This window comes from Actinomyces wuliandei (assembly GCF_004010955.1).
GTDB classification, from domain to species: Bacteria; Actinomycetota; Actinomycetes; order Actinomycetales; family Actinomycetaceae; genus Actinomyces; species Actinomyces wuliandei.
The window spans coordinates 2,824,090-2,937,946 of sequence record NZ_CP025227.1 but is presented as its reverse complement, the minus strand read 5'-3'; the positions used below and the strand labels follow the sequence as shown (position 1 = coordinate 2,937,946).

The following is a 113,857-nucleotide window of genomic DNA, read 5'->3' as shown; positions in this document are numbered from 1 at the left end:
ACGGCCTGCCTGCGTGGCGAGGTGGACTTCTCCGCTGTCTCCTCCGCGTCCTGGGCGGGCCTGCCGGGCTTCCACCCTCCTGCCTTCGACGTCTCCCTCCTGGGGCTGTTTGTCCCCGTGGTGCTGGTGCTGGTCGCGGAGAACATCGGGCACGTGAAGTCGGTGTCCGCCATGACAGGGGAGGATCTTGACGACGTCACCGGGCGCGCCCTGGCTGCCGACGGTCTGTCCACAGTCCTCGCCGGAGCGGGAGGCGGGTCCGGCACCACGACCTACGCGGAGAACATCGGTGTCATGGCGGCGACGCGCGTCTACTCGACCGCAGCCTACGTGGTGGCGGCCACGACGGCGCTGGCACTGTCCATGCTGCCCAAGTTTGGTGCGGTTGTCGCGACGATCCCAGCGGGTGTCCTGGGAGGGGCGGCCACGGTGCTGTACGGCATGATCGGGATGCTGGGGGTCCGTATCTGGGTGCAGAACCGGGTGGACTTCTCTGACCCCGTCAACCTCAACACTGCTGCGGTGTCCATGGTGGTGGCCATCGCCAACTACACCCTGGTGTGGAACGGTACGAGCTTTGAGGGGATCGCCCTGGGCTCGGCGGCCGCAGTCGTCATCTACCACGTCATGCGGTGGGTCTCGAGGGCGCGCGGGACCAATTTGGAGCAGGCGTCCCCGGCCTCGGCCCCCGCAGGCAGCGAGCTGGAGGGGCCGCCCTACTCCCAGCGGGTGCCTGCCCGCGCTGCCCAGGACTGAGCCTCCTGGCGTGTGAGAGGGTGGAAGCAGGCTGACTAGCCGCTGTCAGCCAGTCACCAGTCAAGCGCTGGCTGGTGACTGGCCGTCGTCGGGCCGTCTCAGTCGTCTCGTCAGCTGGCGGTGGCCTCGGCGCTGGCCTCGCTGGCGGCGACGCAGCCCGACGGCGGGACGATCGTCTGGCCGGAGCCCACCAGGGCGATCTCGTCAGCGGTGAGCACCGTGTGGGCGTACTCCGCGCCGAGGACCACCGAGACGGTCTCGTCGGAGGGGTCCAGGCTGGTATCGATCTGCACGGTGGAGTCGGGGAAGATCTGCGCCAGGGAGTACCCGTTGACCAGCCCGGCCTGCGAGACCATGATCTGGACGTTGCCACGGTAGTCCTCGGGCCAGTCGTCAGCGGTGTCCACCGTCAGGCCCGCGTCAGTGAGCACGGTCTCCACGGTGCCGGCCAGGCCGACAGTCTCCGAGCCGTTGTAGACGTTGATGGTCAGCCCCGTGAGGTCCACGGTGGTGGAGTCCGCCGGGGGGCAGGGGGGCGGGGTGTAGGCCTCGGTGGCCTCGTCGCGGGAGAAGGCTGGGCCGCTCAGGGGGATCAGGCCGGTCCACACCATCAGGCCGATCACCACCAGGCCTGCCATGATGGACAGGACTGTACCGATGGCGGTCGTCTGCCGACGCTGCATGTGCTGCCGGTACTCGGCGCGTGGGTCCGCAGGGTTGCTCACGCCCCCAGGGTAGTAGACGGTGGCAGGTGCCGTAGTCCGTCAGCAGTCCTCAGTAGTCCGTCGGCGGGGCCGGGGCGAGTCGGGGCACGCCGTTGGCGTCGACCTCCAGGATCCTGGCGTGGATGGCCGTGCGTCCCTGGAGGGCGGCCCGCAGGGCGCGGTGCAGCCCCGTCTCCAGGTAGAGCTCGCCGTGGTAGGCGACGACGTGGGCGAACAGGTCCCCGTAGAACGTCGAGTCGTCGTCAAGGAGGCTGCGCAGGTCAAGAGTCGCTCGCGTGGTGGTGAGGTCGGCCAGCCGTACCTGGCGCGGTGCGATGACAGCCCACTCACGCTGGGTCGTGACCCCGTGCTCCGGGTACGGGGCCGCCTCGCGCACTGCCTTGAAGATCACGAGGTCATCCTAGTGGTCGTGGGTGCGTGCGGTTGGCAGGGCCACCGTGAGCCGTGGTGAGTGCTCAGATGATGTGGGGTGGTCCCGCAGGTGCTGCGGCGAGTCGCACTGTGCGGTGGGAGGCGCGTCCTACCGAGGGTCGGTTCGGCGTGGTTGAGCACGGCCTGCCGCCTGGCGGCACCTCGTCGTGCCCTGATGACGCCCCGTCATGTGGGGGCGGATGCCCCTTATGAGGGGGTCTGGCGGCTTTATAGTCTCCGCGCGTGCCTAGGACAACACCGACCTGGTCAGACGCGGAGACAAGCACGCGTCCCCGCCTTGCTGTTGACGGGAAGGTGACGGACCTGCCGGTGTGGACGGCGCGCAGCAGGAGCGAGCGCCGCACCGGCCTGCTGGGGACGGACGGGATCGATGGCGCCGTGTGGATCACGCGCTGCAGCTGGGTCCACTGCTGGGGCATGCGTTACCCCATTGATGTCGTCTATATCGCCCGCTCCGGCGAGGTGCTCGCGGTCGCCCCGCTGGCGCCCGGCCGTGTGGGGCTGCCTTGTCCGCGTGCTGCGGCAGTGGTGGAGATGGCGCAGGGGGAGGCTGCTCGCCTGGGGGTGGTCCCCGGCGCGGTGCTGTCAAGCGTGGTTCTTGCGGACCCGGCTGGCCTGACCGGTCCGTCTGGGGCCGCTGACGCTGCTAAGGCTGTCGGCGCCGCTAGGTGCGGTAACGTCGCGGTCCAGGGCCACTGAGGGACGCTGTCGTGCCGTCCCCTCTGCCCCTGTCCTCGTCCCCGTCCTGGTCCCTGGCGTCTTTCCCCGCGCCGCTCCTCCCCGGGTCGCTTTCCGGGTCACTGCCCGCGCTCGCTCCCTGGCTGCTCGGCGCCGTCCTCGTCTGCTCGGTGGTGGTGATAGCGGGGCCGGTGTCGGTATGGGCGCGCCGCTACGTCCGCGAGCCGGTCCCCGACGACGATGACAGTCAGGATGACGGTCAGGATGACAGTCAGGACGTCGGTGACGATGCCGGTGGTGACGCTGCTGGCGCTGCCGACACTGCCGGTGCTGCCGGTGCTGCCCTGGGCCAGCGGCTGGTGTGGCCGGGGCTCCTGGGGTCCGGGCCGCAGGCCGTGCTCGCGCTGCTGTCCGGCGGGCTGTGCGCCTGGTGGGGCCTGCGGGCGGGTGCGACGGGCGCGGCGCTGGTGGCCGTGCCGGTCTATGCCCTGCTGACGTGTGCCGCCAGCGTCGACGTCGTGGCCCGTCTGCTGCCCAATCGGCTGCTGGGCTCGGCGGCGGCCTGGCTGGGGCTGAGTGGGGCGGTGGCGGTGGCGGTCGGAGCGGGGAGCCCGGGCGCGGCCCTGCGGGCGGTGCTGTGCGGCCTGGGGGCTGGAGGCGCCAGCCTGCTGCTCGCGCTGCTCCCCTCAGGCCTGGGGATGGGTGACGTCAAGCTGTGCGCCGTCATCGGGCTGTGGCTGGGCTGGTACGGCGGCCTGGTGGTCCTGGTGGGCCTGTGGGTCGGCGTCCTCCTGGGCGGGCTGGCCGCCGTGCTTCTGCTGGTCTCCCGCCGGGCCGGGCGCAAGGACCCCATGGCCTATGGCCCTTACCTGGTGGCGGGCGCCCTGCTGACGTGGCCCCTGGTGGTGACCTGAGGACCTCTGAGAACCCCTGAGCACGTGGCCGAGCGACGGAGAGGAGTGCCCGTGGTGTGAGGTTAAGAACATGCAGTTCCTGGGAAAAAGATTGCAAGTTTCTGATACCGTCGTTATCGAAACGTTGTTCCTTGGGTCTCCACCGGGAACTCGCCGGGAGATCATCTCGGTGCCGCCTCGTAGGCACCTGAACTAGCTGCCCCCAGCCCCTGTTGGCTGTGGGTTGCTAAACCGGCCACGGTGCTGCACGCGCGGCGTGCGGCAACAACGCAGAAACTCCCCATAGACACAGAAAGTTCCCACACGATGCTTGTGCTCCCCACCTCCCGTTCCCCCGGCGGTGACACCGGTGACCAGGACGCCTCCCAGGTCCTTGAGATTCTCGCGGGCCAGGACCGCGGTCCCGTGCTCCTCCTGTGCCGCACCGGTGAGGAGGAGCAGGAGGCCCGCACGGTTCGCGGCGTCCTCAACGACGGTTCGCTCGGTGTGCTGGCGCTTGACGAGCCGGAGACGCGGTTCCGGGCGCTCGCCTACTGCCTCTCCCGGCTCAGCCCGCAGGTGCTGGGCCAGGCCCCCGTCGTCATCAGTGCTCTTGCGCCCGCACTACGCACCCGGGTCGCGCTGACCTCGGTCAGCAGGCTGACCAGCCCGGCGCCCAGCCTCAGCCAGCACGTCCAGGGCCTGCTGCCGGGAACACGTTTTGCCCTGGACCTGGGCCGGGGGGTGGTCACCAAGGTCAACGACCTCACCTGGGAGGTGCCCAGGCAGGCGCGCCTGGCGGTGTGGGCCGCCCAGGACGACTCGGGCCGGGTCATCGCCAACCTGGAGCAGCTCGGCATCCGCCGCGAGCCGCTCCTGCCCCGCTCCCGGCGCTGGCCGGCGCGGGCCTGGGCGGAGCTGACAGTGCTTGACGCGGACCCGGAGCCTCTGGTCACCCAGGCCCTGACGCGCTTTGCCCGGACAGCCTGTCCGCGCTGCGGGCAGCTGGCGACCCCGCAGGGCTGCCTCCTGTGCGGGACCTGGCCCTACGAGACCGCGCCCCGTACCGGTCCCCGTGCTGCTTCTGCTGCCCCTGCTCCGCCACCGCCTACCGTCCCGGCACCGCCACCCCCCGCAGCCCCTGCGCCGCCGCCACCCGCTGCTTCTGCCCACTCACCAAAGGAGGCATGATGAATCCACGCCAACGACGCGGCGTCCTGCTCATTCTCGCCACGGTCCTGGGTGCGCTGGTCACCTTCGTGGTGGTGCTCAACTACGTCCAGTCCGTCTCCTCCCAGGTCGGTCCCGTGACTACGGTCCTGGAGCTGTCGGGCGACGTCAACGAGCTGCAGGAGGTCACGGCCGAGGACGTCACGGCGGTCGAGGTGCCCCGGCGCTGGGCCCCTGACGACGCGCTCCACGACCTGAGCGAGCTCCAGGGGAAGGTGGCCGCCTCCTCCTACAGCCAGGGGGCGGTCCTCCAGGCCAGCATGCTCCAGGACCCCCCGCAGCTGACGGAGGGCTACCGGGAGGTGACGATCATGGTGGACGCGGAGACCGGCGTGGCCGGCAAGATCACCTCCGGCGCCCGGGTGGACGTCGTGACCACCCTGGAGGACCCCACCACCGAGCAGCGCACGGCCGAGGTCATCATCCAAAACGCCCTGGTCACCGACGTGGGAGTCGCGACCACCGTGGAGGACGAGTCCGACTCCGGCGACTTCTCCGAGTCGGAGGCCGTGCCGGTCACCTTCGCCCTGACCCCGGACGACTCGCTCAAGCTGGCCTACGGGGAGAGCTTCTCCACCAAGCTGAGGCTCCTGCTGCGTCGCGAGGGTGACGACAGCCTGGTCGTCAATCCCGAGTACACCGCGATGGACGTCCCGGCTGAGGGCGAGGAGGGCGAGCAGTGATGCAGTACCTTCTGACCAGTGAGGAGGCCGTGCGCCGGCAGGTGGCCGCTGCCCTGGCGGAGGCCGACGGGCTGGGCGAGGTCACGGCGGTGGAGTCCCTGGCACGTCTGCGCGAGCACCTGGATACGGACGAGGGCTCCTGCGTCCTGGTCGACGAGGCCCTCGCCGACGTCTCCGCGCTCGCGGTCGTGCAGGAGGTGGCTCGCTCCTACCCCCTGGTCCCGGTCATCCTGCTGGTTCGCAGCCGCAGCACCGAGCTCCTGAGCGCAGCCATGGACGCGGGTGCCCGCAGCGTGCTCACCCTCCCCCTGTCCCTGGAGGAGCTCTACAGCCGCCTCCAGCCGGTGCTCGCCTGGTCCCAGGCGGTACAGGGGCTCGGGGTGCAGGAGGAGGACGGCGCCCGGCGGCAGGGCACCGTCACCGCCGTGGTCGGAGCCAAGGGCGGGGTGGGGACCTCCACGGTCGCGCTGGTAGCAGCAGGCCAGCTGGCCCAGCACGCCCGCACCTGCCTGGTGGACCTGGATGTGCGCGGAGGGGACCTGGCCGCGATGGCGGGCCTGTCCGTGCGGCGCTCGATCATCGACCTGGTGGACATCGCGGCGGAGGCCAGCGCCCGGGAGGTCGCCGAGGTCACCTACCCGCTGCCGGGCGGGCTCTCCCTGCTGCCTGCCCCGGAGCACGGCGAGGCGGGGGAGGCCATGACCGAGGCGGCCACCCGTCAGGTCATCAGCATGCTGCGCTACCAGTTCGACCACGTGGTCCTGGACTGCGGCAGCCGCATGGACGACGTCCTGGCCATGGCACTGGACTGCGCGGACCGGGTGCTTGTGGTAGCGACCCCCGACGCCCCGGCCCTGCGCTCGGTGCGGAGCCTGACGGAGGCACTCACCCGACTTGACATTGCCCGTGGACGGACCGTGGAGATGGTGATGAACCGCAGTGGCCGACAGCGCGAGATCCAGCCCAGGATGGCGGCGCGGATGACCGAGCTCCCCCTGGCCGCCTCCGTCCCCGACCTCACCGCGCAGATGGACGTGGCGGTGAACTCCTCCACGCTGCTGACCGCCAAGGTGCCTGCCCTGGTGAAGGCGGTCCAGCCCGTGACCAGCATGCTCCTGGGTGGGGCCGTGGCCGTGTCAGCGCCTCCCCCGGAGGAGGCGCGGGCGCCTGGCTCACGGCTGCGTCGTCGCGGTGCCCGGGGCCTGCGCTCGCAGCGGGGGCAGGTGATCGTCGAGTTCCCGGCGGTGTTTGCCCTGGCCACGGCCGCGCTGCTGCTGGGCGTCCAGCTGCTCGGCTACGGAGTGTCCTACATGATGGCCAACCACGCGGCACAGGAGGCGGCCCACGCCTACGGGACCGGCATGAGCACCTCACAGGTCCACCGCGAGGTGAGGCAGCGCTTGCCTGTCCCCTACCGGTCGGGGATGCGGATCGAGCGCAGCGCCTCCAGCGAGGTGACGGTCACCGTCCCGGTGCCCTCCGTCCTCGACCTGAGCACCTCCGCCAGTGCCGGGATCGTGTGGGAGGCGCAGTCATGACCGCGACCGTGACCAGGACTGTGACCGGGCCGGTGACGGCCCCCTGTAGCCAGGACCGTGACCGAGAGGGAGGCAGAGATGGTGGCAGAGACAGTGGCTGAGAGGGCGAGTGAGAAGGTGGCTGAGATGACCACTGGGATGACCACTGCGACCAGGGGCGCGGCCCGCCCGGGGTGCCCGCTGACTCCTGGACGCCTGCTGAGGAGGCTGCGCCGCGACGAGAGCGGCGTCCTCGACATTGAGCTGATCGCCTTCGTCCCGGTCCTGGTGCTGGTGCTGCTCATGCTGCTCCAGGGGTTCCTGGCTGTCGCCACCGTGACCTCCGTCAGCGCGGCAGCACGCGACGGCGCCCGGGCCGCGATGCTGGGGCGCTCCGCGACCGTGGCCGCAGAGCGCTCCCTGCCCAGCTGGGTCACCCTGGAGTCGGTGAGGGACGGCTGCGGCTCCGCCCACTGCGTGGAGGTGACAGCCAGGATCCCCATCGGCCTGCCTGCGCTGACCACCGAGCACGTCACGGTAAGCCGTACCGCCTACTTCCCGGAGGACTGAGATGGCGCTGCGGGACCGTGCGATGCCGGCCGGCGCCACCGGGCGGCAGGCTGGTGGCCGGGAGGAGCTGGTGGCGACCTACCGCGCCCGCCTCCTGGAGGAGATCGACCTGGACGAGGTGGCCGGGCTGGAGGTGGCCCAGCAGCGTGCCCGCCTGGAGCGGGTGCTCTCCCGGCTCCTCTCCCTGGAGGGGCCGGTCATGTCCTCCCGGGACAGGGCGTGGCTCATCAAGCGCGTCATCGACGACGCCGTGGGCCTGGGGGTGCTGGAGCCGCTGGTGGCCGACCACAGCATCACCGAGATCATGGTCAACGGCGTGGAGGACGTCTTCGTGGAGCGTCTGGGCCGCATCGAGCGGGTCCCCACCCGCTTCACCTCAGAGGCGGAGCTCTACCAGCTCATCGACCGGATCGTCTCCTCGGTCAACCGCCGCGTGGACGAGTCCAGCCCCATGGTGGACGCCCGCCTGCCCGGGGGCGAGAGGGTCAACGTCATCATCCCCCCGCTGGCGCTGGACGGGCCGACGATCACGATCCGTCGCTTTCCCCAGCCCTTCCGCCTGGCGGACCTGGTGGCGCGCAAGAGCCTGCCCCAGGAGGCGGCCGACCTGCTCGGGGCCCTGGTGGCGGCCCGGCTCAACATCCTGGTCTCCGGCGGGACCGGGTCGGGCAAGACCACGTTCCTCAACGCCCTGTCCGGCATGATCCCGGAGAGGGAGCGCATTATCACCATTGAGGACGCGGCCGAGCTGTCCCTCCAACAGCCCCACGTCGTGCGCCTGGAGTCGCGCCCGCCCAACATTGAGGGTCAGGGCCAGGTGGCCATCCGCGACCTGGTACGCAACTCCCTGCGCATGCGCCCCGACCGGATCATCGTCGGCGAGGTCCGTGGCGGTGAGACCCTGGACATGCTCCAGGCGATGAACACCGGCCACGAGGGCTCCCTTACCACTGTGCACGCCAACTCGGCTCAGGACGCGCTCAGCCGCCTGGAGACGCTGGCCTCCATGTCGGAGGTGGCCCTGCCGGTAGAGACGGTGCGGGACCAGATCAACGGGGCCATCGACGTCATCGTCCAGCTGGAGCGTGACGCCTCAGGTGCCCGCCGGGTCAGCACCATCGAGGCGGTGACCTCACGTCACCGGGAGGCCTACGCCACCTCCCCGCTCATGCGCTACGTCCACGGGAGTGACCAGAAGGAGGGGCGCTTCGAGCTCCTGAGGCTGCCGGAAACCGTGGCGCACCGGGTCCAGCGCCACGGCTACTCCCTGCCCGCGGGCCTGACAGTGCGGGGGATGGTCTCGTGACCGGTCCGGGACCTGTCCTGCTCAGCGCGACGGTGACCCTCTGCCTGGCTGCCGCTGCGGTCATCACCCTGGGAGCCAGCGCGGGCCGCAGTCAGGAGGTGGCTCGCAGCCTGGGGGCAGGGGGCGAGTCCCAGGGGCGGGGCCCGGTGTTGGTTCTCCTCTCCCTGCTGCGCCGCCTGCCGCTGAGCCGCCCGCTGCGCCGCCGTATCAGCGCCGCCGGGCTGGGGTGGGACGAGGCCCTGGTCGAGCTGGCCCTGGTCGCGGGGATCGCAGTGACCTATGTCGGTACCCGCCCGCTCATGGGGCGGATCGCCGGAGGCGTCCTGGCTGCGGCCGTGCCGCTGATCTTCTTCCGCTGGCTGCAGCGCCGTGCGGCCCGGCGCGCGGAGCAGTTCATCGCCCAGCTCCCGGAGGTCTCCCGGGTGCTGTCTAACGGGACGTCTGCCGGGATGTCTGTGGAGCGTTCACTGGGCCTGGCCGCCCGGGAGGTACCGGTGCCTGCCAGTACCGAGCTGGGGCGGGTGGTCTCTGAGATCGCCCTGGGGCGCACCCTGGACGACGCCCTGGGCAACCTGGCCCGGCGCATGCCCTCCCGTGAGCTCGACGTCCTGGTGCGCACCGTGGTCATCCAGTCCAAGTCCGGTGGCGCCCTGGTCTCCGCCCTGCAGGACATCGCCCTGGCCCTGGAGGAGCGCAAGCAGCTGCACCGGGAGGTGCGCACTGCCATCCTCGGCTCGGCCATCGGCGGCTATATCGTCCCGGTGCTGGGGGTGGGCAGCGTGGTGTTCCTCAACCTCATGGAGCCCGGAATCCTGGACGACATGGCCTCCACCCTCATTGGCCGCGTCATCCTGGGAGGCGCACTGGTCTTCTTCGGCCTGGGGGCGCTGCTCATGAGGCTGGTCTCCCGGGTGGAGGTGTGAGGTGGTAGCTGTGGTGGCGGGGCTGGTGGGCGCGCTCCTGGTACTCGGGGCGGCGCAGGGCATCCGCATGGTCCGGGAGGACGGAGCTGCCTATCTGCGTGACGACCTCGCGGTCCAGGCCGAGGAGACCCAGCGGGAGAGTGCCTTCGTCAGGCTCATTGACGCCCTGGGGGTCAGGGGGCAGCGCACGCTGCGCCGGGTCTACGGGCCGGTCCGCCTGCGGGCACTGGACCGCAGGCTCCGGGGCGCGGGCAACCCGGAGGGGTTGCACCTCGACCTCTTTATCCAGCGGGAGGCGGGGTTCATCCTCCTCAGTATGGTGCTCTTCCTGTTCTGTGCCCTCATGGGGCAGCTGCTGATGGGTGTCGTGATGGCGGCGGTCTTCTCCGGGTGGATGTACCTGTGGCTGGCCCAGGCTGTCCGGACGCGCCGGAGGGCGGTCGACCGGGACCTGCCCGACTTCCTGGACGTCCTGGCGGTGACGGTGCGTTCGGGCACCCCCTTCCGCAACGCCCTGGAGCGCGTGTGTGACCATTTTGAGGGCCCGGTATCGGAGGAGATGCGTACCGCGCTCCATGAGATGCGCCTGGGGGTCTCCCGGCGGGATGCTTTTACCGCAGTGAGACAGCGCTGCCGCTCCGAGAGTGTCGATACCTTTGTCACGGCTCTGCTCCAGTCGGAGGAGCTGGGAACCCCCATTGGTGAGGCCCTCCAGGGGATCGTCAAGGAGATCCGGCGTGAGCGGGCGGAGCAGGTGCGCCGGGAGGCGGCTCGCACGGCTCCCCAGGTGTCCCTCATCGCGTCGGCGACCATGCTCCCCGGCACCATGATCCTCATGTTGGGGGGCATGCTCTACGCCAACCGGGACATGCTCTCCGGGCTCCTGGGTGGCTGACATGTCAGGTGCTGGGGTGACAGGGGTGGCTGAGTCCTCACTGGCGGCGGTGGTGCAGGGCCGCAGCATGCGCACCACCGTGGGACTGGTGTGCGACATGCGGCTGGGACTGCTGTTCGCCTGCGAGGTCGGGCTGATCCTGACGGGGTCCTCACCTGGCGTCATGGTTGTCCTGCTGGCCGCTATGGCTATGGGCTGGGTGCCGCTGTACCTGCTGCGCAGGAGGCCGCAGGTCCTGGGGGAGGCGTGGTGGTTCCCGTGCGCGGACCTCCTGGTGACGGTCCTCACCGTCCTGCTGCTGTCCGGGACCTTCGAGAACGCCTTCCACCTGGTGGTGGCCTACGTCCTGGCCTCGGCACTGCTGGTGGGGATCGTCCTGCGGGCGTTGTGGGCGGCCGTGTGGACCTCAGGCGTGGTGAGCGCCCTGGCCCTGGTCCAGACCGGACAGGAGGTGTCCTCGGTACTCCTGGCCGCCTCGGTGCTGGGCATCGTGGCCTGTGTCCTCCTGGGGGACCGGTTACGTACCCAGGTCCGGGAGGCCAGCCGCCTGTCGGCGCAGGTGGCTGCGACTCGGGCGGAGGAGAGGGCACTGGCAGAGCGCCTCACCATCGCCCGTGACTTGCACGACTCCCTGGCCAAGAGCGTCCACGGCATCCGGATGCTGGCGGAGTCCCTGCACGACTCCCTGGCCTCGGAGAACCACCACGATGTCGATCTCAGCCGTGTCCTGCTCGACTCCGCCGACGAGGCCAGCCGGGAGGCCCGCCTGGTGCTGGACGGCCTGCGGGCCAGCGGTGAGGACGACGTCGTGGGTGCCCTGACCCAGGAGGTCATGCGCTGGAGCGAGCGCACCGGCATTGAGGTGACCTGCCGACGCAGGCAGGCCCCGCCCCGGGTGGCCTGCAGAGCGGAGGCGATGTGGCAGATCCAGCGTGTGCTTGGTGAGGTGCTGGCCAACACGGAGAAGCACGCACAGGCGCAGTGCGTGGACTTCTGTGCCTGGGTGGAGGAGGGCGCGCTGCACCTGGAGATCAGCGACGACGGTGTCGGCCTGGGCGACCAGGACCTCACGACCCCGCCGTTGGGGGGCCACTACGGGGTGGCGGGTATGCGTGAGCGTGCCGGGCAGCTGGGCGCCCGGCTGGTTATTGAGTCCCAGCCAGAGCCGGGTGTCGGTGTACGGATCCGGATGAGCGTGCCGATGACGGCACTGACAGAGAGCGGAGGCAGACAGGTATGAGGATCATGGTCGTGGACGACAACCCGATCGTGCGGGCGGGCCTGCAGGCGGTGCTGGACCGGGTGGACTCGGTGACGCAGGTGCTTCAGGCTGGTGACGCCTTCGAGGCCCTGGAGACAGCTGCGGCGAACTCGCCCGACATCGTCCTGCTGGACATCTCCATGCCGGGCCGCAGCGGTCTGGACATCCTCCCCGAGCTGGTGGGGCGCATGTCGGTCATCATGCTCACCTCTCACCAGGACCCCGAGCTTATCCAGCAGGCCCTGGAGGCTGGTGCCCGGGGCTACCTGGTGCACGGCCAGTTGGGGGCCAACGAGGTCGCCGGGGCTATTGAGACGTGCCTGCGCGGCGGGATGGTGCTGGGGCGGGAGGCCACCGACGTCCTCCTCAACCCGCAGAAGTACGCCCCGATCAACCCCTTGCGGGAGCAGGTGAGTGAGCGGGAAGCGGAGATCCTGGACCTGGCGGCCTCCGGCCTGTCCAACCGGGAGATCGCGACCCGGCTGTACCTGTCGGAGCGGACGGTCAAGAACTACCTCAACGCGGCCTACCCCAAGATCGGGGCACACAACAGGACCCAGGCGGTCTCGGCCTGGCTGGGGCGAGGTCGAGGGCGGTAGACGGGGCAGGCGCCCCTACATGGCGGGGCGCAAACCTTCCTAGTGTTGGTGGTGTCAAGGGGGCAGTAAGGCTCCCGTCCATGACCGGTTCAACTTGATGTGGAGGACATCATGAGCAACTCACTTCTTCGTCTCCAGGTCCGCATCCAGCAGACCTTTGCCGACCTGCGTGACGAGCGGGGCCAGTCCATGGTCGAGTACGCCGGGATCGCCCTGGTGGTCGCTGCTATTGTCGGTGCTGTTATCAACGCTATTGGTAGCGATGATGGCGGAATTGGTGGTGCTATTACTCGAAGGATTCAGGAGGTTATTAACGACATTGGCAATGGTGACTGATATAGTTCAGGAGCCTGTTGTGCTGTGGGTGGGTGGACCCGGGTACCCGGGTCCACCCACCCACATGTGATGTTATGGTGGCGTAACGCTGTCCTGCTCGGTTCCTTCCGTGGGTCTTCTCCCGGGTTCCTGCCCGGGACTCCTTGTCCAGGGGGTTGTCATGGTTCGTCTGGTTCGTCGTCGTTCGTTGCTGCTGGTGCCGGTGCTGGCTGGGGCTGGTGCGGTGGTGGGGTGCTCGGGCTCCGGGGGGTCTGGGGGCTCGTCGCAGGGGGCGTCGGGTGGGTCGTCTGCTGGCGCGTCGGGGTCGTCCTCGGGTGGGGCGTCTGCCCCGGTGGGGGTGCAGGAGGTGGAGACTCGTATGGCGGGGCACCGGGTGACGGTGGGGGTGTCCCCGGTGGTGCGGGTCTCGGAGGAGGCCTCGGTGGTGGTGCTGGAGGTGACCCGGGCCGAGGACGACATACACGTGGAGCACCGGAGCGACAGCGATGACGACGTGCTGTGGGTCAGCAACCTTCTGAGCGACAGGATCGCAAATCCTACTGGGGCGGTGGCGACTCGCCTGGCTGACCTGGACGGGGGGCGGGTGTGGGTGCCGACCCAGGACGGGCGCGGCGACGCCATCATGCTGGCTCCGGGGGAGTCGGGTACGGCGTATGTGCCCTTTGGGGTGATGGACGTGGACAGCGCGTGGGTGTTCGTGCCGATGACGGGCTTCATTCTTGTTCAGGTGGTGGACCGGGAGCAGGCGGCCGGGGTGGGTGTGGACCTGGAGGCGGTGGAGGCTGCGCTGGAGGATATGGGGACGGACTCCTCCCTGGCGGGGCCGGTGGCGCTGGGCACCTTTACGCGGGCGCTGGACGAGTCCTCCTCGACGCTGACCACTGACGAGGAGGTGGTGGTGACCCTGGCCAGTGACGTGACCTTTGAGTCGGACTCGGCCGAGCTCAGTGACGAGGCTGGTGCCCAGCTGGAGGTGGTGGCTGGTCAGGTGGGGCGCTACCCGGACGGGGGCAGCCTGGTGATTGTGGGTCACACGGATGACGTGGACGAGGAGGACTACAACCAGGGCCTGTCGGAGGAGCGGGCGCAGGCGGTGTCGGACCGTCTGGGTGAGCTGGTGGACCTGGGCTCCTGGGAGGTCGCGGTGGAGGGCAAGGGGGAGTCCGAGCCTGCGGTGGAGGGCACTGATGACGAGGCGCGGGCGGCCAACCGGCGGGTGGAGATCACCCTGACCCCCACCAAGGGCACCACCCGTGGTGGGCAGGGCGGTCCGGCTGCGTCGGCCTCGCCCTCTGCCTCGGCCGTGCCGTCCGCCTCGGCTGCTCCCTCCGCGTCTGCGTCGGGGTCTGGGTCTGGTGGGCTGCCGGAGGCCTACGGTCCGGTGGGCCCAGGGCCGGAGGGGGTCACGGTGACCGGGCGCCAGGGTGACGGTGAGCTGAGCGTGGTGCTGGAGCGGGTGACCCGGGCGGGGGGCTTCCTGCTGGGCGAGCTGGAGGTCACCGCCGGACCGGGCGGGACCGGTAACGACGGCAGCACCTTCCTGGGGGCGTGGCTGGGCGACGAGCGGGCGAAGGCCCTGTCCAACCCCCGGGGAGAGGGCGCGGGTGTAGACGGTATAGTGACTAGCAGCGGTCTGACGCTGTTGTCGGGCGGGGAGCGGGTCTTCCCTGCGGACTACCTGCCCCCGGGGAAGGACAGGCATATTCCCCTGACCGAACGAAAGTTGTCCTCCGTCATGAAGGAGGGGATGGTGACCCGGGTGTGCGTGGCCTGGCCGGACACGGGCCAGGACACCGTGGTCCTGGACCACGAGAGCCGGACCGAGAGGGGTGACTACGCCTTCCGCCTCACCGACGTCCCCGTCGTGGAGGCCTGAGAGCCAGCCTCCCGGCACCCGCCCGTGCCCTTACTTTGTGGGGCGGTAGACGGGGCAGCCGCCCCTAGGCGGACCGGCCCGAAGATGGTCCCCTATGACGGACAGTTGCTGTGTCCGGCGATCTCGGGGGTCCGACGTGTCCTGTTCTTCTTCCCGTCTGCGTAGTGAGGCGGGCCAGGCCACGGTGGAGCATGTCGGTGTGGCCGTGATCGTGTGCGTCCTGATCGGTGCCGTCGCGGTGGGTGTGGCCGCGACGGCCACGGACCTGGGGCGGACGCTGGTGTGCCAGGTCGGCAGCGCGATCTCCCAGCTGGCTGGCGGGGAGCCGCTGTCCTGCGGGAGCGGCACCGGGGAGGACACCTCGGTGCAGACCCAGGAGGACTCCAAGGCGCCGACCTCCTGCACGGTGGGGTCCCAGACGGAGTCCGGGGGCGCCTACGTCAAGATCGCCTTTGTCAAGCTGGGAGGGTCCACGGCCCTGGTGACCCAGGAGGAGCGCTACATTGACCCGGACACTGGTGAGGTCAGGTCACGGTACAGCGTGGTGGCCACCGACACCGCCAGCCTGGGGGTGGAGGTGGGCGCCGGGGCCGAGGCCAAGGCCGGTGAGAGCGGCCTGGGGGCGAACCTGTCCGCAGAGGCGGGGGTTGACATCAGCGTGGGGGACACCTGGGAGTTCGACACGCAGGAGGACGCCCAGGCTTTTATCGAGAACCTTGAAAAATACCGGGTCCAGCGGGATATGGCTCTGTACGACACGACCGGTGCCACCCTGGCGTACCAGTCCATGAATCCCGACAAGGTCGCGTCTCCGCCTCCTGACCCGGACAAGACCCGCAGATCCGTCGAGGTGGGTATGGGGGTCAAAGCGAAGGCAAAGGCAAACCCTGGTGACGGGGGCGGCCCGGGTGCCGGTGCCTATGTGGAGGCCTCCCTCGCCGGGTCCGTCGTGCGGGAGGATGATCACCGGGAGGGGCACGAGGGTGAGTCCACTGAGACCGTCACCTACTCCGGCAGCATTGGTGGGGGTGCCGAGCTCGGCTTCGAGGGGGTGAGCGGGACGGGCAGCTATGAGGGGGCTATGTCCACCTCCTACGACGGCGAGGGGAGGCTGACTGAGATCAGCTTCACCCAGACGACATCGGGGGACACGGGTCTGTCCGCCTCGGCGGAGTCGGACGCCGGTGACAGGGGCAGCGTCTCTGGTGAGGCAGGCGGGTCAGCCGGGCGCCAGGAGGTCACGACCACCACTGTGGAGGTCACTGACAGCAACCGTGCCGTGGTGGAGGAGTGGCTGGCCCAGGCCTACGTGACCGACCCCCAGACCGGTAGCACCACGCTCAGGGTCCCGGCCAACGTCGTCAGCCCGGACTCGCCCGCGCCCGATGACGAGATGCAGCAGCTCCTCTACGAGGAGGCCACCAGTGACACGGCCGTCTACGACACCAACGGCACCGAGCTCTCCCTGGGCGGGACCCTGTCGGCGGGGCTCAAGCTGGGTGCCGGCGTCAGCTCCGGCACCGAGGAGACCGAGCTGGTCTCCCACACCTACCTGGACAACAGCGGCTCGCCGGGCGGGACGCGCCCCCGTCGGGACAGTGATCTGTGTCTCGAATAGTTGGAGGCTCCACCCTGCTGGGCTCAGAGGGATACAGTGACGGACAAGTGACGGCTGAGGAGGTCGTGATGGAAGGTCTGCGGCGTCGTAGTCTTGTGGTGCTGGGTGCTGCCGGTGCGGCTGTGCTGGCTGGGGGCGGGTGCTCCTCGGGACCGGAGATTGAGGTTCCCCAGGGGTGGAGGCGGGTGAGTGCGGGCAGCGCGGCCTTCAACGTGCCCCAGGAGTGGCAGGAGGTCACCATCCCGGAGGAGGCAGACGTCGGGAGCTGGGACTGGGCGATGCAGGACGTGGCCGACTGGGACGACGAGTCGGTCGGCTGCCGTCTCCTGGTCATGACCCACGGGGCTGGTGACTTTGTTGATGCCCCTCCAGACAACGCGGAGGACATGGCCCTCGAGCTCTCCCTGGTGCAGGTCTTCGGGGGAGGCATCGCGGGACCTCCCTATGAGGTGGAGGGGCCGCCCGACCAGCTGTGGCGGATGGACCACAGGCTGCGGCTGTTCTCCCAGGAGGACAAGGAGGACAAGGACCACGTCCTGGTGGCCCAGGACGAGGGCAGGCCGGAGATCGCCATTATCGGGCTGAGCGGGCCGGGGGTGGACGAGGAGCTGATGTCCACGTTCACGGCCGGGATCGAGGTGCTTCATGACTGAGCGGACCCACTCGCGCTTCTTCTCCCGCAGCTCCTGGCCGCTGCCCGTCACCGTGCTCGTGGCCTGGGCAGTCGGCGCGGTCGTGCTGCCGGTGGTGCGGCGGCTGACCACCCTGGTCGGTGACCGCCTGGCATTCGCCGACCCTTCCTATGCCATGATCTATATGCTGCTGGTGGTGGTGGTCCCGGTGGTGGCTGCTGCCGCCAGCGCCCTGACCCTGCCCCGGCAGCGGGCGGGCAGGCTGGGGCTCACGCTGCTGTGCGCCATGCCCGTCCCAATCGTGTTCTTCGTGAACGTGGTGGCGCGGATGTCTCCGGAGTTCCCCCGGTATGAGCAGGTGGCGCTCCAGCTCATGGCCACCGGGGTCCTGGGGTCGTGTGCCGGTGCCCTGCTGGTCTGGCTGGTGCGCCGGGGCGCCGCCGGGCGCTGAGCCTGGTGCCGCAGGCTCAAGGGCTGCCAGGACTGAAGTTATGGGGCGCTCGCCCCTGTGCCGCCGGGGCTGGGCGTGGTTGACTGGCCGCAGTCGTGACGGACGGTGCAGGGGGCGCAGAGGCGGCACGTCGCCGCACGGTGCCACCCTTGTGCCCCGGCGGCGTGTTCCTCCGTGATGGTGTGCTGGTAAGGAGCTGGTGCGGGTGCGTCCCTCTCTGCTGCGTTCGGCGGTGTCCTGGCTGCCCTGCCTGTCCCTGCGGCCTCGACGCGGTGGGCCGGGCAGCGAGCGGGGCAGCATCCTGCCCTACGTGAGCGTGGCCTGCGCGGTCCTGGCGACGGTGGCGCTGGCCCTCATGACAGGCCTGGGCGACGTCACCCTCCACCGGCGTGACGCCACCACCGCCGCTGATGCCGCCGCCCTGGCCGCCGCCCAGGCCTGGGCGGACTCGATCGAGTCCATGTACGACGACGCCTACGGGGCCGACGACGATGATGGGCTGTGGGGGGCCGCAGGCAGCGGCATCGGCTCCTTCGCCGGGGCTGGAGTCAGGGGGGCCGCCAGCCGCTACGCCTCCCGCAACGGTGCGACCCTGACCTCACTGTCGATCGACTCCACCCGCAGGCAGGTCACCGTGAGCGTGGAGACGGACACCCCTGTGGAGGCCACCGGTGAGACGATGAGCGCCTCGGCCACCGCTGAGGTGGTCCTGGAGGAGGGCGCCTGCCTCAGCGGGGGCAAGGTCGGCTTCGATATCGGCGGCACCTGTGTGACCGCTCAGCCGAACAAGACCACGACCTCGACCTCCACAGGCGGCTCCTCACCAACGGCCTCGGCACCACCCACCTCCTTCACGGTGCCCGAGGGCATGGCCGACCAGGCGACAGTCTCCACCAAGCTGGTGCGCTGACCCTGGGGGCTGCCCGGGCCTGGGGCAGTCGTCGCCTCTGGGTGGGGGTGCGCCGCCACCCCGGCCGCAGCGGCAGCGCCTACCGGACCCCTCCTGGACGGGCCGGTTTCCTGTGGACAGGGGGCCGGGGCGATCCTAGACTGCCTGCAGGTCACGACCCTGCATCGTGCAGGTGTCAGGAAGCCCCTGTCTCGCTTCCTGCTGTCGACGAAAGGAACGCTGCATGCGTCGTCCTCCCCGGGCGCAACGGTCTCCACGGTGGTCCTCCCAGCGGCCTCCCTGGTTCTTGTGGTCGCTGCGCCTGGCTCCTGCCTGTGCCCTCACGACTCGGCGGAGGCAGGCTGTCCGCCACCAGGGGGTGCTCCAGGTCCTGGCAGCCGTGGGGCTGGTGGTGGGAGTCCTCGCCACCGGGACGGCGCCGGTGGCCGTGGCCGATGACGCGGCCGGCTCTGGCGCGGAGGCGGTAGCGGCGACCACGCGCCAGCTGTCCACCGGCTACCCCGGCTCCTCCGCGGGCTCCACCACCGCTGAGGACGACCCTGTGGCCGCCCAGGTGACAGCGCTGCTGAGAGCCAGCGCGCAGGAGTGCGCAACTGCCGGTTCCTGTGACGACCAGGCGGAGCCCACCCAGGAGGACAACGCCGGGACGGGCCGGGTCCGCCCCGGGCACCCCCTGGCCACAGGTGGGCTCGACCCGTCGGTGGAGTTCTCGGGGGCGGCCATCTCCCTGTCGGCCGCCCAGGACTACGCCGACCCGGCCCCCGGCGGCGAGGGCGAGGAGCCGCAGGCCACCGGGGCCGCCCAGCCCACTGCGACCGGGACCCCGGGCTCCTCACAGTCCCCGCAGCCCTCACAGGCAGTCGTGTCAGCCACCGGTGATGCTGTGGGCTACCAGCGTGCCAGCTCCCTGGAGCCCGACGGCACCGGTACCGTCTCCCACACCCTGTCCTACACCGCCCAGGTCCCTCCCCCTGCGCAGGACGAGGAGGACGCCTGGACCGCCTTCGGCACCACAGCGCCACCGGAGGGGGAGCGTACCTGCGTGGGGCTGCTGACCCTCACCTACGACAGCGGCGGTGACCTGGACAGCCTCGTTGCCACCCACGCCGCTGAGGGCGCCACCGAGGAAGGTGTTGACGGGGTGGATCCGGGAACGGTGGTGACCACCGTGGTCACCACCAGGCTGGAGGTCCCCGTGCTCAGCGACTCCGAGCGCGGACTTGTCACCGCCTACGCGCGTCACGCGAGCCTGTCCCCGGGTGGCCTGTCGGTCCCGCTGACGGCGCTGAGCCCCTCCGCTGCCCCGGGTGGGGAGCTGGCCGAGGTCATCGCGCTCCAGGCCACCACCACCCAGCAGATGCTGGAGGGCACGGCCATCACGGACCACGGCGGGCCGGAGGCGGTGACTCCCGGGTGGAGCGCGAGCCAGCTGGTCCAGGACCGCGACCAGCTCGCCACCCAGGAGCTCCAGCCGTGAGGCGCGGACGCAGGCGGGGGCAGCCGCGCGCGGTTCCTTCCGCTGCCCCTCCCACGCTCCTTTCCGCAGCCTTTCCCATGGCTCTTCCCATGGTGCTGCCCGCTGTCGTGCTCGCGGTCATCCTGGTGGCTGCGGGCTGCGCTGGTGGGCAGGAGGCTGGTGCGTCGTCCTCGCAACCGCAGGCGGGCGCCAGCGCGTGGCAGACTGCCTCAGCCGCCTCTGGGACACCGCAGCCGACGTCATTCCCGGGAGCTGGGGACACGGGTACCCCCGTCTCCTCCCCACAGACACAGCCCGGCTCTGCGGACACCGCGACGGACACCGCGACGGACGCTGCGGCAGACGCTGTGGCGGGTGCCATGATGGTCCTGCTGCCCGCCCCGGGGCTCATGCTCCGTGTCCCCGCCGACGCCACCACCGCGCAGACCACTGTCTACGAGGACGGCATGCGTCAGACCTACTACGACTCCGCCTCCGCCGCGCTCACGGTTGACGTCGAGTACTACGCGGACGGCTCCGTGTCGGCCTCTGACGTCCTCGCCTCGGAGCAGGAGGCCCTGGAGAAGCAGGGGGTGGAGGCCAGCACGGAGGAGGTGGGTGTCGAGGGGGCGGATAAGGCGGCCCTGCTGAGGTGGGAGTCCTCAGGGCCTGCTCCGTGGTCCCGGGAGTCGCGCCCGGGCGCGGCGGCTGTTGCCGGTGCCGCAGTCATTGTTGACGGGACGCAGGGCTACAACTACGGCGTGTACGTGCTGGCGGACTCAGCCAGTGCGAGCAGCCTGGAGCAGGCTGAGGCGGTCCTGGAGTCGATCGTGGTGAGCCCGGTATGAGGCTCGGGGAGGGCGCTGTCAGCCCCGCGTCAGGGCGTGGGGCCGTGAGCCAGCGGCGGGTCGTGGGCCGCCGTGGCCTGCTGGTCTCAGGGACTGGGGCCGTGGCCGGGGGTGCGGCAGCGGGGCTGGTGCCCGCCTGTGCCCGCTCGGAGGAGGCCGCCCCCAACGACGCGATGCACGCCGTGGCTGAGGTGGACCAGCCTCACGCCCCGTCCCCGGGCCCCCAGGAGCAGCCGACGGACTGGGTGCCGGTCAACGTCTCCGGCATCTCCTTCAGCCTGCTGTCAGCCATGGAAGGTCCCACGCCCCACCGCGACTGGGGGCTGTACGTCGTGTCCTACGACATGGTCTCCTCTGCCTCCTCCCAGGAGGGCTTTGACCAGCGGCTCATGGTCTCCGCCCTGGACACCACTACGACTGCTGACGGCCTCAGGCAGACGGTGGACCTGGCTGTGGCCAGGCTCGTCACCGGCTACGCCCAGCTCGCCCGTGTCTCCTGGCAGCACGACAGCGGGACGGCTGTGGAGCGCACCGCCTTCTCCTGGGGGCCTGATGGCCTGTGGTGCGGCTGGACCTGGATTCTTGCCTCGAGCGTCGGTGCTGGTGTGGTGACCCTGCTGGGGACCTACACCGACGACGGGCTGCGCAACGGTGTCGAGGACACCCTGGACCTCGTCAGGAGGCAGTCATGACACGCTCCTCGCGACGGGCCGGGATAGCGGTGGCTCTGACAGCATCGGCTGGCCTGGCGGCCACGGTGGTGGCAGGGTGCTCCTCCGGCCCTGGTCCTGGGGCCGGGTGGGACAGGCCGCAGGACGGCAGCCTCTGCCTGGCTGTCCCCTCTGGCTGGGACCGGACCGTGCCCCAGTCTGGTCTGTGGACCACGCGGTGGACAGACCCCTCGGACAGCTCCAGCCTGCTCATGACAGCCCAGTCCGTGACCGCCGCCGACGTGTACCAGGCACTGGACCTGGCGATGAACGCCGCCCGCGCCGTCACCCGTGGCTACCGTCCCGTCGGGGAGCGGACGGCGCTGTCCGACGGGAGCACCCTCCTGGCCCGTCAGGACTACCAGGCCTCCTGGCCCTACGAGAGCAGGGGCACGACCTGGGCGGTGGGCAGAGGGTCGCAGGTCGCGCTCGTGGACCTCTCAGGCCAGGAGGTCACTGACAGCCAGGTCGAGACCGTAGGGCGGTGGATCGAGCTGGTGTAGCCCGACCCCGGCACCACCCCCCGGTGCCACGGCTGCGCCAGGTTCACCAGGTGTGAGAGCTGCCGCCCGGCTTTCGTCGTGACCAGGAGGCACGGTAGTCTGCCCGCGTCACTGATAGCGAAGGAAGAGACCTTGTCATGACCCAGCCCCCCGCCCCTGGCCAGCCCTACTACCCTCAGCAGCCCTCGGCACCCTCCGCCCCCGCTCCTGTGGCCCCTGCCCCGGGTCAGCCCTACCCGCCCCAGCAGTTCCAGGCGGCGCCTGCCGCCAGCGCCCCTGCAGCACCAGGAGCCGGGGCACCGGTGCAGCCCTACCCGCCCCAGGCCCCCGACTCCTTGTTTGGCAACCTCTTCGACACCTCCAGGGGCTACGTGGAGCGGTACGGGAGGGTCGTCTTTGTCGTGGCTGTCGTCGCCGTCGTCGTGAACTGGCTCTACTCTGCCTACAACACTGGAGCCAGCTACTTCAACCGCGACACCTTTGAGAGCGGGTTCAGCTTCGGCGAGTTTGTCGTTGACCTGCTCTTCCACGCCCCGTGGAACATGACCCTGATCCTGCTCATCCGTCTCTTTGTCGAGCTCGTGCGCAGCTCGGTCAGGGGCGGGGGGCGCCCCTGAGGCAGCCTGCTGCACCAATGAGTCCATGACAGGCACAAGCACATGAGGAGCAGGCTGTGAGCTCCTTCGAGACCGATGATGGCCAGCCCCGCTACGGCAGGCGCGTCAGCCCTGAGGAGCTGGCGGCGATCCTGGCTGAGCAGGGTATCGAGCCTGCCCGGTCGGCTCCCGACCTTGCCGACGGGGAGCAGGCGCGGCAGGTGCCGCAGACACTGTCGGCGCCTGTCCAGGCCTCCTCAGGCTCGGGGTGGGTCTCACCACCGGGTGGTGTGGGCCTGGAGCGCTGGACCAGCCAGCCGGGCAACCGCCGCAGCACCCGCCCGGTCCGCAGGACCTCAGGGCGCCGCCGGTGGCGTACGGTGGCTGTCGGGCTGGTGCTGGTCCTGGTCGTGCCCCTGGCTCTCGCGGCTGGTGCGTTCCGCATGGCCGTGGACTGGAGCGGTGCGGAGACGACGGTCCTGGGGGAGTCGGGTGCTGTCTACCTTCAGGAGGGCACCCAGACCATGGTCTACTCCAGCTCCCAGGGACAGACCACGGAGTGCACGATCACCGGCCCTGACGGCTCTGCGGTCCCCAAGGCCGTGCCGGAGCAGGGCATCCCCTATGCCAGGTTCACTGCCTCTGCCAGCGGGACCTACACAGTGCGCTGTGAGGGCGGCACCGAGGGGATGCTTGTGGGGCCGCCGCTGCGCACCGACCGTCTTGTGACGGCTGGTGCCATGCTGCTGGGGGCGCTTCTGTGCGGTGTCACCGGCCTTGCCGTCACTGTCGTGGGGCTGTCCCGAGGCGCGCGTCGGCGGGCCTGAGCGAGCAGGGTAGGCAAAGACCGCCACAGGAGGCTGCCAGGGGCAGCCGGTAGACGAAGCCGGGCTCGGACAGTGTGCTCGCGCTCTGGCGTCCTCGGTGTTTCTCACGCGTGTTTCTTACACTTTGTGACGCCTTCACGGATCTTGGCGACAGCACGAGTGCCCCGCACCGGAGTGTGCGGGGCACTCGCCCTGCGATCAGAAGACTGCGGTTCCTGGCTCAGGGCCAGGGCTGGCTTCAGGACCTCAGTCGCGGCCGATCTTTCTGTCGGCAGCGTCGCGAACAGAGTCGATCTTGGCGTCAGCCTTGCCGCCGGATACCTTCTTGGCGACACCCGCAGCAGTGTCGAGCGCCTTGTCGCTGATCTCCTCCGCCTTGTCGGAGCCCAGAGCCTCGCTGGCCTTCTTCGTCAGGTCCTCAAGTCCCATAGTGGTGCCTCCTTCCGTCGGGTGGCGCGGCGTCGGCTGACGTCGGCCTCGTGGCATATAGTGCCAGGTCTCCGCCCGTGAGGCGAGCACCAGCCTGCGGGACCGCCCGTGACGGCGGTACGGCGCGGTAACGGCGGGCGGTGCTCCCCGCGTGTGCGAGAGGGTCTGGAGGCCCCCAGAGGCTCAGGAGGTTCCTGCCTGCGGGCAGGGCTCCTAGAAGTCCCGGCGCCTGGCGCGCAGGGTGTCGAGCTCCTTTGCGCGCCCCTGGCGGCGCGCAGCGTGGCCGCTCCACCCCAGGACCAGGAGGGTCAGGCCGATGGCGGCCGTGACGACGGGACCGGGACCGCGCGGCAGCAGGTGGTACAGGAACCATCCCTCGGCAAGGGTAGTGCTGACCAGAGGCGGCAGCGAGACGACGACCAGGAGCAGCCCGGTGACCCGTGCGCCCAGCGTCGAGCGGCCGACGGACGCCCCGGCGGCAACCAGCAGGACCAGCGCTCCCAGGATGCTGGCGGTGGTCACCAGGCTCAGGTGCACATCAGGGGAGACCGCGACCCGGTAGTACCTGTTCAGGATGACAGCGGTCAGGGCGAGGCTGCCCAGGACCCAGGGGAGTGAGGCAAGGTGGTCGCGTCGTCGGGACGGGGGCGGCGTCGGCGTCGTGCCGACCTCCTTGTCTGACTGCATGAGCCTGAAGGCCAGACGGCCCTGGACGTGCCCGCCGCGGCGGGCCAGGCGTGTCCCCCAGGCCCCACCTAGCCACAGGCCCGCCATGACCAGCACCATCCAGGTGTGGGCCAGGGGGCCGGCCCAGGGCGCGGAGATAGTGACAATGTGCCCGGGGGCCAGGAGGATCACCATCTGGGCCAGGAGGGCTGTCAGCCCGGTGGCCAGGGCCCCGGCTGAGGAGCGGGCCGCGAAGAAGGTGGCAGCCGAGGTGCACAGGACGCCGAAGACCGCCAGCATGAGAAGGGACTGCAGGACCGCCCCTGCGGCGTCCCTGGTAGCAGCCAGGCCGACGACTGTCAGAGAGGCGGGGGCCACAACGGTACCGATACCTGCGGCCAGGACGTGGTCGCGGCGTCGTCCCCGCGGAGCGGCGGCCGCACTGGCACCAGGGGGCGGCGCCGGTGGCTGCGCAGGGTGGTGAAGGGAGGGGGAGGTACTCATCTAGCCTAGTCTAGAGGGGTGCCGACGGCACAAGGACACGCTGCCCCCGTCGGAGGCCTCCCGCAGGCCTGAGACGGGTGCCTGCACCCGCCTCCTGTTGCAGATGGTCACAAGAGCATCTCTGTCGTCGCGGGGGCAGGTGGCGCGGTGTCGCGGATCCGGATGAGCCCCTCGGGGATCGGTTCAGTTGAAAACGTGCAAACTGGTGCTCATCGGTCGGGGGAGGTTGTCCCGGGCCTGTTGTCCTGTCTGGCTGCCCTGTCTAGGGGCCTGGCGGATCCTGCGGTCTGTGCACGCAGGCGGTACCGGCTCCCGCAGTGTGCGACAGTGACGCCGTGGACAGCACGACGAGCCCTCCCGCCGGTGGCGGGCACACGCGCGACAGGCTGGACGCGGGACTGGCGTCCGCCCCCGCCAGGCGGCTCTCCCGTAGAAGGGGCGAGGCCGCTGCGGACTCAGCAGCACTGGCCGCCCTGGAGGCCATCGCGGGTGACCGGCGGGTAGCCCAGGCCGAGGAGGCTGTCCGGGAGGCCTCGGCCAGGCTGAGGTGGCACGAGGCCCTGAGGCGCCGGTGGCGCGAGGCGCGGGCTGAGGCGTCCGTACGCTGCGCGGTCGCCTCAGGAGGCGTGGACGGCGTGGTCCTGCCAGCCAGCGTGCTGCGTGAGCACGTGGTGGCAGGCCTGGAGGACGCGGCCACCGGTGACCCGGCTCTGGACGCGGTGGCAGGTCTGTGGCGCGCAGGAGGCCGAGTGGTGGGGTGGATGCCGGACCTGGTCGGGTCCGGGCGCCCGCCCCCGCCCTCGGCGCGGGGGCTGATGGCCGCGCTGCACCGTGACGTTGCTGGACCGCTGGCGGCCTCCGGCCAGATCACCATGGAGGAGGTCGCTGCCCCGCGCGCACCCGGTACGGCACCCCGGGAGGGCGGGCCGGTGCAGGCCCCGCAGGGGGAGGAGCTGGTCGCCCGGGTCGGTGCGCTGCTGGAGATGGTGGACCTCCCCGGCGCCCCGGCTCTGGTGCGGGCTGCAGTCGTCCACGCGGAGACGGCGGTGGTGCGCCCCTTCACCGTGGGCAGTGCCGCCCTCGGCAGGCTCCTGGCCCGTCACCTTGTCACCCGTGACGGCCTGGAGCCCACAGGGACGGCGGTGACGGACCTGTGGGCCGCCCGGTCCCCGGCGTCCTACGCCGAGGCGCTGGGCGCTTACGCCTCCGGAAGCCTGGACGGGGTGGTGTCCTGGGTGCAGTGGCAGGCTGAGGCGCTTCTCCTCGGCGTGGAGGAGGCGGAGTCCCTGTGCCGGGCGGTGCAGGCCGGGACCTGGAGGGCGGGCTAGCCGGGCACCGGCCTGCGGACCAGCAGGCTCAGGGACGGCTCAGGTGCCCCCGTTCTGGACGACGGGCCACCAGCCAGCCTGCGGTGCCAGCGGCGGCCAGGATGCTGAGGCTGCCTGCGAGCGCGCCGGGCAGAGGGCCACGGGGACGCGGCAGGGCGGGCCAGCGGGGCTGCCACGTGGTACGCAGCGTGACTGGCCGCTCAAAGTCCCGTACCGGCCAGCCCCGGGCCTCGGCCAGCCTCCGCAGGCTCCGGTCAGGGTTGACGGCGACGGGGTGCCCGACGGCGGTCAGCATCGGCTCGTCGGAGGAGGAGTCCGAGTAGGCCCAGGAACGACTGAGGTCCACGCCGTGGGCCTGGGCGTCCTCTGCCAGGGCGCGGCTCTTCTCCTCGTGGAGGAGGCGGCGCCGGATGCGTCCGGTGAAGCGGCCGTTGGCGTCCACCTCCAGGGTGGTCGCCACGGCCCGGTCGGCTCCGAGCACCTGGGCGACCGGCTCGACGATCTCGGCCAGGGAGGCGGAGACCACGACGACGTCGTGCCCGGCCTGGCGGTGCCCGGCAATGAGGTCGAGCGCCTCGGCGTAGACGGCGGGCTCGATAGCGGTGGACAGCGCGCCCTGGACCACCTCCTGCAGACGCCTGCGGGGCAGTCCGGCTGTCAGGGTCGCCAGGCGGTCCATCAGGCGGGTCGTGCGAGAGGCGCCAGCCCCCACCAGCAGGTAGGGCAGCTGCGCCACGACACCACGGGCCAGGGCCACGGTGGACAGCAGGCCTGAGCGGTGCATCGGCGTGCTCAGGGCAAAGGCCGTGGAGGTCGCCAGGATGGTCTTGTCAAGGTCGAAGTACGCCGCCGGGCGGCGGGTGTCCTGGTCGGGGCTCGCGGAGCTTGTGGGGCTCATGGCCCTATCATCACACTGGACAGTCGTGGTTGCACCAGGTTGCCAGGTCTTTTCCGCGTTTTTCCACGTCTTTCCTCATCTTTCCACTCCTTTTTCGTGGCTGTGGCCGGTCACCACAGGGTGCCTGAGGCAGCCGCTCTTCACAAGGATGCGGCGGCGGGGTCTCGCGCTGGGGCCGGGACGCGCACCCTGGAGCCCTCAACCCAGATGCCCGGCAACACCCATCAATGACCACCAATGCCCGGTACTACCCAGGAATACCGCGCATACCCGCGCCCACGCAATCATGCACAGCTTGTGCCCCGGCCGTGGCCGGAGCCGGAGAGGACACTGAATGCCTGCCCTACCACCCCAGCCGACCCCAGATCCCTCACCAGGCCCCGCTCGGCGGGACCACGGCTCCGGTGCCGGAGACGGCGGTCCCGGGGCGCGCCTTGTCGCGGTCACCGGTGCCCGGGGGGGCCTGGGCGCGAGCACGCTCCTGCTTCACCTGGCCTGGGCGCTCGGACGCGGGGGCTGGCGCACAGCGGTTGTCGACCTGGACCCGGCAGGTGGTCTGGGGATGCTCCTGGGTGACGACGTCCTGCCCGGTCTGCGGTGGGCTGACCTGCCGACCCAGGAGACGGCCTTCCGGGCGGCACGCCTGGTCGGGGCGCTACCGGTGTGGCACACCGTGTCCGTTCTGACCGGCGATGCCAGGGGAGGCCCGCTCGTGCGGGGTGACGGCCGCCTTCCTGGGTGCGTGGACGCCGTGCTGACGGCCGTGGCCCGCGAGCACGAGGTGGTCCTGGTGGACCTGCCACGAGGTCTGCCTGCCCCGCTGTCCGCGCAGGTCCTGCTTCTCACCGGGCGCGACCTGCCCTCGGCGGTCGCTGCGGAGGTGCTCGTTCCCTGGCTGCGGGCTTCTGTCCTGGGGCAGGGAGCGGTGCGCAGCAGCGGCTGCCAGGACACCGCCTGTGTGGGTGCGGGGGAGAGCGACCCGGTGAGCCTGGTGGTGCGTGCCTCAGGCGAGGACGTGACAGGCGCCGATCTTGAGCGCATCACCGGGTGCCGTGTCCTGGGGTCCGTGCCGAGGGACCGTGCTGTCCTTCAGCGTGCTGCCCGGGGTGAGGACCTGGTGCGCTCACGCTCCGCCATGCGCAGGGCTGTCTCTGCCCTGGCGAGACGGCTCGTGCCGGGCACCGGGACGGCATCCCCCTCTGGGTGGCAGGACTCGGTGGTACGACGGGAGGGCCAGGCGTGGCAGTGACGTCAGGTTCCGAGCTGGCCCGGGTCCGCCGCGCCCTCGCCCACGGGTCCCGGCTTGACCAGGCGCTTGAGGAGGTCACCGACCCTGCCACCGGTGAGCTGGGTCTGGCCCGCCTGAGGCACAGGGTGCGCGCCGACGCGGAAGGCGCCGGACCGCTCCTGCAGCCCCTCATCGACACCCCAGGTGTCACCGACGTCTTGGTGCTCGCCGGCCTGACCTGGGTCGACCGCGGGCACGGGGTGGAGAGAGTCGCCTGTCCGGTGATGCCGGAGAGCCAGGTCCGCGCGCTCGCGGTACGGATGGCCGCCTCAGCGGGGCGCCGTCTTGACGACGCCAGCCCGGTGGTGGACGCGACCCTGTCGGACGGGACGCGCCTCAACGCCGTCCTGCCGCCCCTGAGCAGTCAGGGCACGGTGATCAGCCTGCGGACCAGGAGGCCCCAGGGGTTCAGCCTGGCAGAGCTTGTCGGCGCGGGGACAGTGGCTCCAGGCCTTGACGCCGTGCTGGCTGCCCTGGTGGCGCAGCGGGCCAGCTGCCTGGTCACCGGGGCCACCGGCACGGGGAAGACCACCCTCCTGGCTGCCCTCCTGGGGCTGGTACCGGCCAGCGAGCGCATTGTCTGCATTGAGGAGGCCAGCGAGCTGCGTCCCCGTCACCCGCACGTCGTCCACCTCCAGGAGCGCGGGGACAACATCCAGGGTGCCGGTGCCGTGAGCATGACCTCCCTGGTGCGGGCGGCGCTGAGGATGAGGCCGGACAGGATTGTCCTGGGAGAGTGCCGGGGACCTGAGGTCAGGGACGTCCTGACCGCGCTCAACACTGGTCACGAAGGAGGCTGGGCCACCCTGCACGCCAACTCTGCGACGGACGTGCCTGCGCGCCTGACCGCCCTGGGAGCACTGGCCCGCCTCGACGAGGGCGCTGTCGCCTCCCAGGCCGCGAGCGCCCTCGACGCCGTGGTCCACCTGCGGCGTCTCCCGGGAGGCCGAGGGGGAGCGGAGCATGAGGATGCGTCACCGGGGCCGCCGGGGCCGCCGGGGGCGCGGTGGGTGTCCTCGGTCGGTGTGCTCACGCGGGAGGCCACCGTAGCCGGGGCGGTTCTCACCTGCCAGGAGGCCCTGAGCGTGTCAGCCGAGGGTGTGACAGCCGCCGGGCCTGCCATCGACCGCCTGGTGTCGCGTGTCGGTGAGGGCCCGGTGTCAGCGGCCCTGTCACAAGGCACGCGGGGCCGCCACCGCCCCGTGAGGGGGCTGCCGTGAGTGGGGGCGCATGGGTGGCGGCAGTCCCGACCTCCCCGGCAGTCTCTCTCGCAGTCTTCTTGGTGGTCTTCCTCGCGGTCTTCCTGGCGGTCTCGGTCGTGCTGCTCCCGCTGCGACGCGCTCGGGCCGGCGCCTGGGGCACGACCCGCCCGGTGCTGCCGGTGCGGGTGACGACGTCGCACCGGCAGGTGGATATCGGCCTGCTGCTGACCGAGGTTGCCAGCCTCCTGAGGGCGGGAGCCTCCCCGGCTCGGGCATGGTCGCGGGCGCTGGGGCGCTGTGGGGTGGTTGAGGGGATCGACCCCGGGGAGGACGGCGTTCCTCCCGCGCTTGCGGACCTGGGGGTCCCGACTGCGACGCTGACCTGGCCGCGGTGGGAGCAGGGGCGCCTGTGCTGGCAGCTGCCCGCCCGCGGCGCGGCGCGGCGACGGCTTCAGGCTGCTGCGGCGGCGGTCCCGGGAGCGGCTGCGGCCTGTCGGCTGTCAGCCTCCCTGGGTGCTCCACTGGCTGAGGTCCTGGATGCCGTGGCCTCCGGTGTCGCCGAGTCGGGGCGCGCCGAGGCCTCGCGGGTCAGCGCGCTGACCGGGCCGCGTACGACAGCCCGTCTCCTGGCGTGTCTGCCGCTGGTAGGGCTGGGCCTGGGGGCTGTGGTGGGTGCTGACCCGGTCTCCTTCCTCCTGGACGGAGGATGGGGTTCGGTCCTGGGGGCGACGGGAGCCGCGCTCATGGTTGCCGGGCACCAGGTCACCAGGGGCATGGTGCGGGCGGCCACCGCCTCAGCCCGCGGTACTGACGAGGCGCTTGTCCTGGACCTGGCCTCCGCCTCCCTGGCCGCCGGGGCGTCGCTGCCTGGGGTGCTGGTCGCTCTGGGCGAGGCCGTGGAGGAGGAGGCGTTCTGCGTGGTGGGCCGGGCACTGCTGCTGGGGGCAGGGTGGGAGGAGGCCTGGGACGCTCCCGGGGACCCGGTGTGGCGGAGCAGGTACGCCAGCCTTGAGGGGTGCCTGCGGCCCGGCTGGGAGGACGGTGCCTCACCGCAGACGCTGCTGGCGGCCACGGCTGCCACGGTCAGGGTGGGCCGCAGGGCCAGGGACGAGGAGGCCGCCGAGCGTCTTGCGGTGCGTCTGGTGGTGCCCCTGGGTGCGTGCCACCTGCCTGCCTTCGTCCTCCTGGGGCTTGTGCCCGTCATCGCCTCGGTCGGTGCGGGACTGCTGGCCTCATGACGCTAGGGTGATGGCGGCGACCTCATGACGGTGAGCCTGGTGGCGGGTTGCCCGCCGTCCGGCCCCACCCGGTCTGTTCCGTAACCATGGGTGCTCCTGACCGCCTTGGAGACCCGCCCGCCCCGCAGGTGGTTGACGTCATCGGCCTGGCCCAGTCCCGCGGGGTGGCCGGGTACGCGCTGGCCGGGTCAGACCCGGCCAGGCGTGCTGCGGACGCTGCGGCTCGGCGGACCACCACTGCTCCACACGAAGGACCGCACCCTGTCGGCTGCACTGCGTGCGGCGGTGGGATGCGTGCGTCGCAGGCCGACGGGCTGGCACCATGTGACCATGGCACTGTCGAAGAAGCTGCTGAGCCGCGATGAGGTCGTCGTGCGGCACATGCGTACCCATGCGAAAGTCCTCCTGTGGCGGGTCCTCCTGGAGGTCGTCGTTCTCGCCGCCGCAGTCGCGGGGTCGGTTCTTGCCCCGCAGGGCTGGAGGCCGTGGGGCCTTGTAGCGCTGTGGGCACTGGTCGTCGTCGTGAGCGTCCCCCTCCTGCTCCTGCCGTGGCTGAGGTGGTACACCGACACCTACACGATCACCACGAGGCGGGTGATCACCCGCTCCGGCATCCTCAGGCGCACCGGTCACGACCTGCCCCTGAGCCGTATCTCCGACGTGCAACAGGACAAGGACCTCAACGACCGGCTCTTCGGCTGCGGCACCCTCATACTCCAGACCAGCTCAGACGACCCGCTCCCCCTCAGGGACGTCCCCCACGTGGAGACGGTGCAGGTCGAGATCGTCAACCTGCTCTTCAACGACGTCCAGGGGGCTGTTGACGCGGACCCCCGGCGCTGAGCCCTGCCCGGTGCCTGGCTCAACGCCGGGTGCCGGGCAGGACTCAGCGGAACCAGGCGGACGTCGTCCTTTCTCGGTCCTCCCTAGCCACGTGCCTCCACCACGACGACGGCCTGGGAGATGCCGCTGAACGTGGCGGCCGGGCCAGGGGTGACAGGTTGAGGGACAGGTCCTTGGCCCGGGCGTGCGTCCCGGGCCAGAGGGTGTCGATGGCGGTGGCGCCAGCATTCCGCAGGACAGGAGTAGAAAGAGACATGGCGGGCGGGCCGCGTCCCGCCACGACGGCAGCCCCGGTCTCGCCAGCCGACGTACACACTGAGGAGAGACATGCGTATCAGCGTCCTGGAGCAGATTCCCCTGTTCGAAGGCGGTAGCCCGTACCAGGTCCTTCGTGACGTGGTCCACCTGGCCCGTGGCGTGGAGGAGGCAGGCTTCCACCGCCTGTGGCTGGCGGAGCACCACAGCACGGGGGTCTTCCAGTCCTCGGCCCCGGACCTGCTCATGATGCACGTCCTGGACGGCACCCGGCGTATCCGTGTGGGGTCGGGGGGAGTCATGGCCATGCACTACGGCTCCCTGCAGGTGGCCGAGCGCTTCGCCACCCTGGCTGCGCTCCACCCCGGTCGCGTGGACATGGGCCTGGGGCGCGCGCCCGGCGGCGACATGCGTGCGGCGGGGGCGCTCAACCAGGGGCGTGTCATCGACCCCGACTCCATCAACCTCCTCGTCGAGGAGGCTGTGGCCCTGCTGCGTAACGAGCTCACGGCCGACCACCACTACGCCTCCCTGACGGTGGACCCCAGGCCCGAGCAGCTGCCCGAGCTGTGGCTCCTGGGCTCCTCGGGCCAGTCCGCGGCGTGGGCGGGCTCCCGGGACCTCAACTACGCCTACGCGCAGTTCTTCACCGGCCGCCAGCAGGTAGAGGTCATGGACCACTACCGGGCACACCTGCCTGCTGGGCACCAAAGCGGCCAGACGCTGTCGGCCCTGTGCGTCAGTGCTGCCCCGACCAGGCAGGAGGCCTGGGAGCAGGCCCTCGTGGCTGCCGACGCCCGCTACGCGCTGCGTACCGGCCGTCCGGTCCGCTTCCGGGACCCCGCCACCCTGGAGGCCTCCTACCGGGCCCAGGTGGAGGCCTACCTTGAGCGGGACACGGCTGTCATCGTGGGCACCTACGACGAGGTCGCCTCCCAGGTCACGACCTTTGCCGAGAGCCACCACACCGAGGAGGTCATGCTCATCAGCTACATCAAGGACGTCGAGACCAAGATCCACCAGTACACCGAGCTCGCCGCCCGGCTGGCCTGAGCCGTCGTGGTGACGGTGCAGTGCGGCGTAGTGACGGCGTAGTGGCGGTGTCGGGACGTAGCGACAGTGGTGTGGCGGCTCAGCCCGTACCCGGCTCAGTCCTTGGGAGGCGCTACCGTCGCCTCATGAACGTCGCGCTCCCGCAGCCCGCCCCCTCCGCTGACCCCGGGGCGGCGGTGCCCCCTGCGCCGCGTGCCACCGCCGAGCAGGCCCTCAGGCTGCGCAAGGACCTGGAGGCCAGTGGCTGGGGCGTGGACGCCGTCGCCCACCTGCTGGGAGAGGTGGGTGACGCCGCCCTGCGCCGAGAGGTCCGCCTCCCCGCCCTGCGGGCGCTGCGGGCCGCCATGGACGAGGACCGGGCCGCAGGCGCGAGGCCCTCGCCCCCGGCCGTCCTGACTGCCTTGTTCATGCTTGGTGAGCCGGTGTCGGCCGCCGAGCTCGACCACGTCCTGAGCCGCACCCGTACCCGCGGTGCGGCCGCTACCGGCCTGGTCAGCCCGCCTGACACCAATGGCCGGGTCCGTGCCCTGGTGGACCTGCGTCCCCACGAGGCCCGTGACGACACCGGGCAGGTGCGCTGGTGGGTGGCCTCCGACCTGGGTGAGATGGTCACCGGCCGTGAGCTGGCACCCGGCCACGTCCTGGGCATCGGCGGGGCGGGACTGACCTTGGCGGGCCTGGTCCCGCGCACACCGGTGGGTACCGCCCTGGACCTGGGGTGCGGCTGCGGGATCCAAACGCTCTACCTCCTGCGCCACGCCGAGCACGTGACTGCGACGGACGTCTCGCGCCGGGCACTGGACTTCACCGCCTTCAACGTCGCTCTCGCCGGTCAGGAGGAGCGGGTGGAGCTGGCGGCAGGCTCCCTGCTGGAGCCGGTGGCAGGGCGTCGCTTCGACCTCGTGGTCTCCAACCCCCCGTTTGTCCTGACGCCTGCTGCGGTCCGTGAGGCGGGGCTGGCGCTCATGGAGTACCGCGACGCCGGCGAGGACGTCCTGCCTGGGCTCGTGGCGGGCCTGGGTGCCCACCTGCAGGCGGGGGGCACCGCCGTGCTGCTGGGGAACTGGGAGCACCACCAGGGGAGGGACTGGCGCCGGGACGTCGCCGACTGGCTGCCGGAGGAGGCCGACGCCTGGGTCGTCGAGCGGGAGCAGCAGGACCCGGTGTCCTACGCGGCCATGTGGCTGCGTGACGGCGGGGTGGCCCCCGAGCGGGCACCGGAGGCCTTTGACGCCGCCGTCGGGGCGTGGGTCGGGGACTTCGAGGAGCGGGGGGTGGAGGGGGTCGGCTTCGGCTACCTGGTCCTCCACCGCCCGCAGGCACCGCGCAGGCCCTGGCGGGTGCTGGAGGAGGTCACCACGGCAGTGGAGGCTCCCCTGGGGCCGCACGTCGCCCAGGTGCTGGAGGCCCAGGACCTGCTGGCTGGCCTGGACGACGACGCTGTCGCCACCCTGCACCCCGTGCTGGCTGCCGACGTCACCGAGGAGCGCCACCTGGTGCCAGGCGCCGCAGAGCCCTCGGTCATCATGCTGAGGCAGGGTGGGGGCTTGGGGCGTGCCGTCCCGGTGAGCACAGCGGTCGCCGCCCTGGCAGGGGCCGCCGACGGCGAGCTGAGCGTGGCGCAGGTAGCGCAGGCGGTGGCGGTCCTGACCGGGGCTGGCACGGCCGCCGACGCCGTCGCAGTGCGTGCCGAGCTCGTGGCGGGCGTGCGCGAGCTGGCCCGCTGCGGGTTCCTGACCTTTGGGTGAGGGGGTGGGGCATGGTCCAGGCTGTGACCCTTCGCGTTCCGGCTTCTCCCTCTGGCGGTTTGCGAGGTTGGGGTACGTCCTGGGAGGGCCGGGTGGCCGCATAGCGTACCCCGGACTCGCATATCGCTGACGGGTCGGGGGTGGGGCTGGTCTGTCGCTGGCGGGTCCCGGCCTGCTGCGTGCGGTTTCCGGCCCACGTACCGGTGCGGGTTCGGGCTTATCGGCCTAGACCTCGGTTGCGTCGGTGGTTTCGGGTGGGGGTCTGGTGTGGGGTGGGGGGCTGGGTGGGCTGCTGGGCGGCTTGGGCGACACGGGCCTTGATGTCGGCCAGGATCTCCTCGGGGGTGGTCTTGTGGCCCGGCTGGCCCGCCCGGGACGGTCTGGGGCCTGCCTGGGGCTGTGCTGGTGGCGTGCGCACGGCGGCGGTGGGCGAGTGGGGGAAGGAGGCCTCGCGCAGACGGGCGGTTCGGGAGAGGTCTGCCCCGGCGGGTGCCTCCCGTGCGGCCCGGGGCTGGTTGCCCTGGCGGGCCGCCTGGGCCACTCGGGCCTTGATGTTGGCCAGGACCTCCTCGCGGGTGGTCTTGTGGCCCGGCTGGCCCGGTCCGGCCGGGGTGGCGCCCGTGTGGGTGGGGCCTGGCTGCCCGGTGGCGGGGCCGGGCCGGTCTGGCTGGTGGGGCTGCCCGGTCCCGGGCTGGGTCGTGGCCGAGGGCGCGGGCTCCTGCGCCCGGGCGGGTGGGTGCCAGGGGTCGTGCCCGGTGGCGATGGTGGCGGCGAGGTAGGTGGGTGTCCACGGTGGTGCGCGGGGGCTGGTGGCGCTCCTCTGGGCCTGGGTGCGTGGCTCCAGGTGCGCCTGGCCGGCACGCAGGTCCTGGGCCAGGTCGGGGGAGCTGGTCAGCACGGCGCGCACCAGGAGGCGCACCTGCGCCCTCTGGTCGGGTGGGACGGCCAGGGCGGCCTGCTCCAGGACCGCCACCATGGGTCTGTTCTGGGAGCCCACCGAGGAGTTGACCTGCCCGTGGCCCAGGGAGGGGTAGCCGGGCTGCGGCCCGGTGGTGGCGGGGCCGCCTGGCCCCGCCAGGAGCTGGTCGGGCTCGTGGAGGACCACCAGCGCCCGGTTCACCTCCAGCGCCTTGGCCTGGGCATCCTCCTTGGAGAGCTGGTGCACGTGCCGCAGGTCGTGCATGACCTCCTTCATGAAGTTCTTGCGGGCTCGCTTGGTGGTACCGGAGGTGGGCTGGCGGCCCTGGGTGCGGTAGGCGCGGATGCCTTCCAGCAGGCGCTCCGCGCTGAGCAGGGACAGGGCGGAGAGCTGTCGGTCCAGCTGGCGGGTGAACTCAGCCACCAGGACCTGGGTGGAGTCGTGGTGGCCGGTGTGGAAGAACACCTCCACCGGCGTGGCCGAGTGCCACGCCAGCGGGCTCGCCGGTGCCGCCACGGCCCCCTCCCACACCAGCACGCTCTGCCCGCCAGCCCGCCCTGGGGTGAACATGTCACCAGCCACCAGGGAGGCATCCCCGCCACCGCCGCCGTGGCCGGGGGCTGGGCCACCACCACCGGCCCCGCCGCCAGGCGCGGCGGGACCAGCAGCAGGGGCGGTGGGGCGCCCGCGCCTGCGGAGCCGGTCCCGCCAGCGCCTGGGCGTCACGACCCCGCCCCCGGACCGGGGCCGGTGCCACCAGGGCCGCTACTGGTGCCGCCGGGACCGTCACCCTGGCTGGTGGTCTGGCCTCCTGCGGCGATGGTGGCGGCGACCTGTGCGGCGGCGGCGGAGAAGTCCTCCACCAGGGTGTGCTCCTGGGCCTGGGCCAGAAAAGTGAGGTGCGCGGTGGCGTCCTCGATGCCGACCTGGCTGGTGCTGACCCGCCCGGTGAAACAGCAGGCGGGGGTCAGCCCGTAGACCTGCCCCGCCCCAGCACCCCCCAGGTTCTCGACGGCCCAGCCCACCACCGGGGTCCCGGAGCCGTCCCGGGAGCCTCGACGCACCGCGTGCCCGCGACAGCGCCCGTGCAGCCCACGCAGCCCTGTCCTCCCCGGTTTGCGAGCTCGGGGTACGTTGTGCGAGGCCCCGGCGCTCGGCTGGCGCACCCCAGACTCGCAAGCTGCTCAGGCCGGATGAAGCCGTCCGGACCGACGGGCCTCCCGCCGGTGGCAACCCTGTTCCGCGCCGCCACCGGGCTGTGCTGGGCCTGGGCCAGCCTAGGACCGGGCTGGCCGGGCCGGGGCCTCACCGAGCTCGACGGAGCGGACCCGCACCGGAGCCTCCCCGTGACTGTTACCAGTCTCAGTGCTGCCAGCCTCAGCGTCCTGGCCCGTGGCACCGGTGTCCGGGCTGTCGGCAGCCGCAGTACCGCTGTCAACAGGCTCAGTGGCTACGTCCGCGCCCTGGACCGCCCCGGCGACCTTGACGCTGAAGGAGCCGGTGACCTTGGCGGCCTCCACCAGGTCGGAGCGCACCGACTCCACGGCTGGCTGGTAGTCGGCAGCGACCTCCAGCACGGCGCTGAGGATCGGGGTCCTCTGGCTGGTCCTGGCCTCCGACTTCACCCGGCGCAGCGCCGCCAGGACGGTGCCCGCCTGGGCCACCAGGGCCGGGTCCGCCCCCTGGGCGGCCTGGCGCAGCCCTGCCGCCTCAGGCCAGGCTGAGCGGTGCACGGACCCGGTGCGGTACCAGCTCCACACCTCCTCAGTGGCGTAGGGCAGGAACGGGGCGAGCAGCCGCACGAAGGTGTCCACCGCCAGCGCCAGGGTGGTCCGGGCGCTGCGCACCGCACCAGCCGTGTGGGTGCCCTCGGCGTCGTTGGCACGGTCCTTGCCCAGCTCGATGTAGTCGTCGCAGAAGGTCCAGAAGAACGACTCGGTGACCTCCAGAGCGCGGGCGTGCCGTCGCAGCTCTGGGGAGGCCTCGGCCCAGAACTGGCTCGTCATCTGCGGCGAGACGGGGCGTGGCAGCGGTCCGAGGTCCAGGGACCTCCCCATCGACGTGATGCGACGAAGAGCCTGCCCGCACGCGGAGGTCGTGGGCTCATCAAAGCGCCGCATGATGCTGAGGGCGAGCGCACGGTCAGTCAGGAGTGCCCTGGACCTGCAACGAGGCCCGGGACAGAGGCCGTGTCGCGGCGCCACGTGAGCACTTCCGCAGTGGAATCGCTGGGACCTACCAGGAGGTTCCCCGGTCGCTGCCTCTACCATCGCTCGGTGATGATGAGCTCCCGGACGACTCCAGGCAGGGCGGCACCTCCGGGTGCCGCAGCGCCAGGTGCGCGCGGGCGGGCCGTGCTGCTGGCGTCGTGCTGCCTGGTGGGGGTGCTCGTGCTGTGGTGGCTGTGTGTGGGCACCTACACCGGCCAGCGTCTGGAGGCGGCCGCCCTGGAGGGCTCTGAGATCGGCTCCCACTACGTCTCCGACCAGGCCCGCGCTCTCCTGTCCACCGTCTCCATGCCTGCGGCGGTGGTGCTGGTGGCGGTGATCCTCCTCGTTGGCTGGCTGCGTGGCAGCCACCGTCGTGCCCTGTGGGCCGTGGTCGCCGTGGTCGGGGCGAACCTGAGCACCCAGGTCATCAAGCAGTGGGTCCTGTGGCGTCCCGACTACGACATCACCGCGCGCTGGGACAACGCCAACACCCTGCCCTCGGGGCACACGACCATGGCGGCCTCAGCCGCCGTGGCCCTGGTGCTGCTCGCCGGGACCCGCTGGCGCACGGCTGCGGCCTGGGCCGGGGCTGCCGCCACGGCGGCCATGGGGTACTCCACCCTGGTGTGCCAGTGGCACCGGCCCTCCGACGTTCTCTCGGCCGTGCTGGTGGCCGTCGCCTGGGGCGCGGTGGCGGTCGCAGGTGGAGCATGGCAGGGCGGGGACCGGGACCCGGGTGGGCGCGGTGGCCAGCATGATGGCGGCCAGCGCGGCAGCGCCCACAGCGACGGGGGTGCTGGCAGCGGGGCAGCCGCAGCCCGGGGCTCGCAGCGGCTGTGGAACACCGTGCTCACGGCCGCAGGAGCCGTGGGCTGCGTCGGTGCCGGTCTCCTGGGGGCGTGGGTGTGGTCGCGCAGCGCCGCCCCGCTGACGCGGTGGGACCTCTTTGCCGCCTACACCACGGGGTCGGTGGCGACTGTCGCCGTGTCCTGCCTGGCCCTGGGCGCCCTGGTCGGCCTGAGCGACTGGCGGGCGCGGGACCGGACGCGATAGGGCGGCGGCAGGTCCCGGTCCGGGTGCGATTACTGGGTCTCACCGGTAGGCAGGCTGATGGTGAAGGTGGTGCCGTGGTGCACGGGGTCCTCCTGCAGGGTCGTTGACTCCACGGTCAGCGTCCCTTGGTGGGACTGCACGATCGCCAGGGCGATCGACATCCCCAGGCCGGTGGAGCCGGTGCGGCGCCCGCGGGAGGTGTCTCCACGTGCGAAGCGCTCGAAGAGGCGCTCACGCAGGGCGGGCTCGATACCGGGCCCGTCGTCGGAGATCCGCACCACCAGGTGGCTGCCACGGCGCAGCAGGGTCGTGGTGACCCGTGTCCCCGGTGGGGTGTGCACGCGGGCGTTTGCCAGGAGGTTGACCAGGACCTGGCGCAGCCGGGGCTCGTCTCCCATCACCAGCGGCGGCTCGGGGACGAACTCCTCGAACTCCTCGGGCTCCTGGCCCTCGGGGGGCTGGGAGGCCTGGAGGGTCCCGGGGCCCTCCCTGGCGGGAGGCTCCAGCGCCTCCAGGACCAGGTCCCAGTCGTGGTCGGGGCCTGCGGCGCGCGCGTCGGCCACGGTGTCGACCAGGAGACCGACCAGGTCCACCTCCGTGAGCACCAGGCCGCGCCCCGCGTCCAGGCTGGCCAGCAGCAGCAGGTCCTCCACCAGGGCCGTCATCCTCAGGGACTCCGAGTGCACCCGTTGCAGGGCGTGCTCGGCCTCCTCGGGCAGGTTCGCGTCGGCCCCCTCGCGCTGGATCAGCTCGGTGTAGCCACGGATGGACGCCAGGGGCGTGCGCAGCTCGTGGGAGGCGTCGGCCACGAACTGGCGCACCTGCGTCTCCGAGCGCTGGCGGGCGCTCAAGGCGTCCTCGACCCGGTCCAGCAGCGTGTTCAGCGCGGCTCCCACCTGGCTGACCTCTGTGGAGGAGGCCAGGTCCTGGGCGGGCACGCGCTCGTCGATGGAGACCTCACCGCGCTCCAGGGGCTGGGAGGCCACGTGCTGGGCGGTGGCGGCCACCCGTTCCAGGGGTGCCAGGGAGGACCTGACCATGCTCCTCCCAGCCAGGGCCACCACGAGTGCCCCTACCAGCGCGATCCCGGCCTCGATGAGCAGCTGGGTGCGCACCAGCCTGTTGTCGTCCTCCGTGGACAGGCCGGTGATGACGACAGCGCCGGAGTCGTCCTCGGTGGCCACCACCCGGTAGTCACCCAGGGAGGTGATGCTGACCGTCATGGGGTGACCGTCGGTACGAACTGGCAGCAGGTCGGCGTAGGCCTGTGAGGGCAGGCTGACGTAGCGGCCCTCGGCGTCGATGTAGGTGGCGCTGCTTACGGAGCCTGAGACGATAATGACGGTCAGCGTTCCCGTGGACTGGCCTGCGGCGTCCACCCCCGGGGCCACCTCCTTGTTGCCTCCGAGCTCGCCGTCCCCGGTCTCGGTGCCCTCGGGAGGGACGGGACTGCTGGGGACCGATAGCGTGGGGCACTGGTCTGAGGGCTCCTCGGCGCTGCCCGTGCCAGTATCAGTGGCGGCACCAGCGGGGCTGTCGGCGCCGGGGCACTGGAGCGCGCCCGCCGGTCCCTGCTCCAGGCCGTTGCGGCGGTTCGCGGCCCGCTCGGAGGCGGCAGCCAGCTTCTCGTCGAGGTGGCCGGTCAGCGTGTAGCGAAGGGTGAGTGTGGAGACGGCGCTCATGAGCGCAGCGGTGACAAGGACCAGGCCGAGCACGCCGAGCACGAGAGTCGTGCGCAGGCTGCGCAGCCGTCGCGGGCGCGGGAGGCGTGCGGAGGGGACCTGGCCGCCCTGTCCCGTGCGGCCAGGCAGCGGCTCGGGCGGCGGTCCAGGGGATGGCCCGGGGGATGGCCCGGGAGCTGCTGCCGTCACGAGGGCCTCAGGGGTTCCTGACTGAGGAGCCTGCCGGGGCCTGCGCTGCGGCGCCCACGGCCGTCGCGGGTTCCTGGGAGCGCCCCGCAGCGGCTGGTGCGTCAGCGGCGGGCTTGAGCACGTAGCCGACACCGCGCATCGTGTGGATCATGGGCTCCCTCCCCTTGTCAATCTTGCGGCGCAGGTAGGAGATGTAGAGCTCGACGATGTTCGCCTGCCCGCCGAAGTCGTAGTTCCAGACGCGGTCCAGGATCTGTGGCTTGGACAGGACGCGGCGCGGGTTGCGCATGAGGTAGCGCAGCAGCTCGAACTCGGTGGCGGTGAGGTGGATCTCGTCCTCACCCCGCCAGACCTCGTGGGAGTCCTCGTTCATGCGCAGGTCACCGACCTCCAGCAGGGAGGCGGGCTTCTCCTCGCTGGCTCCCGACCGGCGCAGCAGGGCACGCAGCCGTGCCACGACCTCCTCCAGGGAGAAGGGTTTGGTCACGTAGTCGTCGCCTCCGGCGGTCAGCCCGGCCACCCGGTCGGAGACGGCGTCCTTGGCTGTCAGGAAGAGGACGGGTACCCCGGGGGTGTGGCCGTGGACGCGGCGCATGACCTCCAGCCCGTCGAAGTCGGGCAGCATGACGTCGAGGACGATGACGTCGGGCTGGATCTCCTGGGCCGTCCTGACCGCAGCCGTCCCCGTGGCGGCCGTGGTGACCTCCCAGCCCTCGTAGCGCAGGGCGCTCGCCAGCAGGTCGGCCAGCATCTGCTCGTCGTCGACCACGAGGACGCGCACGGGAGACCCGTCCGGACGGGTAAGAGGCTCAGGGGTGGTGCTCATGCCGCCAATTCCAGCATAAGGCTGCTGGATTCCTTCGAGTCGTCACCTGGGAGAATGCTGTGTTATCAGGTTGGGACCACAAACAGCCACATGTCTTGGCGGTGTATGAAATGCTGGAGCGGTTGCGCCGTGCGACCGGTCGCCCTGTGCCAGAAACCAGGGCCCACGTCAGGCGGAGCAGCATCCGGGTGGCGGCGTCCGCGCGGTGATCCGGTTTTGGTGCAAAGAATCAAAGTGTCGGCGCGGGAGCCCGGTGGACACGTGCCCCTGTGCCTGCTCCTGCCCTGCCAGGCCGCCGTGCCAGGCCGTAGTCCTGCTGTTCCATCAGGGCTGTGGCAGCGTAGTCTCTTGTACCTGACCGGGTCGCCTCCCGGCTGCGTGGTGCGTAGACCAGCGCACCACCGGCTGCGGCCCGCCATCCTCATAACTACGCTACCAGGAGAGTCATGGAATACGTCGATGGCAACGAGCGCCGCTTCGGTGCCGAGGACCTGTTCTTCTCGACCACGGACGCCAAGGGCGTCATCCGCAGGACGAACGGGGTATTTGACTCGCTGTCCCGCTACAGCCCTGAGGAGCTGGTCGGCGCTCCGCACAACATCATCCGCCATGACGACATGCCTGCGGGCGCCTTCAGGCTGATGTGGGACGAGCTGGAGGCAGGACGGCCCGCGTGCGTCTATGTCCTGAACAGGGCCAAGGACGGGCGGGACTACTGGGTCTTCGCCACGGTCGTCCCCCTTGCCGACGGCTACCTCTCGGTCCGGGTCCGCCCCAGCAACCACGCGATGTTCACCCCAGTCAAGGAGATGTACGCCCGGGTCCGTGCCGCAGAGCGCGACTACGCCGACCAGGGGCACGGACGTCGTGAGGTGGCTGACCACGGTGCCAGCCTGCTGTCCGAGGAGCTCAGCCGGGCGCAGTTCCATGGCCTGTACTCCTTTGCCAGGGCGGCCCTGCCGCGAGAGCTGGCCCTGCTCGTGGTCGAGGGCGTGCGCGTGCCCCGCCGTGCGGAGTCGGACAGCCCCATGTCCACCATCCTGTCCACCATGGCGGTCATCGAGCGGGACACCGACGAGCTGATCTACCAGCTCAACGAGTACCAGGAGCTCATCAACGGGCTGGGGGCGTGGGCGGCGGGTGTGCGCTCGGTGATCGACCGGGCCAACCGCGTGGGGGCGCTGGTGGGGGAGGTGACCAGCCCGGACCAGGAGTCCTCTGTGCCGACCGTCTCGGAGCGGGTCAGAGAGCGCGGCGCCCAGGCCGTGGAGGTCCTCCAGCAGCTGAACTCCTCGCTGGTGGCTCTCTACGAGGTCGCCTCCGAGGTGCGCTTCCGCTCCTCAATGATGCGCCTGCACACCCTGATGACAGGGATCTTTGCCGCTGCGGTCCTGGACAAGGCGGAGGCCGACTCCGCCGACGCCATCAGCGACCTGGCTGAGGCGCTCCTGGTGGACCTTGAGCCGCTCGCGCCCTCCTGCCAGAACGCTGCCGACCTCGCCGAGCGCCTGGACGCGGACCTGCGGTCGGTCGTCAGCAACCTCGACCGGGTCAAGCGTCCGTTCCAGCGCTGGATCCGGGCGCTCCAGGACGAGGGCGCCCAGCCTCTGGCTGAGGGCGTGGACGCTGCGGCGGTGCTCCAGGAGGCGGTCGAGCTCGGGGAGCAGGGCTTCCCGGAGACCGCCTCCCTGGCCGAGCTGGCGGCGAAGGCGCGCGGGGTCGTCGTGACCCTGGACGAGCCCGTTATCCGTGAACGTGTCTCCACAGTTCGCCAGGCCCTGGCGCAGATGGGGGGATAGCCGCTGGCGAGGGTGACCGCCAAGGCCGGGGCATGTCGTGACAGTGCCGGGGTCCTGACGGTGCCAGGGCGGGGCGCAGCGGATCCCCGCTGAGCGTCATGTTCCACTGACTAGAAGAGAGCACCCATGGAATCGCAGATCGGATACGAGCGACTGTTCGACCCGCAGGACATCTTCTTCTCGACGACGGACCTCAGGGGCGTCATCCAGAACACCAACAGGACCTTTGATGTCCTCTCCCGCTACTCGCGTGAGCGCCTTATCGGGTCGGCCCACAATATCATACGGCACCTGGACATGCCTGCGGGCCTGTTCCGGCTCATGTGGGACGACCTCCAGGCGGGCAGGCCCGTGTGCGCCTACGTCGTCAACCGGGCGGTGGACGGCCTGGACTACCGGGTCTTTGCCACAATAGTTCCTCTGCGTGACGGATTCCTCTCGGTGCGGATCAAGCCGATGGATGTCAGCACCCGGACCCGGGTGGAGGAGGCCTACCGGCGGGTGCGGGCCAAGGAACGTGAGCTGGCCGCCCGTGCGGCCTCACGGCGGCAGATCGGCGAGTACGGTGCCCAGGAGCTGTCCACCGAGCTTGCCGCCCTGGGATTCGGCTCCCTGCACGAGATGACCGAGGCTGCTCTGCCCCGTGAGGTGGCGGCGCTGGTGGCTGCGGGGGTGCGTGTACCTGCTGCGGCCCCGGACGTGCTGGGGCCGGTGGCCCGCATCCTCAGCACCGTGGCCGTGATCGAGCGGGAGACCAACGCCCTGGTCTACGAGCTTGACGAGTACATGCGCCTCATCGTCGCCATGGAGGCGGCGCACGACTCCATCGCGGCGGCCCGGGGGCGGATCGTGCGTATCGGCCAGCTGGTCTCCCAGGACGGTGGGGGTGGCGCGCGTACCCGGGCGCAGTCCCTGGCCGAGCGGATCAGCGAGCTGTCTGGCACTGCGGGCAGCGAGCTCGGCGGGCTGCCCCGGCGCCTGCACTCCATGCACGAGGCGGTCACACGGCTGCGCTTCGCCGTAGCCCTGATGCGGCTGCTGACCCTCATGGTGGGGCGGTTCGCCCAGTCTATCCTGGACGGCTCGGAGGAGGGCGCCGTCCGCTCGCTGACAGACCTGTGCGAGGCCCTGGAGTCCGGGGTCGCGGACCTGGGGCCTGTCCTGCGCAGTGTGAGCACCCAGGTCAGCGAGCTGGACGACGCCCTGCGCGTGGTCACCTCCAGCCTCGACCGCGCTGCCCGCCGCCTGGGCCAGTGGGTGGACGCCCGCAGCGGCAACGGGGTCTCCGGCTCCCCCGTGGTGGATGAGGTCGCTTCCCTGGCGTCCCAGGGATTCCCCGAGGTGCGGTCTCTTGCCCAGCTTGCTGCGGAGTGCCGAGGACTGGGCCTGCCCTATGACGAGGCCGCGACCACGCAGAGGCTCGCCGCGATCCGTGGCGCGCTGTCGGAGCTGTCCTGACGGCTGGCTGACCGGGTCTGGGCGTGCGGTTCCCGGCGTGGCGGCGGGTGTGGCCCGCAGCAGCCGTGGCTCCCAAGGCCTCTTCACGGCCTCGCCACGGCCTTACGGCCGTCTCCACAACGACGTGGCTGCTACGAGGTGCTGGCGGCCGCGATACGTTACAGTCGGCCGGGAGGGGCCGTCCCTGTCGGTTCCCGACCGGCTCCCGGACGTCTGGGACGCGTAGGCGTGCCTGGTTGTGAGGCTGATGCACAGCGGGGTACAGGCGTGTCCTGGCTGAGGGCCTGCCGGTCGGCCTGTCTCGCCACCACCCGTCACGCCCGTCTGTGAGGAAGGTCGCCCGTGTCCACCAAGCTCGTCATCGTGGAGTCCCCCAACAAGGTGCGTTCTATCGCCGGGTACCTCGGGGAGGACTTTGACGTCGAGGCCTCTGTGGGTCACATTCGCGACCTGCCGCAGCCCTCCGAACTGCCTGCCTCGATGAAGAAAGGGCCCTACGGCAAGTTCGCTGTGGACGTGGAGGACGGCTTCACCCCCTACTACGTCGTCAACCCGGACAAGAAGAAGACGGTCGCCCAGCTTCGGAAGGCGCTCAAGGGGGCTGACGAGCTCTACCTGGCCACGGACGACGACCGGGAGGGCGAGGCGATCGCCTGGCACCTCCTGGAGGTGCTCAAGCCCACGATCCCGGTCAGGCGCATGACCTTCACGGAGATCACCCGTGAGGCGGTGGCCCGCGCCCTGGACAGCACGCGTGACCTGGACACTCACCGGGTGGACGCCCAGGAGACCAGGCGCATCCTGGACCGGCTGGTCGGCTACGAGGTCAGTCCGGTCCTGTGGCGCAAGGTCCGGGCGGGGCTGTCGGCCGGGCGGGTCCAGTCCGTGGCGACCCGCCTGGTGGTGGAGCGTGAGCGTGAGCGCATGGCCTTTACCTCGGCCTCCTACTGGAGGGTGGAGGCTGAGCTGAGCACTGTGCTGCCCGGGAGCCCGGACACCCCAACGGCGTCTGCGCCGTCCCAGCAGGAGTCCCAGGAGCAGCACGACTCCGTCTTCTCTGCCCGTCTGACCACGCTGGACGGACGGAGGGTGGCCACCGGGCGCGACTTCAACGACGACGGCCAGCTGCGTCCGGCCGCGCTCAAGGCCTCCGTGGTCCACCTGCACCAGGCGGGGGCGGCTGCCGTCGCCGAGGCGGTCGGTCGCGGGCGGCCGCGAGTGGCCTCTGTCGAGGACAAGCCGTACAAGCGTCGTCCTGCCGCCCCGTTCACCACCTCGACCCTCCAGCAGGAGGCCTCGCGCAAGCTGCGGATGAACCCCCGTGAGACGATGCGTGTGGCCCAGGGGCTGTACGAGAACGGCTTCATCACCTACATGCGTACCGACTCCACGGTGCTGTCCTCCCAGGCTGTGGAGGCGGCCCGGACCCAGGTGGCCGAGCTCTACGGCTCCCAGTACCTCCCGCAGCGTCCCAGGGTCTACGCCTCCCGGGCCAAGGGCGCTCAGGAGGCGCACGAGGCGATCCGCCCCGCTGGTGACCACTTCCGCACCCCGGCCCAGGTCACCAGTGAGCTCAGCGGCGCCCAGTTCCGCCTCTACGAGCTGATCTGGAGGCGCACCGTGGCCTCCCAGATGGCTGACGCCGTCGGCTCCACCGCGACGGTGACTGTTGAGGTGCCCCTGACCCCTGCGGCGGGTGGCTCCCGGGACGCCGGGCCGACGTTCTCAGTGGCGGGGCTAAGTGCCTCGGGCACGGTCATTACCTTCCGTGGCTTCCTGGCAGCCTACGAGGAGGGGCGTGACGCTGAGCGCTACGAGGACTCCTCCGGGGCTGGCAAAGCTGGCACGGGCAAGGACGTGCGCCTGCCTGCCATGACGCAGGGCCAGGACCTGGCAGCTCTCAGGGCTGAGGCCTCCGGCCACGAGACCACCCCGCCTCCCCGCTACACGGAGGCCTCCCTGGTCAAGGCCCTGGAGGAGCGTGAGATCGGGCGTCCCTCTACCTACGCCTCGATCATGTCGACGATCTCCGACCGTGGCTACGTGGACCACCGTGGGCAGGCCCTGGTGCCCACGTGGCTGGCCTTCTCTGTCACCCGCCTGCTGGAGGAGAACTTCGCCGAGCTCGTCGACTACGACTTCACTGCCTCCATGGAGAGGGACCTGGACCGGATCGCCGCTGGTGAGGAGGACCGGGTGGCCTGGCTGTCCCGCTTCTACAACGGCTCGCAGGGGGGCGGTGGCGCCGAGGGTGCTGAGGACGCTGAGCGTGCTGAGGGCACTGCGGACCTCGGGGGCGCCGAGGATGATGGGGGTACCGGGGGCACAGAGCTGACGCTCCACGGACTCAGGGGGCTGGTTGCCGGGCTGGGGGAGATTGACGCGCGGGCGGTGAACTCCATTGAGCTCGGTGAGGGCGTGACCTTGCGGGTAGGGCGTTACGGCCCCTACCTGGAGGACGCTGAGGGTCGGCGGGCGAACGTGCCTAGCGACGTCGCCCCCGACGAGCTCAGCCTGGACAAGGCGCGCGAGCTGTTCGCCCGCGCTGCCGACGACGGCCGCGAGCTGGGGACCGACCCGTCCACCGGTCACATGATCATCGCCAGGGACGGCCGCTATGGGCCCTACGTGACCGAGGTCCTGCCTGATGAGGAGGGTGCTGACGGTGCCGCAGCGACGGGCACGGACGACCAGGCTGGTGAGATCGCGCAGAAGACTGGGAAAAAGACAGCGAGGAGGACGAAGGCCGCCAAGCCTAAGCCGCGCACGGCGAGCCTGCTGAGGTCGATGGACCTGGCTACGGTCACCCTGGAGCAGGCCCTCGACTTGCTCAGCCTGCCTCGGGTGGTGGGGCAGGACCCGGAGTCCGGGGAGGACATCACTGCTCAGAACGGCCGCTACGGGCCTTATCTGAAGAAGGGGTCGGACTCGCGGTCCCTGGAGGCCGAGGAGCAGATCTTCTCCGTCACCCTGGAGCAGGCCCTAGAGCTGTTCTCCCAGCCGAAGCGTCGCCGAGGGCACTCTGCCGCGCGACCTCCTCTGCGCGAGCTGGGCACGGACCCGGCCACGGGGCGTCCTGTTGTCATCAAGGACGGCCGCTTTGGGCCGTACTTCACCGACGGGGAGACCAACGTGACCGTGCGCCGGGGCGACGACCCTGCCACAGTCACTGCGGAGCGCGCCTACGAGCTGCTGGCTGAGAAGCGGGCCAAGGGGCCTGCTAAGAAGCGCAGCACCCGTAAGACGGGTGCCAGCAGCAAGGCGGGCACTGGCAAGGCAGGTGCCAGCAAGGCGAGCACCCGCAGGACGGCGGGAGGCACGGCCGGGGCCCGTAAGGCCGCAGGCGGCGGGGCGACGTCAGGGGCCGCCAGCACCACGTCAAAGACTGCCAGCGTCAAGGGGGCCAGTACCAGGACGGCCAGTGCCGAAGGGGGCGGTCGGGGCTAGGGCGGCTGGTAGCGTCGTGGTGGCTTCCTGCCTCGTTGCCGGGGTCTGGTCAGCACTGAGCTGAGGCGGCTGGTACCAGGGCCGCTGGCACCACCTGGGGCGGAGCGGTGGGCGGTGCGCGGTGGACCGAGATGTACCAACTGCCGAAATGTACCAAATCGTCAGAGAACGACTGGCACGTCGGTCATCTGTGAGGATTGGGCATCTATGAGGATGTGGTCGTTTTCGAGGACTCGGCCCTGACGCCTGTGTGCCTGTTGTGGCTGTTCCAGCCTGTCCTCCAGCCCAGTGGTCGTCGAGGGCGTGGGGCAGGCGGCCGCACCGAGGCGGCCTCTCTCGGACACGAGGCCAGTGGTCGTCGTGGGCATGGGCCAGGTTGGAGGCCTCCACACCGTGCAGCGGGCCTGTAGCGGTCGTCGTGGGCATGGGCCAGGTATAGTTGTTATGGCTGTTCCAGGTGGGGTGGAGTAACGGGGGTTTGCCTGGCGCGGTTCAGGCCTGGGTGGAGACCGTTTAGCACAGGTGGAGCGGTGTGAGCCAGGCTCACACGCCCGGGGTGGGAGCGCTTCGGCAAGGAGTTCCCCCGGAGGAGTGCCAGGCTCACACGCCCGGGGCGGGAGCGCTAGCGCCCCTGCGTGCAACTGAGGCGGGTCACGCGTTCAGGGCACGAGGCTACTGGTCTGGTCGGGCACGGCGCTCGGGGTGGGAGACCGTCAGGGTGAACTGGAATGAAAGCGGCTCCTGTTGACGTCTTTCGGCCTGGCGAGACTCGTGGCAGCCTACCTTGCACGATTCCCGCTGAGGTGGAACTCACTCAATGGATATCCACCCTCCACCCAGAAAATGCGATGGGAAAGCACAGTATCAAGGTCTTCTGGTCGAGGTGTGGTTTCCGGGTGTTGTCCTGTCGCTGATCTGCGACAGGCTCGCGACGCGGCCGCGTCACGCGGTCACTAGGCTTCACAGCGATAGCGCGGTGAGTGTTCCCGCTGCGGTGAGCGTCCCTGGAAAGGAATCCCTGTGCGTGCTTCTTGCCCTTCTCGTGTCTCTCGATACCTGCTGGCCCCTGCCGCAGCTCTTGTGCTGGGGCTGTCCCTGACGGCCTGCTCGGTGGCGGTCGGCGGCTCCGATGACGGTGGGGCTGACTCTCCAGGTTCTGGTGACGCCACCACCGAGGCGGCGCAGGGCCAGGACGGCTCCAGTGGCTCCGACAGCGCCAGCGGCTCGGCAGACTCTGAGGGCGACGCTGGCTCGGGCACCTCCGGCAGCGACCCCTCCGACATCACCGATCCTGGCTGGCAGGACGCCATCAGCAACGGGACCAGGCAGACCGTCTCCGGCTCCTACGCCGTCTCGGGGTCGGGGGAGAGCGTCAACCTCGTGGGTGACCTCGACGGTGAGCTGGGCGTCCTGGGCTCTGAAGTCACGGTTGCTGCGGAGAACGTGGGCACCCTGGCCGTTGCGGGCAGCGACGTCACCGTCTACGTACGCAGCGTCAGCACGGTCATGATCACTGGCTCTGACGTCAAGGTCTACTGGCTCAGCGGCACTCCGGACGTCACCGACATGGGCTCCGGCAACATCGCCACCCAGATCGGCTAGGACTGAGGTAGTCCAGCTCCTGCGCTGCCCCTGGCGGCGCTGGCGCCCGGCCTGGTCAACGCCCCCGGTCGCTGTGGCTGGCATCACGGGGGCGGTGTCAGTGGCTGGGGCTGAGGTTGCCGAGCGCCCCCAGGACTCACCGAGCACCACCGAGGAGGATCGCGCCCATGTCAGCGCCCACCCCTGTCCCGTCCGCTCCACAGTCGGTTGCGTCCGCGACTTCTGCGGCCCCCACGGCCCCCACGGCCACCGTCCTGCTCGTGGACGACGAGTCAGCCATCCGCCGCTCGCTGGGTCCCTACCTGGAGCGCAGCGGCTACCGGGTGCTTCTGGCCTCTGACGGTGTGGAGGCGCTGGACCTTCTTGCGATCCGCGACGTCGATATTGTGGTCTCCGACGTCCTCATGCCCCGTATGGACGGTCGTGAGCTTGTCCGCCGGGTCCGGGCGGATGGGGCCTGGACCCCGATCATCCTCCTGACCCAGGTGGACGCCTCCTACGAGCGGGTCTCCGCGCTGGACGACGGTGCCGACGACTATCTGTCCAAGCCTTTCGACCCGGCCGAGCTGGCCTCGCGCATTCGGGCGGTGCTGCGCCGCACCCAGGGGAGCACCCAGCCGCTGACCTCCGCACCGCGCCTGGTGGCCGGGGACCTGGTGCTGGAGCGCGCCTCCCGGCGGGTGACGCTCGCGGGCAGGGAGCTGTCGCTGACCCCCAAGGCGACCATGCTCCTGGACTACCTCATGAGTCACCCCGGTGAGCTGCACACGCGTGAGGCCTTGCTGGCGGCCCTGTGGGGGATCGACTTCGCCGCCTCGACGCGGGCGGTGGACCACCGTGTCCGCGAGATCCGTAAGGTCCTGGGGGACGCGGCCGCGCAGCCCACCTACGTCGAGACCGTGCCCTCGGTGGGGTACCGGTTCCGCGCCAGGGTCCACGCGTGAGGGGCGCCCTGTCCGCGCCTGCGCCTGAGGATGCTCGGGCGGCTGCTGCCGTGCCGGGGGCGTCGAGCACGTCGGAGCCGCCGGGCGCGCCAGGTGCGTCCGAGGTCACGGGTCGGGCCGCCTCCTCGCGCAGACCCAGGCTCGGGGCCTGGACCCTGGCTGTGCTCGTCGTGGTCGTGGCGACGGGGGCCGCGTCCCTGACCGTTCCGCGCACCACCATCACCCTGACTGCGACGCTGCCACTGGTCGTGCTTGAGACGGGCGCGGCCCTGCTGGCCCTGGCCCTGGTCGTGGTCCTGGTGCGCCGACGCCTGCGCGTCGCCGGTGAGCGTGCACGGCGTCAGGCCCAGGAGGAGGCCTGGGCGCAGCACCAGCAGTTCCTGCGGCGCCTGGACCACGAGCTGAAGAACCCCCTGACCGCCGTGCGGGCGGCCGTGGCTGACCTCCCTCGGACCTCTCCCGCCGACCTGCCCGCCCGGGCTGACGTTGTAGACGCCCAGGCCCGCCGCATGGGGCGCCTTGTGGCAGATCTGCGCAAGCTGGCGGACCTGGAGACCGCGCCCCTGGTCCTGGAGGACGTGGACCTGGCGGAGACCGTCCAGGACGCTGTCCAGGCTGTCGCCGAGGAGGCTGCCTCCAGGAACCAGGTGGTCCACATGCGTCTGGACCTGCCCCAGGTGCCCTGGCCCCTGCCCCACGTGCGTGGCGACGGTGACCTGCTCTACTCCGCGATCTACAACGTGGTGTCCAACGCCGCGAAGTACACCCTCCCGGGAGGTGTTGTCGAGGTCCGAGGCCGGGAGGAGGCGGGCACGGTGGTGGTCGAGGTGGCTGACACCGGTATCGGTGTGCCCACAGCAGACCTGCCCGTGGTGTGGAGCGAGCTGGGACGTGCGGGCAACGCCCGCGGCCTGCCCGGCTCCGGGCTGGGCCTGTCGCTGGTGGCCACGATCCTGCGTCGTCACGGTGGCCGGGCGAGGATGACCTCCCGGCAGGGCATGGGCACACGGGTGTGGCTGTCCCTCCCGGTGGCGGGGCCGTCTGTCGCAGGACTGCGACAGCGCAGAGACGACAACGCGATAACGAGCCCATAGAGTCCCTCCCATGACACATCGCTCCCCTGTACGGCGCTCGGCAGCCCTGGCTTGTGCGCTCCTGACCGCCGTCTCCCTCACTGCCTGCTCGTTGACTGCTGGCGGACCCTCCAGTGGCGACTCCTCCGGCAACGGCACAACCTCCGGCGCCGGGGCAGCGACCCGGGAGCCGGACGGCACAGCGGGCTCCTCGGGGTCCTCGGAAGGTCCGGCCTCGCCCACGCCTGGAGGGGACAACGCAGTGCCTGGATACGCGCTGGGGGAGATCCCGCCCGTCCCCATGTTCACGCTGCCCGACCTCAGCCTGCTCACCGAGTCCTCTGACGTGTTCACCCCCGACCTGACCCAGGAGGTCGCCTCAGTCCCCGGGGTGAGTGTGGGGCCTGCCCGCTGCGAGGAACCGGGCGTGCTGGCCTCGGGCTCGGGGCACACCGTGCTGGGTGGTGACGGCTCCGCAGTCACCTCCTCCGAGGGCTCCTCCACGACCAACAACGGTGACGGGTCGGGCACGTACTCTGACCCCACAGTGACGATCACCAACAACGGTGACGGGTCGGGCACGTACTCTGACCCCACGGCGACGATCACCAGCAACGGTGACGGGTCGGGGACCTACTCCGACCCCACCCTGTCCGTGACGGTCAACGGTGACGGGTCGGGCACGTACTCTGACCCCACAGTGACGATCACCAGCAACGGTGACGGGTCGGGCACGTACTCTGACCCCACAGTGACGATCACCAACAACGGTGACGGCTCAGGGACCTACTCCGACCCCACCCTGTCCATCACCAACAGCGGCGACGGGACCGCCCTGGTCAGCGGTCCCATCGAGACCCTGACCGTGGACGCCGACCCGCTGCCGCAGGTGGGCAAGGTCGGCTCCTTCCCCTCCATCGACGCCATCCAGCCGGTGACCTCCTGCGGGACGCTCATCACCCTGGAGGACAGCGTGCTCTTTGACTTCGGCTCCTCCGAGGTCCGCGACGACGCCTCCCAGACCCTGGGCAGCCTGGCCACGGTGCTGACCGGCTCGGGCGCCCCGGCCATCCAGGTCCACGGCCACACCGACTCCGTGTCTGACGAGGCCTTCAACCAGACCCTGTCCGAGGAGCGGGCCCAGGCTGTCGTCGAGGAGCTGACCAGCCAGGGTGTGACCGCCTCCATGGAGGCCACCGGCTACGGAGAGACCCAGCCGGTCGCGCCCAACGAGAACGAGGACGGCTCGGACAACCCGTCGGGGCGTCAGCTCAACCGCCGCGTGGAGGTCTTCATCCCCACCTTCTGAGCCTGACTGGTGGGCTGTCCCTTATCTGATCTGAACCGGAGTTTGTTGTGAACCTTGTGACCCGTTTCCGTCCTGTCCTGGCTGCTGGCGCCGCTGCGGCCGCTGTGGCCCTGAGCCTGGGGGCCTGCTCAGTCTCCGTGTCCTCACCGGGAGGGGGTGACGACTCCCCGCACTCCTCCCAGCCTGCCCAGGAAGATGCGGGCGCTGAGGCTGCGCAGAGCAGCGAGAGCGTTGAGACCGCTACCGAGGTCTCCCCTCGTTCTGCCGAGGCTGAGGAGTCTCGGCAGGACCCGGCGTCCCAGGCCTCTGAGGTCCAGGTGCGCAGCAGTGCGGAGGCGTCTGAGCAGGAGGGGACTGACGCGACGCCCGGTGCCCGGGAGGTCGGGGAGGAGGCAGAGACGGGCTTGGGTTCCTCGGACCGCCCAGGCGCCTCGGCGACCATTACCGACTCGGACTGGTTGTTTGAGGAGGAGTTCATTGACAAGACGCAGGGGTGCAACAACGGCCCGCTGCTCATCAACCAGGGCAATGACGGGGTGCGTGTCGAGGGCGACTGCACCACCCTGACTGTCACCGGGTCGAATGCGACGGCGATTGCCGAGTACGCCGACACGGTCATGGTCAACGGCAGCAACATCAAGGTCTACATTCGTGACGTCAACCGGGTGGTCGTCAGCGGCGGCAACAACACCGTGGTGTGGGCTGGCAGTACCCCGACGGTCGAGGACACCGGATCCAACACGGAGGCACGCCCCACGGAGAACGACTGACCTCCTGCCCCAGGCTGAACCCTACCCACCCTCTTCTTCTGCACATCTTCATGCCTGCCTGGCCGGGATCTGGCGCACGGTTCGGTGTGACGACGCGGAGGAAGGGTGCCTCACAAGGTTGAAGATGTGCAGCGCGACCTGTGCTGCACATCTTCAACCTCTTTCTGTAGGGGGCCAGCCGTGAAGATGCGGGTGCCCAGGGGTGACCCTGGCTCAGATCCGCGTGATATCAGGGATCGGTCGGCTTCTGCCAGGACAAGGCGGCTCTGGGAGAACAGATGCCCGTGCTGAAGATGTGCAGCAAGCGGGAGGTCGGCCGGAGGAGGTGCGGTAAGGACCCGGCGGGTGCCGAGCGGCTCTGACTTGACACACTCCTGTCCATACTGTCTATAGTGTCTATGTACGGAAAGGAGGTGTCATGCCGCTGACGGTTGTCCTGTCGAACACGGCGGGAGTCCCCATCTACGAGCAGATCGCCCAGCAGGTGCGTGACGCGATCCTGACCGGGCGGGTCGAGGCTGACGAGGCCCTGCCCTCCATCCGGGCGCTGGCCCGGGACCTGCGCGTCAGTGTCATCACCACCACGCGGGCCTACTCCGACCTGGTGGCTGAGGGCTTCCTCGCCAACGTCCCCGGCAAGGGGTACTTCGCCCTGCCCCGCAACTCCGAGCTCGTGCACGAGCAGGTCCTGCGGGAGGTGGAGGAGCACCTCGACCGCGCGGTCGAGCGGGCCCGCCTGGTCGGGCTCAGCAGCGAGGAGCTGCACACCATGCTCGACACCGTCATGACGACGTCCCAGAGCCCCGGCGGGGAGCCGGGCGAGAACACGAAGGAGAGTCAGTGAACCCCATTGAGGTCACTCACTTGACCAAGCACTACCCAGGCTTCAGCCTGGACGACGTCACCTTCTCGGTGCCGCAGGGGTACGTCACCGGGTTTGTCGGCGCCAACGGCTCGGGCAAGACCACGACGATCAAGGCCGTCCTGGGCATGGCCCTCCCGGACTCCGGCACGGCTGCCTGCCTGCCGCACGAGCGCGTCGGTGTCGTCTTCGACACCGTGCCCTACCACGCTGAGTGGCGGGTGATGGATGTCGAGAGCGCCCTGGCGCCCTTCTACCCCACCTGGGACCGTGAGGTCTTCGCCCGTGAGGTGGCTGCCGCCCGGCTGCACCCGCAGCGCAAGGTCAAGGAGCTCAGCCGCGGCATGGGCACGCGCCTCCAGGTCGCCGCAGCCCTGGCCCACGACCCCGACCTGCTCATCCTCGACGAGCCCACCGCCGGCCTGGACCCCCTGGCCCGCACGGAGGTGGCCGACGCGCTGGCGCAGTACATGACGACCAGCAGCCACACGGTTCTTTTCTCCACCCACATCACCACTGACCTTGAGCGCCTGGCCGACTACCTGGTGGTCCTCAACCAGGGCCGGGTGGCAGCCAGCGGGACGACGCAGGACGTCCTCGCCTCCTTCCGGGTGGTGCGCGGCACTCCTGAGCACCTCACCGGTGCCGTGCGGCAGGTGAGCCTGGGCGTGCGCAGCACGTCGCTGGGCTGGGAGGCCCTCATGCCCACCAGCCAGGCCCAGGCCCTGGCTGACCGGGCGGTCGTCGAGACGCCCAGTATTGAGGAGCTTGCCGTCTACATCGCCAAGGAGGGAGGCAGCCGTGGCTGAGGCGAGACAGGCTCGTGGCGCGGTGCGCGGCAGCACCGCCATGAGCACGGTCATGGCGGCGGTCCGCCTTGACCTGCGCCTGGTGCCGACGTGGTACCTGCCTCTGGTAGGGGTGGTGTACCTGCTGTGGGTGTGTGCTGGCTGGCTGGCCCGGCTCCTTGGGGAGGGGACTTTTTCTTCTGACCAGAGCCCGGTGACGAACCCGGTGGTGTGGTGTGCGGTGCTGGTCGTTGCTGTACCAAGCGTCCAGGTATGGACTGCCAGCGCCGACCGGATGAGGCTGCTGCACGGCATGCTGCCGCTGAGTCGGCGCGACATCCTGCGGGCGCGTTACACGCAGCTCCTGGTGTCCTTGGTGGTGCTGCTCGTCGTCATCGTGGGTGCGCAGTCCGCCAGCGTCGGTCTGGGCGTCCAGGGGTGGGGCGGTGCCCTCGGGGTGTGGGTGCTGGTGGCGCTGGCGCTGGTGGCTGTCCCCCCGCTGGTCCTTATGTACGGTACCGGTGAGACCGGGCAGTGGGTGCTCCGAGGTTTCATGGTGGTCTGGCTCGGGTTCTGGGCTGGGGTTGCTGGTGTGGTGGAGGAGAGCGGCCAGCCGCTGGTGGCCTCGCCGGAGGGACTTGTGGGACTGGCGGCCCTGGTCACGGTGCTCGGTGCCGTGGGGCTCTACGGGTCGTGGTGCCTGAGCCTGCGTCTGAGCTCCCGTCAGGACCTGTGAGCGGGATCGGCGAGGCTGTCACTGTCAGGTGCCACATGGTTGCCGCAAGGTCGCCACGCGGCGCGTGGACCCGGGTGCTGCCGGACGACGGGAAAGCCCGGGAAGGACCGGGAAAGATGAGGAAGAAAGAGTTAAGGACATGAGCGTGGAACAGGGAGAAAGGGCGACGGGTGCGATGGGCGCCCCCGATGTGCAGACGAGGGTTGCTCGGGTGGCTGCTACGCAGCCGCCTCGTGGGCGGGACCAGGTGACCGCCCGTGGGCGGGCTCCGGTGGGTGCCGGTGAGGGCAGCCGCCTGGGCGGCCTGCTCAGGATCGTCAGGCTGGACTGGGTCCACGTGAGGCGGCGTGGCTGGGCGGCCGTGGTGGTCTCGTTACTGGTCTTCCTGGCGCTGCCCGCCCTTCCTGCCTTCAGTGACGGGAGCATGGTGGGTGCCGCCCACGCGGGGTACGCAGGGGCGGGCTTCTCACTCGTCTCCGCCTCGTGGATGTCAGGCCGCAGGTACCACCTGGACGGACTGTGCGCTGCCCTGGGGGTGCGGCGCGGTGAGGTGGTTGCTGCCCGCTACCTGGTGCTGCTCGCCTTCCTCGCGGTGGCCGTCCCGGTCTCCTTCCTTGCCACCACCGTGGCTGCCGGTGCCACGGACCCCGACCTACGGGTCTGGCTGCAGTGGGTGGTGGTCACCTTCTTTATGGTGGTGGCCTTCAGCTGCCTGCCGCCAGTGTGGGTGTCGCTGGGTCGGTCCAGCCTGGGCGCTGTGCTGCTGGCCTGGGTGGCCTGCGTGGTGGGCTGCGTCCTGGTCCTGGCCGGGCTGAGTGCCCTCGTGGCCTGGGCGGGTGCCTCGTGGCCGCTCCTGGACCCGGACTCTGCCTCCCTCCTGGCGGTGGTGGCCTGCGCCGCAGCAGTGGTTGGGGTGGCGGTGTTGGCTGGGTCCTGGCGCTTCACGCTGCGGGCGTACGCGCGTCAGGACCTCTAGGGCTCTAGGGGCTGCCGACGCGCGGCGAAGGCGGGCGGGCAGCGGCAGGGGCGACAGGAGTGACGGTGACAGATATGACAGGGCTGGCGGAGACAGTGGGAGCGGCGCCGTGGGGGGTGTTCAGGATCCACCCAGGCGACCCCATATTGTCGTGATGGGCATGATGTTACTATCTCGGCCGTTTGCGTTCCCACCGGTCATGAAAGGAGTGCTCTCATGCACACACGCCGTCTGCACACACGCCGTCTCGTCGTCGCGGTAGCCACCGCCACCGTGCTCCTGCTCGGTCTCGTCCCCGCCAGCGCGGCGCAGGAGCCCCCGCCCTCCCCGGAACCCCCCTCGGTGACTGTGAGCACCCAGGTGGCGCAGGTCGGCAGCTACGTGACCTTCTCCGACAAGCTCGCCTGCCAGCCCGCCCCCGACGCCGAGGGGGCCGGTGAGGCCGGTGAGGCTGTCGTCCGCCTCGACGGTGAGGTCGTGGCCACCAGCGGCGTCGGTCAGCTGAGCGGAGGCTGGCTCGCCTCGGTCAAGGTTCCTGACCAGCCAGGGACCTACACCTACGAGGCCACCTGCTCCGGCCCCGGGGGCACCGTCACCTACGCCCCCCAGGAGGTCCGGGTCCTGCCCACCCGGCCCGAGGGCGTGAGCGTGCAGGTCGGGGAGCCCGTCCGTGAGGGCTGCACCGTGTCGGTGCCGGTCACCACTACCGGGGCCTACACCTTCCAGGCCAGGGTCTGGGACGACCAGGCCCTGCTGGAGGAGACCACCTGGGACACCCAGGACGACACCACGACCGTCATCAGGTGGACCATCACGGGCCGTCCCGACCCCACCTTCCCTGACGACATCTTCCTCAGCGTGCTCGTCAACGGCAGTGTCAACGTCAACGATGAGGAGCCACGACGGGCCGGAGTCTCCGTGTCCTACCCAGACGAGGTCGCTGACGAGTGCTCTGCCGCCGTTCCTGTGACCGCCGTCCTGGCCGAGGACCCCACCAGCCTGGGCGCGGGCCAGACGGTGACGGTCCAGGGTGAGGGGCTCCTCTCTGGCGAGGACGTGGACGTGGTCCTGGAGAAGACCGGCGAGCGCGTCGGCGGCGTCTCCACGGGCGCCACCCCTCGCAGCCGCACCGGGCAGGACCCCTACTCGGTCACGGCCACGCTGCCTGGTGACCTGACCCCCGGTGACTATGTGCTGGTGGTCCAGGGAAGGATCTCGCAGCGCACGGCCCGGCTCCCCGTCACCGTGCTGTGACGGGGCCTGCGGCCTGCGCCGTCCCGGGCTGCCCGGCTACCCTGAGGGCGTGACCATCTCAGCCGACCGTCCTGTGACCAGCGACCCGCCCGGTGAGCCCGGGAACCAGCACGAAGGGCGTCACACCCACCAGGGAGGGGACGGAAGACGCCGTGCCCCTCAGGGTGCCAGGACCGGTGCGGGCCGTGTCGGCCACGGCGGGCACCGCCCCGGGCTGTTCATCTCCTTTGAGGGGGCCGACGGCGTCGGCAAGACCACCCAGCTGACGCTCCTGGCCGACGCCCTGACCGCAGCGGGGGTCGAGGTCGTCGTCACCCGGGAGCCGGGCGGCACCGAGCTCGGCTCCGACGTGCGCCGCCTCCTCCTGCACGGAGGCCACGTCGACCCGCGTGCGGAGGCCCTCCTCTACGCTGCGGACCGTGCCCACCACGTCGCCACGCTCGTGCGCCCCGCGCTGGAGTGCGGTGCCGTGGTGCTCACCGACCGCTACCTCGACTCCTCCGTGGCCTACCAGGGGGCGGCCCGCAGCCTAGGTCCCCACGAGCTGCGCGACCTGTCCTTGTGGGCCACCAGCGGGCTCCTGCCGGACCTGACGATCCTGCTCGACGCCGATCCCGACCTGGCCTCCCGCCGTGCGCAGGACCGTGGGGAGGCTGACCGCATGGAGCGTGAGGGGGCGGGATTCCGTGCCGCGCTGCGGGAGCAGTTCCTTGCCCTGGCCGCCTCTGAGCCCGAGCGCTTCACCATTGTCAACGCCGCCCGCAGCGTGGACGAGGTCGCCGAGGACGTCACCTCCGTCGTGTGGGGGCTCCTGTCCTCCACCGGTCGGGCCAGCGGGGACGGGGCCGCATGAGCGTGTGGGGCGAGGTGGTCGGCCAGGAGGCGGCGGTGGGTGTCCTGTCCGCAGCCGCCCAGGCGGCCCGTGTCCTCGCCCAGCGACGCGAGGACACGGCGGGCCCGGCGGCCCCCGGCCGCCCGGGTGGCTGGGGCGGCTCCGGTGCTGGCGGCCCGGGCGCGGGCGACTCAGCCATGGCCCACGCGTGGCTGGTGACCGGGCCGCCCGGCTCGGGGCGCTCCAACGCGGCGCGGGCCTTTGCCGCCTCCCTCCAGTGCACGGGGTCGGCCCCTGGGTGTGGGCGGTGCAAGCCTTGCCGTGACGTCATGGCGGGGTCGCACCCCGACGTGGTGCGCGTGGCCACGGAGAGGCTCATCATCACCATGGAGGAGGTCAAGACTCTCGTCGGAGAGGCTCAGCGCCGCCCCTGGACCGGGCGCTGGCGGGTCATCCTGGTGGAGGACGCGGACCGTATGGCGGAGCGCACCACCAACGTGCTGCTGAAGTCCGTCGAGGAGCCCCCGCCGCAGACCGTGTGGCTCCTGTGCACGCCCAGCGCCGACGACGTCCTGCCCACCATCCGCTCCCGCTGTCGGCTGGTGACCCTGCGGGTCCCCCCCACCCAGGCGGTCGCCGAGCTCCTCGTGCGCCGCGACGGTGCCGACCCCGACCTGGCGCAGCGGGCGGCGCGGGCCAGCCAGTCCCACATCGGGCTGGCCCGCCACCTGGCCACGGACCCCGGCGCGTGGCAGCGCCGACACCGGCTGCTCATGGCGCCGGTGTCGCTGCGCAGCGTCGGCGACGCGGTCCTGGCAGCCGCCTCCCTGGTGGAGGCGGCTGAGACAGAGGCCAAGGAGGCCACGGCGGAGCGTGACGCCCGGGAGAAGGCGGAGCTCACCCGTGCCCTGGGCCTGGAGGAGGGCGGGAAGGTCCCGCCCTCCCTGCGGGCCCAGCTGCGTCAGCTGGAGGAGGACCAGAAGCGCCGCGCCCGTCGGTCCCGTACCGACGTGCTGGACCGGGCCATGACCGACCTGCTGTCCTTCTACCGCGACGTGCTCGCCACCCAGCTGGGCAGCGACGTGGAGCGTGTCAACATCGACCTGGCGGACACGGTGGACCAGGTGGCCCGCACCACCGGCGCCCCGCAGTCCCTGGCGCGGATCGCCGCCATTGAGGAGTGCCGCACCCGCCTGCGCTCCAGCGCCGCCCCGCTGCTGGCGGTGGAGGCCCTCATGGTCCAGCTGCGCCCCCAGGCCTGACCGGCACCGCCTCGGTCAGGCCAGTCACAGGACCGCGCTCCAACCACCTGAGTCCGAGGAAGTCTGAGAGAAAGGTCTGGGCGAGATCTCGGAGAAATCTCGAAGAAGAGGAAAGCACATGCCAGTAACCACCCCTGCCCCTGGCCTCGGCTCCTCCCACGGGCCGCCGCGCCTGGTGCGTCGGCCCAACCTGTCCGCCCGCGTGAACGGGGGTCTCATCGTGGTGACCTTCGGCGACCTGGGGTTCGGCAATGTCCGCCCGCGTGAACGGGGGTCTCATGATCCTGGTCGGGCTGGTGATGTGCGGCATCCTGATGCGCATGGTGACCGCGTTCCAGGGACCTGCGGGGACTGGGCCGTTCCTGCCGCTGTTCGGCCTCATACGTGTCGTGGGCCTGGCGGTGGGCCTGGGGGCTGTCCTGGCCGGGGTGGTGCCGTTGCGGCAGCGCACGGTCTTTGACGCCGTCGGCATCCACTCCCGGGGACTCCTCCGTACCAGGCACCTGCCCTGGCCCGGCTCGCGGGCCGAGGCCAACGGGTACGTCCACGGTGTCGTGCCCGGCGCTGGACCCGGCGTGGCGCCCGGCCCTGTGGTCGGCGCTGTAGTCGGCACTGAGGCGGGCGGTCCCGGCAGCGTGCGGGCTGACCCGTCCCTGGTGAGCCAGGAACCGCTTGTCCTCAGGCGCAGGCTGGTGATCTGGCTGCCGCGCACGGTCCTTGCCATCGTCTTCTACGCCGTGGTGGGATGGCTCGCCTCCAGCCTTGTCCTGCCCCGGTTTCAGGAGGCACAGGGCTTCCCCACCAGCTCCTCCGTCGGCCCTTCCGGCGGCTCTGTCTGGCCGCAGGGCTCCCTTCTTGCGACTCTTCTTGTCGTGGTGCCGCTGCTGCTTGCTGCAACCCAGCTGTTCCACGCCTACAGGAGTGCGTGTACCCGTCTGACGGTCACCCGGGAGGGCCTGGCCCACTTTGACGGGCTGCGGACCAGGTGGCTGGACTGGCCGACGTCGCGGTCCTCCATCTTTGTGACACTGCGCGCCTCCGAGGGGCGCACCACCGCAGCGGTCGGCGTGGTCGCTGCTGGAGGCTCCAGCGCTCTGCTGCCCGCCCTGACGTGGGGGTCCAGGGACGAGCGCCAGGCGCTGTGGTGCGCCCTGGAGTCGGCAGAGACGATCTGGATGTGAGGTACCTCTCGCGGCGTGGTCTATGGCGACGGTGTCTACCGGCCGCTGGCCGACGCGGAGGCGGAGCAGGCGCGGGTGAGAAGCACGGAGCGGATTGAGTATCTCCTGCGAGGGGTGTGATGAGTGGGCCGCCAGCCTGCTGAGCCGACACCCTGACCAGCCCTCAGGCAGGTTCTCGGGACGCTAGTCGGCTATGTGCGTGTCCTTGGCCGACTGCGCGGGAGAGGCGAACTCGCTGGCGGCCCAGGAGGCCAGCAGCCGCATGGCCTGGGCGCTGTCGCTGCCGGGCTCCACCCCGTAGACGGCCATGGTCAGGCCTGGGCTGCTGGTCATCGCGGTGGGCTCGTAGACCAGGTGCATCTCACCGACCACCGGGTGGTGCACCAGCTTGTCCGCCCGGCACACGTAGCGCACGTCGTGGCGTGCCCACATGGTGGAGAACTCGCGGCTGCGGGTGGACAGCTCGCCGACGAGCGCGGTCAGCCTGGGGTTGCCGGGGTCCGATCCTGCTGCCAGCCGCAGCATGGCTACCAGGTCCTCAGCGCCCTGCTCCCAGCGGGGGAAGAAGGAGCGCGACCGCTCGTCCAGGAACATGAACCGGGGCATGCTCGGCCTCGTGCTGCCCCTGCCTCTGTCGGCCAGCCCGGGTGCGGGATCGACAAACATCGGGGAGTAGAGTGCCCGGGCCATGATGTTGGTAGCCAGGTAGGTGCCGGTGGTGTCGTAGACAGCCGCTGGCATCGACATGGAGTCCAGGATCCACTGGACCTCGGGGCGCACGCTGACCGAGGTACGGCACGTCCTGTGGCGCCGTACCCGTCCGCCGGGGCTGGCAGAACGAGCCAGGTCGTGCAGGTGCTGGGTCTCCGCGTCGTCCAGGAGGAGCGCCTGGCTCAGGGCGTCCAGGACCTCCCGGGAGGCGCCCGACAGGTTCCCGCGCTCCAGGCGGGTGTAGTAGTCCACGCTCATGCCGGCCAGAAGAGCCACCTCCTCACGACGGAGCCCCGGTACCCGGCGGTTGCCGCCTGCGGCAGGCAGCCCTGCCATCTGTGGTGTCACCCTGGCGCGGCGCGTGGTGAGGAACCTCTTGATCTCCTCGCGGATGTCCATGGGAGCCAGGCTACGTGGTGACGTCCCCCGCCGGGAGGCCCCTCGGGTCCCCTCCAGGGGGCGCGGGACGCAGGCACGGACGGCTCGACGCGGCCGAGGTCGTGGCACCCCGGGCACCGGCGCAGGACGCGGGTACGGGCGGCTCCGCCCTGAGAAGGAGAGACGGGAGCCCAGCGTGCCCGTAGGCTCGCGTCGTGAGCACCTCCACGACCAAACGCCGTGTTCGTCAGTTTCTCGTCGTACCGTGTGCCCTCCTGCTCGCCTGCACGGGCCTGACTGCCTGCCAGGGAGGTGAGCCTGTCGCGGCGACACCCGCCTCTGCCGAGGCCTCCCCGGAGGTCCCGGTCGGCCTGGAGTCCTACTACTCCCAGGAGGCTGACTGGTACCCGTGCAGCGAGGGCATGGACAGGACGCAGGAGGACACCGGCTACACCTGCGCCACTGTCTCCGTCCCCCTGGACTATGACGCCCCGGAGGGGCGGACCATCGACATCGCGATGAAGAGACGCGCCGCAGACAGGGAGTCTGCGGGCGTGCTGCTGGTCAACCCGGGTGGTCCTGGAGGCTCGGGAGTCACCTTTGTCGAGAGGGTGACGGAACGGTTCTCCCAGGACGTGACGGACAGCTACGACGTCGTCGGCTTCGACCCACGTGGGGTGGGGCAGTCCACCGCCGTGGACTGCTGGACCGACGCCGAGCTCGATGAGCGGCGTAGCGGCGCCGACGGGCAGGAGGAGGACGCCTCCCCCCAGCAGGCTGCTGCCGCTGCCCAGGAGGACGAGGCCACCTGCCAGGAGGCCACTGAGGTGCCCGGGCTCCTGGACCACATCTCGACTGTGAGCGCCGCCCGTGACCTTGACGTCTTGCGCGCGGTCAACGGCCAGGACGTACTGACCTACCTGGGCTACTCCTACGGGACCTACCTGGGGGCGACCTACGCCGACCTGTTCCCTGGCAACGTGGGGCGCATGGTCCTGGACGGCGGCCTTGACCCCGCCCTCAGCCTGGATGAGGTCACCCAGGGCCAGGCCGAGGGCTTTGAGCGGGCACTGCGCGTCTATGTCGAGGACTGCCAGTCCGGGCCGTCCTGCCCTCTCACCGGCGATGTCGGCTCCGGGGTCGAGCAGGTCCGCCAGCTCCTGGACTCCACTGCTGGGTCCCCGATCCCCACCGGGGACCCCAGCAGGCCGCTCACCCGTCCCCTGGCGCGCTCCGCTGTCCTGGGTGCCCTCTACAGCACGGACCTCTGGCCTGTTCTGACGGCGGGGCTGAGCCAGGCCATGGGAGACAACCCGGACGGCTCGCGACTGCTCGCTGTGGCTGACGCCCTCGCCGAGCGGGACAGCCAGGGCGCTTACCGGGGCAACAGCGCGGAGGCCATCAACGCCGTCAACTGTCAGGACTACCCTGTTGAGGGTGACGAGGCAGCCTGGGAGGAGCAGGCGCAGGCCGTGAGGCAGGCCTCGCCCACCTTTGGCGAGGAGCTGGTCTACGGCCACGCCTACTGTCAGGGCTGGGACCACTTTTCTAGCCGCGAGAACAGTGAGGTCGCGGCCAGTGGTGCCGCACCGATCCTGGTCGTCGGCACGACGGGTGACCCGGCGACCCCCTACGAGTGGTCGGTCTCCCTGGCCGACCAGCTGGAGTCTGGTCAGCTCCTCACCTGGGAGGGTGAGGGGCACACGGCCTACGGCCGGGCTGGCGACTGCGTGGACGATGCTGTTGACGCCTACCTGCTGAGAGGGGACGTGCCGCAGGAGGGCCTGACCTGCGGGGGTTGAGCGAGCGTCGGTGGCTGTGTGCTCCCTGCCCCCACCGGGGCGCTCGGGCTACCCGGGCTGATGAGCCTGCTCGGTCAGCTCCCCGGCCACTGAGCGGCCTGCGGCGGCGGCCAGGTCGGCCCCGCGCAGGCCCTGGCTGAGCAGGAACTGGACCTTGGCGTAGGTAGCCTCCAGGGTCATGTCGCGGCTGCCGACCGCCCCGGCGCGGGCTAGCGCGTCACCGGCCTCGTAGTGGCCCAGGAGGACCTCAGCCTCCTGGCACTGGGAGGCGACGACGACCGCCGCGCCTGCCGCGACGGCCTCCGCGATCACGGTGGTCAGCCCGGGCTCCTGGCTGGGGACGTTGCCGACGCCGAAGGCCCGCAGCACGACGGCCTCCGGCAGGGGGGTCAGCATGGCCTCCAGCCGCTGGGCGGTGATACCAGGGGCCAGGTCCACTACGACCACGTCGTGGCGGGTGTAGGGCAGCGCCCCAGGCCAGCCTGATCCCTGGGCCTGCGGGGGCGACCACTGCCAGGGTGCGCCTGTCATGGCCAGGGGCGCGGCATTGGGGGAGGTGAAGCCCTTGAAGGCCCACGACGAGCTCTTGGTGGCGCGGTTGCCGGCCAGGAGACGGTGGCCGAAGAACAGGGCCACTGTCTCCAGGCGCCCGCTCGTGGCCGCCCGCAGCGCCCCGGTGACGTTGGGGGCGGCGTCCGAGCCCACGACGCCCAGCGGCAGCTGGGAGCCGGTGACGACCACGGGGCAGGGGAAGTCGGTGAGGGCGTAGGACAGGGCGGCGGAGGTGTAGGCCATGGTGTCGGTGCCGTGCAGGACCACGAAGGCCTGGTGCGGGTCCGAGGCGGCGTGGGTGCGCAGGTCCTCCACGACGGCCTGCCAGGACAGCGGTGTGGCGTTGGAGGAGTCGATGAGCGGGTCCAGGGCTGTCATCGTCACGTTCTGGGCGAGGTCGGTGCCGTCCAGGAGGGTGGCGAGCCAGCCCTCCAGATCCGCGCCCGGGACCAGCCCACGGGGGGAGTCCACCATCCCGATGGTGCCCCCGGTGTAGGTGATGTGGACGCGCATGTCAGTCCTCCTTAGCGTCCTTGGTGCTGCCTGCGTCCTCGGCACTGTCAGCCAGGACCTCGTCGAGGAGGTCCCCACGGATACGGCCGCGCACCGCGTACCAGCCAGCCACCATCATGATGACGACGACAGTGAAGAGTGCCAGCGTCCAGCGCCCGGCGGGGCTGGCGAGGTTGGAGGCCACCACGACGGTGAAGAAGAGGAGGGCGGCGTAGGTGGACCAGGGTGCCCCGGGCATCTTGTAGTCGGGCCGGGTCTCCTCCCCCGCTCTGACCTTTCGCAGGTAGGCCAGGTGGGTGACCAGAATGGCCGCCCAGGTGCCCGCGATACCGATTCCGGCAAGGTTCATGACGATCTCGAAGGCGTCCTCGGGCAGGTAGGCGTTGAGCACGACCCCCAGCAGCCCCAGCGCAGAGGTGAGGATGATGCCCCCGGCAGGCACCTGGTTCCTGTTGAGCCCCGCCGCGACCCTGGGTGCCTCTCCTGCCACAGCCATTGACCGCAGGGTGCGCCCGGTGGCGTACAGGCCGGCGTTGAGCGAGGACATGGCTGCGGTGAGGACGACAACCTGGATGATGTCTCCGGCGTGGGGGATGCCCAGGCCGGAGAAGAAGGTGACAAAAGGTGACTCGTTGGCGGAGTAGGCCGTGTAGGGCAGGACCAGCGCCATGAGGGCTACGGACCCGACGTAGAAGACGAAGATGCGCAGGATCATGGAGTTGATGGCCTTGGGAAGCACGCGTGCGGCGTCCTTGGCCTCCCCGGCGGCCACCCCTACCATCTCCGTGCCTCCGAAGGCGAAGACCACCCCGAGCGTCAGCGCGAAGACGATTGGCAGGCCCTCAGGAAAGACGCCGGAGTTGTCGGTGATGTTGTGGAGGCCGGCGGTGGACCCACCGACTGGCGCCCCCACGAGGATGGCCCAGATGGCGGCCACCATGAATGCGACGATAGCGGCGACCTTGATGAGGGCGAACCAGAACTCGGCCTCGCCAAACATCTTGACGTTCATCATGTTGAGGGCGAACACCAGAGCCAGGGCGACAAGCGCGAGGACCCACTGGGGTACCACGTGGAAGGCGCTCCAGTAGTGCAGGTAGAGGGCTACGGCGGTGATGTCGGCCATGACGGTGACCGACCAGTCCAGGAAGAACAGCCAGCCGGTGACGAAGGCGCCCTTCTCTCCCAGGAACTCCCGTGCGTAGGAGACGAAGGCCCCGGAGGAGGGCCTGCGGATCGCCAGCTCGCCTAGGGCTCGTACCATGAGGAAGGCGAACAGGCCGCACACGGCGTAGGCGATGGCCAGGCCGGGACCGCCCTGGGCAAGACGCCCTCCGGCGCCGAGGAACAAGCCGGTGCCGATGGACCCGCCGATGGCGATCATCTGGAGGTGACGGTTCTTCAGGGACTTGTTGTACCCGGTGTCCCCCCTGTCCCGGAGAGCGCCCTGCCCTGGCGCAGGGCGCTCTCCGGGTGAGGTGCGAGGCGGGTGCGGGGTCTGTGCCATGGCTGGTCCTAACGGGTTGGAGGTCCTGCGTCGCGTGTGCCGGTCGCCGTGTGCCTGTTCTCGTGGGAGTTGGTGCTCCGTCGGGAGCGCGGACAGCCGCAGTGCTGTTGCGGTGCCGTCGCGGTGCCGTTGGCGTCGGCCAGGGTGCGGGGCAGGCGGGCCTGCTGGGACCAGGCTAGCGCCTTCCCCCGGTGGGGGCTGCGCACAAGGCGGTCCCGACTGCCTGCCTGCTCCCTGGAAGGGCGGGAACGACGGCCTGCCCGGCGGTTCCCGCCGACGACACCTGTCCGGTGGCCGGGGTCGTTCCTGCTGTGTCCAGAAACACCGTCAGCCCGTCCTGCAGCAGATTGCACACAGGGTGCCCGGACCGGTATGTTCGGGGCGCCCGCGTCGAGCGGTGCGCCGCCTTAGCTCAGTCGGCAGAGCGATTCACTCGTAATGAATAGGTCGTGGGTTCGATTCCCACAGGCGGCTCGACCGACAGCCTGGCACTATGTGCCAGGCTGTCTTCGCTCTACGGTGCCTGCGGGCGCCTGTGCCTGCAGGACGGGGCGGTGGCTGCGGCATTCAGGGTGGGCCCAGGTCGAGGGCGGCTGGAGAGACAGGGCTGTGGTCTCTGGCGGGCCGGGTGCTGAGGGTGGCTGCCCGGAGGTGTGAGGCTCCTCAGGTCGGTATTGTGCCTCTGGCCTGTCGGCTAATCCTGGGAGGATTCTGAGAAAATAGGTGGCCAATATTGAAAAGCCGTCCTGCGGCCGCCCGGCCGGGACGCGGCCGGCTCATGGTCCTGCCACCTTCTTCCCCGCTTCCCTGCTGGGTCGTGAGCACGTCCGTGTCGGTCGCTCCGACTTCCCCGCCGGGTCCGTTATCGGGGTAACCCTGCGGGGTTAGAGGGCGTGGTCTGGTGGCTAGTGTTGCATCAATTCCGGAAGACGTTTAGTCTGGATACCGTCCAGAGCGGGATTCGTCCAGGTAATCTCGCGCCTGCATCTGATTGAGGGACCATGGCACAGAAGACGCAAGTCATCCTCGTCGACGACGTCGACGGCTCCGAGGCGACCCAGACCATCACGTTCGCGCTTGACGGCGTCACCTACGAGATTGACGTTAACGACGAGCACGCAGCCGCTCTTCGTGAGTCTCTTGAGGAGTGGGTGGCAAAGGCTCGTCGCGTCGGTGGACGGCGTAACACCCGACGTCGCCCCTCCGGGTCGTCGGACACGCAGAAGATTCGCGAGTGGGCGCGGGAGCAGGGTATGGAGGTCTCTGACCGCGGCCGTGTCTCGGCGGAGGTCCGTGACGCCTACTACAAGGCCCACTGAGGGGCGCGGCACGAGGTCCCGTCGGCCGACCCGGTCCTCGTGCTGACGTCCTGGTCGCCAGCCGCGTCACAGCCAGGGCGTTCTGCCCTGCGTCCCGGGCCGTCGGCCGGGACGAGGGTCCTCGGCGCCCCGGGAGCCCCGGGGTCTCGCGCTGCAGGGCAAGGCCTGGCAGGATAGGCCCATGGCTTACACCCTCGTGCTGCTCCGCCACGGCGAGAGCGAATGGAACGCAAAGAACCTCTTTACCGGCTGGGTCGATGTGCCGCTGTCTGACAAGGGGCGTGCAGAGGCTGTCCGCGGCGGTGAGCTCCTCAAGGAGGCGGGAGTCCTGCCTGAGAAGCTCTTCACCTCCGTGCTGCGTCGTGCCATCATGACCGCTAACCTGGCCCTGGACGCCGCAGATCGCCACTGGATTCCGGTGGAACGGCACTGGCGGCTCAACGAGCGCCACTACGGCGCCCTCCAGGGCAAGAACAAGAAGGAGATCCGGGACGAGTACGGCGAGGAGCAGTTCATGCTCTGGCGCCGCTCTTATGACGTCCCTCCCCCGGAGATCGAGCTGGGCTCAGAGTTCTCCCAGGACTCGGACCCCCGTTACGCCGGGGAGCCCATTCCTGCCACGGAGTGCCTCAAGGACGTGCTGGAGCGTCTGCTGCCCTACTGGGAGGGCACGGTTGTCCCGGAGATCCGGACGGGAAGGACCGTCATGATCGCTGCCCACGGCAACTCGCTGCGGGCAATCGTCAAGCACCTTGACGAGGTCTCCGACGAGGACATCGCCGGTGTCAACATCCCGACCGGTATCCCGCTCGTCTACGAGCTCGACGAGGAGACTCTCAAGCCGCTGACCAAGGGCGGCCGCTACCTTGACCCTGAGGCTGAGGCCAAGATCGCCGCAGTGGCCAACCAGGGCAGGTGAGACGCCGCCAGACGGCGGCTGAGGTTGTCACGGCTGCCGCTGCTCGCCCCTACCGACTGTCTCCGGGGCGCCTCTGACCCTGAGGACTGACGTGGGCCGTGCACCCGGCTACAGGGGTGCACGGCCCACGTGGCGTGTGGCGGTCGGGTCAGGGCTGGTGCAGGGCGTCGGCGTCCTCGTTGTCGTGGGTCTCTGGCAGCGACGCCCCTGAGACCAGGTAGGCGACTCGACGGGCCACGGAGGTGGAGTGGTCGCCGAACCGTTCCAGGAAGCGGCCCAGCAGGACCGCGTCAATGACCTGCTGGCGGCTCAGCTCGTGAGCCGGGTCCAGGATCATCTGGAAGGACCTGCGGTGCAGGGCGTCCAGCTCACTGTCCCCGGCCTCGATCGTCTTGGCCAGGCCCAGGTCGCGGCTCTCGACCAGCCGGGCCACGTCCTTGCCCGCTCGGACCGCCAGGTCCGCCATCTGCAGGAGGAGGCCAAGGACCGGCTCGGGGGCGGGTGGCTCGGGGTAGCGTCCCCGGGCGATTGCCGCGACATGGCGGGCCAGGTCCCCCTGGCGCTCCAGGGTCTGGGCCATACGCAGGGCGGACAGGACGTGACGGAGGTCGCCGGCAACTGGCTGCTGGCGGGCCAGCAGCATGACGCACAGGTCGTCGATGTCGCGCTGGAGGTCGTTGATGCGCTCGTCGGCGTCGATGACCTGCTCAGCGACGATAATGTCGCCGTGACGCAGGGACTCGGCGGCACGTTCGACAGCGGTGGCGACCTGGTGCGCCATGGACTCAAGGTCGGCGCCTAGCTGTCTGAGCTCCTGATGGAAGATGTCACGCACGACATGCTCCTGTTCCTCGGTTGTTCCTCGATCTCGTACGGGGGCGTGGGAGGTCGGCGAGAACAGCCCCGGCTTCTAACCTAGAGGACGTGGAAGCTGTCTGGTTGCTCATCGCTGCTGTCGTCGGGGCGGTGGCAGGGGCGGTCGCTGTCCGGGTCCTGGGCGGGGCGCGTGGCAGGGGGCGGTACCAGGACTCCCCGCAGTCGGGTGGACTGGCCGGGACCGACACGGTCGTCGCCGTCCTGGCGGCCCTCAGCTCGACCGTCGTCGTCCTGGACGAGGACGACGAGGTCCTGCGTGCCTCGGCCAGCGCCTACACCTACAACATCGTGCGTGACGACGCCGTGGCCGACCCGGCCGTGGCCGCGATGGTGGCAACGGTGCGTGCCGCAGGCTCGCCCCAGGAGGCTCCTGTGACGGTGGCGCGGGGGCCTGTCAGCGGAGCGGGGCAGTTCTACCTCCAGGTACGGGTCGCCGGGCTGGGGCAGGGGCGTGTCCTGGTCCTCGCGGAGGACCGCACGGCGGCGCGGAGGGTGGAGGAGATGCGCCGGGACTTTGTGGCCAACGTCTCTCACGAGCTCAAGACTCCTGTCGGTGCGATAGCGCTGCTGGCTGAGACCGTGGAGGAGGGCGCCCGTGACCCTTCCCTGGACCCTGGCTTCGTGAGCGACTATGCGGGGCGCATACGCAAGGAGGCGCGTCGCCTGGAGGTGCTTGTCCACGAGATCATCGAGCTGACGCGGCTCCAGGAGGGTGACGCCCTGGAGGAGCCCGAGGAGGTCGAGCTCGACGAGGTCGTCGCCGAGGCCCTGGACCGTGTCAGGGTGGAGGCGGAGGCCTGCCAGGTCGAGCTGGTCTCCGGGGGCGTGCCGGGGCTGCGGGTCCGTGGCGATACCGCCCTCATCACCACGGCTGTGCGCAACCTCCTGGACAACGCGGTGCGCTACTCCGCCCCCCGCAGCCGGGTGGCTGTCGGTACCTCCCTGGACGAGCGTGACGACGGTCTGGTGCGCATCGCGGTCGTGGACCAGGGTGTCGGGATCAGCAAGAATGAGCAGGACCGGGTCTTTGAGCGGTTCTACCGGGTGGACAGGGCACGTTCGCGCTCCACTGGCGGCACGGGGCTGGGCCTGAGCATCGTCAAGCACGTCGCTGCTGACCACGGAGGCGCTGTCGAGGTGTGGTCCGCCCCGGGGCGGGGCTCGACCTTCACACTGGTCCTGCCTCGGCTGCGTGAGCGTGAGGCCGGGCTGCTCCAGGGGACGCAGCTGGGAGGAGAGTGACGTGACACGTATTCTCCTGGTTGAGGACGAGGAGAACTTCCGTGAGCCGCTGACACTGAGTCTGAGGCGTGACGGGTTCGAGGTGGTCCAGGCCGTGGACGGGGTCGCTGCGGTCGAGGTCTTTGAGGCCGCCTCCGCCCCCGGTGGCTGCGGTCCGATAGACCTGGTCCTGTTGGACCTGATGCTGCCGCGCCTGAGCGGGACCGAGGTCTGCCGCCGGATCCGGCACGGCTCTGCGGTGCCCATCATCGTGCTCAGTGCCAAGGACTCCGAGGTGGACAAGATCGTGGGGCTGGAGCTGGGTGCCGACGACTACGTCACCAAGCCCTACTCCTACCGTGAGCTGGCTGCCAGGGTCAACGCGGTGCTGCGTCGCAGCCGGGCGGCCAGCCTGCCGCAGGAGACGGGGCTGGTGCTGGAGGCGGGGCGCGTCGTCATGGACCTGGGGCGCCACGAGGTACGGGTGGGCGGGGAGGTGGTGGCGATGCCGCTGCGTGAGTTCGAGCTCCTGGAGCTCTTCCTGCGTCACCAGGACCGGGTCCTCACCCGTCGCCAGATCCTCGACGAGGTCTGGGGCGCTGACTACGTGGGCGACACCAAGACCCTTGATGTCCACGTCAAGCGGCTGCGAGCCAAGATCGAGGCTGAGCCCTCCCGGCCCACGGTGCTGGTTACCGTGCGCGGCCTGGGCTACCGGCTCATCCCAGGTGGTCCGGGGGCCTGATCTCGCCGGTTCTGGCACAGAAGGCGAGACTCCTGTGAGATACATCCTCGCCGTTACGGCAGGGTTCCCTGATAAACTAGGGCTCCACAAACAACCTGGAGAGTCATCCCTATGACCTTTGAGATCGGCGAGACCGTTGTCTACCCCCATCACGGCGCAGCCCGGATTATTGATATTCGGCAGCGTAAGGTGCGGGGTGAGTCCAAGACCTACCTGCAGCTTGAGGTGGCTCAGGGGGATCTGACGATTCTTGTCCCTGCGGAGAGCGTCGAGCTGATCGGGGTTCGTGACGTTGTCGATGAGACCGGTCTGGAGAGGGTTTTTGACGTTCTGCGGGCGCCACTGACCGAGGAGCCCACCAACTGGTCGCGGCGCTTCAAGGCCAACCAGGAGAAGATCGCTTCTGGTGATGTCATCAAAGTGGCTGAGGTGGTTCGTGACCTGTCTCGCCGTGACACGGACCGGGGACTGTCTGCCGGAGAGAAGCGGATGCTCGCCAAAGCAAGGCAGATTCTGGTCTCTGAGCTGGCCCTGGCCCAGAATACCCCGGAGGAGGTTGCCGAGTCCCGGCTGGACGAGGCGCTGGCGTCCTGATCCCGGCGGACACGACGGTTCCACGCTACTGTCCCACGTGTGAGCCCCACCTGCCCTGCCGACTCCTCCCCTTCCGTGCCCCTCGCCCACCCCGCTGAGGGCGTGGTGGCTGTCCTGACTGCGGCAGGCTCAGGCCGTCGACTGGGGGCGGGAGGCCCTAAGGCCCTGGTGAGGGTAGGAGGGCTGTCCCTGTTGCGTCGCGCTGTCCAGGGGCTTGCCGACTCCGGCGTGGTGGACCATGTCGTGGTGACCGCGCCGACTGCGGAGCTGGACCGCTTCCGTGCCGAGGTGGATGGAGTGGCTGCCGTGGCTGCTGAGGTCGTGGCGGGCTCGGCCCTCTCCCGGCAGGCCTCGGTCCGCCTGGGCCTGGAGGCTGCGCTGGGCAGGATGCCAGCTGCCGAGGTGGTGCTGGTCCACGACGCGGCCCGGGCACTGACCCCGCCGGAGGTGACGCGTCGGGTCGTGGCTGCGGTGCGTGCCGGTCACGGTGCGGTGGTTCCCGCCCTGGCCGTCACCGACACGGTCAAGGAGGTGGCCCCGGGGCTCGTGGCGGCCCAGCCCGGGGCGGTGTACCTGTCGGCCGTGCCGGGCCTTCCCGGGTGTCCGGAGGCGGGAGGTGAGGAGCCGCCCAGGCCGTGGGCCGAGGCCGTCGTCGGCACGCCCGAGCGTGCGCGGCTGCGCACCGTGCAGACTCCGCAGGGCTTCTCCGCCGACGTCCTGGTGTCGGCCCACCGGGCTGGCGCCACCAGGGAGGTGGACGAGGCCCTGGCGGCCTCGGACGACGCCGGACTGGTCGAGGCCCAGGGCGGGAAGGTCGTCGTCGTGGCCGGGCATGAGCAGGCCTTCAAGATCACCACGCCCCTGGACCTGGCCCTGGCCGAGGCCGTCCTGCGCGACTAGGTCCCCCGTACACGCCCGCCTTTGCCCGGGGCCAGTATTGTTCCCTCCATGACAACGCCTGCCCCGTCCCCCTCGCGCCCCCCGGCAGGCGCAGGCCCGCTGCCCGCCTCTCCCACGGCCTCCTCCCCGCGCCGCCCGTCGCTGCTGACCTGGCCCGTCCTCGCCTGGGGGCTGTGGGACTGGGGATCGGCGGCCTTCAACGCCGTCATCACAACCTTTGTCTTCACCGTCTACCTCACCAGCGAGGCCTTTGGCCCCGAGGCCTCCACCCAGTCCGCGCTCAGCACCGGGCTGGCCGTGGCGGGCGTGTGCATCGCCCTCCTGGCACCGGTCACGGGCCAGCGCTCGGACCAGGCCGGGCGCACCGTGTTCTGGCTGGCTGCCTACACGGCTGTCGTGGTGGCTGTGTCTGCGGCGATGTTCCTGGTGCTGCCCAGGCCTGGCTACCTGTGGCTGGGGATCGTCCTGCTGGGGGTGGGCAACGTCTTCTTCGAGCTGGCTACCGTCAACTACAACGGCATGCTGGGCCACCTGGCTACCAGGGACAGGATCGGGGCCGTCTCCGGCCTGGGGTGGGGCATGGGCTATATCGGAGGCATCGTCCTGCTGCTCATCCTCTACGTCGGCTTCATACAGCCGCCGGTGGGGTGGTTCGGTGTCACTGGCGAGGACGGACTGGACGTCCGGGTGTCAGTGCTGCTGTCTGCCCTGTGGTTCGCCTTGTTCGCCCTGCCGCTCGTGGTGACGCAGTCTGGGCGGGGTGCCAGGCGCCGTCGTACCCGGGTCGCCGTGACCAACCAGGAGGAGGCCAGCCGGGGGGAGGAGCGGCAGACGGCCAGCATGGAGGCCGAGCCCGACGACGACCAGCAGGAGCGGCCGCCCAGGCCTCGTGAGTCACTGGCTGCCTCCTACGTGAGCCTGTGGCGCACCCTCGTGCGTCTGCGTCACGACCACCCGGAGGTCCTGTGGTTCCTCCTGGCCTCTGCCGTGTTCCGGGACGGGCTGGCGGGCGTGTTCACCTACGGCGGCGTTATCGCCCAGGCGACCTTCGGCTTCTCCGCAGGGGACGTCATCGTCTTCGCCGTCGCCGCGAATCTGGTGGCCGGGGTGACCACAATTGCTGCCGGGCGTCTGGACGACGCCGTCGGAGCCCGTCGGGTCATCCTGGGCAGCCTTGTCGTCCTGGCGGTGGCAGGGGTCCTGGTCTTCGTCCTGCACGACGCGGGAGCCGGGGTCTTCTGGGGGCTGGGGCTGGTGCTGTCGGGCTGCGTGGGGCCGGCCCAGTCGGCGTCGCGCTCCTTCCTGGCGCGGCTCATCCCGCCGGGCCAGGAGGGGGAGGTCTTCGGGCTCTACGCCACCACCGGGCGGGCGGTGTCCTTCCTGGCACCCACGATGTACGGGGTGCTCCTCGGGGTGGGCGCCTCGGTCGAGGGCGTGGGCGCCACCCACTGGGGGGTCCTGGGAGTCGTCGCGGTCGTGCTGGCGGGCCTGCTGCTCATGCTGCGGGTCAGAGACACCGACGGGCACGTCGCCCTCGGTGGTGCCGGGGCGTGACGCTGGGCCAAGGGCAGACTGTGCGCCGGGCGTGCGGGTCAGAGCGTGCCTGGAGCCGCCCAGCCTGCTTGTGGCGGGGTGCTGGCATGCCTGGCGTGCTCCTGCGTCCAGCCGGAGGCGCTGGCCTGATGGTCTGGCGGGCAGCGTGCTCCCTAGCGCCTGCGGCTCAGGCGTTCCACGTCCTCCTTGGACAGAGGGCCCTGAGTGGTCCCGGCTGAGCCGTCCTGCCGTGTCCAGGAGACAGCCAGGCCGTCGCGATAGCCAAAACGGGCCAGGTGGGAGCCGACCACCTGCTCCAGACGCTCCTGCTCGTCCTTGGCGGCCGACAGCGCCATGACCAGGGTGTCAGCCTCGCAGGTGAGGTCGACGACACCGGTCACCGGGCCGTCGAGGTCGAAGGCCAGCTGTCCGGTGGACGTGGTGTCGTTCCACTCGGCCTGGATCTTGCGGCCCATGTGGCTCACGAGCTGCAGCCCGTAGCGTGACGGGCTGCTCGTGGCGACGCGGGCGGTCGAGTGGTGGTCGAGGACAGGGTGCTGTGTGCTGTGGTGTGACGGGCTAGTATCCATAAGGTAAGACTAACCTGTGTGGAATGGAGGTCGCCAGCAACGTGCAGCGGGGCTGGCGCCGCTGGCCGGGGTGGCGCGGAAGTGGGCATCGAAGTCGCCCTGGCTCGGTCCGGTGAAGACGAGGTCCCCGCCCCGTCGTCCCGGGGCCTGGTCTGGCAGCAGGCGGCTGCTTGATACACCCGTCAGGCTGCTACGTACTGGACGGTCGAGGGCTCCCCCTCGGCAAGCAGCAGCAGGCGGGGGATGATCGTGGTGAAGTGCTGCGAGGCGCTGTGTGCCTGGAGCGCGGCGTCGTCTCTCCAGGTCTCCAGGAAGGTCAGGCGGGTGGGCTCCTCACGCGAGCGCAGCAGCTCGTAGGAGATGTTGCCGTTCTCGGCGCGTGAGGCTGACACAAGGGGCTGGGCCGTCTCGATGAACCTGTCGACCTGGCCGGGGCTGACCGCAAAGGTGGCGATGACGTGGATCATAGGTGTCCTTCCTGCGAGGTGGGACGGGTGGGTGCGCGGTGCCCGTGGAGGCGGTGGTCACGTACCCGGAGGAACGACGGCACCGGGGCATTCTGCAAGGTGGCCCGCACAGGTGCGATGCGCCACGGTGGTGCCGGGCGGGCCTGGTCCTCAGGCTTCTTGCAGCCAGGTCCGGGGCCGCCGCCTATCTCAGGTCCTTGACCGCGTCCTCAAGGATCCGCAGCTGGGCCAGGGTCTCCTCGGGCCGCACCAGCAGCGGGGCGCCGTGGGCCACGGTCTCGTACAGGGCGTCGTAGAACATGGAGTAGGTCGACCGCACGGTCTCCACCCGCTCCTCGTGCATGCGGCTGTCGTCGTCGTAGTAGCGCAGCGTGCCCCACTGCTCGGGCATGTCGAGGCCGAAGTCTTCGTGGCCTGCCGGAAGGTAGAAGTGCTTGAGGTCGCGCTCCTGCTGGTCTTTCTCCACCTTGATGAAGGTACCGCGGTCGCCGTACACCTCAAAGCTCGGGCGCTGGATAGCGGCCGTGTAGCTTGCTGCCGCGGTCGCCTTGATCCCCAGGTCGTCGTAGTAGAGGTCGAAGTCGAAGTACAGGTCGGGACGTCCTGGCCCGTAGAGCTGGCGGGCCTCGGCGTGCCAGCGGTCGGGCACGCCGAGCCAGTCGATGAGCTGGTCGACGCAGTGGCAGGAGTGGCCGTACACGATACCTGAGAGGCGGTCGTAGACGCCCGTCCTCCCGTGCTCAACGAACTCCTCGCGCCAGTAGTCGTAGTGCGTGACGATCTCGAACACCTTGCCCAGCCTGCCCGACTCCATGACCTTACGCGCCGTGAGATAGTCCGAGTCGAATCGGCGGTTCTGGTAGCACTGGACGGTGACACCCTGGGCGTCGGCGAGCGCGTAGAGCTCCTCGGCCTGTGCCACGGTGCCGACAAAGGCCTTGTCGCACACCACGTGCTTGCCCGCCTTGAGTGCCTGCCGACTGAGCTCGTAGTGCGTGGAGTGCGGCGTGCTAATCTCCACCACGTCAATCTCGGGGTCGGTGAGCACGACCTCCAGGTCGGAGGTGTAGGTCACGCCGGGCAGCGCTGGCCACACGTCGTGCCTGATGTGGCGTGCGTGCACGGTCTTGACGCGGAACTTCTCGGGTAGCGCCTGCGAGAAGGGGATGTGGTACCGGTTGGTCCCCTTCCCGTTGCCGATGAACCCGATGCTCAGGATGCGCCTTGCCATGCCGTTGTCTCCTGCCGTTATGGTGCTCACGACACTAGCACTCCCCTGGGGGCAGGAGGCGGCCCGGCGTGGGACTGACCTTCGTGTGCTCCAAGCAGCTCTTCCCTGCCTTGCCTCGTGGCGGCTGGTACCGCTCACCGCAGCCTCACACGTCCTGGCGACGCTGCTCGACCAGCTCGCGCATTCGGCACCTTCTCCCGCCCGGGTCTCCGACCTGGATGTGGGCGATCTCCCCGGGGTTGGCCCCAGCCCCTCGGTGCACCTGCCCCGGAGACGATGCCCATGCCCAGCCCCAGGTTGAGCCGGACGTAGCTCTCCTTTCCCTTTGCCGAGTTCGGCTCCCAGGACCACCGTCGGCTCCTGGTTCCTCATCTTCTACACCGATGTCGCTCTGATCACCCCTGCCACCGCAGCCACGATCATGCTCGTGGCCTGCATCCTGGACGGAGTCCAGGACCTGGGACTCGGCTATCTCGCCGAGCGCACCAGATCCCGGTGGGGGGCCGCTTCCGTCCCTACATCATCTTCGACGCGCCCCTGCTCGCCGTCTCCTTTGTCCTCGCCTTCACATCGCCCAGCGCCGGGTCCACTGCCAAGGTCTGGTATGCGGGCGTCGCCTACGTGGTGCTGTGCTTTCTCTACGGCTTTCTCAACACCGTGGTCAACATTCCCTACTGGGCCATGGCCGGGGTCATGACGACCGCCACGGGACCCGTCTTGACCTCGACTGGCTGCGCTCGGTGGGGGCGCGGCCTGTCCCAGATCCTCCTGAGGGCGGTTGTCATGCCGCTGCCGCTCCTCTTTTCTGGCGCGGGTGACGACGAAAACAGTGCCAGGGGCTTCGTGCCGACCATGGGCCTTCTCGCGGTTCTGGCTGTGCCCCTCTTCTGGGTCACGGCCTTGAGGGCCAGGGAGGTCATCACCCTGACGCCGGAGCAGCCCAGGGTTCCTTTCGGGCACACGGTTAGGGCGGTCCTGGATAACGGGCAGTTGATTGATCGTCTTCGCCTTGCTCCTTATCAACCTCGTCAGGCTGTTCGGGAGGCTCGGTCTGCTTATCATGGGCGCCTTCGGCTACGTGGGTGGGGCCAGAGTCCAGACCGACCAGGCGCTGATCGGAATCAACGTCGTAGCCAACCTGGTCCCGTCCGTCCTGGCTGCTGTCGCCATTATTCCGCTGCTGTTCTGCAGGCTGGACCGGCCGATGGCGGAACGGATCACCGCCGACCTGGAGGCGCGTCGCGCGGCCGCGGAGAAGGGTGAGGACTCCGGTGGTGCCAAGGACGGGCGCGACTTTAATACGGTGAGCATGTCCGCACAGAGGCTGCAAGGCGTCGTGGTCGGAGATACCTCCGGGGTGGAGAACCTCCTGGCGCGCCGTGTGGCCTCGGCTGACCTGGTGGTCCTCGCTCTTGAGGAACCTAGCCACCTCACCGAGGAGGCGGTGTCTCGCGCCGACCTCCGTCTTCCAGGCAACCAGGTCGCGCTTGTCCATGCGGTTGCCGCCACCGGTACGCCCCTGGCGGTCGTGCTCGTGTCCGGGCGCCCGCTGGTCGTCGAGAAGCGGGTTGACCTGACCGGTGCTGTCCTCCAGGCCTGGCACTTGGGTACCACCGCCCCGGAGGTCATTGCCGATATCCTCACTGGTACCGTCACCCCATCGGGAAGGCTGTCTACCGGGTTCCCACGATACGAGGGCCAGGTGCCTGCCGCATACGATGCCCACGAGACCACCGGTCGTCCTGCCGCCACCAGCGGGTCATGGTCAGGCTCGCCTGTGACGTCGGCCAGGACGGGCCGCCTAGCCTGCAGAGCCTTCACCTCCAAGTATCAGGACCTGGAGCCCAGAGCCCAGTTCCTACTTTGAGGTCAGGCTCGGCCTGGACTCCGGGACTGAGCTCCTGGTCCTCACTGTCGCCGCCTGACCGGCCTCTCGCGCACCTTCAGGGCCATGACCCGTGAGGAGACGGCCGTGAGCCCCCGGTCCCGATGGCTGAGTTGGTGGAGGAGCTGCGCGCCGTCGCCGCAGCGGGGTTCGGCGAGGTCGAGATCGCCTTCTCACCTGGTTTCTGGGCTGATGACACCCAGCGGTAGGCCCTGGTCCCCGCCGCCTTGAGGGCGCCGGGCTCCACGGCCACCGAAAGGGCTGCACCCGGGTCACATTCACCTTGGACCCGCTGGCCCCGGTGGTCCTGCGACGGGTGCCGCGTGACCCGGGTGGTACAGACCTGTCGGGCGCAGCAGGTGTGACAGGTTCGGCGGACAGGCGGACTGTCTGTGGGCCAGTGGTGCTGGCTCCCAGGCGCAGCGGGTACGGCCGGGTGCCCGGGGAGTTTCCGGTCCGCCTGTACGCGGGCGGGTGAGGACGGCGGTGGCCTACCCGTAGGACCGAGGACCAGAAGCTCGGCCATGAGCTTATCATGTGGGATCGGCGGCTCGCTCTCCGCTCGTGCAGCGGTGGCTGCGGCGACGTCCTCGGCGTTCTCCTAACGTAGCGGGTCACTGGGGCCTGACCTGATGTCTGCCTCCTCCCTGGTGCACCTAGATGCACCGGATCCTCACGGAAGACTGACGTGCCGACTCATCTATGAGGATGCTGCGACGAGCTGTGTCAGTTCTTGAGGTCTACCAGCCTGAGGCTGTGCAGCAGGTGAGGCATCGTGGTGGCGGAGCGGCTCGGCTGGGTGTCGAGACCCGGCAGCCCGTCAGAGGGCAGGAAGCACCGCTGAGCCGCAGCCTGTGCCTCCGCCCACGGGAAGTCGCGAGGTACTAGTTTCTCCTGCCTGGCTGACAGGCCGGTGAGCTCACGGTAGTGGTACTGCGCGTCAGCCTGGTTCTGGTAGTTGCGGACGGGGCCGTAGTGGGCGTTGAGCCACACCTCGAAGCAGGGGACGGAGATGACGCCGTGGGCTTCTGTGGTCCGAGTGTTCAGGCTCTGGCAGCCTCTCAGGAACTTCGAGCAGTCCTGCCCGTCCTGGTCCACGACAATCCAGACTTCCCGGTATGCAGACAGGTCGGTGCGAGGTCTTTGGAGCTCCTTGATGAGCGTCAGAGGGTCACCGTTGATGAACCGAGTCGTGACGGATACGTCCCGGCTAACCTGCTGCTTGACGTGGTCAAGGTACATCTTCTCGGTCTGGCGGCCGTTGGTGACAATGAGGACTGTCCTACGTTGTTGGCGGTCTGTGCGTCCCCTGTGCGGTCTGGGCTGTCTGGGACCCATGTCAGCCCTCGACCTCCCGGTAGAGCGAGGGCGCTGTGAGGGCATGTCGAAGGCTGGAGGTGTCTACTCGAGGCACGGCGCCAAAGGCGCCAGCTAGGTACTGTCGTTCCTTGTTGGTGCCTTGGCGGGGACCGGTGAAGTCGGCGACGGAGTACAGGTCAGCGCTGCCGTCATCGTCCTTCTCGCACAGCCACACCTCACCGCGCTCCAGCGGTTGTGTGGGGGAGTTGCCCAGCAGGCTGGCGTCATGGGTGGTGAACACCAGTTGGGCGCCGTGGCGGTTGAGGTCGGTGTCCTTGAACAGCTCGACGAGGGACGCGACGGCCGTCGGGTGCAGGCTTGCGTCCAGCTCATCGACGAGGAGAAGGTGGCCGTGGCTCAGGGCGTCGGCGGCCGGCCCCATAGTGGCCAGCCAGGTGAGCGTGCCCTGGCTCTGGGCCTCCAGGGGCAGCCTGTACTCCTTGCCATCGGTACCACGGTGCACGAAGACGAGGGAGTGCTGGAGTTGGCGCAGCAGCTCGTCGGGGATCTCCGGTGGCTCCTCGTCGTCAGAGGTGAACAGGAGCCTGATCCTTGCGAGCAGCTCGTGAGGGATGTCCCGCTCCTCCAGTTCGACGCGCAGGATGCCCAGGTCTGCGCTGTGGGCGACAGCATCAACAACGTCGTGCCACTGTGTGGCGCCCGCCGTCTCCTCGGCCAGGTGCTCTGTCAGCCAGCTGAGGCGTGCGTCGCGCTCGATGTCGGTGTGCTGGATGGGGCGTATGGACCTCAGGGAGCGGGCGACCGGCGCCAGGGAGGCGTGGCGGTAGCGCAGCGCGAGCGCCAGGAACAGGTCCTTAGACGTGGTGATACGGCGGACCTCGGCCGTGGCCCCCCTCAGGGACGGCCCGGGGACAACTGTGGGCTCTGGGTCGTCACGGTCCTGGGTGCGCAGGAAGAGTCTCTTCCATCGCCTCTCAGCCTCCCACAGCTCCTCGTGGGCGATGCCCCAGCCGTGGGCCTCTACGAAGTACCTGTAGCGCTGGGACCCTCGGGTGAAGTCGAGGGTGTAGGTGGTCGGGGCAACGGGGTGCTGCTCGTCCAGCAGGTAGGGCTGGTGGAGGATGTCTCGGTGCCCGCCAACAGCGGCTGAGAAAGACTGGAGTGCGTCCAGCAGGGTGGACTTTCCCGAGGCGTTGGCACCGTAGACGGCCGCAACCCGCCAGGTCAGCCCCTCCCACGTCTCCCCGTCCCTGGGAGTGAGCGTGCGCAGGCTGCGACGGGTGAGGTCGAGGGTGACCTCGTCACGGAAGGTTCGGTAGTTGGCAACCGAGAAGGCGAGCAGCATAGGACCCATAATAGCGCTAGTTCCTTGTATGGGAAGTTCCTTCCCGATTCGGGGTGCTCGTAGGGTGGTGCGGGAGTGGCCGGAGCGGTGGAAGGTGGTGCTCGCACGAGCCGAGGCTCCTGGCGTGGTGGACCGGTTAGACTGTGGCCCGCTACCCGATAACGAAAGGACCTGCATGAAAACCCGGTTCCTGGTGCTCGCAGCCGTCCTGTTCCTGCCGCTGACGGCCTGCGCCTCCACTGCGGACGACTCGGCAGGCGCAGACGCCTCCGCTCCGGGCGCCTCGGCCGAGGTGTCATCCTCGGAAGGCGCCGTTGCGGACGTCGCCCTGGAGGACCTGGTCAGCCTCACCCAGCCCGAGGGGACGCAGGACGACTCCCAGGAGGGCCACAGCATCGTCTTCGTGGACCCGGACGACGACCTGGCTGGCAGCGGCGTCATCGACCTGGGGGCCGGTGAGCCGAGTGAGGACCAGGCTGTCTCTGAGATCGCTGCCGCCACGGACCTCGGGGAGTCGGACGTCACGAGCTCGGGCGCAGTGGACGTCGATGGCGAGGACGCCCAGGTCTACACCGGCACCACGCAGACCGATGGCCAGCACGTCGCGGTACGGGCAGCCATGGCTACACGCGAGGGCCGCAGCGTCGTCGTCTTGGTCCAGCGCACCGGGACCTCAGCCGACGCCGCTGCCTCCGCTGCCGAGAAGGACTTCCTCACCTTCGTCAGCGGCATCTCCTGGAAGGTCTGAGACGAGGTTGCCGACTCAGAGGGTCGGTACAGCAGCAAGGTCTGTGACCCTGCTGCCAGTGGTTGCCAGTGCTGCTGCCGTGGTCCGTGGCTCGCCAGGACCTGCGCTAAAGGACGTGCGCTAGGCGCTTGCGCTGGAAGGGCTCCAGCCTGTGGCGCAGCTGTGTCTGCCGGTGCCTCCACCGTAGCGGTACAAAGTTCCCGGTTCCCGGCCCGTCGGGGTAGGACATGTATGGCCGTTATGGGCAGGTCGGCTGTCTTTACGCAACGGTGCGCATGCACAAGTTTTATCGGCTGGTCTGGCTGGGACGGGACCTTACGTGCTGGGTTGAGGTTCGGGGCGAGGAGGACGTGCTGTCTGCCTCTGTCCGCGCCCTGGGAGATACGGCTCTGCCTCTAAGCTGGGCTGTGCCGACACGCATGCTCCGAGGGGCCGCGAATCCGTCGGTTCGTCTTCCCCGCGCAGAACATGACTTGGCCCGTGTGCCCGGCACCGAAGGGCGCCGGGCACACGGGCCCAAGCCTCACGAGGGGCCTTCCCGCTCCCGGGCTCCCATGCACCCGGGGAGGTGGCCGCCTCCTTCGCCAGAGCGGTGTCACGCGGGCTCCCTAAGACCCGGCAACTCCTCGGAAGACGACCCGTCCCAGGGCTCCCCAACCCTCGGGGCCGGTTCCGTCCGGCGGCAAGAACTATGTAACCCTGCCACCCTGAAAGGAGCCACGACTGCTGTCTGAAAAACTCCTGGGAAGTATGGTTGGCTAGGGAGCCAGGCCCTCCACGACCTCGGACAGGGCCTGTCTCGTGGCCTCCATACCGGGGACGAAGCCGTACACGGTGGCGGCCTGCGCCACCACCGACACCGGCCGGTCCAGCTCACGCCTGAGCAGGGAGGCGAGCTGGACCGGCGCGTCCCGGGTGTACATCGGGTGCCCCGCCTGCGTGGCCGCGTCGGCAAGACGCTGCCAGGCACGGGGGTCGTCCACGAGGTCACGGACCGTCCGGACGGCCCGGCTAGCGGCGTCGGAGCCAGCGTGGCTCGCAGGTAGCGTAACCACGCGCTCGTGCAGGCCGTGTCCCACGGTCTCAGCCTCGGCTCCCGGCAGCACCAGCTCGGCCTGCGCTCCGACCGGAACCTGCACGCGTACGTGCAGCCGTCCGGCGTCGGTCCGCCAGGAGGCGCGCGTCGTCCCGCCCGGGAGGCGACGGACCACGCTCGCCGAGGAGAACCCGTGACCGACCTGCGGGGCCACCCGAAGCCGCCCGCCCCCGGGCGTGACTACCTCCAGACCCGCCAGGTCGCTCACCAGCCACTGGGTCACGGCCCCCAGGGCGTAGTGGTTGAAGCTGGTCATCTCCCCGGGGTTGACCGAGCCGTCGGGCAGCATGGAGTCCCAGCGCTCCCAGGTGGTCGTGGCCCCCATGGTCACTGGGTAGAGCCATGAGGGGCACCCTGTCTCCAGGATCAGGCGTGCCGCCACGCCGGGGTGCCCGCCCTGCACCAGAGCCGCAGGTACCAGCGGGGTCCCTACGAAGCCGGTCGAGATCCTGAAGGCCCGGGCACGGACCAGGTCGGCCAGGCGGTCGCCAGCACCCTGGACGCGCTCAGGCGTGTCCAGCAGCCCCCATGCCAGGGCCTGAGCGTAGACGGTGGCGCAGTCGGAGACGATAAGCCCGTTCGCGGTGACGTAGGCGTCCAGGTAGGCCTGGCGCACCTCGCCGGCCAGGGCACCCAGGCGCTGGGCGTCCTCGGTACGCCCCAGGGCCTTGTAGGCCTGGGCGACGACCTGGGCGGAGCGGGCGAAGTAGGCGGTGGCCACCACGTCGGGATCGGCCTTGGCGGCCGCAGGTTCCTCCGGCGGGGCGTCGGGGTCGAGCCAGTCGCCGAACTGGAAGCCGCCGCACCACAGGCGTGAGGGGCCTGCGGCGGCAGCCACGCCCGCGACAAAGCGTTCCATCGCCTCGATACCGGTCTTGAGAACGCCCGTGTCGCCCGTGGCCTCGTAGATGGCCCAGGGCACCAGGGTGACGGCGTCGCCCCAGGCGCAGGTGAGTTGGGGGCCGTCCAGTACGTCGGGGACGACGACGGGCACAGCGCCGTCCGGGGCCTGGGCTGATACCAGGTCGCGGCACCAGGACGCCAGGAAGGCGCCCGCGTCATAGAGGGACAGGGCGGTGGGCGCGAAGACGGCGATGTCACCTGTCCACCCCAGGCGCTCGTCGCGCTGCGGGCAGTCAGTAGGCACGGTAATGAAGTTGCCGATGGTGGACCAGCGTGTGTTCTCCACCAGACGGTTGACCAGCTCCTGGTCGCAGGAGAACCAGGCGGAGCGCTCCATACCTGCCGAGACCACGCGGGCCGTGGCGGCCTCCATGAGCACCACGTCCGTACGGTCTGTGCTGGTAGTGCCCCCTTGCTGGCCCGAGGTGCCTTCCTGGTCCGGGATGCCTGCGCGGTCTGTGCTGCCGGTGTCGTCACGCCTTGTCGGCTCCAGGCCCTCTACCTCGACGTAGCGGAAGCCGTGCTGGGTCAGGGTCGGGGCGAAGACCTCGGGGGCCTCAGGGGTGGCGGTACCCGCGAGGACGACCCGGTCGGTGCACTGTGCCTGCCTCAGCGGGCGGGTGCCGAGCTCGCCGTCCTCCATGACCTCGGCATGGCGCAAGGTGATGGTGGTCCCGGGCTCACCCGAGGTAACGGCGAGGCGGACGTGCCCGGTGAGGTTCTGGCCGAAGTCCAGGACCTTCCTGCCTGACGGCGTGGTGATCACCCGCTGGGGCCTGAGTTCGCCGACCACGGTGGGCAGCGGCAGGGTGGTGGGCTCCAGGTCTGCCTCGGGCAGGTCCAGGACCTCCACCGGGGCCTCGGCGGCGACCTCCCCCAGGGCGGGTAGGCGCAGGTCGGTGGTCTGGCCGTTGTAGAGGTCGTTGGCGGTGACGTTGGAGGGGCGCCAGGTCCACGCGGCGTCGGTGCCCACGACGGTAGTGGAGGCGCCGTCGCTGATCTCCAGCTGGGCTAGCAGCCACAGGGCCTCCCCGTAGACGCGGTCGCGCATGTACCAGGTCAGGTGCCCGCGGTACCAGCCGTTGCCCAGGACGACGGCGACCTCGTGCTCTCCGGGGGGCAGCAGCCCGGTGACGTCGTAGGTCTGGACCAGGAGTCGGTCCCGGTACTCCGTCCACCCGGGGGCGAGCTCGTGGGCACCGACCCGAGTCCCGTCGACAAAGACCTCGTAGACCCCGCCTGCGGTGACGTGGAGGCGGGCTGAGGCAGGGGCGCCGGTGGTGCCGGGCCGCTGCGGCACCACGAGGCGGCGCACTAGGACGGGGGCGGTGTCCTCGCGCCGGTTGCCGGGCGCGCTGACGGGGCGGGCTGTCCAGTCACCTCGGTCGAGCAGGCCGGTCTCGACGACGGCAGGCTCGGACCACGCAGAGAAGGCGCCATCGGCTCCGGCGACGCGAACCCGCCATGTGGCGCGCTCGCGGGAGGACAGGGGAGCGGCTGGCCAGGGGACAAAAGTGGAGGTCGGGCCGTGCAGCGTGAAGGTAGAGGTCGGGGAGGCTGGGTCAGCCGGGATGGCTGGGTCTTCTGGGCTGGTTGGCTCAAGTGGGTCGGCTGAGCCAACCGGGGCAGCGGAGGCCTGGGGCGGGGCTGTCTTGGGCACCGGGACCGTGAGCGGGGACGTACGGGTCACCTCGACCTCGGCCACGGCCTGCGTCCAGCCGGAGGGGGCGGTGGGGACCTCCCAGGACAGGGACGGAGACGGTCCGGTTCCGCCGAGGACCTCGTAGCCCGCGCGGTGGTGGTCGACCCGTAGCCTGGTGGGCGCGGCCAGGTCGCCCACGGGGTCGGTGAGTCGGGGGGCGCCCTCTTCCAGCAGGGTCACCTTCTGTGGTGTGCGGGCAGGGCCGGTGTGGTGGGGGTGGTGGAGGTCGTCGTGCGCGGGTATGTGATCAGTGGGCATCAGGATCTCCAGGGTCATCGTTGAACCGTTTCATGACTGTAGGTGCTCCCGGCTTCCACGTCAACAGCCGACTAGGAAGGGCTTGCTGCTCCGGAGGTGCGGGTAGACGGTGCGGGTAGACGGTGCAGGTAGACAGAGAAACAGAGAGAAGGCGCGCAGGAGCAGCCGGAGGCCGTGCAGGGCACACAGCTACCCTGGCCCATACCCTGGCCCAGCGGTGCTGGGCGTGATAGTCCCCGCCCTGGCTGTCACCTTGTCGTCCGTTCCCGGCTGCTCCCTGTCCTCTTCCTCATCTGACCCGGTCCTCACCACAGGAGACACTCCATGATCGATACTGGCCCTCTTGTCACCTCCTCTGCACCCAGCCTGCCGCTGTCCGTGCCCGGCATCTCGTCAGCCACCCCGTTCCCCGAGGGCTTCCTCTGGGGCGCCGCCACCGCCTCCCACCAGGTGGAGGGCGGCAACACCAACAACGACGTCTGGCTCTACGAGCACGTGCCGGGCACCATGTACACCGAGTCCTCCGGCGACGCCTGCGACCACTTCACCCGCTACCGCCAGGACATCGCCCTGCTGGCCTCCCTGGGGCTCAACGCTTATCGCTTCTCCCTGGAGTGGAGCCGTATTGAGCCCGCTCCCGGGGAGTTCTCGGTGGTGGCCGTGGAGCACTATCGGGACGTGCTGCGGGCCTGCCACGAGCATGGTCTCACCCCGCTGGTGACCTACCACCACTTCACCTCCCCCCAGTGGCTCATCGCCCGTGGCGGCTGGGAGGACGCCACCACCCCCGCCCTGTTTGCCCGCTACTGCCGCCGCGTCACCGAGGAGCTGGGGGACCTGTTCGACATCGTCTGCACCATGAACGAGCCCAACCTCGCTGTCCTCCTGGCGGAGATGGGCATGTGCGAGACCGAGCCCTCCCAACGGCTCGGAAACCCCACCTGGGAGGGGGCTGCGGCGGCGCTGGGGACGACGCCGGACAGGGTGGCGGGATTCCAGCTCAGTGCCACCAAGGAGGCCTACGAGATCAAGCTCGCGGCCCACCGCGCCGCCGTCGAGGCGATCAAGGCCGTCAGGCCCGCGATGCAGGTGGGATGGACCCTGGCCAACTCCGACTTTCACGCCGCACCCGGCGGTGAGGAACGGGTGGCGCGCATGACCGAGGAGAGCAACCTGCGCTACCTGCGTGCCAGCGAGGGCGACGACTTCGTAGGCCTCCAGACCTACAACCGCACCGTGCTCGGCCCCGAGGGTCCGGTACCACCGGAGCCAGGGGCCACCCTCAACCAGGGCGGTGAGGAGATCTGGCCCTGGGCCGTCGGGGCGGTGGTGCGCCAGGCCTGGGATGCGCTCCAGATGCCGATCTACGTAACCGAGAACGGGTTGAACACGGAGGACGACATCCAGCGGGTCGACTTCCTGCGCACCGCGATCGGCGAGGTCGGCTCCGCGGTTGCCGACGGGGTGGACGTGCGCGGCTACATGTGCTGGTCGGCCATGGACAACTTCGAGTGGGTCTTTGGCTACGGCCCCAGGTTCGGCATCATTGCGGTGGACCGCTCCACCCAGGAGCGCACGCCCAAGCCTAGTGCCTACGTGCTCGGCGAGATCGCCCGTACAAACGGGACGTGCCTGGGCGGGGACTGAGCCTGCCGGGGCCTGCCGAATCCTCAGCATGAACCGATTCCTCATAGGTGACCGAATCCTCACCGCAAGCCGATTCCTCTGGCATTCCTCCTGGCCGCAGAGGCCATATTCAGGTCGGCCGGGCCCTGGGGTGGTCGAGATTCTTCCCAGCGGCTCCTTCGGTGCTCGTCAGGCCCGGGCGGGTCACGGCCACTCCCGTGGAGGCGTGTTGGTGATCCACGGTCAGTCGGGTGGGCGCGGAGGCGCTGGTCTCGGTAGCCGAGGAGTCGGTGATCGGGGGGGCAGGCACTGGTTCTACGGTTTCTACGGTGCTCACGACGGCTTCTTTCAGCTTCTGGGCTCAGCAGGCACGGTGAAGTCGAGACCGGCCTCCTCCCCGGCGGCGACGTCGGCCTCTGCGTAGGCCTCGACGGCGAACTCGTTGCGCTGCGGCCCGTGGAAGGCCCACACGGCGACGGCGTAGCCGGTGGCGGCGACACCCAGCAGCCCCAGGTAGAAGAGCCTGGGCTCGGAGCGCAGGAGCACCGGTGTGACCGAGGCCGCCAGGGCCGCGACCACGCGGGCGACGGCGATGACGGTGCCCTGGGCGGTGGTGCGCAGCAGCGTGGGGAAGCACTCGTTGGCCCAGACCTTCATGATCCCCTCGAAGGCGAAGGCGCTGCCCGCCATGTTGACCAGCTGGTAGGCCACGAGGGTGGCCAGGGAGAACCCGAGGACGGGATAGATGAGCAGCGATGTGAGGAACAGTGCCGCCCCGGCGTAGAAGAAGGGCATGCGCCTGGGGGTGTCGATGATCCGCATGGACCAGATCGCGAGCAGGACGGTCACCGGCATGGTCAGCAGGGCGATCCGGGAGTTGAGGGCGACGTCGACGTCAGCGAGGTTGACGGCGATCCAGGTGGTGAACTGTCCCCCGGTGTTGGCTGGGATGTTGATAAGGGAGTAGAAGATAATGAGTGCGTAGAAGGGCTTGGCGTAGGGGCCGGTAAGCAGGGAGGTCAGTGAGGACCGCTGCGCCCGGACAGTGGCCTGGCCTGCCCGGCGTTCGGCCCGGGCCTCCAGCCAGGTGGTGGACTCCGGGAGGGACAGTCGTCCCAGCAGGGTGACGGTAGCGACCACGCCGACGTGGGCGAACATGACCTGGGCGCCCGTACGGCCCCAGTTGCCCACCACGGAGGAGGCGGTGATGGCTCCAATGATGCCTCCTGTCCACAGGATATTGGACAGGAGGATGATCTTGCCGCGGTTGTCGTCAGTGGCGGACTCGGCGATGGTGGCCAGAGACACCGGCAGGTCCGCCCCGGCCCCCAGCCCGGCCAGGACGGTCCCAACCAGCAGCAGGTTGAAGCCGGGGGCCACGACGAGGAGAGCCGCACCGACCACGATCATCACCATGGTGACGGAGAATACGTGCTTGCGCCCGAAGCGGTCCCCCAGCCAGCCTCCACTGAGGGCTCCCAGGGCGATGGAGAAGGTCAGGACCCCGGAGAGCACACCGACCTGCTGGTCGGACAGGCCCAGCGCCATCTGGTAGATGGCAAAGGCGATACCTGCCGAGACGATCGTGCAGGCGTCGATGTAGGAGGCCATGCCGGATACGATCCCCACCCACCAGGGGTTGGGGCCGGTTCGGGTAGCAGAAGTCGTGGTGGTAGTCATGGGTGTTCTCCTTTGAACGGGATGGGATCGGTCGGGTGTGGTCGTGTCGGGGGAGCTCACAGGCGGTGCGGGTTGTAGACGATGTTGGCCGCGTCGCCGGGTCCGTCGGCGTGGGCGGAGCGCACCTCGTCGTGGAGCTGACGGGAGGCAACCTGGTGCCGGGCCAGCACAGGCAGGTCGGCGGGGTGCATGTGCACGTCGGTGAGCCCAGAGGCGCCGAAGGCGTGGTCGATGTGGCCGTGGGTAAGGACCACGGTCAGAGGAAGGTCTGTCAGCGAGGTGACGAGGGCGGCCAGGTCACCTACCCCGTAGCCGGTGTCCACGAGCAGAGCGCGCTGGCGACCGGTGACCAGGTGCATGTGGACGTCGCGCGGGTCGTGGGTGCGTGTGACGTGGCGGCTCACCCGTGTGTCGGTGAATCCGGGGGCGAGGAGCTGCCGGGGGTCGGCTGGTGGTCTGCTCATGGACCCGCGAGTCCTCACAGCAGCGGGGTGCACACGCCGAGGGCCTCGACGACAGCACGCAGCTCGGTGTCAGTCACACCCTCGCCCAGGTTGCCGCTGGCCATGTTGCGCACCTCGTACATGGCCCCAGTCTCGACGTACTCCACCGTGTCGACGGCGGCCAGAGGGGAGGTGTCGGAGCGCACCATGACGCCGTGCTTGGACCACAGGACGATGACGTGGTCTCGCAGCGCCCTCACAGTGTTCTCCATGAGCTCCTGGCTGCCAGGCACCATGAAGTCCAGCACCTCGATACCTGCGGGGACCTGCACGATGGTCTCCGGCTCCCACCGCAGGATGCGGCGGTTGAACTCACGGGTGCTGCGGATGTCCTTGATGTGGGAGAGCTGGACCAGGTGGGGCGGCTGGGCGTGGACCACTGCCTGGAACCCCAGCCCGCGCTGCTCCACCTGGTCGTTGTGGATCGCCAGGTGGGAGTTGAACTCGCTGGTAGGGCGCTCGTAGGCCCGGTCGGGGTGGGTGTACCAGGTGGCGGTGGTGCCGTCGTCATCCACGACGAAGGCCGAGATGGTGGCCTCCGGGGAGTCGGCGACGTCTCGCAGACGGCATCCTGAGCCGGTGACCAGGATGGTGCGCCCAGCCAGGGCCGGGGCAGGCAGAGGTAGCCCGATGGCCGGACGCACCTGCGGGAAGCGGCGCTCCAGCCTGAGGTCCTGCGCTCCGGCGTCCACGAAAACGGAGAGGTTACCGGCTCCGGCCTCCACGGCTGCCATGTGGTCCAGGCGGCGTCCGGCGGCGCCCATCTGGGTGAGAGTCTCGTTGAGTGTGGGGTCAGTGGCTGTCGTGGTCATGAGGTGCTCCTTGGCATCTGGGTGGTCGGGGTAGGTGGGGTGGTCTGAGGTGGTCGGGGCGGTCCGGCCTGCCGTGGACAGGAGAGGGCAGGCCTGCCGACGGGGCAGGCAGTGGGGGCCTGTCGTCCGAGGAGCCGCTGCTCGGCCTCCTCCCAGGCGCTGGAGGCAGCGGGTGCGGGCTCGTAGCGGGTCAGCGTGGTCGAGGCGCGTACGAGGGCGCGCAGGTCGGACAGGTCGCCCTGGACCAGACCGGCCCCGCGCGCGGCCACCACGATGTTGCCCAGGGCGGTCCCTTCTGCGGGCCCGGCGACCACGGGCAGCCCGGTGGCGTCTGCGCACAGCTGGCACAGGAGTCGGCTACGGGTGCCTCCGCCGACCATGTGCACCACGTCCACCGACGTGCCCGACAGGGCGGTAGCCTCGCGTACGGCCCGGCGGTAGGCCAGGGCCAGGGAGTCGTCGATGCAGCGCACGTACTCGCCCGGGGACCGGGGGGCTGGCTGCCCGGTGGCTCGGGCGACGTCGTCGATGCGGGCCACCATGTCCCCAGGGGCGAAGAAGACCGTGTCGTTGACGTCGATCACCGTGCGCAGCGGGGCGGCCGCTGCCGCCGCCGCGTCCAGGTCCTGGTAGGAGGTCTCCAGGCCCTGTGCCCTCCACGTGCGCACCGCCTCGTTGAGGACCCACAGCCCCATAATGTTCTTCAGGTAGCGCACCGTGGCGTCCACACCGAGCTCGTTGGTGAAGTTGGCCTGCCGGGAGGCCCCTGTGAGGACCGGCCTGTCCAGCTCCAGGCCGACCAGCGACCAGGTGCCGCAGGACACGTAAGCGAAGCCGCCTGGCTCCCCCTCCCGGGCTCCTCCGCTGTCCACGGTCCTCCCGCTGCCTGGTGAGGTCGAGGCGGGTACGGCTACCACCGCGCTGGCCGTGTCGTGGGAACCCACAGCGATGACGGGTACGGGGGAGCCTCCCGGTCCGAGCACGTCCAGGACCCCCCGGTCGATCGGGCCCACGACGGTGCCCGGCTCCACCAGGGAGGGCAGGACACCGGCCAGGTCCAGGCCCAGACTGGTGCGCAGGCGGTCTAGGAGGGGAGCAGACCAGGTGCGTGAGGAGACGTCGACCAGCCCCGTGGTGGAGGCGTTGGTGACCTCAGCGACCTTCTGGCCGGTAAGCCAGTAGGCCAGCAGGTCAGGCAGGAGCAGCAGGCTGCGGGCGTCAGGCAGTCCGCCGTCACGGGCCTGGGCCACCAGCTGGAAGACGGTGTTGAAGTCCTGGACCTGCAGGCCGTTGACCGCGTAGAGCTCATCGGCCGGGATCGTCTGGAAGAGGCGTTCCGGTACTCCCCGCGTGCGCGGGCAGCGGTAGGAGGAGACCTGGCCGGTCAGGGCACCACGGTGGTCGAGGAGCCCGTAGTCCACCGCCCAGGTGTCGATCCCGACGGCGGAGAGCGGTCCCACCTCATGTGCTGCGGCCAGTAGGCCCTCGCGGACCTCGTTCCACAGGTGGAGCACGTCCCAGTAGAGCCTCTGCCCGTCGGCCGTGGGCAAGGGCACCGGGCCGTTGAGGAAGCGGCGGGTCTCGGTCAGGTGGACACGCCCGTCCTCAAGGGTGCCCACGATGACACGTCCGGAGGAGGCGCCCAGGTCAACGGCTGCGACGTGGACGGGCTGGGAGCTGGTCATGGCTGGCATGGGCGGATCCCTCCTCAGGCGCCCCAGCCGGCGGCGGTGCCGCCCACGCGCTCGGCGCGAGTCTTCTCCAGGTAGCCAGAGCCCAGAAAGGCCTTCACCGGGTCGGGCGCCAGACCCTGGGACTCGCGCAGCTCGGCCAGCAGCGGGCGCACGTCGGTGCTGTAGGCGTCCATGAGCACCGCGTTGGCGCTCAGGACGTCACCGCTGGTCTGCGCGGCTGCCAGCGCCTCTCGGTCCACCAGGAGGGCCTTGGCGGTGGCCTCCTGGACGTTGAGGGCCGAGCGGATCTCCCCGGGGATCTTCTCCTCCAGGTTGTGGCACTGGTCCAGCATGAAGCCCACCCCGGAGTCGGGGGCCAGTGCTCCGGCGGAGACGATCTCGTGCATGATGCGGAACAGCTGGAAGGGGTCGGCCGCGCCTACGATGAGGTCGTCGTCGGCGTAGAAGCGGGAGTTGAAGTCGAAGGCGCCCAGGCGGCCCAGTCGCAGCAGCTGGGCGACGATGAACTCGATGTTGGTGCCCGGGGCGTGGTGGCCGGTGTCCAGGACCACCTTGGCGCGCTCACCCAGCGCCAGGCAGTGCACGAGGCTCGTCCCCCAGTCCGGTACGTCGGTGTGGTAGAAGGACGGCTCGAAGAGCTTGTACTCCAGGACCAGCTGCTGGTCCTCGTCCAGGGCGGCGTAGATCTCTGACAGGGCCTCGGCCAGGCGGTCCTGGCGGGCGCGGATGGAGTCCTGACCGGGGTAGTTGGTGCCATCAGCCAGCCAGATCTTGAGGGTGGGGGAGCCGGTGGCGCGCATGACGTCGACGCACTCCAGGTGGTGGGCCACCGCCTTGCGGCGGATCCTCTCGTCCGGGTTGGCCAGGGAGCCGAGCTTGTAGTCCTCGTCCTGGAAGACGTTGGAGTTGATGGTGCCGATGGTCACCCCCTGGTTCTCGGCATGGGCGCGCAGCGCCTCGTAGTCGTCGACCCTGTCCCAGGGGATGTGCAGGGACACGCGAGGGGTGACGCCGGTGAGGCGGTGGACCTGGGCGACGTCGTCGATCTTCTCGTAGGGGTCGCGCGGAACCCCGGCGGTAGTGAAGACCCGGAACCGGGTGCCTGAGTTGCCGAAGGCCCAGCTGGGCAGCTCGATGGTCTGGGTCTGAAGCAGGCTGAGGGCCTCGGCGTTGAGGTCGCTCAGTGAGGGGGTGGCGGACGGCATGTGTCTCTCCTGATCTCTGCGTCTTCTCTGCGTCTTTGACGGTTCGGGTTGTCGGGGGTGGGGGCGGTGGTGTGGAGGGCGGTTGCCCGGGAGGGCTGTGGACCTGTCGGTCTGACCGCTCCTGAGCGGGTCATCCCGGAGACAGGCCTGACCGCGTGCCGGGGCTGGAGGGGCATGGTGGGTCGGGAGGGGCCTGTCAGGCGTTCTCGTTGGTGACGTGCTCCCCGTAGCGCTCCAGCTCGATGTCCTCCAGCGAGCGTCCCTGGGTCCGGGGCGCGCCGACGGTGCCTACGACCGTGGCCACCACGAGGAATCCGATGAGGATGAGGCCGTCGATCACCAGCCCGTTCTCCCGGGCCAGGATGACGGGGAAGACGAGGGAGATGAGGCCGGAGGCCAGGCGGACGACGAAGAAGACGATGCCCTGGGCGCCCGAGCGGTAGGGGGTGGCGAAGAGCTCGGGTGACCACACCGAGTAGAACGCCTGCGCCGACGGCCCGGCTGACAGCCCCCAGATGATCGTGTAACCGAAGGCGGTCCACGCGGCGTCGGAGGGGCCGAAGACCAGGACCACCCAGGACACGAGTGCCAGGGCACCCCCGGCCAGGTAGTGCCACCGGTAGGGCACGCGGTCCACCAGCTGCATGAAGACCAGGGTGGAGACGATGACGAAGCCCCAGGACAGCATGGAGAACAGGTCGGTCTGGAGGGTCTCGTAGCCCATGGAGTCCAGGATGGTGGGCAGGAAGATGCCGTTCTGGCTGGCGGCCTGGTTCCAGCAGGTGTAAATGACGGCCAGGAAGACCAGGGCGGTGATGTTGACTCGCCGGGAGAAGAGTTTGCGGAAGGCCTGCCACATGGACGGCGGCCTGGCCTGGGCCCCGCCCTTGGCGGTCTGCCAGGTCCCGGACTCCTCCAGGCCACGGCGGATCCACCAGGTAGCCAGGGCGATGACCACCAGGTGGGCAAACACCAGGCGGGAGCCGAGCAGGCCCAAGGGGGTGAGCGCAGCAGCCAGGCCGAATCCCAGGAAGGGGCCGAAGGACCAGGCCAGCTGGGTGGCGCCGATGTGCTTGCCTCGCTGGTTGGTGGGAGCGAGCTCGGCGATGTAGGTCCAGCCCGCGGGGACGGAGGCCCCCACTGCCAGGCCGATGATGACGAACCCGGTAAACAGCATGGGCAGGTTCGCCGTGAGGGCCACAATGATCCCGCCCAGGGCGTAGAGCAGCAGGTCATAGGTGTAGATGAACTTGCGCCCGTACTTGTCGCACAGCGGTCCGCCGATGAGGGCGCCGATGGCGGCGCCGAAGGCGTTGGCGCTGAAGGCGGCCAGGAGCCCGGCGACGGTGCCGTCGTCGTCGGGGAAGTAGGCCTGCCTCCAGAAGGTCAACGAGGTGGCGATGGCGATGATGGAGCCGGAGTCGATGTAGTTCGACATGGAGACGGCGGCGGTGGCCTTCCAGCCGGTCAGCGGTCTGCGCGCCATGGCTGGGGCCTCCTTGCTGACGGCAGGTACGGGCAGCGGGGGACAAGCGTGGTGGAGCCGGTCATGGAACGTCCTTGTTCGTCGGCGGCGGGTCGCCAGCCCGCAGGCCGCTAGCCGGTCAGCGGGATGCCCGGTTGGTAGCCCCGGGGGGAGGCAGATAGGTATGAATCGTTTCAACTAACATTAGCACTCCCCTTTCGTCGTGGCAAGGGCGTCTCCGCCCACCTTGAGATGAGACATCCTGGGCGGGGGACGGGGAGACTGCTGGGAGGAGCTGTTCAGGTGGTGCATACCGCCGACAGGCCGTATATCTGACAGCGCCGATGGGCGGGCAGGCGGGGTGCCGGGCGGGGTGGGCCGACGGGGACGGCGCCAGGCAGGCCAGGTGGGCGGGACGACATGCTCGGCGGCATCGCGGTCCTGCCGGGACGTTGTTGCCACGTGCGACCCGGCCCGGTTGGCACCGGGCGCTTTTCTCAGGCAGACTCTGCCCGGTAGCGCCTCACAGACCACAACTGACCCGGAGAGTGCCGATGCCTGCCTCCCGCCCCTCTGTCCGAGATGTCGCCAGGCTCGCCGACGTCTCCGTGGGGACCGTCTCCCACGTCCTCAACCACCCCGAGCGTGTGGCGACTGCAACGCGTGAGCGGGTGGAGTCCGCCATCGTGGAGCTGGGCTTCGTGCGCTCACAGACGGCACGGGGGCTACGGGCGGGATCCTCCTTCGCCGTGGGGGTCATTGTCCACGACGTCTCCAACCCCTTCTACACCGAGGCGGCCCGGGGGGTCGAGGACCGCCTGCGTGAGGACGGCTGCGTTCCCATGCTGTGCTCCTCCGACGCCGATCCCGGGCGCGAGCTTGACGTCATGCGCCTGCTGGCCGGGATGGATGTGCGCGGCGTCATCATCACCCCCGCGGCCTCGACCGTGGACAACCTGGGGATTCTCAGCGCGCGGCGGATACGGGTCGTCCTCCTGGACCATCCGCCGGTGGAGGGGGTCTCTACCGTCAGCGGGGACGACGTCGCTGGCGCCCGGTCGGCTGTGGCCCACCTGCTTGACCGGGGCCACCGGCGTATCGGCTTCGTCAACGGCCCGCCCATCATGAGGCAGTCGGCCGAGCGTCGCCAGGGGGTGCTGGCCGCGCTCGGCGCCGCAGGGCTGGATCAGGACGACGTGCTGGTGGAGGTGGAGCCCGTGGTGGGCGGGAAGAGCTTCACCGCTGACGCCGGCGCCGTGGGCGCCGCGCGGCTCCTGGACTCCCGTCCGGCCCCCACCGCCCTCTTCTGTGCCAACGACCAGATGGCCATTGGGGCGATGCGGGAGATCCGCCGCCGCGGGCTGGGCATCCCCGGCGACGTTGCTGTCGTGGGCTATGACGACATCCCTGTGGCCTCCCAGCTGATCACCCCTCTGACCAGTGTGAACCAGCAGATGCGCCAGATGGGCGCGGCGGCGGCGCAGATGCTGCTGTCCCAGGAGGGGGACAGGCACGAGGTCTTTGCCCCGGCCCTCGTGGTCCGGGCCTCGACCACCGCCTGAGGCGCCCGAGGGCACCTGCCGCCGCCAGCAGGGCTGGTCGTTCCCGGCGGGCCGGGCGGCAGAGGTGCTGGGCCGCCCAGTCGGCGGCAGGGGGCGGGTGCTACCGGGCCGACTGGTCAGCGGGGCGCGGAGAAGCGCACGGCGGTGCCCGAGGCCGTCACCATGAGCATGCCGTTGTCGCTGCCCAGCGTCTCGTAGTCGATGTCCACCCCGACGACGCCCTCGGCACCGAGCTCCTGGGCGCGCTGCACCATCTCGGCCAGCGCGGTCTCACGGGCCTGGATGAGCTCGTTCTCGTAGGACTGAGAGCGGCCTCCCACCACGTTGCGGATTCCCGCAGCAAAGTCCTTGAACATGTTGACACCCGCGATGGTCTCCCCGCACACCACACGCAGGTACTGGGTGACAGGGTAGCCCTCGACCGTGGGGGTGGTAGTGACAATCATGGAGGCTCCTTCCGCCGCAGCCAGGCACAGGCTCCTGGCAGGCGGCTCGTCGTGGTCTGGGAATGTGGTCTGGGAACGTGGTCCGGGGGGCATGGTCCGAGAACCAGAACGTTGCCCGGGCTCGTGCCCCGGAGCACGAGCCCGGGCCAGTGTAGAGGCTGCGGGCCGCACACGCCTGGGGCGGGGGTACCTCCCTCCGCCCGGTGAGCCCACCGGTGCCTGCGGGCTGCACACGTCCCGAGGCGGGTGGGGTGACGCCTGGTACCTCTTACCTGGTGCCTCTACCTGCGGGGCCTGCCCGCTGGAGTGGCGGGCTGCTGACGGGCCTGGGCCAGGAGGCGGGCGTAGCGCTCGCCGATCTCCTCGTGCGCTACCGGCGCCCCGTCTACGGTCCAGGTCAGCAGGTGGTCCAGGCTGAAGCGGTGTGAGCACTGTGTGCATGACAACGGTGTGCTCGGGCGCCGCATCCGGTCCACCTCATGGCCTGCGGGACACGTCCCCACCCAGGACCCTCGCAACCGTGGGGCCTGCGCGGCGACGAGGCGCTGCCCGGAGGCGCCTATCCTGCGCGCCTGGGCCTGCCAGACGGCGTCGTGGCCGTGATGTGCGCCCACGATGGCGTGGGCGATCTCGTGCAGGACGGTCTCACGGACCTCCGCCTCTGAGTAGAGGCTCATAAGGTGGCGGCTCAGGGTGATACGACGGCGGGAGTGGTCGGTCTGTCCGGCGCGACGCCTGGCGCGGTCCAGGCCCAGCTCCCAGTCGCCCACTCCGTAGGTCTCCATCAGGCGTCGTGCCAGTATCAGGACGTCGGGGGCGTGCACGGGCAAGACTCTAGCCGGTGGGCTGGCCCGGGACCGACCGGGTCCCGTCCGAGGTGGCGGTCGCGGCTTCTCCCGGGTGCCTGGGTGGCCAGGTGCCTGACCGCCACCTCGGCCCGTTCCCTGCTTCCGTCCCGTTCTGTCCGGCTACAGCCCTGTTCCTCAGCGCCTCTGGTGTGACAGCATACTGCTGATGTCCCACTCCTCCACAAGCCCGCGACCTCGGCTCCGCCGGGCGGCCCGCAGTGCGGGTTCCCCGCGCCGGCAACGACGGCTGCGTGCCTCGCGCCAGGGCGTGGTGCGCCGTCGGCCCTCCTCCCGGCGCGGCCCGTCCCGGAGGTCTGGGGGGTCCCGCAGGTTCCTGCACAGCCCGCTGGGGATCGTGGTCGGTGCCTTTCTTGTCACGGTTCTTGTGGCGCTGCTCGTGCTGCGGCTGACGGGGCGTGAGGGGGCGGACCTGGGCCAGGAGGCGGCAGGCGGACCCGCGCCGGTTGCCCCGGACACGGAGGGGTTCGACGCCACCCACCTCATTGACGACGAGGTCTTCTACGACTCCGAGGCGATGTCCCTGGCCCAGGTCGAGGCCTTCATCTCCGAGGTCAACAGCGGCTGCGTGCCGGGTCTGGACGGGACAGCGTGCCTGGCACAGGCCACCTTCGAGATCGAGCACCAGGAGCCCTCGTCCTGGTGCCCCCGTGGAGTAGCGGCCTCCTCGGGCAGCAGCGCGGCCCTGGTGGTCTGGGAGGTGGCCCGGGCCTGTGACGTCAATCCGCAGGTCCTGCTGGTCCTCATCCACAAGGAGCAGGGGCTGCTGACGGCCTCCGGCGCATCCCTCAGCGCGCGTGACTACGAGGCCGCCGCAGGCTACGGCTGCCCTGACGGCGCCGACTGCGACGGTCAGTGGTCCGGCTTCTTCCTCCAGCTCTACGGGGCCGCCTCCCAGTTCCAGCGCTACCGCCTGGACCCCGGGGGGTATGACGTGGTGGCGGGCGTGCCTGTCGAGGTCTCCTACTCCCCTCGGGCTGGGTGCGGGTCCGCAGAGCTGAGGGTTGCCAACCAGGCGACGGCCGGTCTGTACAACTACACCCCCTTCCAGCCGAACGCTGCGGTGTCTGCCGGTGGTGACGACTGTACCTCCTGGGGGAACTGGAACTTCTACGGGTACTTTCGTACGTTCTTTGGTGACCCGACGCCGTCCAGGTCCTCCTGAGCCGTTGGGGGTGGTGGGTTGGCAGCAGTGAGGCGGGGTCTGCCCGGGGCGGCCTGGACCCCTGAGGCCGACCGCCGCCCGTCCTGGCGGACGGCATGGCGGATGCATGGGTGCCAACGGCAGCGGGGCCGTGGCTCGGTGCGAGCGCACATAGTGACGGCGCCTATGAGAACGGCATCCCTGTTGCCAATATTGATGGATATCGTTTTGTTGCGGGACGTCATCGTTTCGATGCCCCTTTTTCAGGGTATATTCAGTGATTCTTTAAGCGTTCTTTCAGGGACTGTCGGCAAAGTTTTGCTCACCGTTGGACGGGGGCTGCCGCGAGGTACTGGGGAGTACCGGTGACCGGCTGTCACCGAGTCCGGGCCACAGCCAAGGGAATGTGTCCGGGCGCCCCAACGAAGGAGGATCCGCTGCCGAATGGGAACCGGCAAGCGACCTCGATGCGAAGGGCCCGTCCCCGGTTGGTCCATACCGGGGACGGGCCCTCGCCGTGTCCTGGACGGTGTCTGCGGTGCGTGCAGTGCCCGTGGTGCCTGTGCTGTCAGTGGCGCCAGCAGGCACGGTGACTGGCTGGGAAGGCAGGACAGGGGGACCAGGGCCGTGCTGGTGCGACCAGCGTCCGGAGCACGTGCGCACACGGTCGCCCCGTGCGCACAGGTGCTTCGTGGGCTATCGGCCTCGTGAGACCATGCGGCTATGACACTGCCGATGCTCCCGCAGGCTACCTGGGCCGCCCCGTCCTGGGTAGTCGTGGAGTACCTCATTAAGCTGGTCGCGTTAGGGGTGGTGCCAGAGAACCGGCGTCCGTCGTCCTCGACGGCGTGGCTGCTGCTGATCTTTCTGCTTCCCGTCGTGGGTTTTCCCCTGTACCTGTTGATCGGCAGCCCGTGGGTGCGCGGCAAGCGGCTGGGGCAGCAGAACGCTGTCAACGAGGTCGCCCTGAGGTACACCAGCTCCGCCCCGGACGTTCCAGCCGGGGCGCTTCCCAGCAGCGCCGTGGCGGGAGTGCTGCGCATGAACCGCGAGCTGACGGGGCTGCCGTGCGTGACCGGTGAGGTCGTTGCTGTCCACACTGACGCTGCCAGCACCTATGAGCGGATGGCGCGTGCTGTCGATGCTGCCACCTCCTACGTCCACGTCGAGTTCTACATCATGAGCTGGGACGAGGTCACTGACGGCTTCTTCGCGGCGCTGGAGCGCGCGGCCTCCCGCGGGGTGACGGTGCGACTCCTTCTTGACCACCTGGGCAGCCGCAAGTACCCGGGGTGGGGGAGCCTGGGCCAGCGCCTGAGCGATGCGGGTATCCAGTGGCACCTCATGATGCCGCTGCTGCCGCTACGGGGCAGGTGGCGTCGTCCGGACCTGCGTAACCACCGCAAGATCCTGGTCGTCGACGGCGAGCGTGCCTTCGTGGGGTCGCACAACGTCATCGACCCGACCTACCGGCTGCGGCGCAACCGGTGGTCGGGGCGTACCTGGGCCGACCTGTCGGTCGAGGTCACCGGTGAGGTTGTCCAGGAGGCCCAGGCCGTCTTCGCGATGGACTGGTACTTTGAGGCCGATGAACAGCTGGCGGAGCTGGAGATGGCCTTCGGCGGCCAGGGCCCGAGGTCCGTACCACGTGGACAGGCAGGTGCGCTGGTCGGCGCCCCGGCACCTCGTCCCGGACGGCCGGGTGCGGTCGTCAACGCCATGCAGCTGGTGCCCTCGGGGCCTGGGTACCCCACCCAGCCCAACCTGCGGATGTTTCTCGGGCTCATCCACGGGGCGCGGCACCGCGTGTCCATCACCAGCCCCTACTTCATACCCGACGAGGCCCTGTTGGCGGCCATGACCTCCGCAGCCTACAGGGGGGTCGAGGTGGAGCTGTTCGTGGGCAAGGAGTCTGACCAGTTCATCGTCAACCACGCCCAGCGCTCCTACTACGGAATGCTGCTGGCCGCAGGGGTGAGGATCTACAGGTACCCGGCTCCCACAGTGCTTCACGCCAAGTACATGACGGTGGACGACGAGGTGGGGGTCATCGGCTCCTCCAACATGGACTACCGCTCCTTCGCCCTCAACTACGAGGTGATGCTCCTTGCCTTCGGTGGGGACATGGACGACCTGCTGCGGGCCAACGACGAGCGCTACCGTCGCGTCTCCTCCGAGCTGACCATCCAGGAGTGGGCGCGCGAGCCCTGGTACCGCCGCTACGTGGACAACGTCTGCCGCCTGCTGTCGGCCGTGCTGTAGGCCCTCCCCCGTGCCGTGGTGCGCGTGGTGAGGGAGGATGGGGCCATGAGCTGTCTTGCACGTGTCGTGTCCGGCCCGGCTGACGGCCCGGTCCTCGTTCTTCTGCACGGTGTCAGCGGATCGGCTGTCTCCCTGGCCGACGCGATCGAGCACTGGGCGGGGCAGGGCTACCGGGTGGTGGCTGTTGATGCCCGTGGCCACGGGCTGTCACCTCGGTGGACGGAGAGGGACCTGGCCCGGGCGGGGGAGGTCCTCGTCGAGGACGTGGTCGGCGTCCTCGACGAGCTGCGAGACTCCTGCGCACCTAGGGCACAGGCCGCTCCTGTCGGCGGAGGCGCACCGGCGGGCGGGCAGGAGGCTGTTGGTTTCCGGGGCGGCGCACCGGTGCTGGTCGGGCACTCCATGGGCGCGGCCACGGCGATGGCAGTGGCGGTGCGCTGTCCCGGGAAGGTGGCGGGGGTGGTGCTGGAGGACCCTGCCCTCTACGGCACACGCACCCCCGAGGAGCTGGCTGGTCGGGGGGCCGCTCGTGAGCGTGCGCGTGCTGCCGAGGCCGCGGACCCGGCGGCGGCGGTGTCTCATGGTGCCCAGGTGCTGCCGGACGCGGAGGTCCTGCCCTCGGTATGGGCCTCCCAGCGCTGCGACCCGGCGTTTCTTCTCAGCGGGGTGGTGGCCCCGGCGCTGCCGTGGCGGGAGGCGGTCGCGGCGCTGCGGGTGCCGACCCTGCTGGTGACGGGCGACCGTCCGGGGAGCGCCCGTGTGGGGCGGGAGGGGTTGGCGGTGGTGGACGCCATAGCCAGCCCGTGGGTGGAGACCGTCCTTGTCCCCGGGGCGGGGCACCAGGTGCGCCGCTCCTGTCCCAGCGTCTTCTACGACGCCGTGGACCGCTGGTTGGCGCAGCAGGCGGCGGCAGGGCGCCGAGGCGTCGGTCCGCGTCCTGCCTGAGGGGCCTGGGTCGGCCCTGCGGCAGGGGCTGGCTGCCTCGCGGTGCTGCGAGACGTCCCGGAAACCACAGGTGGGTGCGTGCGGGCAGACTCCACAGGGCGGACGGCGGCACAGGGACGGGGTCCTTCGGGTCGGTCAGCCTGGAGGTGCGGGCACGGTGCCCGCAGGGCACGCCCCAGCCGTGCCCTAAGCACCTAAGGAGAACCGTATGCGCAGGACGCTGGACATGTTGCGGGCGTGCCTCATTGTGGCCAGGCCCGGGCTGTGCGAGTCAGCCCCCCGGGCTCTTGTCGGGAGGAGGAGCAGACACGGCGAGGAGGGTATGGCGACTGCCGAGTACGCAATCGGCACCCTGGCGGCGGCTGCCTTCGCGGGCCTGCTCCTGGCACTGATCCGCTCCGGTAGCCTCACTGGGGCGCTGCAGGCCCTCATCGAGTCGGCCCTGTCCGTGGGCTGACGTGATGTGTGGCGTTTCCAGGGAGGTCGGCCCCGGGCTCCTCCGGCCCGGGGGTCAGAGAGAAAAATTGGTCCCGAGGTGGCGGGGGGAGGGAGGCATGGTGACTGCCGAGCTGGCGGTGTCCCTGCCTGCTGTCCTTTTTGTCCTGATTCTGACCCTGTTCGCGGTGAGCGCCGGCCTGACCCAGATGCGGGTGGCCGACGCCGCTCGGACTGCCGCCCGCCAGGCCGCCGTGGGTACCCAGGACGTGGAAGGCGCGGCCCGGGCAGTAGCGGACAGGGTGAGCCTGCGTGTCGAGACCGGTGAGCTGACGTGTGTCACCGCCTCTTGCCCCGTGTCCGGGCCGTTCGGGGTCCTGGGGCTGACAGTCACCTCCCGGGCCTGCGCCTACACCGAGCCGGGTGCCCTGTGAGGGCGGCCGTGCGGCTTCTCGGAGGGCAGCAGCCCGGGAGGTGCGGGCAGCCTCCTCCAGGGTCCTGGTCGGGACCGCAGCGGGAGTGCTGGGGAGTGCGTTGGTGGAGCTGGTGGAAGCGCTGGCAGGGGCTTCTCCGGCCCGTGGCGCCGCGTCGGCTCTACGAGGACGACCTCGGGGCGGGGACCGTGGTGGCCCTGGGGGTCGTCGGGGTGCTGCTGGTCCTGGCTCTCAGTGTCATCGGTCTCGCCCAGGCCCAGGCGGCCTCGGGCCGGGCGCGGACGGCTGCCGACCTCTCCGCGCTCGCGGGTGCCACGGTCGTCTCCTCGGTGACTGCGCCGGGAGATCCCTGCGACGTGGCCCAGCGGGTGGCCGGGGCCAACGGGGCTCGGCTGGGTGAGTGCACTGTCAGCGGGGAGGACGTGACCGTGAGCCTCACAGTGCCGGTGGAGGTGCTGGGAGTCCCTCGTCAGGCCTCGGCCCAGGCCCGGGCTGGCCCCGTCAATGCGCTCCCTGGCTCTTGAGCGCGCCTCTGGCTGCTGCCAGCATGGTGGCGACGCTCGGTGCAGGCATTTCTTCTGGTAGGGCCGCCCGGTTCTTGGGGCGGTCCTGCCAGAAGGTCACTCGTTACTCCTGACCCGTGTGCTGGTGAGGCTGCTGCGGCTGAGCGGGTGGTTGCTGGTCCTGGCTGGCAGCAGGCTGCTGGAGAGGTGGCGGGCCAGGCTGCGCGGAGGGTGCCGTCCCCGTCGTGGGTGGTTCCGGGCTGGCTGACGTCGCCTGGTGCCTCCTTCTGCGACGCAGGAGGACGCTGGCGGTCACAGCCCCGACCACGACCAGGAGGGCTGCCCCGCCCAGAGCCACCCACGGCAGCGGTGAGAAGGAGGAGTCCTCGGCCCGGGCGTGCAGCGTGCCCTCCTCCTCAAGAACGTCCGGCCAGGTGACGGAGCTCCCGTCGATCTCCGCGTTCCCTGAGGCCTCAGTCACTTCTCCCGGGAAGGTGATGGTGAGGCTGACGTCCATGGGTCCGTAGAACGACTCGATGGTCTCCCGGGAGGTCGTGCCGCGGTCGAGCTCGACGACGTAGCTGCCCTCCTCGTGAGAGACAGTCGTGCTGCCGTCCATTTCATCCAGGGGGACGTCGGCGCTGGTGATCTGGCAGGCGGGCTGGCCCTGGTGGTCGGTCCAGGTGAAGGTCGTCTCCTCGGCGGTGTCGGGGAGGGGGGTGGTGGCGCCCAGCATGTCGGACATTCCTTCCGCCGAGCAGTCCGTCTCCGACAGCGCGCTGTCCCACACTACGACCGAGGAGCGGACTGTGTCCGTGTCCCCGTCGATCGTCATGGTGATGTGAGCGTCGCAGGCGGCGAGAAGCAGCGCCGCAGGGGCAAGGAGCGAGGCCGCGGCATAGCGCAGGCGCATGGGGGAACGTCTTGTCATACCCGAATTCTTATAGGGAGAGGGCGCGCCCAGGCAAGCCCGTGATCTGCATCCGGGCGCCTGGGTGACAGGGTTCCACAGGGACGTAGCGCCCTGAGACCTCATTGACGCATGTTTGTTGCAGATTCTTTTCTCCGTACGTGCCCCGGCTTTCGCGGAGCACTCCCGGTCTTTCCCGCCAGCACCCCGGGGCCGTCCCGACTGAACCTCCCCTGGGTCACCCGTTTCCTCTCCCCGGGTCCCGCCTCTGTGCCCCCTGGCTGAGTCCCGGGTGCTCTTACTCACGCTGCCTTAGAGCCGGTGGTGCTGCCGTGTCGGCCGTAGGTCGTGGGCTGCCGCGGGTGCTGCCGTGCGGCGGGCGCAGTCATCCTGGTTTGGAGGACGCCGGAAGACCAGGTGACGCTGAGCCAGGTAGCTGGTGACGTAGACAGTGCTGTCTGCAAGGACCTTGGCCAGGCCCAGAGGTATCCCGATCCCGGTCAGGGTGAGCAGCAGCAGGTAGCTGGCGGCGACAAGGCTGCAGGCCAGGACGGCGTAGCGTGCCACGGTGCTTCTCACCGTTCCCTGCCCGGCCCCGAAGACCCGACGGTTCATGAGGTAGTTCGCGGCACCGCTGATCAGGCGCGCTGCTACCACCGGCCCCAGGAGACGACCGCTCAGCGCGTGAAGCACCATGACCATCAGCCAGTCGATACAAAACCCCGCCAGGGACGTGGCCGTGAAGGCCAGAAGCGGTGCGTAGACCCTGAACGAGTCACGCAGCGGCCTGAAGTGGCTGGAGGTGTTTCCCGGCTCGTAGACGGTGGCGATCTCCACCTGCTCCACGTCCAGGCCTAGCCTGTGCGCTCGCAGTAGCAAGGCCAGCTCGTACTCGTACCTGCTGCCGCCGACCTGCTGGAGCCAGGCCAGCTGTCCTGCCGGGTAGCCGCGTAGGCCGGTCTGGGTGTCGTGCAGCCTCCACCCATGCGCAGGGCCTCACCCTTGCCCCGGTTACGCGCCAGGGTGATGACGTGGGCGCCATGGGACCGGACGGTGGCAAAGACCTCGGCGTAGTCGGGGCCGGACCCGTCGTCCACGACGAGGACCGCGCAGCCGGAGCACCTGCGGAGCACCTGACGCACCAGGTCGGGGAGGCGGTGGTCCGGACGGTAGGCGGGGACCAGGACGACCAGAGTGGCTACCGGGGTCCGCTCTCCCTCCGGGCGCGGGTCCCGCTGCCGGTCCTGGAGGCGGGGGTCTCGGCCCGGCTGGGGGGAGGCCGGAAGCAGGCCTGCTGCCGCCTGCTGGGGGATGGTACGTGGGGCGGTGCACGGGGACGTGGGGGTTGGGGTCGTCATGGTTGTCGCAGCCATGTCATGAGCCATTGGCGATGTAGAGGATGTCCGAGGTGGCTCTCTCCCCTCCGTTGGAGGGCCGGTTGAGGACCGAGCCGTTGAGGTACAGGGTGGACGAGCCTCCTCCGTCGAGGTTGTAGGCGGCCTGGCACCCCAGGTCCACCATGATCTGGGCGAGTTCGGTCATGGTGACTCCGCGGGAGTAGCCTGGGTCCCTGCCGTCCACCACGACGAGCACGAGGTGGTTGGTCCCCACCCACCCCACTGCCGTGCGGGGCTGCTCGCCCTGGATGGAGTGGTTACCGACGTTGGTGTCCACCTCGACGGAGTCGATACCCGGCAGGACCGCGGCGTCCTTGACCAGGGCGGGACCGAAGGACAGCGTGTTCCACGCCCCTGCGGCCAGGAGCGTCTGGGCGTCGGTACTGGTCTCGTCATAGACCTCGGCGCGACCGTCGGTGTAGAAGACCATGCCGTCACGCGCGCCGCTGTCGCGGTAGACGGTGCCGTTGCGGATGAGGATCCCGTCGGTGCGGAAGCCGTAGTAGTCTCCGTTGACCGCCAGGACGGCGTTGTGCTGCGCAGCGATCTCGCTGGGCCTGGCGGTGATGTTGGTGCCGTAGGAGTTCTTGGCGAAGGCGCTGCGCAGGGTAGTGGCGTGGGACAGGCTGACGTCGGCGACGTAGTAGGTGACTGCCTGCGCCCCCGGACCCGGTAGTGACCTGGTGGGTCTCAATGCTGGTGGCGGAGGAGGAGTAGCCGGTCTCGGTCACGCTGACGGAGTCGGCGTTCACAGAGGCTCCGGAGGAGGTGACCGAGCTGCTGCGCGCCTCGTAGGCGGCGACGTCGTCGACTTCGACGTGATTGATGACAAAGCGGTTGAGAGCCCAGGTGCTGGCCCCTGTGGCGACCATGCCCAGGGCGGTGGCACCTCCCAGCAGGAAACGGCGACGTGCGTGCCTCCGGGGTGCCCGGGTGGGGGTCCGGGCTGCCTGTGGCGTGTCTTCTGGCGGGGTGGCTGGAGCGCTGTCAGGCGTGTCCGGGTCGGGGCCGTGCGGGTTGTTGTGCATGGCGCAACCCTGACGTTCAGGTGTGTGCCGCCCGTAGGTTCACCGTGTGCGTCTGCTGTGAGAGGAGGAGGCCGTAGCAGATCCTGACGGAGCCGGGGAGGTCGGGGAAGGAGGTCGCGAGCGAGGCGATGGGGAGAACCAGGTGCGGGGGTTGCGGGAGTGAGAGGCGTCATGCTCTGCGAGGCGGAATAGAACACCCGGTCCTAGAGTTGAGTCGGGCAGACTCAGAGATGATGTTGACAAGACCGCGCTCAACAACAATCATGAGCGCATGAGGCTCAACCTGCTGACGCCCTGCGTCAGACATGGTGGCCCGTGCTGACAACTTCACCCGACCTCATGCCCGAGCACCGGTTGCGAGGTCCTGTAGAGCCACCGGGCTCTACAGGCCGCACGCCGGGCAGGGCGCGACAAGAACAGTAAGGAGAGCCCGTATGGCACGCGCCGTCGGTATCGACCTGGGAACCACAAACTCTGCGATTGCCATCCTGGAGGGTGGTGAGCCCACCATCATCCCTAACGCTGAGGGCGGACGCACCACTCCGTCGGTCGTCGCCTTCTCCAAGTCTGGCGAGGTGCTGGTCGGTGAGGTCGCCAAGCGTCAGGCTGTCACCAACGTGGACCGGACCATCTCCTCGGTCAAGCGTCACATGGGCACGGACTGGTCCGTCACCATTGACGACAAGAAGTACACCGCCCAGGAGATCAGCGCCCGTATCCTGGCCAAGCTCAAGGCTGACGCGGAGTCCTACCTGGGGGAGTCCGTGACCAACGCCGTCATCACCGTCCCGGCCTACTTCAACGACGCCGAGCGCCAGGCCACCAAGGAGGCCGGGACCATCGCCGGGCTGACCGTGGACCGTATCGTCAACGAGCCGACTGCCGCTGCCCTGGCCTACGGGCTGGACAAGGGCAAGGAGGACGAGCTCATCCTCGTCTTCGACCTGGGTGGGGGAACCTTCGACGTCTCCCTGCTGGAGGTCGGCAAGGACGAGGACGGTTTCTCCACCATCCAGGTGCGTGCCACCAACGGCGACAACCGCCTGGGCGGTGACGACTGGGACGCCCGCATTGTCGACTGGCTGGTCAGCCAGGTGAAGTCCAAGAGCGGCGTGGACCTGTCCAAGGACAAGATCGCCATGCAGCGCCTGCGTGACGCGGCCGAGCAGGCCAAGAAGGAGCTGTCCTCGGCGACCTCCACGGACATCAACCTGCAGTACCTGTCCATGAGTGAGGCTGGTCCTGTCCACCTGGACGAGAGGCTCTCCCGCTCCCGCTTCGAGGAGATGACGGCCGACCTCATCGAGCGCACCAAGGTTCCCTTCCACAATGTCATCAAGGACGCCGGGGTCTCCCTGTCCGAGATCGACCACGTGGTCCTGGTCGGAGGCTCGACCCGTATGCCTGCGGTCACCGAGGTGGTGCGCGAGCTCACCGGCGGAAAGGAGCCCAACAAGGGCGTCAACCCTGACGAGGTCGTCGCTGTTGGCGCCTCCCTGCAGGCTGGTGTCATCCAGGGTGACCGCAAGGACGTCCTCCTCATTGACGTCACGCCGCTCAGCCTGGGCATCGAGACCAAGGGCGGGGTCATGACCAAGCTGATCGAGCGCAACACGGCCATCCCCACCAAGCGCAGCGAGGTGTTCTCCACCGCCGAGGACAACCAGCCCTCCGTCCTCATCCAGGTCTACCAGGGTGAGCGCGAGTTCGCCCGCGACAACAAGCCGCTGGGCACCTTCGAGCTGACCGGTATCGCCCCGGCGCCCCGGGGCATCCCCCAGATCGAGGTCTCCTTCGACATCGACGCCAACGGTATCGTCCACGTCTCCGCCAAGGACCGTGGCACCGGCAAGGAGCAGTCGATGACCATCTCCGGTGGCTCGGCGCTGCCCAAGGAGGACATCGACCGTATGGTCAAGGAGGCTGAGGCCCACGCCGAGGAGGACAAGAAGCGGCGTGAGGACGCCGAGACCCGCAACGCCGCCGAGCAGCAGGCCTACTCCATCGACAAGCTCCTCAAGGACAACAAGGACAAGCTGCCCGACGACGTCAGCTCCGAGGTCTCCGGTGCTGTCGAGGAGCTGAAGAAGGCCCTGGAGGGTGAGGACATCGAGCCCGTCAAGGCGGCCCAGGAGAAGCTGAGCACCGTCGCCCAGAAGGTCGGGGAGGCGCTCTACGCTGCTGACGCCGCCGCCCAGGCCGCCGGCAGCGAGGGCGAGGGCGCTGCGGGGGGCGCTTCCACGGGTACCTCTGGGCAGGATGAGGACATCGTGGACGCGGAGATCGTGGATGACGAGGACTCCAAGTGAGTGCCGCCGGTCCTGTGCCCGAGGGCGAGGGGGTCGACCCTGCGCTGGAGGCGGCTGTCGAGTCCGCCTTTGAGGATGTGCCCGAGGAGGTCCGTGACCGCCTCCAGGACGGGGCTGCCCCGGGGGGGGCGCCTGGGGCGCCAGAGGCCGGGGAGGAGGGCGCGCCGCAGGGGGAGGAGGCGCCCGCCCCCCTGAGCCAGGCTCGGGCCGAGGCCGCTCAGGCGGCCGAGGACCTGGCCCGGGCGCGGGCGGACCTCTACAACCTCCAGCAGGAGTACCAGGGCTTTGTGCGGCGCTCCCGCGAGGCTGCGGCCGGACACCGCGAAGCGGGTGCGGCCGGGGTCGTGGAGGCCCTGATCCCGGTCCTGGACGAGGTCGAGCTGGCTCGTCAGCACGGAGACCTGACCGGGACCTTCGAGACCACGGCCACCAAGCTGGAGGCGGTCCTGAGGGACAAGTTCTCCCTGGAGCGGTTCGGGGCGGAGGGTGAGGCCTTCGACCCCACTATCCACGAGGCGCTCATGGCCACAGAGTCCGAAGAGGTGACCGAGCCCACGATTATCCTGGTGCTCCAGCCGGGCTACCGGCTCGGGGAGCGCGTGGTACGTGCGGCACGCGTCCAGGTCGCCAACCCGGCCTGATCATGGTGCCGCCCCGGGCGGTGCACGTCACCGGCCTGTGGGGCTGCCGCCTCAGTGCGCCGCAGCCCCACAGGCCGCCCCCGGGGGCGGCCTGCCCCAGACACCTGTACCAGCTACTCACCTGGACGAGGAGGCGGTGAGACGATGGCCAGCCAGGACTGGATGACCAAGGACTTCTACGCGGTCCTCGGCGTGAGCAAGGACGCCGACTCCGCCCAGATCAAGAAGGCGTACCGGACCCTTGCCAAGAAGTACCACCCGGACCGCAACCCGGACGACGCCGTCGCTGCGGAGAAGTTCAAGGAGGTCGGAGAGGCCTACGCGGTGCTGTCCGACCCCAAGGAGCGCCAGCAGTATGACGCGATCCGCTCAATGGCAGGAGGGGGTGCCCGCTTCACCTCCGGCGCGGGTGGGGCCAGCGCGGGGGGCTTCGAGGACATCCTGTCCTCCATGTTTGGTGCCCAGGGCGGCAACGTCCGGTTTGAGACCGGTGGTGCGGGTCAGCCTGACCTGGACGACCTGCTGCGCATGTTCGGTGGCACTCCCAGCCCCACGCGCTCGGGCGGGCGCCCCGGCTCCTTCGGTTTCGGGGGCTTCGGGTCCCGGCCCTCGCCGACCAAGGGGCCTGACGTCCTGACCTCTGCCACCCTGAGCCTGCGTGACGCGGTGGCGGGCACGACCGTGGAGCTGACCGCGGACGGACGCACCATGACCGTCCGTATCCCTGCCGGGGTCCGGACGGGCAAGAAGATCCGGCTGCGGGGCAAGGGTCGTCCCGGTTCGGGCGGGGGCGAGAACGGCGACATGGTGGTGACCATCACGGTGGAGCGTCACCCTGTCTACTCCATCGACCCGACGGACAGCACCAACCTCCGCATGGACCTGCCGGTGACCCTGTCGGAGGCAGCGCTGGGTGCCACCGTGGAGGTCCCGCTCCTGGACGGGGGCACCTCCAGGGTCCGGATCAAGCCGGGCACCTCCTCAGGAACCGTGCTGCGCCTGAGGGGCAAGGGGGTCGCCGCGGAGCGCAGGACCGGGGACCTGCTGGTGACCGTCCAGGTGGCGGTCCCCAAGAAGCTGTCACGGGCGGCGCGCAAGGCGTTGGAGGCCTTTGACGAGGCCATGGGGGACACGGACCCACGAGCCACGCTCATGGAGGAGGCGTCCCGGTGACGGCCCGGCGCCGTGCTGGTCAGGGGCTCGGCTTCCTCGCCCGGGACGCGCAGGAGCGGGCCGTCTACGTGGTCTCGGTGGCTGCGGACCTGGCGGGGATGCACCCCCAGACGCTGCGCCAGTACGACCGCCTCGGACTGGTCAGCCCGGCGCGTACCCGTGGTCGGGGACGGCGCTACTCCCACCGTGACGTCGAGCGTCTGCGGCGTGTCCAGGCCCTCAGCCAGGAGGGGGTCAACCTGGAGGGGATCCGGCGCATCCTGGAGCTGGAGGCCCGTGTCGAGGCGCTGGAGGCGGACAACGCCCGGTACCGGGTCCGGGAGGCCGCTGTGCAGCGGATCTTTGCCGCCGCAGCCGATGGTGAGGTCCAGGTGGTGCCTCGTGGCCCTCGGGACCGCAGAGGCTCGGGTCCTCGGGGCGGCAGCACTGAGGACCGTCAACCTCTCTGAGCGGCATTCAGCTGAGGCTCTGAGCGGAATGCTTCATGACTACAGTGACGTGTAAGGTGGAGGTTCCTATCGTGAGGAACATCGCCAAGAACCTTCCCAGGAACCTTTCCAAGAACGTCGCCAAACACAAGGAGATCTCCGGTCATGACTCAGCCGACGAACCCGGACCACCCCCACGACAACCAGCCTGACAGCAACCCGCCTCACGACCAGCAGCCGGACGCCGGGGCGCAGGGCGCACCGGGTGCGAGCAGCGCCCCGCAGGCCTCTGGCTCCCAGCCCCCGCAGCAGCCGTACCCCGGTGCCCCGGGGACGCCGGGCGCCTACAGCGCCCCGCAGCCCTCGGGTCCCTCCGCCCCCTCGGGCGCCTCTGCCGCCTACGGTGCTGCCCCCTACGGTGCTGCCCCCTACGCTGCTGCCCCCTACGCTGCTGCCCCGGCAGCTCCCGGTCAGCCCGGCCAGGCCTACCCCGGCTACGGCGCCCCGGCTGCGCGGTCGGGGGGCTTCTTCGCCTCACTGTTTGACATAAGCTTCACCCGCTACGTCACTATCACCTGGGCCAGGGTGGTCTACGTCCTGTGGATCATCATGGTGGTCGCCATGTGGCTCATCTGCGCGGTCGCCATCGGCTCTGGCGGGGGGTCTCGCGGGGGCTACCACGGCTACGGCTCCTACGCGGCCTCGCACGCAGCCTTCAACCCGGGAGCCTTCCTCCTGGCACTGGTCCTGGGGCTCATCCCCGCCTTCCTGCACATCCTCGGCGCACGCATGGTCCTGGAGTTCATCGTCGCCGTGATCCGCACGGAGAACAACACTCGCTGGCTGCGCGGGCCTCAGTCCTGAGGAGGACTGCACCGGGCACGTCTCCTCCTGTGGGAGGGTCTGTGGCCGCCTGAGCCCACACTAGGGTGGCAGGCATGAGAGTGACGACATCCTTCACACGCGGTGTGCGCTATCCAGCACCTGACGTGGCGCGCGGGTTCATGCTCCTGCTCATCGCGGTCGCCAACGTGCCCGTCTGGGCGGGGACTGTCTTTGGCCAGCCGGACCCCAGTGCCCAGGGCCTCCAGGGCGGGCAGATCTCCTCGGTGGACTCCGCGTGGGTTTTTGTCCGGGCACTGGTGGTCGACCACCGCTCCTACCCGCTGTTTGCCATGCTCTTCGGGTTCGGCCTGGTCACCATGGTCAACCGTCGGGTCGCCTCCGGTGCCCGGACCTACCTGGACTCCGTCACCGGGGGCCAGCCGGACCTGGCCACGCCCGCCCAGGTGGCGTGGGCGCAGGAGCAGGCTACGGTGGACGCGCGCCGTCTTGTGCGCCGCCGGGGCTGGTGGATGATCCTGTTCGGCGCTGTCCACGGCATCTTCTTCTTTGGTGACATCATCGGGACCTACGGGC

The 113,857-nt window shown here is 69.9% G+C and carries 102 protein-coding genes, 1 tRNA gene and 4 pseudogenes (2 of these 107 running past the window's edge); 75 read left to right on the top strand and 32 right to left on the bottom strand.

Annotation, left to right across the window (positions count from 1 at the left end; all coding sequences use genetic code 11):
* Window positions 1-756, top strand: partial view of a uracil-xanthine permease family protein gene (locus CWS50_RS12170; RefSeq protein ID WP_127843001.1) — the 3' portion only. Its footprint begins 651 nt before the window's first position; the window shows 756 of its 1,407 coding nt (coding positions 652-1,407); its start codon lies beyond the left edge, outside the window; its stop codon occupies window positions 754-756.
* Window positions 757-866: 110 nt separating this feature from the next.
* Here the strand turns inward: CWS50_RS12170 and CWS50_RS12165 are convergent, their stop codons facing one another.
* Window positions 867-1,481: a LytR C-terminal domain-containing protein gene (locus CWS50_RS12165; RefSeq protein ID WP_306821243.1), complete on the bottom strand. Its 615-nt coding sequence runs from the start codon at window positions 1,479-1,481 to the stop codon at window positions 867-869.
* Between the two features lie 49 nt (window positions 1,482-1,530).
* Entirely contained in the window at window positions 1,531-1,872 is a 342-nt protein-coding gene (locus CWS50_RS12160) for a type II toxin-antitoxin system VapB family antitoxin (RefSeq protein ID WP_127843000.1), read from the bottom strand.
* Window positions 1,873-2,135: 263 nt separating this feature from the next.
* On the opposite strand from CWS50_RS12160, the gene CWS50_RS12155 reads away from it, so the two are divergent.
* From CWS50_RS12155 to CWS50_RS12045, 23 genes are all read left to right on the top strand, one after another.
* Window positions 2,136-2,612, top strand: a complete 477-nt coding sequence (locus tag CWS50_RS12155; RefSeq protein ID WP_127842999.1) for a DUF192 domain-containing protein — start codon at window positions 2,136-2,138, stop codon at window positions 2,610-2,612.
* Window positions 2,613-2,623: 11 nt separating this feature from the next.
* A complete protein-coding gene (locus CWS50_RS12150; RefSeq protein WP_243118345.1) occupies window positions 2,624-3,505 on the top strand; it encodes a prepilin peptidase in 882 nt (293 codons plus the stop codon).
* Between the two features lie 306 nt (window positions 3,506-3,811).
* Window positions 3,812-4,675: a hypothetical protein gene (locus CWS50_RS12145; RefSeq protein ID WP_127842997.1), complete on the top strand. Its 864-nt coding sequence runs from the start codon at window positions 3,812-3,814 to the stop codon at window positions 4,673-4,675.
* Window positions 4,672-5,397, top strand: a complete 726-nt coding sequence (gene cpaB / locus CWS50_RS12140) for a Flp pilus assembly protein CpaB (RefSeq protein WP_243118344.1) — start codon at window positions 4,672-4,674, stop codon at window positions 5,395-5,397. The genes CWS50_RS12145 and cpaB overlap by 4 nt, the downstream gene beginning before the upstream one ends.
* Window positions 5,397-6,935, top strand: coding sequence for a CpaE/TadZ family protein (locus CWS50_RS12135; protein WP_127843459.1), 1,539 nt, complete (start codon window positions 5,397-5,399; stop codon window positions 6,933-6,935). The genes cpaB and CWS50_RS12135 overlap by 1 nt, the downstream gene beginning before the upstream one ends.
* A gap of 78 nt (window positions 6,936-7,013) precedes the next feature.
* The gene (locus CWS50_RS12130; protein ID WP_243118343.1) at window positions 7,014-7,484 is read left to right on the top strand and encodes a pilus assembly protein; all 471 of its coding nucleotides are present in this window, start codon (window positions 7,014-7,016) and stop codon (window positions 7,482-7,484) included.
* A 1-nt stretch (window position 7,485) separates the two neighbouring features.
* A complete protein-coding gene (locus CWS50_RS12125; protein WP_127842996.1) occupies window positions 7,486-8,790 on the top strand; it encodes a TadA family conjugal transfer-associated ATPase in 1,305 nt (434 codons plus the stop codon).
* Window positions 8,787-9,713: a type II secretion system F family protein gene (locus CWS50_RS12120; RefSeq protein ID WP_127842995.1), complete on the top strand. Its 927-nt coding sequence runs from the start codon at window positions 8,787-8,789 to the stop codon at window positions 9,711-9,713. Before CWS50_RS12125 ends, CWS50_RS12120 begins: the two co-directional genes overlap by 4 nt.
* Before the next feature lies 1 nt (window position 9,714).
* Window positions 9,715-10,608, top strand: a complete 894-nt coding sequence (locus CWS50_RS12115; protein ID WP_243118342.1) for a type II secretion system F family protein — start codon at window positions 9,715-9,717, stop codon at window positions 10,606-10,608.
* Between the two features lie 25 nt (window positions 10,609-10,633).
* Window positions 10,634-11,848 carry a sensor histidine kinase gene (locus tag CWS50_RS12110; RefSeq protein ID WP_243118341.1) on the top strand — a complete coding sequence of 405 codons (1,215 nt, stop codon included), beginning with the start codon at window positions 10,634-10,636 and terminating at the stop codon, window positions 11,846-11,848.
* Window positions 11,845-12,468 carry a response regulator transcription factor gene (locus CWS50_RS12105; protein WP_127842994.1) on the top strand — a complete coding sequence of 208 codons (624 nt, stop codon included), beginning with the start codon at window positions 11,845-11,847 and terminating at the stop codon, window positions 12,466-12,468. Before CWS50_RS12110 ends, CWS50_RS12105 begins: the two co-directional genes overlap by 4 nt.
* Before the next feature lie 111 nt (window positions 12,469-12,579).
* Window positions 12,580-12,804 carry a Flp family type IVb pilin gene (locus CWS50_RS12100; protein WP_243118340.1) on the top strand — a complete coding sequence of 75 codons (225 nt, stop codon included), beginning with the start codon at window positions 12,580-12,582 and terminating at the stop codon, window positions 12,802-12,804.
* 160 nt (window positions 12,805-12,964) lie between these two features.
* Window positions 12,965-14,680, top strand: coding sequence for an OmpA family protein (locus tag CWS50_RS12095; RefSeq protein ID WP_257494138.1), 1,716 nt, complete (start codon window positions 12,965-12,967; stop codon window positions 14,678-14,680).
* Window positions 14,681-14,879: 199 nt separating this feature from the next.
* Entirely contained in the window at window positions 14,880-16,298 is a 1,419-nt protein-coding gene (locus CWS50_RS12090; RefSeq protein ID WP_127842992.1) for a hypothetical protein, read from the top strand.
* Between the two features lie 68 nt (window positions 16,299-16,366).
* Window positions 16,367-16,951 (top strand): hypothetical protein, encoded by a 585-nt coding sequence (locus CWS50_RS12085; RefSeq protein ID WP_127842991.1) that lies wholly within the window; start codon window positions 16,367-16,369, stop codon window positions 16,949-16,951.
* Window positions 16,944-17,381 carry a hypothetical protein gene (locus tag CWS50_RS12080; RefSeq protein ID WP_127842990.1) on the top strand — a complete coding sequence of 146 codons (438 nt, stop codon included), beginning with the start codon at window positions 16,944-16,946 and terminating at the stop codon, window positions 17,379-17,381. The genes CWS50_RS12085 and CWS50_RS12080 overlap by 8 nt, the downstream gene beginning before the upstream one ends.
* Before the next feature lie 205 nt (window positions 17,382-17,586).
* A complete protein-coding gene (locus CWS50_RS12075; RefSeq protein ID WP_164860145.1) occupies window positions 17,587-18,291 on the top strand; it encodes a pilus assembly protein TadG-related protein in 705 nt (234 codons plus the stop codon).
* 223 nt (window positions 18,292-18,514) lie between these two features.
* Window positions 18,515-19,768: a hypothetical protein gene (locus CWS50_RS12070; RefSeq protein ID WP_243118339.1), complete on the top strand. Its 1,254-nt coding sequence runs from the start codon at window positions 18,515-18,517 to the stop codon at window positions 19,766-19,768.
* Window positions 19,769-19,845: 77 nt separating this feature from the next.
* The gene (locus CWS50_RS12065; protein ID WP_127842988.1) at window positions 19,846-20,595 is read left to right on the top strand and encodes a hypothetical protein; all 750 of its coding nucleotides are present in this window, start codon (window positions 19,846-19,848) and stop codon (window positions 20,593-20,595) included.
* Window positions 20,596-20,639: 44 nt separating this feature from the next.
* The gene (locus CWS50_RS12060) at window positions 20,640-21,287 is read left to right on the top strand and encodes a hypothetical protein (RefSeq protein ID WP_243118338.1); all 648 of its coding nucleotides are present in this window, start codon (window positions 20,640-20,642) and stop codon (window positions 21,285-21,287) included.
* Window positions 21,284-21,808, top strand: coding sequence for a hypothetical protein (locus CWS50_RS12055; RefSeq protein WP_127842987.1), 525 nt, complete (start codon window positions 21,284-21,286; stop codon window positions 21,806-21,808). Before CWS50_RS12060 ends, CWS50_RS12055 begins: the two co-directional genes overlap by 4 nt.
* 137 nt (window positions 21,809-21,945) lie before the next feature.
* A complete protein-coding gene (locus tag CWS50_RS12050) occupies window positions 21,946-22,425 on the top strand; it encodes a collagen-like protein (RefSeq protein WP_127842986.1) in 480 nt (159 codons plus the stop codon).
* Between the two features lie 56 nt (window positions 22,426-22,481).
* Entirely contained in the window at window positions 22,482-23,231 is a 750-nt protein-coding gene (locus tag CWS50_RS12045; RefSeq protein WP_127842985.1) for a hypothetical protein, read from the top strand.
* Between the two features lie 246 nt (window positions 23,232-23,477).
* Here the strand turns inward: CWS50_RS12045 and CWS50_RS12040 are convergent, their stop codons facing one another.
* Window positions 23,478-23,660, bottom strand: a complete 183-nt coding sequence (locus CWS50_RS12040) for an Rv0909 family putative TA system antitoxin (protein ID WP_127842984.1) — start codon at window positions 23,658-23,660, stop codon at window positions 23,478-23,480.
* Between the two features lie 213 nt (window positions 23,661-23,873).
* The gene (locus CWS50_RS12035; protein ID WP_243118337.1) at window positions 23,874-24,830 is read right to left on the bottom strand and encodes a hypothetical protein; all 957 of its coding nucleotides are present in this window, start codon (window positions 24,828-24,830) and stop codon (window positions 23,874-23,876) included.
* Between the two features lie 335 nt (window positions 24,831-25,165).
* Here CWS50_RS12035 and CWS50_RS12030 point away from each other — a divergent pair, with 335 nt between their 5' ends.
* The gene (locus CWS50_RS12030; protein WP_306821245.1) at window positions 25,166-26,158 is read left to right on the top strand and encodes a Fic family protein; all 993 of its coding nucleotides are present in this window, start codon (window positions 25,166-25,168) and stop codon (window positions 26,156-26,158) included.
* Between the two features lie 28 nt (window positions 26,159-26,186).
* Here CWS50_RS12030 and CWS50_RS12025 read toward each other — a convergent pair whose 3' ends face one another.
* The gene (locus tag CWS50_RS12025; protein WP_127842983.1) at window positions 26,187-27,056 is read right to left on the bottom strand and encodes an HAD family hydrolase; all 870 of its coding nucleotides are present in this window, start codon (window positions 27,054-27,056) and stop codon (window positions 26,187-26,189) included.
* Between the two features lie 334 nt (window positions 27,057-27,390).
* On the opposite strand from CWS50_RS12025, the gene CWS50_RS12020 reads away from it, so the two are divergent.
* The 6 genes from CWS50_RS12020 to CWS50_RS11995 all read left to right on the top strand — a co-directional run bounded on the left by CWS50_RS12020 (window position 27,391) and on the right by CWS50_RS11995 (window position 34,683).
* On the top strand, window positions 27,391-28,305 hold the full coding sequence (locus CWS50_RS12020) for a nucleotide-binding protein (protein WP_127842982.1): 915 nt from the start codon (window positions 27,391-27,393) through the stop codon (window positions 28,303-28,305).
* Window positions 28,302-29,564 (top strand): TadA family conjugal transfer-associated ATPase, encoded by a 1,263-nt coding sequence (locus CWS50_RS12015; protein WP_127843450.1) that lies wholly within the window; start codon window positions 28,302-28,304, stop codon window positions 29,562-29,564. Before CWS50_RS12020 ends, CWS50_RS12015 begins: the two co-directional genes overlap by 4 nt.
* On the top strand, window positions 29,561-30,784 hold the full coding sequence (locus CWS50_RS12010; RefSeq protein WP_243118336.1) for a type II secretion system F family protein: 1,224 nt from the start codon (window positions 29,561-29,563) through the stop codon (window positions 30,782-30,784). Before CWS50_RS12015 ends, CWS50_RS12010 begins: the two co-directional genes overlap by 4 nt.
* A 330-nt stretch (window positions 30,785-31,114) precedes the next feature.
* Complete coding sequence (locus CWS50_RS12005) at window positions 31,115-31,627, top strand: PH domain-containing protein (protein WP_127842981.1); 513 nt, start codon at window positions 31,115-31,117, stop codon at window positions 31,625-31,627.
* 327 nt (window positions 31,628-31,954) lie between these two features.
* Window positions 31,955-32,935 carry an MsnO8 family LLM class oxidoreductase gene (locus CWS50_RS12000; RefSeq protein ID WP_127842980.1) on the top strand — a complete coding sequence of 327 codons (981 nt, stop codon included), beginning with the start codon at window positions 31,955-31,957 and terminating at the stop codon, window positions 32,933-32,935.
* 125 nt (window positions 32,936-33,060) lie between these two features.
* Entirely contained in the window at window positions 33,061-34,683 is a 1,623-nt protein-coding gene (locus tag CWS50_RS11995) for a DUF7059 domain-containing protein (RefSeq protein WP_127842979.1), read from the top strand.
* Between the two features lie 217 nt (window positions 34,684-34,900).
* Here CWS50_RS11995 and CWS50_RS11990 read toward each other — a convergent pair whose 3' ends face one another.
* From CWS50_RS11990 to CWS50_RS11980, 3 genes and pseudogenes are all read right to left on the bottom strand, one after another.
* Entirely contained in the window at window positions 34,901-36,328 is a 1,428-nt protein-coding gene (locus CWS50_RS11990) for a polymorphic toxin type 15 domain-containing protein (protein WP_127842978.1), read from the bottom strand.
* Window positions 36,325-36,666, bottom strand: coding sequence for a hypothetical protein (locus tag CWS50_RS11985; protein ID WP_127842977.1), 342 nt, complete (start codon window positions 36,664-36,666; stop codon window positions 36,325-36,327). The genes CWS50_RS11990 and CWS50_RS11985 overlap by 4 nt, the downstream gene beginning before the upstream one ends.
* Before the next feature lie 213 nt (window positions 36,667-36,879).
* Window positions 36,880-37,590 (bottom strand): annotated as a pseudogene (locus CWS50_RS11980) (class I tRNA ligase family protein); the annotation flags it as partial.
* Between the two features lie 291 nt (window positions 37,591-37,881).
* Between CWS50_RS11980 and CWS50_RS11975 the strand changes: the two are divergent.
* A complete protein-coding gene (locus tag CWS50_RS11975) occupies window positions 37,882-38,865 on the top strand; it encodes a phosphatase PAP2 family protein (protein WP_180342368.1) in 984 nt (327 codons plus the stop codon).
* Between the two features lie 29 nt (window positions 38,866-38,894).
* Here CWS50_RS11975 and CWS50_RS11970 read toward each other — a convergent pair whose 3' ends face one another.
* On the bottom strand, window positions 38,895-40,547 hold the full coding sequence (locus CWS50_RS11970) for a sensor histidine kinase (protein ID WP_127843447.1): 1,653 nt from the start codon (window positions 40,545-40,547) through the stop codon (window positions 38,895-38,897).
* 196 nt (window positions 40,548-40,743) lie between these two features.
* Complete coding sequence (locus CWS50_RS11965) at window positions 40,744-41,562, bottom strand: response regulator transcription factor (protein ID WP_243118335.1); 819 nt, start codon at window positions 41,560-41,562, stop codon at window positions 40,744-40,746.
* A gap of 446 nt (window positions 41,563-42,008) precedes the next feature.
* Here CWS50_RS11965 and CWS50_RS11960 point away from each other — a divergent pair, with 446 nt between their 5' ends.
* The 16 genes from CWS50_RS11960 to CWS50_RS11885 all read left to right on the top strand — a co-directional run bounded on the left by CWS50_RS11960 (window position 42,009) and on the right by CWS50_RS11885 (window position 61,855).
* Window positions 42,009-43,361, top strand: a complete 1,353-nt coding sequence (locus CWS50_RS11960; protein ID WP_127842975.1) for a PAS domain-containing protein — start codon at window positions 42,009-42,011, stop codon at window positions 43,359-43,361.
* 126 nt (window positions 43,362-43,487) lie between these two features.
* Complete coding sequence (locus CWS50_RS11955; protein WP_127842974.1) at window positions 43,488-44,819, top strand: PAS domain S-box protein; 1,332 nt, start codon at window positions 43,488-43,490, stop codon at window positions 44,817-44,819.
* A gap of 342 nt (window positions 44,820-45,161) precedes the next feature.
* The gene (gene topA, locus CWS50_RS11950; RefSeq protein WP_127842973.1) at window positions 45,162-48,266 is read left to right on the top strand and encodes a type I DNA topoisomerase; all 3,105 of its coding nucleotides are present in this window, start codon (window positions 45,162-45,164) and stop codon (window positions 48,264-48,266) included.
* Window positions 48,267-49,286: 1,020 nt separating this feature from the next.
* A complete protein-coding gene (locus CWS50_RS11945; protein WP_127842972.1) occupies window positions 49,287-49,868 on the top strand; it encodes a DUF3060 domain-containing protein in 582 nt (193 codons plus the stop codon).
* Window positions 49,869-50,035: 167 nt separating this feature from the next.
* Window positions 50,036-50,812 carry a response regulator transcription factor gene (locus CWS50_RS11940; protein ID WP_127842971.1) on the top strand — a complete coding sequence of 259 codons (777 nt, stop codon included), beginning with the start codon at window positions 50,036-50,038 and terminating at the stop codon, window positions 50,810-50,812.
* The gene (locus tag CWS50_RS11935; RefSeq protein WP_243118334.1) at window positions 50,809-51,906 is read left to right on the top strand and encodes a sensor histidine kinase; all 1,098 of its coding nucleotides are present in this window, start codon (window positions 50,809-50,811) and stop codon (window positions 51,904-51,906) included. The genes CWS50_RS11940 and CWS50_RS11935 overlap by 4 nt, the downstream gene beginning before the upstream one ends.
* Before the next feature lie 10 nt (window positions 51,907-51,916).
* Complete coding sequence (locus CWS50_RS11930) at window positions 51,917-53,194, top strand: OmpA family protein (protein ID WP_127842970.1); 1,278 nt, start codon at window positions 51,917-51,919, stop codon at window positions 53,192-53,194.
* Window positions 53,195-53,241: 47 nt separating this feature from the next.
* Entirely contained in the window at window positions 53,242-53,964 is a 723-nt protein-coding gene (locus CWS50_RS11925; RefSeq protein ID WP_127842969.1) for a DUF3060 domain-containing protein, read from the top strand.
* A 418-nt stretch (window positions 53,965-54,382) separates the two neighbouring features.
* The gene (locus tag CWS50_RS11920) at window positions 54,383-54,808 is read left to right on the top strand and encodes a GntR family transcriptional regulator (protein WP_127842968.1); all 426 of its coding nucleotides are present in this window, start codon (window positions 54,383-54,385) and stop codon (window positions 54,806-54,808) included.
* Window positions 54,805-55,635, top strand: a complete 831-nt coding sequence (locus CWS50_RS11915) for an ABC transporter ATP-binding protein (protein ID WP_127842967.1) — start codon at window positions 54,805-54,807, stop codon at window positions 55,633-55,635. Before CWS50_RS11920 ends, CWS50_RS11915 begins: the two co-directional genes overlap by 4 nt.
* On the top strand, window positions 55,628-56,350 hold the full coding sequence (locus CWS50_RS11910; RefSeq protein ID WP_127842966.1) for an ABC-2 transporter permease: 723 nt from the start codon (window positions 55,628-55,630) through the stop codon (window positions 56,348-56,350). The genes CWS50_RS11915 and CWS50_RS11910 overlap by 8 nt, the downstream gene beginning before the upstream one ends.
* Window positions 56,351-56,561: 211 nt before the next feature.
* A complete protein-coding gene (locus CWS50_RS11905; protein WP_164860144.1) occupies window positions 56,562-57,326 on the top strand; it encodes an ABC-2 transporter permease in 765 nt (254 codons plus the stop codon).
* 216 nt (window positions 57,327-57,542) lie between these two features.
* The gene (locus CWS50_RS13055; protein WP_164860143.1) at window positions 57,543-58,580 is read left to right on the top strand and encodes a hypothetical protein; all 1,038 of its coding nucleotides are present in this window, start codon (window positions 57,543-57,545) and stop codon (window positions 58,578-58,580) included.
* Between the two features lie 214 nt (window positions 58,581-58,794).
* The gene (tmk, locus tag CWS50_RS11895; RefSeq protein ID WP_243118570.1) at window positions 58,795-59,433 is read left to right on the top strand and encodes a dTMP kinase; all 639 of its coding nucleotides are present in this window, start codon (window positions 58,795-58,797) and stop codon (window positions 59,431-59,433) included.
* Window positions 59,430-60,674, top strand: a complete 1,245-nt coding sequence (locus CWS50_RS11890) for a DNA polymerase III subunit delta' (RefSeq protein WP_127842964.1) — start codon at window positions 59,430-59,432, stop codon at window positions 60,672-60,674. The genes tmk and CWS50_RS11890 overlap by 4 nt, the downstream gene beginning before the upstream one ends.
* A 251-nt stretch (window positions 60,675-60,925) precedes the next feature.
* Window positions 60,926-61,855 (top strand): hypothetical protein, encoded by a 930-nt coding sequence (locus tag CWS50_RS11885; RefSeq protein WP_127842963.1) that lies wholly within the window; start codon window positions 60,926-60,928, stop codon window positions 61,853-61,855.
* A 183-nt stretch (window positions 61,856-62,038) separates the two neighbouring features.
* On the opposite strand, the gene CWS50_RS11880 is transcribed toward CWS50_RS11885, so the two are convergent.
* On the bottom strand, window positions 62,039-62,965 hold the full coding sequence (locus CWS50_RS11880) for a helix-turn-helix transcriptional regulator (protein WP_127842962.1): 927 nt from the start codon (window positions 62,963-62,965) through the stop codon (window positions 62,039-62,041).
* A 194-nt stretch (window positions 62,966-63,159) separates the two neighbouring features.
* On the opposite strand from CWS50_RS11880, the gene CWS50_RS11875 reads away from it, so the two are divergent.
* Complete coding sequence (locus tag CWS50_RS11875; protein ID WP_127842961.1) at window positions 63,160-64,746, top strand: alpha/beta hydrolase; 1,587 nt, start codon at window positions 63,160-63,162, stop codon at window positions 64,744-64,746.
* A 48-nt stretch (window positions 64,747-64,794) separates the two neighbouring features.
* Here CWS50_RS11875 and CWS50_RS11870 read toward each other — a convergent pair whose 3' ends face one another.
* Window positions 64,795-65,811 (bottom strand): asparaginase, encoded by a 1,017-nt coding sequence (locus CWS50_RS11870; RefSeq protein WP_127842960.1) that lies wholly within the window; start codon window positions 65,809-65,811, stop codon window positions 64,795-64,797.
* 1 nt (window position 65,812) lies between these two features.
* Complete coding sequence (locus CWS50_RS11865) at window positions 65,813-67,195, bottom strand: amino acid permease (RefSeq protein ID WP_423243495.1); 1,383 nt, start codon at window positions 67,193-67,195, stop codon at window positions 65,813-65,815.
* Window positions 67,196-67,719: 524 nt separating this feature from the next.
* Here CWS50_RS11865 and CWS50_RS11860 point away from each other — a divergent pair.
* The 3 genes from CWS50_RS11860 to CWS50_RS11850 all read left to right on the top strand — a co-directional run bounded on the left by CWS50_RS11860 (window position 67,720) and on the right by CWS50_RS11850 (window position 69,556).
* Window positions 67,720-67,792: transfer RNA gene (locus CWS50_RS11860), tRNA-Thr, on the top strand.
* A 527-nt stretch (window positions 67,793-68,319) separates the two neighbouring features.
* Window positions 68,320-68,637: a histone-like nucleoid-structuring protein Lsr2 gene (locus tag CWS50_RS11855; protein ID WP_127842958.1), complete on the top strand. Its 318-nt coding sequence runs from the start codon at window positions 68,320-68,322 to the stop codon at window positions 68,635-68,637.
* Between the two features lie 181 nt (window positions 68,638-68,818).
* Window positions 68,819-69,556, top strand: coding sequence for a phosphoglyceromutase (locus tag CWS50_RS11850; protein ID WP_127842957.1), 738 nt, complete (start codon window positions 68,819-68,821; stop codon window positions 69,554-69,556).
* A 148-nt stretch (window positions 69,557-69,704) separates the two neighbouring features.
* Here CWS50_RS11850 and phoU read toward each other — a convergent pair whose 3' ends face one another.
* Window positions 69,705-70,391, bottom strand: a complete 687-nt coding sequence (phoU, locus tag CWS50_RS11845) for a phosphate signaling complex protein PhoU (RefSeq protein WP_127842956.1) — start codon at window positions 70,389-70,391, stop codon at window positions 69,705-69,707.
* Window positions 70,392-70,480: 89 nt separating this feature from the next.
* On the opposite strand from phoU, the gene CWS50_RS11840 reads away from it, so the two are divergent.
* From CWS50_RS11840 to CWS50_RS11820, 5 genes are all read left to right on the top strand, one after another.
* A complete protein-coding gene (locus CWS50_RS11840; RefSeq protein ID WP_127842955.1) occupies window positions 70,481-71,674 on the top strand; it encodes a sensor histidine kinase in 1,194 nt (397 codons plus the stop codon).
* A gap of 1 nt (window position 71,675) precedes the next feature.
* Window positions 71,676-72,398, top strand: coding sequence for a response regulator transcription factor (locus CWS50_RS11835; protein WP_127842954.1), 723 nt, complete (start codon window positions 71,676-71,678; stop codon window positions 72,396-72,398).
* A 111-nt stretch (window positions 72,399-72,509) separates the two neighbouring features.
* Window positions 72,510-72,992 (top strand): CarD family transcriptional regulator, encoded by a 483-nt coding sequence (locus tag CWS50_RS11830; protein ID WP_127842953.1) that lies wholly within the window; start codon window positions 72,510-72,512, stop codon window positions 72,990-72,992.
* A gap of 39 nt (window positions 72,993-73,031) precedes the next feature.
* The gene (locus CWS50_RS11825) at window positions 73,032-73,892 is read left to right on the top strand and encodes an IspD/TarI family cytidylyltransferase (RefSeq protein WP_243118333.1); all 861 of its coding nucleotides are present in this window, start codon (window positions 73,032-73,034) and stop codon (window positions 73,890-73,892) included.
* 48 nt (window positions 73,893-73,940) lie between these two features.
* Complete coding sequence (locus CWS50_RS11820; RefSeq protein WP_127842952.1) at window positions 73,941-75,446, top strand: MFS transporter; 1,506 nt, start codon at window positions 73,941-73,943, stop codon at window positions 75,444-75,446.
* A 152-nt stretch (window positions 75,447-75,598) separates the two neighbouring features.
* Here CWS50_RS11820 and CWS50_RS11815 read toward each other — a convergent pair whose 3' ends face one another.
* The 3 genes from CWS50_RS11815 to CWS50_RS11805 all read right to left on the bottom strand — a co-directional run bounded on the left by CWS50_RS11815 (window position 75,599) and on the right by CWS50_RS11805 (window position 77,713).
* The gene (locus CWS50_RS11815; protein WP_127842951.1) at window positions 75,599-76,015 is read right to left on the bottom strand and encodes a DUF2218 domain-containing protein; all 417 of its coding nucleotides are present in this window, start codon (window positions 76,013-76,015) and stop codon (window positions 75,599-75,601) included.
* Window positions 76,016-76,197: 182 nt separating this feature from the next.
* Window positions 76,198-76,482: a putative quinol monooxygenase gene (locus CWS50_RS11810; RefSeq protein WP_127842950.1), complete on the bottom strand. Its 285-nt coding sequence runs from the start codon at window positions 76,480-76,482 to the stop codon at window positions 76,198-76,200.
* Between the two features lie 184 nt (window positions 76,483-76,666).
* Window positions 76,667-77,713 carry a Gfo/Idh/MocA family oxidoreductase gene (locus CWS50_RS11805; RefSeq protein ID WP_127842949.1) on the bottom strand — a complete coding sequence of 349 codons (1,047 nt, stop codon included), beginning with the start codon at window positions 77,711-77,713 and terminating at the stop codon, window positions 76,667-76,669.
* 325 nt (window positions 77,714-78,038) lie between these two features.
* Here CWS50_RS11805 and CWS50_RS14110 point away from each other — a divergent pair.
* The 3 genes and pseudogenes from CWS50_RS14110 to CWS50_RS11795 form a co-directional block, all read left to right on the top strand.
* Window positions 78,039-78,206 (top strand): annotated as a pseudogene (locus CWS50_RS14110) (MFS transporter); the annotation flags it as partial.
* 2 nt (window positions 78,207-78,208) lie between these two features.
* A pseudogene (locus CWS50_RS14105) lies at window positions 78,209-78,649 on the top strand (MFS transporter); the annotation flags it as partial.
* 73 nt (window positions 78,650-78,722) lie between these two features.
* Window positions 78,723-79,580, top strand: a complete 858-nt coding sequence (locus CWS50_RS11795) for a glycoside hydrolase family 3 protein (protein ID WP_243118332.1) — start codon at window positions 78,723-78,725, stop codon at window positions 79,578-79,580.
* A gap of 744 nt (window positions 79,581-80,324) precedes the next feature.
* Here the strand turns inward: CWS50_RS11795 and CWS50_RS11790 are convergent.
* Together CWS50_RS11790 and CWS50_RS11785 are read right to left on the bottom strand one after the other, a co-directional pair.
* The gene (locus CWS50_RS11790) at window positions 80,325-80,936 is read right to left on the bottom strand and encodes an RloB family protein (protein WP_127842948.1); all 612 of its coding nucleotides are present in this window, start codon (window positions 80,934-80,936) and stop codon (window positions 80,325-80,327) included.
* Window position 80,937: 1 nt separating this feature from the next.
* Entirely contained in the window at window positions 80,938-82,263 is a 1,326-nt protein-coding gene (locus CWS50_RS11785) for an AAA family ATPase (protein ID WP_127842947.1), read from the bottom strand.
* A gap of 175 nt (window positions 82,264-82,438) precedes the next feature.
* On the opposite strand from CWS50_RS11785, the gene CWS50_RS11780 reads away from it, so the two are divergent.
* Window positions 82,439-83,011, top strand: coding sequence for a hypothetical protein (locus CWS50_RS11780; RefSeq protein WP_127842946.1), 573 nt, complete (start codon window positions 82,439-82,441; stop codon window positions 83,009-83,011).
* A gap of 758 nt (window positions 83,012-83,769) precedes the next feature.
* On the opposite strand, the gene CWS50_RS11775 is transcribed toward CWS50_RS11780, so the two are convergent.
* Entirely contained in the window at window positions 83,770-86,988 is a 3,219-nt protein-coding gene (locus CWS50_RS11775) for an alpha-L-rhamnosidase (RefSeq protein WP_127842945.1), read from the bottom strand.
* Window positions 86,989-87,294: 306 nt separating this feature from the next.
* Between CWS50_RS11775 and CWS50_RS11770 the strand changes: the two genes are divergently transcribed.
* Window positions 87,295-88,617, top strand: a complete 1,323-nt coding sequence (locus CWS50_RS11770) for a glycoside hydrolase family 1 protein (RefSeq protein WP_127842944.1) — start codon at window positions 87,295-87,297, stop codon at window positions 88,615-88,617.
* Between the two features lie 327 nt (window positions 88,618-88,944).
* Here the strand turns inward: CWS50_RS11770 and CWS50_RS11765 are convergent, their stop codons facing one another.
* The 6 genes from CWS50_RS11765 to CWS50_RS11740 all read right to left on the bottom strand — a co-directional run bounded on the left by CWS50_RS11765 (window position 88,945) and on the right by CWS50_RS11740 (window position 95,976).
* Entirely contained in the window at window positions 88,945-90,276 is a 1,332-nt protein-coding gene (locus tag CWS50_RS11765; RefSeq protein ID WP_127842943.1) for an MFS transporter, read from the bottom strand.
* 56 nt (window positions 90,277-90,332) lie between these two features.
* Entirely contained in the window at window positions 90,333-90,740 is a 408-nt protein-coding gene (locus CWS50_RS11760) for an MBL fold metallo-hydrolase (protein ID WP_164860140.1), read from the bottom strand.
* A gap of 14 nt (window positions 90,741-90,754) precedes the next feature.
* A complete protein-coding gene (locus tag CWS50_RS11755; protein ID WP_127842942.1) occupies window positions 90,755-91,591 on the bottom strand; it encodes a class II aldolase/adducin family protein in 837 nt (278 codons plus the stop codon).
* Window positions 91,588-93,276 (bottom strand): rhamnulokinase, encoded by a 1,689-nt coding sequence (locus CWS50_RS11750; RefSeq protein ID WP_127843440.1) that lies wholly within the window; start codon window positions 93,274-93,276, stop codon window positions 91,588-91,590. Before CWS50_RS11750 ends, CWS50_RS11755 begins: the two co-directional genes overlap by 4 nt.
* 23 nt (window positions 93,277-93,299) lie before the next feature.
* A complete protein-coding gene (gene rhaI, locus CWS50_RS11745) occupies window positions 93,300-94,490 on the bottom strand; it encodes an L-rhamnose isomerase (RefSeq protein WP_127842941.1) in 1,191 nt (396 codons plus the stop codon).
* A 196-nt stretch (window positions 94,491-94,686) separates the two neighbouring features.
* Window positions 94,687-95,976 carry an MFS transporter gene (locus tag CWS50_RS11740; RefSeq protein WP_127842940.1) on the bottom strand — a complete coding sequence of 430 codons (1,290 nt, stop codon included), beginning with the start codon at window positions 95,974-95,976 and terminating at the stop codon, window positions 94,687-94,689.
* Window positions 95,977-96,509: 533 nt separating this feature from the next.
* Between CWS50_RS11740 and CWS50_RS11735 the strand changes: the two genes are divergently transcribed.
* Window positions 96,510-97,517, top strand: coding sequence for a LacI family DNA-binding transcriptional regulator (locus tag CWS50_RS11735; protein ID WP_127842939.1), 1,008 nt, complete (start codon window positions 96,510-96,512; stop codon window positions 97,515-97,517).
* A 116-nt stretch (window positions 97,518-97,633) separates the two neighbouring features.
* Here CWS50_RS11735 and CWS50_RS11730 read toward each other — a convergent pair whose 3' ends face one another.
* Both CWS50_RS11730 and CWS50_RS11725 read right to left on the bottom strand, forming a co-directional pair.
* Complete coding sequence (locus tag CWS50_RS11730) at window positions 97,634-97,963, bottom strand: putative heavy metal-binding protein (RefSeq protein ID WP_127842938.1); 330 nt, start codon at window positions 97,961-97,963, stop codon at window positions 97,634-97,636.
* A 281-nt stretch (window positions 97,964-98,244) separates the two neighbouring features.
* Window positions 98,245-98,787 carry a SprT-like domain-containing protein gene (locus CWS50_RS11725; protein ID WP_127842937.1) on the bottom strand — a complete coding sequence of 181 codons (543 nt, stop codon included), beginning with the start codon at window positions 98,785-98,787 and terminating at the stop codon, window positions 98,245-98,247.
* Between the two features lie 190 nt (window positions 98,788-98,977).
* On the opposite strand from CWS50_RS11725, the gene CWS50_RS11720 reads away from it, so the two are divergent.
* The 6 genes from CWS50_RS11720 (at window position 98,978) to CWS50_RS11695 (ending at window position 104,573) form a co-directional block, all read left to right on the top strand.
* Window positions 98,978-99,994, top strand: a complete 1,017-nt coding sequence (locus tag CWS50_RS11720) for a hemagglutinin (RefSeq protein ID WP_306821222.1) — start codon at window positions 98,978-98,980, stop codon at window positions 99,992-99,994.
* Between the two features lie 702 nt (window positions 99,995-100,696).
* The gene (locus tag CWS50_RS11715; protein WP_127842935.1) at window positions 100,697-102,235 is read left to right on the top strand and encodes a phospholipase D-like domain-containing protein; all 1,539 of its coding nucleotides are present in this window, start codon (window positions 100,697-100,699) and stop codon (window positions 102,233-102,235) included.
* Between the two features lie 45 nt (window positions 102,236-102,280).
* Window positions 102,281-103,180: an alpha/beta fold hydrolase gene (locus CWS50_RS11710; protein ID WP_127842934.1), complete on the top strand. Its 900-nt coding sequence runs from the start codon at window positions 102,281-102,283 to the stop codon at window positions 103,178-103,180.
* Window positions 103,181-103,388: 208 nt separating this feature from the next.
* A complete protein-coding gene (locus CWS50_RS11705; RefSeq protein WP_127842933.1) occupies window positions 103,389-103,637 on the top strand; it encodes a DUF4244 domain-containing protein in 249 nt (82 codons plus the stop codon).
* Between the two features lie 97 nt (window positions 103,638-103,734).
* Window positions 103,735-104,049 (top strand): TadE family type IV pilus minor pilin, encoded by a 315-nt coding sequence (locus tag CWS50_RS11700; protein WP_127842932.1) that lies wholly within the window; start codon window positions 103,735-103,737, stop codon window positions 104,047-104,049.
* A gap of 143 nt (window positions 104,050-104,192) precedes the next feature.
* A complete protein-coding gene (locus CWS50_RS11695; protein ID WP_127842931.1) occupies window positions 104,193-104,573 on the top strand; it encodes an Rv3654c family TadE-like protein in 381 nt (126 codons plus the stop codon).
* Between the two features lie 103 nt (window positions 104,574-104,676).
* Here CWS50_RS11695 and CWS50_RS11690 read toward each other — a convergent pair whose 3' ends face one another.
* From CWS50_RS11690 to CWS50_RS11680, 4 genes and pseudogenes are all read right to left on the bottom strand, one after another.
* On the bottom strand, window positions 104,677-105,483 hold the full coding sequence (locus CWS50_RS11690) for an LppM family (lipo)protein (RefSeq protein WP_127842930.1): 807 nt from the start codon (window positions 105,481-105,483) through the stop codon (window positions 104,677-104,679).
* Window positions 105,484-105,774: 291 nt separating this feature from the next.
* Window positions 105,775-106,308, bottom strand: a complete 534-nt coding sequence (locus CWS50_RS13985; RefSeq protein WP_306821221.1) for a GtrA family protein — start codon at window positions 106,306-106,308, stop codon at window positions 105,775-105,777.
* An 8-nt stretch (window positions 106,309-106,316) separates the two neighbouring features.
* Window positions 106,317-106,835 (bottom strand): glycosyltransferase, encoded by a 519-nt coding sequence (locus tag CWS50_RS13980; RefSeq protein ID WP_306821220.1) that lies wholly within the window; start codon window positions 106,833-106,835, stop codon window positions 106,317-106,319.
* Between the two features lies 1 nt (window position 106,836).
* Window positions 106,837-107,887, bottom strand: a pseudogene (locus CWS50_RS11680) (phosphodiester glycosidase family protein).
* A gap of 434 nt (window positions 107,888-108,321) precedes the next feature.
* Here CWS50_RS11680 and dnaK point away from each other — a divergent pair.
* The 6 genes from dnaK to CWS50_RS11650 form a co-directional block, all read left to right on the top strand.
* Entirely contained in the window at window positions 108,322-110,196 is a 1,875-nt protein-coding gene (gene dnaK / locus CWS50_RS11675; protein WP_127842929.1) for a molecular chaperone DnaK, read from the top strand.
* Entirely contained in the window at window positions 110,193-110,837 is a 645-nt protein-coding gene (grpE, locus tag CWS50_RS11670) for a nucleotide exchange factor GrpE (protein WP_127842928.1), read from the top strand. The genes dnaK and grpE overlap by 4 nt, the downstream gene beginning before the upstream one ends.
* A 144-nt stretch (window positions 110,838-110,981) precedes the next feature.
* Window positions 110,982-112,010 (top strand): DnaJ C-terminal domain-containing protein, encoded by a 1,029-nt coding sequence (locus tag CWS50_RS11665; protein WP_127842927.1) that lies wholly within the window; start codon window positions 110,982-110,984, stop codon window positions 112,008-112,010.
* On the top strand, window positions 112,007-112,459 hold the full coding sequence (locus CWS50_RS11660) for a heat shock protein transcriptional repressor HspR (RefSeq protein ID WP_127842926.1): 453 nt from the start codon (window positions 112,007-112,009) through the stop codon (window positions 112,457-112,459). The genes CWS50_RS11665 and CWS50_RS11660 overlap by 4 nt, the downstream gene beginning before the upstream one ends.
* A 144-nt stretch (window positions 112,460-112,603) precedes the next feature.
* On the top strand, window positions 112,604-113,302 hold the full coding sequence (locus CWS50_RS11655) for a DUF4282 domain-containing protein (RefSeq protein WP_127842925.1): 699 nt from the start codon (window positions 112,604-112,606) through the stop codon (window positions 113,300-113,302).
* Between the two features lie 74 nt (window positions 113,303-113,376).
* Window positions 113,377-113,857, top strand: the 5' end (the start) of a protein-coding gene (locus CWS50_RS11650) for a DUF418 domain-containing protein (protein WP_127842924.1). 863 nt of this gene lie beyond the right edge of the window; only the first 481 of its 1,344 coding nucleotides appear in the window; the start codon lies at window positions 113,377-113,379; its stop codon lies beyond the right edge, outside the window.

What these genes read in the sequence shown, in the direction of transcription:
- CWS50_RS11665 (WP_127842927.1), top strand. Translation starts at nt 110,982, where the DNA reads ATGGCCAGCCAGGACTGGATGACCAAGGACTTCTACGCGGTCCTCGGC.
- CWS50_RS13055 (WP_164860143.1), top strand. Translation starts at nt 57,543, where the DNA reads ATGCACACACGCCGTCTGCACACACGCCGTCTCGTCGTCGCGGTAGCC.
- CWS50_RS11735 (WP_127842939.1), top strand. Translation starts at nt 96,510, where the DNA reads ATGCCTGCCTCCCGCCCCTCTGTCCGAGATGTCGCCAGGCTCGCCGAC.
- CWS50_RS11765 (WP_127842943.1), bottom strand. Translation starts at nt 90,276, where the DNA reads ATGACTACCACCACGACTTCTGCTACCCGAACCGGCCCCAACCCCTGG.
- CWS50_RS12125 (WP_127842996.1), top strand. Translation starts at nt 7,486, where the DNA reads ATGGCGCTGCGGGACCGTGCGATGCCGGCCGGCGCCACCGGGCGGCAG.
- CWS50_RS12035 (WP_243118337.1), bottom strand. Translation starts at nt 24,830, where the DNA reads ATGAGTACCTCCCCCTCCCTTCACCACCCTGCGCAGCCACCGGCGCCG.
- CWS50_RS12135 (WP_127843459.1), top strand. Translation starts at nt 5,397, where the DNA reads ATGCAGTACCTTCTGACCAGTGAGGAGGCCGTGCGCCGGCAGGTGGCC.
- CWS50_RS11770 (WP_127842944.1), top strand. Translation starts at nt 87,295, where the DNA reads ATGATCGATACTGGCCCTCTTGTCACCTCCTCTGCACCCAGCCTGCCG.
- CWS50_RS11715 (WP_127842935.1), top strand. Translation starts at nt 100,697, where the DNA reads ATGACACTGCCGATGCTCCCGCAGGCTACCTGGGCCGCCCCGTCCTGG.
- CWS50_RS12145 (WP_127842997.1), top strand. Translation starts at nt 3,812, where the DNA reads ATGCTTGTGCTCCCCACCTCCCGTTCCCCCGGCGGTGACACCGGTGAC.
- CWS50_RS11930 (WP_127842970.1), top strand. Translation starts at nt 51,917, where the DNA reads ATGACACATCGCTCCCCTGTACGGCGCTCGGCAGCCCTGGCTTGTGCG.
- CWS50_RS11885 (WP_127842963.1), top strand. Translation starts at nt 60,926, where the DNA reads ATGTCCGCCCGCGTGAACGGGGGTCTCATGATCCTGGTCGGGCTGGTG.
- CWS50_RS12100 (WP_243118340.1), top strand. Translation starts at nt 12,580, where the DNA reads ATGAGCAACTCACTTCTTCGTCTCCAGGTCCGCATCCAGCAGACCTTT.
- CWS50_RS12070 (WP_243118339.1), top strand. Translation starts at nt 18,515, where the DNA reads ATGCGTCGTCCTCCCCGGGCGCAACGGTCTCCACGGTGGTCCTCCCAG.
- CWS50_RS11755 (WP_127842942.1), bottom strand. Translation starts at nt 91,591, where the DNA reads ATGACCACGACAGCCACTGACCCCACACTCAACGAGACTCTCACCCAG.
- CWS50_RS11850 (WP_127842957.1), top strand. Translation starts at nt 68,819, where the DNA reads ATGGCTTACACCCTCGTGCTGCTCCGCCACGGCGAGAGCGAATGGAAC.
- CWS50_RS11785 (WP_127842947.1), bottom strand. Translation starts at nt 82,263, where the DNA reads ATGCTGCTCGCCTTCTCGGTTGCCAACTACCGAACCTTCCGTGACGAG.
- CWS50_RS11880 (WP_127842962.1), bottom strand. Translation starts at nt 62,965, where the DNA reads ATGGACATCCGCGAGGAGATCAAGAGGTTCCTCACCACGCGCCGCGCC.
- CWS50_RS11830 (WP_127842953.1), top strand. Translation starts at nt 72,510, where the DNA reads ATGACCTTTGAGATCGGCGAGACCGTTGTCTACCCCCATCACGGCGCA.
- CWS50_RS11730 (WP_127842938.1), bottom strand. Translation starts at nt 97,963, where the DNA reads ATGATTGTCACTACCACCCCCACGGTCGAGGGCTACCCTGTCACCCAG.
- CWS50_RS12000 (WP_127842980.1), top strand. Translation starts at nt 31,955, where the DNA reads ATGCGTATCAGCGTCCTGGAGCAGATTCCCCTGTTCGAAGGCGGTAGC.
- CWS50_RS11750 (WP_127843440.1), bottom strand. Translation starts at nt 93,276, where the DNA reads ATGACCAGCTCCCAGCCCGTCCACGTCGCAGCCGTTGACCTGGGCGCC.
- CWS50_RS11940 (WP_127842971.1), top strand. Translation starts at nt 50,036, where the DNA reads ATGTCAGCGCCCACCCCTGTCCCGTCCGCTCCACAGTCGGTTGCGTCC.
- CWS50_RS12050 (WP_127842986.1), top strand. Translation starts at nt 21,946, where the DNA reads ATGACCCAGCCCCCCGCCCCTGGCCAGCCCTACTACCCTCAGCAGCCC.
- CWS50_RS12005 (WP_127842981.1), top strand. Translation starts at nt 31,115, where the DNA reads ATGGCACTGTCGAAGAAGCTGCTGAGCCGCGATGAGGTCGTCGTGCGG.
- CWS50_RS11740 (WP_127842940.1), bottom strand. Translation starts at nt 95,976, where the DNA reads ATGGCGCGCAGACCGCTGACCGGCTGGAAGGCCACCGCCGCCGTCTCC.
- CWS50_RS12105 (WP_127842994.1), top strand. Translation starts at nt 11,845, where the DNA reads ATGAGGATCATGGTCGTGGACGACAACCCGATCGTGCGGGCGGGCCTG.
- CWS50_RS11890 (WP_127842964.1), top strand. Translation starts at nt 59,430, where the DNA reads ATGAGCGTGTGGGGCGAGGTGGTCGGCCAGGAGGCGGCGGTGGGTGTC.
- CWS50_RS11690 (WP_127842930.1), bottom strand. Translation starts at nt 105,483, where the DNA reads ATGACAAGACGTTCCCCCATGCGCCTGCGCTATGCCGCGGCCTCGCTC.
- cpaB (WP_243118344.1), top strand. Translation starts at nt 4,672, where the DNA reads ATGATGAATCCACGCCAACGACGCGGCGTCCTGCTCATTCTCGCCACG.
- CWS50_RS11815 (WP_127842951.1), bottom strand. Translation starts at nt 76,015, where the DNA reads ATGGATACTAGCCCGTCACACCACAGCACACAGCACCCTGTCCTCGAC.
- CWS50_RS11760 (WP_164860140.1), bottom strand. Translation starts at nt 90,740, where the DNA reads ATGAGCAGACCACCAGCCGACCCCCGGCAGCTCCTCGCCCCCGGATTC.
- CWS50_RS11920 (WP_127842968.1), top strand. Translation starts at nt 54,383, where the DNA reads ATGCCGCTGACGGTTGTCCTGTCGAACACGGCGGGAGTCCCCATCTAC.
- CWS50_RS12130 (WP_243118343.1), top strand. Translation starts at nt 7,014, where the DNA reads ATGGTGGCAGAGACAGTGGCTGAGAGGGCGAGTGAGAAGGTGGCTGAG.
- CWS50_RS12040 (WP_127842984.1), bottom strand. Translation starts at nt 23,660, where the DNA reads ATGGGACTTGAGGACCTGACGAAGAAGGCCAGCGAGGCTCTGGGCTCC.
- CWS50_RS11995 (WP_127842979.1), top strand. Translation starts at nt 33,061, where the DNA reads ATGAACGTCGCGCTCCCGCAGCCCGCCCCCTCCGCTGACCCCGGGGCG.
- CWS50_RS11970 (WP_127843447.1), bottom strand. Translation starts at nt 40,547, where the DNA reads ATGAGCGCCGTCTCCACACTCACCCTTCGCTACACGCTGACCGGCCAC.
- CWS50_RS11965 (WP_243118335.1), bottom strand. Translation starts at nt 41,562, where the DNA reads ATGAGCACCACCCCTGAGCCTCTTACCCGTCCGGACGGGTCTCCCGTG.
- CWS50_RS11820 (WP_127842952.1), top strand. Translation starts at nt 73,941, where the DNA reads ATGACAACGCCTGCCCCGTCCCCCTCGCGCCCCCCGGCAGGCGCAGGC.
- CWS50_RS12085 (WP_127842991.1), top strand. Translation starts at nt 16,367, where the DNA reads ATGGAAGGTCTGCGGCGTCGTAGTCTTGTGGTGCTGGGTGCTGCCGGT.
- CWS50_RS12020 (WP_127842982.1), top strand. Translation starts at nt 27,391, where the DNA reads ATGCCTGCCCTACCACCCCAGCCGACCCCAGATCCCTCACCAGGCCCC.
- CWS50_RS11975 (WP_180342368.1), top strand. Translation starts at nt 37,882, where the DNA reads ATGATGAGCTCCCGGACGACTCCAGGCAGGGCGGCACCTCCGGGTGCC.
- CWS50_RS12095 (WP_257494138.1), top strand. Translation starts at nt 12,965, where the DNA reads ATGGTTCGTCTGGTTCGTCGTCGTTCGTTGCTGCTGGTGCCGGTGCTG.
- CWS50_RS12025 (WP_127842983.1), bottom strand. Translation starts at nt 27,056, where the DNA reads ATGAGCCCCACAAGCTCCGCGAGCCCCGACCAGGACACCCGCCGCCCG.
- CWS50_RS11955 (WP_127842974.1), top strand. Translation starts at nt 43,488, where the DNA reads ATGGAATCGCAGATCGGATACGAGCGACTGTTCGACCCGCAGGACATC.
- CWS50_RS12065 (WP_127842988.1), top strand. Translation starts at nt 19,846, where the DNA reads ATGGCTCTTCCCATGGTGCTGCCCGCTGTCGTGCTCGCGGTCATCCTG.
- CWS50_RS12055 (WP_127842987.1), top strand. Translation starts at nt 21,284, where the DNA reads ATGACACGCTCCTCGCGACGGGCCGGGATAGCGGTGGCTCTGACAGCA.
- CWS50_RS13980 (WP_306821220.1), bottom strand. Translation starts at nt 106,835, where the DNA reads ATGGCTGCGACAACCATGACGACCCCAACCCCCACGTCCCCGTGCACC.
- CWS50_RS11720 (WP_306821222.1), top strand. Translation starts at nt 98,978, where the DNA reads ATGTCCCACTCCTCCACAAGCCCGCGACCTCGGCTCCGCCGGGCGGCC.
- CWS50_RS12080 (WP_127842990.1), top strand. Translation starts at nt 16,944, where the DNA reads ATGACTGAGCGGACCCACTCGCGCTTCTTCTCCCGCAGCTCCTGGCCG.
- CWS50_RS11865 (WP_423243495.1), bottom strand. Translation starts at nt 67,195, where the DNA reads ATGATCGCCATCGGCGGGTCCATCGGCACCGGCTTGTTCCTCGGCGCC.
- CWS50_RS11870 (WP_127842960.1), bottom strand. Translation starts at nt 65,811, where the DNA reads ATGCGCGTCCACATCACCTACACCGGGGGCACCATCGGGATGGTGGAC.
- CWS50_RS11790 (WP_127842948.1), bottom strand. Translation starts at nt 80,936, where the DNA reads ATGGGTCCCAGACAGCCCAGACCGCACAGGGGACGCACAGACCGCCAA.
- CWS50_RS11805 (WP_127842949.1), bottom strand. Translation starts at nt 77,713, where the DNA reads ATGGCAAGGCGCATCCTGAGCATCGGGTTCATCGGCAACGGGAAGGGG.
- rhaI (WP_127842941.1), bottom strand. Translation starts at nt 94,490, where the DNA reads ATGCCGTCCGCCACCCCCTCACTGAGCGACCTCAACGCCGAGGCCCTC.
- CWS50_RS11705 (WP_127842933.1), top strand. Translation starts at nt 103,389, where the DNA reads ATGCGCAGGACGCTGGACATGTTGCGGGCGTGCCTCATTGTGGCCAGG.
- dnaK (WP_127842929.1), top strand. Translation starts at nt 108,322, where the DNA reads ATGGCACGCGCCGTCGGTATCGACCTGGGAACCACAAACTCTGCGATT.
- CWS50_RS11700 (WP_127842932.1), top strand. Translation starts at nt 103,735, where the DNA reads ATGGTGACTGCCGAGCTGGCGGTGTCCCTGCCTGCTGTCCTTTTTGTC.
- CWS50_RS11855 (WP_127842958.1), top strand. Translation starts at nt 68,320, where the DNA reads ATGGCACAGAAGACGCAAGTCATCCTCGTCGACGACGTCGACGGCTCC.
- CWS50_RS11780 (WP_127842946.1), top strand. Translation starts at nt 82,439, where the DNA reads ATGAAAACCCGGTTCCTGGTGCTCGCAGCCGTCCTGTTCCTGCCGCTG.
- CWS50_RS11655 (WP_127842925.1), top strand. Translation starts at nt 112,604, where the DNA reads ATGACTCAGCCGACGAACCCGGACCACCCCCACGACAACCAGCCTGAC.
- CWS50_RS11710 (WP_127842934.1), top strand. Translation starts at nt 102,281, where the DNA reads ATGAGCTGTCTTGCACGTGTCGTGTCCGGCCCGGCTGACGGCCCGGTC.
- CWS50_RS11960 (WP_127842975.1), top strand. Translation starts at nt 42,009, where the DNA reads ATGGAATACGTCGATGGCAACGAGCGCCGCTTCGGTGCCGAGGACCTG.
- CWS50_RS11775 (WP_127842945.1), bottom strand. Translation starts at nt 86,988, where the DNA reads ATGACCCTGGAGATCCTGATGCCCACTGATCACATACCCGCGCACGAC.
- CWS50_RS11810 (WP_127842950.1), bottom strand. Translation starts at nt 76,482, where the DNA reads ATGATCCACGTCATCGCCACCTTTGCGGTCAGCCCCGGCCAGGTCGAC.